Annotated in this window: 105 protein-coding genes, 1 tRNA gene and 1 pseudogene (2 of these 107 running past the window's edge); 67 read left to right on the top strand and 40 right to left on the bottom strand. The window is 62.4% G+C overall.

What is annotated here, in order from left to right; all coding sequences use genetic code 11:
- The 3 genes in view from AC56KZ_RS07425 to AC56KZ_RS07415 are tightly spaced (at most 57 nt apart) and all read left to right on the top strand, a layout consistent with a single transcriptional unit that may run on beyond the window.
- On the top strand, positions 1 to 811 hold the 3' portion of the coding sequence (locus tag AC56KZ_RS07425) for a HAMP domain-containing protein (protein WP_497161514.1). It extends 6182 nt beyond the left edge of the window; 811 of the gene's 6993 nt are visible here — the last part of the coding sequence; its start codon lies off the left edge, out of view; its stop codon occupies positions 809 to 811.
- Complete coding sequence (locus tag AC56KZ_RS07420) at positions 796 to 1659, top strand: protein-glutamate O-methyltransferase CheR (protein ID WP_497161513.1); 864 nt, start codon at positions 796 to 798, stop codon at positions 1657 to 1659. Before AC56KZ_RS07425 ends, AC56KZ_RS07420 begins: the two co-directional genes overlap by 16 nt.
- Positions 1660 to 1716: 57 nt before the next feature.
- Entirely contained in the window at positions 1717 to 2331 is a 615-nt protein-coding gene (locus AC56KZ_RS07415) for a flavin reductase family protein (RefSeq protein ID WP_497161512.1), read from the top strand.
- Positions 2332 to 2344: 13 nt separating this feature from the next.
- On the opposite strand, the gene AC56KZ_RS07410 is transcribed toward AC56KZ_RS07415, so the two are convergent.
- A complete protein-coding gene (locus AC56KZ_RS07410) occupies positions 2345 to 3094 on the bottom strand; it encodes a maleate cis-trans isomerase family protein (protein ID WP_497161511.1) in 750 nt (249 codons plus the stop codon).
- A 103-nt stretch (positions 3095 to 3197) separates the two neighbouring features.
- Positions 3198 to 4154 (bottom strand): Bug family tripartite tricarboxylate transporter substrate binding protein, encoded by a 957-nt coding sequence (locus AC56KZ_RS07405; RefSeq protein ID WP_497161510.1) that lies wholly within the window; start codon positions 4152 to 4154, stop codon positions 3198 to 3200.
- A gap of 250 nt (positions 4155 to 4404) precedes the next feature.
- Here AC56KZ_RS07405 and AC56KZ_RS07400 point away from each other — a divergent pair, with 250 nt between their 5' ends.
- The 5 genes and pseudogenes from AC56KZ_RS07400 (at position 4405) to AC56KZ_RS07380 (ending at position 9599) form a co-directional block, all read left to right on the top strand.
- Positions 4405 to 5601 (top strand): CaiB/BaiF CoA transferase family protein, encoded by a 1197-nt coding sequence (locus AC56KZ_RS07400; protein WP_497161509.1) that lies wholly within the window; start codon positions 4405 to 4407, stop codon positions 5599 to 5601.
- A complete protein-coding gene (locus AC56KZ_RS07395; protein ID WP_497161508.1) occupies positions 5598 to 6536 on the top strand; it encodes a hydroxymethylglutaryl-CoA lyase in 939 nt (312 codons plus the stop codon). The genes AC56KZ_RS07400 and AC56KZ_RS07395 overlap by 4 nt, the downstream gene beginning before the upstream one ends.
- A gap of 17 nt (positions 6537 to 6553) precedes the next feature.
- Positions 6554 to 7957, top strand: a complete 1404-nt coding sequence (gene leuC / locus AC56KZ_RS07390) for a 3-isopropylmalate dehydratase large subunit (protein ID WP_497161507.1) — start codon at positions 6554 to 6556, stop codon at positions 7955 to 7957.
- Positions 7957 to 8594: pseudogene (gene leuD, locus AC56KZ_RS07385) on the top strand (3-isopropylmalate dehydratase small subunit). The gene leuC and the pseudogene leuD overlap by 1 nt, the downstream one beginning before the upstream one ends.
- Before the next feature lie 75 nt (positions 8595 to 8669).
- Entirely contained in the window at positions 8670 to 9599 is a 930-nt protein-coding gene (locus AC56KZ_RS07380) for a LysR substrate-binding domain-containing protein (protein ID WP_497161506.1), read from the top strand.
- A 34-nt stretch (positions 9600 to 9633) separates the two neighbouring features.
- On the opposite strand, the gene AC56KZ_RS07375 is transcribed toward AC56KZ_RS07380, so the two are convergent.
- The 4 genes from AC56KZ_RS07375 to AC56KZ_RS07360 all read right to left on the bottom strand — a co-directional run bounded on the left by AC56KZ_RS07375 (position 9634) and on the right by AC56KZ_RS07360 (position 12973).
- Positions 9634 to 10671 (bottom strand): quinone-dependent dihydroorotate dehydrogenase, encoded by a 1038-nt coding sequence (locus AC56KZ_RS07375; protein ID WP_497161505.1) that lies wholly within the window; start codon positions 10669 to 10671, stop codon positions 9634 to 9636.
- A 149-nt stretch (positions 10672 to 10820) separates the two neighbouring features.
- On the bottom strand, positions 10821 to 11549 hold the full coding sequence (locus AC56KZ_RS07370; RefSeq protein WP_497161504.1) for an arginyltransferase: 729 nt from the start codon (positions 11547 to 11549) through the stop codon (positions 10821 to 10823).
- Between the two features lie 78 nt (positions 11550 to 11627).
- Entirely contained in the window at positions 11628 to 12365 is a 738-nt protein-coding gene (aat, locus tag AC56KZ_RS07365) for a leucyl/phenylalanyl-tRNA--protein transferase (protein ID WP_497161503.1), read from the bottom strand.
- Positions 12366 to 12373: 8 nt separating this feature from the next.
- Positions 12374 to 12973, bottom strand: a complete 600-nt coding sequence (locus AC56KZ_RS07360) for an NUDIX hydrolase (RefSeq protein WP_497161502.1) — start codon at positions 12971 to 12973, stop codon at positions 12374 to 12376.
- Between the two features lie 172 nt (positions 12974 to 13145).
- On the opposite strand from AC56KZ_RS07360, the gene AC56KZ_RS07355 reads away from it, so the two are divergent.
- Together AC56KZ_RS07355 and AC56KZ_RS07350 are read left to right on the top strand one after the other, a co-directional pair.
- Positions 13146 to 13222 (top strand) — tRNA-Met (locus tag AC56KZ_RS07355).
- A 169-nt stretch (positions 13223 to 13391) separates the two neighbouring features.
- On the top strand, positions 13392 to 13805 hold the full coding sequence (locus AC56KZ_RS07350; RefSeq protein ID WP_497161501.1) for a T6SS immunity protein Tdi1 domain-containing protein: 414 nt from the start codon (positions 13392 to 13394) through the stop codon (positions 13803 to 13805).
- Between the two features lie 7 nt (positions 13806 to 13812).
- On the opposite strand, the gene AC56KZ_RS07345 is transcribed toward AC56KZ_RS07350, so the two are convergent.
- The 17 genes from AC56KZ_RS07345 to AC56KZ_RS07265 all read right to left on the bottom strand — a co-directional run bounded on the left by AC56KZ_RS07345 (position 13813) and on the right by AC56KZ_RS07265 (position 33869).
- Positions 13813 to 14700, bottom strand: a complete 888-nt coding sequence (locus tag AC56KZ_RS07345) for a DNA-3-methyladenine glycosylase family protein (RefSeq protein WP_497161500.1) — start codon at positions 14698 to 14700, stop codon at positions 13813 to 13815.
- Positions 14697 to 15590, bottom strand: coding sequence for a DMT family transporter (locus AC56KZ_RS07340; RefSeq protein WP_497161499.1), 894 nt, complete (start codon positions 15588 to 15590; stop codon positions 14697 to 14699). Before AC56KZ_RS07340 ends, AC56KZ_RS07345 begins: the two co-directional genes overlap by 4 nt.
- 83 nt (positions 15591 to 15673) lie before the next feature.
- Positions 15674 to 16684 (bottom strand): XdhC family protein, encoded by a 1011-nt coding sequence (locus AC56KZ_RS07335; protein WP_497161498.1) that lies wholly within the window; start codon positions 16682 to 16684, stop codon positions 15674 to 15676.
- Between the two features lie 88 nt (positions 16685 to 16772).
- Positions 16773 to 17858 carry a M48 family metallopeptidase gene (locus AC56KZ_RS07330; protein WP_497161497.1) on the bottom strand — a complete coding sequence of 362 codons (1086 nt, stop codon included), beginning with the start codon at positions 17856 to 17858 and terminating at the stop codon, positions 16773 to 16775.
- Between the two features lie 12 nt (positions 17859 to 17870).
- Positions 17871 to 18320 carry a dUTP diphosphatase gene (dut, locus tag AC56KZ_RS07325; RefSeq protein WP_497161496.1) on the bottom strand — a complete coding sequence of 150 codons (450 nt, stop codon included), beginning with the start codon at positions 18318 to 18320 and terminating at the stop codon, positions 17871 to 17873.
- A 16-nt stretch (positions 18321 to 18336) separates the two neighbouring features.
- Positions 18337 to 19557, bottom strand: coding sequence for a bifunctional phosphopantothenoylcysteine decarboxylase/phosphopantothenate--cysteine ligase CoaBC (gene coaBC, locus AC56KZ_RS07320; RefSeq protein WP_497162121.1), 1221 nt, complete (start codon positions 19555 to 19557; stop codon positions 18337 to 18339).
- 34 nt (positions 19558 to 19591) lie between these two features.
- Positions 19592 to 20119 (bottom strand): signal peptidase II, encoded by a 528-nt coding sequence (gene lspA, locus AC56KZ_RS07315; protein WP_497161495.1) that lies wholly within the window; start codon positions 20117 to 20119, stop codon positions 19592 to 19594.
- Positions 20120 to 20188: 69 nt separating this feature from the next.
- On the bottom strand, positions 20189 to 23086 hold the full coding sequence (gene ileS, locus AC56KZ_RS07310) for an isoleucine--tRNA ligase (protein WP_497161494.1): 2898 nt from the start codon (positions 23084 to 23086) through the stop codon (positions 20189 to 20191).
- Between the two features lie 94 nt (positions 23087 to 23180).
- Complete coding sequence (locus AC56KZ_RS07305; protein WP_497161493.1) at positions 23181 to 24209, bottom strand: bifunctional riboflavin kinase/FAD synthetase; 1029 nt, start codon at positions 24207 to 24209, stop codon at positions 23181 to 23183.
- 226 nt (positions 24210 to 24435) lie between these two features.
- Positions 24436 to 25665 carry a tetratricopeptide repeat protein gene (locus AC56KZ_RS07300; protein WP_497161492.1) on the bottom strand — a complete coding sequence of 410 codons (1230 nt, stop codon included), beginning with the start codon at positions 25663 to 25665 and terminating at the stop codon, positions 24436 to 24438.
- A gap of 68 nt (positions 25666 to 25733) precedes the next feature.
- Entirely contained in the window at positions 25734 to 26165 is a 432-nt protein-coding gene (locus AC56KZ_RS07295; RefSeq protein ID WP_497161491.1) for an ExbD/TolR family protein, read from the bottom strand.
- 90 nt (positions 26166 to 26255) lie between these two features.
- The gene (locus AC56KZ_RS07290) at positions 26256 to 26684 is read right to left on the bottom strand and encodes an ExbD/TolR family protein (protein ID WP_497161490.1); all 429 of its coding nucleotides are present in this window, start codon (positions 26682 to 26684) and stop codon (positions 26256 to 26258) included.
- Positions 26685 to 26687: 3 nt separating this feature from the next.
- Positions 26688 to 27635, bottom strand: a complete 948-nt coding sequence (locus AC56KZ_RS07285; RefSeq protein WP_497161489.1) for a MotA/TolQ/ExbB proton channel family protein — start codon at positions 27633 to 27635, stop codon at positions 26688 to 26690.
- Positions 27636 to 27717: 82 nt separating this feature from the next.
- Complete coding sequence (locus tag AC56KZ_RS07280) at positions 27718 to 28389, bottom strand: energy transducer TonB (RefSeq protein WP_497162120.1); 672 nt, start codon at positions 28387 to 28389, stop codon at positions 27718 to 27720.
- Between the two features lie 605 nt (positions 28390 to 28994).
- Entirely contained in the window at positions 28995 to 30527 is a 1533-nt protein-coding gene (locus AC56KZ_RS07275; protein ID WP_497161488.1) for a SpoVR family protein, read from the bottom strand.
- A gap of 12 nt (positions 30528 to 30539) precedes the next feature.
- Positions 30540 to 31811, bottom strand: coding sequence for a YeaH/YhbH family protein (locus AC56KZ_RS07270; protein WP_497161487.1), 1272 nt, complete (start codon positions 31809 to 31811; stop codon positions 30540 to 30542).
- 135 nt (positions 31812 to 31946) lie between these two features.
- Positions 31947 to 33869, bottom strand: coding sequence for a PrkA family serine protein kinase (locus tag AC56KZ_RS07265; RefSeq protein ID WP_497161486.1), 1923 nt, complete (start codon positions 33867 to 33869; stop codon positions 31947 to 31949).
- A 552-nt stretch (positions 33870 to 34421) separates the two neighbouring features.
- Here AC56KZ_RS07265 and AC56KZ_RS07260 point away from each other — a divergent pair.
- The 4 genes from AC56KZ_RS07260 to AC56KZ_RS07245 are packed head-to-tail and all read left to right on the top strand — an operon-like array spanning position 34422 to position 39748.
- Positions 34422 to 35432: an adenosine deaminase gene (locus AC56KZ_RS07260; RefSeq protein WP_497161485.1), complete on the top strand. Its 1011-nt coding sequence runs from the start codon at positions 34422 to 34424 to the stop codon at positions 35430 to 35432.
- A 13-nt stretch (positions 35433 to 35445) separates the two neighbouring features.
- A complete protein-coding gene (locus AC56KZ_RS07255; RefSeq protein ID WP_497161484.1) occupies positions 35446 to 37977 on the top strand; it encodes an ABC transporter permease in 2532 nt (843 codons plus the stop codon).
- Positions 37978 to 38030: 53 nt separating this feature from the next.
- Positions 38031 to 38420, top strand: a complete 390-nt coding sequence (locus tag AC56KZ_RS07250; RefSeq protein ID WP_497161483.1) for a group II truncated hemoglobin — start codon at positions 38031 to 38033, stop codon at positions 38418 to 38420.
- Positions 38420 to 39748, top strand: coding sequence for a DNA recombination protein RmuC (locus AC56KZ_RS07245; RefSeq protein ID WP_497161482.1), 1329 nt, complete (start codon positions 38420 to 38422; stop codon positions 39746 to 39748). Before AC56KZ_RS07250 ends, AC56KZ_RS07245 begins: the two co-directional genes overlap by 1 nt.
- Positions 39749 to 39808: 60 nt before the next feature.
- Here the strand turns inward: AC56KZ_RS07245 and AC56KZ_RS07240 are convergent, their stop codons facing one another.
- From AC56KZ_RS07240 to AC56KZ_RS07220, 5 genes are all read right to left on the bottom strand, one after another.
- Positions 39809 to 40345 (bottom strand): REP-associated tyrosine transposase, encoded by a 537-nt coding sequence (locus AC56KZ_RS07240; protein WP_497161481.1) that lies wholly within the window; start codon positions 40343 to 40345, stop codon positions 39809 to 39811.
- A gap of 158 nt (positions 40346 to 40503) precedes the next feature.
- A complete protein-coding gene (gene moeA, locus AC56KZ_RS07235; protein ID WP_497161480.1) occupies positions 40504 to 42381 on the bottom strand; it encodes a molybdopterin molybdotransferase MoeA in 1878 nt (625 codons plus the stop codon).
- Between the two features lie 35 nt (positions 42382 to 42416).
- On the bottom strand, positions 42417 to 43535 hold the full coding sequence (moaA, locus tag AC56KZ_RS07230) for a GTP 3',8-cyclase MoaA (RefSeq protein ID WP_497161479.1): 1119 nt from the start codon (positions 43533 to 43535) through the stop codon (positions 42417 to 42419).
- Entirely contained in the window at positions 43528 to 44868 is a 1341-nt protein-coding gene (gene chrA / locus AC56KZ_RS07225) for a chromate efflux transporter (protein ID WP_497161478.1), read from the bottom strand. The genes moaA and chrA overlap by 8 nt, the downstream gene beginning before the upstream one ends.
- 74 nt (positions 44869 to 44942) lie before the next feature.
- Positions 44943 to 48059 carry an Rne/Rng family ribonuclease gene (locus AC56KZ_RS07220; RefSeq protein ID WP_497161477.1) on the bottom strand — a complete coding sequence of 1039 codons (3117 nt, stop codon included), beginning with the start codon at positions 48057 to 48059 and terminating at the stop codon, positions 44943 to 44945.
- Positions 48060 to 48718: 659 nt separating this feature from the next.
- Between AC56KZ_RS07220 and AC56KZ_RS07215 the strand changes: the two genes are divergently transcribed.
- The 4 genes from AC56KZ_RS07215 to AC56KZ_RS07200 all read left to right on the top strand — a co-directional run bounded on the left by AC56KZ_RS07215 (position 48719) and on the right by AC56KZ_RS07200 (position 51874).
- Positions 48719 to 49699, top strand: a complete 981-nt coding sequence (locus AC56KZ_RS07215; protein WP_497161476.1) for an RluA family pseudouridine synthase — start codon at positions 48719 to 48721, stop codon at positions 49697 to 49699.
- Between the two features lie 81 nt (positions 49700 to 49780).
- Positions 49781 to 50440 carry an HAD-IIIA family hydrolase gene (locus AC56KZ_RS07210; protein WP_497161475.1) on the top strand — a complete coding sequence of 220 codons (660 nt, stop codon included), beginning with the start codon at positions 49781 to 49783 and terminating at the stop codon, positions 50438 to 50440.
- Positions 50441 to 50464: 24 nt separating this feature from the next.
- The gene (locus tag AC56KZ_RS07205) at positions 50465 to 50869 is read left to right on the top strand and encodes a Rieske (2Fe-2S) protein (protein WP_497161474.1); all 405 of its coding nucleotides are present in this window, start codon (positions 50465 to 50467) and stop codon (positions 50867 to 50869) included.
- A gap of 12 nt (positions 50870 to 50881) precedes the next feature.
- Positions 50882 to 51874, top strand: a complete 993-nt coding sequence (locus AC56KZ_RS07200) for a S49 family peptidase (protein ID WP_497161473.1) — start codon at positions 50882 to 50884, stop codon at positions 51872 to 51874.
- Positions 51875 to 52088: 214 nt separating this feature from the next.
- On the opposite strand, the gene AC56KZ_RS07195 is transcribed toward AC56KZ_RS07200, so the two are convergent.
- A complete protein-coding gene (locus AC56KZ_RS07195) occupies positions 52089 to 52442 on the bottom strand; it encodes a hypothetical protein (RefSeq protein WP_497161472.1) in 354 nt (117 codons plus the stop codon).
- Positions 52443 to 52649: 207 nt separating this feature from the next.
- Here AC56KZ_RS07195 and AC56KZ_RS07190 point away from each other — a divergent pair, with 207 nt between their 5' ends.
- The 25 genes from AC56KZ_RS07190 to AC56KZ_RS07070 all read left to right on the top strand — a co-directional run bounded on the left by AC56KZ_RS07190 (position 52650) and on the right by AC56KZ_RS07070 (position 82168).
- Positions 52650 to 53363: a pseudouridine synthase gene (locus AC56KZ_RS07190; protein WP_497161471.1), complete on the top strand. Its 714-nt coding sequence runs from the start codon at positions 52650 to 52652 to the stop codon at positions 53361 to 53363.
- Positions 53360 to 54250, top strand: coding sequence for a fumarylacetoacetate hydrolase family protein (locus AC56KZ_RS07185; RefSeq protein WP_497161470.1), 891 nt, complete (start codon positions 53360 to 53362; stop codon positions 54248 to 54250). The genes AC56KZ_RS07190 and AC56KZ_RS07185 overlap by 4 nt, the downstream gene beginning before the upstream one ends.
- 181 nt (positions 54251 to 54431) lie before the next feature.
- Positions 54432 to 55493, top strand: a complete 1062-nt coding sequence (rfbB, locus tag AC56KZ_RS07180; RefSeq protein WP_497161469.1) for a dTDP-glucose 4,6-dehydratase — start codon at positions 54432 to 54434, stop codon at positions 55491 to 55493.
- Positions 55490 to 56395, top strand: coding sequence for a dTDP-4-dehydrorhamnose reductase (gene rfbD, locus AC56KZ_RS07175; RefSeq protein WP_497161468.1), 906 nt, complete (start codon positions 55490 to 55492; stop codon positions 56393 to 56395). Before rfbB ends, rfbD begins: the two co-directional genes overlap by 4 nt.
- The gene (rfbA, locus tag AC56KZ_RS07170) at positions 56392 to 57273 is read left to right on the top strand and encodes a glucose-1-phosphate thymidylyltransferase RfbA (RefSeq protein WP_497161467.1); all 882 of its coding nucleotides are present in this window, start codon (positions 56392 to 56394) and stop codon (positions 57271 to 57273) included. Before rfbD ends, rfbA begins: the two co-directional genes overlap by 4 nt.
- Complete coding sequence (gene rfbC / locus AC56KZ_RS07165; RefSeq protein ID WP_497161466.1) at positions 57273 to 57818, top strand: dTDP-4-dehydrorhamnose 3,5-epimerase; 546 nt, start codon at positions 57273 to 57275, stop codon at positions 57816 to 57818. The genes rfbA and rfbC overlap by 1 nt, the downstream gene beginning before the upstream one ends.
- Positions 57819 to 58077: 259 nt before the next feature.
- Positions 58078 to 59481 (top strand): lipopolysaccharide biosynthesis protein, encoded by a 1404-nt coding sequence (locus AC56KZ_RS07160; RefSeq protein ID WP_497161465.1) that lies wholly within the window; start codon positions 58078 to 58080, stop codon positions 59479 to 59481.
- 16 nt (positions 59482 to 59497) lie between these two features.
- A complete protein-coding gene (locus tag AC56KZ_RS07155) occupies positions 59498 to 60649 on the top strand; it encodes a glycosyltransferase (protein ID WP_497161464.1) in 1152 nt (383 codons plus the stop codon).
- 487 nt (positions 60650 to 61136) lie between these two features.
- Positions 61137 to 63596, top strand: coding sequence for a polysaccharide biosynthesis/export family protein (locus AC56KZ_RS07150; protein ID WP_497161463.1), 2460 nt, complete (start codon positions 61137 to 61139; stop codon positions 63594 to 63596).
- Positions 63597 to 63604: 8 nt separating this feature from the next.
- On the top strand, positions 63605 to 64843 hold the full coding sequence (locus tag AC56KZ_RS07145; RefSeq protein ID WP_497161462.1) for a GNVR domain-containing protein: 1239 nt from the start codon (positions 63605 to 63607) through the stop codon (positions 64841 to 64843).
- 103 nt (positions 64844 to 64946) lie between these two features.
- On the top strand, positions 64947 to 65996 hold the full coding sequence (locus AC56KZ_RS07140) for a Gfo/Idh/MocA family protein (protein WP_497161461.1): 1050 nt from the start codon (positions 64947 to 64949) through the stop codon (positions 65994 to 65996).
- A gap of 61 nt (positions 65997 to 66057) precedes the next feature.
- Entirely contained in the window at positions 66058 to 66645 is a 588-nt protein-coding gene (locus tag AC56KZ_RS07135; protein WP_497161460.1) for an acyltransferase, read from the top strand.
- Between the two features lie 5 nt (positions 66646 to 66650).
- Positions 66651 to 67739: a DegT/DnrJ/EryC1/StrS family aminotransferase gene (locus tag AC56KZ_RS07130; RefSeq protein WP_497162119.1), complete on the top strand. Its 1089-nt coding sequence runs from the start codon at positions 66651 to 66653 to the stop codon at positions 67737 to 67739.
- An 8-nt stretch (positions 67740 to 67747) separates the two neighbouring features.
- A complete protein-coding gene (locus AC56KZ_RS07125; RefSeq protein WP_497161459.1) occupies positions 67748 to 69049 on the top strand; it encodes a glycosyltransferase in 1302 nt (433 codons plus the stop codon).
- Positions 69039 to 70076 (top strand): glycosyltransferase family 2 protein, encoded by a 1038-nt coding sequence (locus AC56KZ_RS07120; RefSeq protein ID WP_497161458.1) that lies wholly within the window; start codon positions 69039 to 69041, stop codon positions 70074 to 70076. The genes AC56KZ_RS07125 and AC56KZ_RS07120 overlap by 11 nt, the downstream gene beginning before the upstream one ends.
- Positions 70073 to 70303: a hypothetical protein gene (locus AC56KZ_RS07115; protein ID WP_497161457.1), complete on the top strand. Its 231-nt coding sequence runs from the start codon at positions 70073 to 70075 to the stop codon at positions 70301 to 70303. The genes AC56KZ_RS07120 and AC56KZ_RS07115 overlap by 4 nt, the downstream gene beginning before the upstream one ends.
- 9 nt (positions 70304 to 70312) lie before the next feature.
- Positions 70313 to 70957 carry an imidazole glycerol phosphate synthase subunit HisH gene (gene hisH, locus AC56KZ_RS07110; protein ID WP_497161456.1) on the top strand — a complete coding sequence of 215 codons (645 nt, stop codon included), beginning with the start codon at positions 70313 to 70315 and terminating at the stop codon, positions 70955 to 70957.
- 2 nt (positions 70958 to 70959) lie between these two features.
- Complete coding sequence (locus AC56KZ_RS07105; RefSeq protein ID WP_497161455.1) at positions 70960 to 71757, top strand: AglZ/HisF2 family acetamidino modification protein; 798 nt, start codon at positions 70960 to 70962, stop codon at positions 71755 to 71757.
- Between the two features lie 2 nt (positions 71758 to 71759).
- Entirely contained in the window at positions 71760 to 72905 is a 1146-nt protein-coding gene (locus tag AC56KZ_RS07100) for an N-acetyl sugar amidotransferase (protein WP_497161454.1), read from the top strand.
- Complete coding sequence (wecB, locus tag AC56KZ_RS07095; RefSeq protein WP_497161453.1) at positions 72902 to 73996, top strand: non-hydrolyzing UDP-N-acetylglucosamine 2-epimerase; 1095 nt, start codon at positions 72902 to 72904, stop codon at positions 73994 to 73996. Before AC56KZ_RS07100 ends, wecB begins: the two co-directional genes overlap by 4 nt.
- Complete coding sequence (locus tag AC56KZ_RS07090; protein WP_497161452.1) at positions 73993 to 74598, top strand: serine O-acetyltransferase; 606 nt, start codon at positions 73993 to 73995, stop codon at positions 74596 to 74598. Before wecB ends, AC56KZ_RS07090 begins: the two co-directional genes overlap by 4 nt.
- 8 nt (positions 74599 to 74606) lie before the next feature.
- On the top strand, positions 74607 to 75863 hold the full coding sequence (locus AC56KZ_RS07085; protein WP_497161451.1) for an O-antigen ligase family protein: 1257 nt from the start codon (positions 74607 to 74609) through the stop codon (positions 75861 to 75863).
- Positions 75864 to 75897: 34 nt separating this feature from the next.
- Positions 75898 to 77862, top strand: a complete 1965-nt coding sequence (gene asnB / locus AC56KZ_RS07080) for an asparagine synthase (glutamine-hydrolyzing) (RefSeq protein ID WP_497161450.1) — start codon at positions 75898 to 75900, stop codon at positions 77860 to 77862.
- Positions 77863 to 78018: 156 nt separating this feature from the next.
- Entirely contained in the window at positions 78019 to 79191 is a 1173-nt protein-coding gene (locus AC56KZ_RS07075) for a glycosyltransferase family 4 protein (RefSeq protein WP_497161449.1), read from the top strand.
- A 127-nt stretch (positions 79192 to 79318) separates the two neighbouring features.
- Positions 79319 to 82168 carry a YjbH domain-containing protein gene (locus AC56KZ_RS07070; RefSeq protein ID WP_497161448.1) on the top strand — a complete coding sequence of 950 codons (2850 nt, stop codon included), beginning with the start codon at positions 79319 to 79321 and terminating at the stop codon, positions 82166 to 82168.
- A 92-nt stretch (positions 82169 to 82260) separates the two neighbouring features.
- Here AC56KZ_RS07070 and AC56KZ_RS07065 read toward each other — a convergent pair whose 3' ends face one another.
- Positions 82261 to 82542 carry a hypothetical protein gene (locus AC56KZ_RS07065; RefSeq protein WP_497161447.1) on the bottom strand — a complete coding sequence of 94 codons (282 nt, stop codon included), beginning with the start codon at positions 82540 to 82542 and terminating at the stop codon, positions 82261 to 82263.
- 477 nt (positions 82543 to 83019) lie between these two features.
- On the opposite strand from AC56KZ_RS07065, the gene AC56KZ_RS07060 reads away from it, so the two are divergent.
- On the top strand, positions 83020 to 84153 hold the full coding sequence (locus AC56KZ_RS07060) for an MraY family glycosyltransferase (protein ID WP_497161446.1): 1134 nt from the start codon (positions 83020 to 83022) through the stop codon (positions 84151 to 84153).
- Between the two features lie 78 nt (positions 84154 to 84231).
- On the opposite strand, the gene AC56KZ_RS07055 is transcribed toward AC56KZ_RS07060, so the two are convergent.
- Positions 84232 to 84462 carry a hypothetical protein gene (locus AC56KZ_RS07055; protein ID WP_497161445.1) on the bottom strand — a complete coding sequence of 77 codons (231 nt, stop codon included), beginning with the start codon at positions 84460 to 84462 and terminating at the stop codon, positions 84232 to 84234.
- Positions 84463 to 84819: 357 nt separating this feature from the next.
- Between AC56KZ_RS07055 and flhB the strand changes: the two genes are divergently transcribed.
- Positions 84820 to 85998 (top strand): flagellar biosynthesis protein FlhB, encoded by a 1179-nt coding sequence (flhB, locus tag AC56KZ_RS07050; RefSeq protein ID WP_497161444.1) that lies wholly within the window; start codon positions 84820 to 84822, stop codon positions 85996 to 85998.
- Positions 85995 to 88103: a flagellar biosynthesis protein FlhA gene (flhA, locus tag AC56KZ_RS07045; protein WP_497161443.1), complete on the top strand. Its 2109-nt coding sequence runs from the start codon at positions 85995 to 85997 to the stop codon at positions 88101 to 88103. The genes flhB and flhA overlap by 4 nt, the downstream gene beginning before the upstream one ends.
- A gap of 61 nt (positions 88104 to 88164) precedes the next feature.
- Here flhA and AC56KZ_RS07040 read toward each other — a convergent pair whose 3' ends face one another.
- Entirely contained in the window at positions 88165 to 89130 is a 966-nt protein-coding gene (locus tag AC56KZ_RS07040) for an acyltransferase family protein (RefSeq protein ID WP_497161442.1), read from the bottom strand.
- Positions 89131 to 89443: 313 nt separating this feature from the next.
- Between AC56KZ_RS07040 and flhF the strand changes: the two genes are divergently transcribed.
- From flhF to AC56KZ_RS07010, 6 genes are read left to right on the top strand one after another with little or no spacing between them, the layout of a single operon-like run.
- On the top strand, positions 89444 to 90826 hold the full coding sequence (gene flhF / locus AC56KZ_RS07035; RefSeq protein ID WP_497161441.1) for a flagellar biosynthesis GTPase FlhF: 1383 nt from the start codon (positions 89444 to 89446) through the stop codon (positions 90824 to 90826).
- The gene (locus AC56KZ_RS07030) at positions 90819 to 91676 is read left to right on the top strand and encodes a MinD/ParA family ATP-binding protein (protein WP_497161440.1); all 858 of its coding nucleotides are present in this window, start codon (positions 90819 to 90821) and stop codon (positions 91674 to 91676) included. Before flhF ends, AC56KZ_RS07030 begins: the two co-directional genes overlap by 8 nt.
- A gap of 16 nt (positions 91677 to 91692) precedes the next feature.
- On the top strand, positions 91693 to 92421 hold the full coding sequence (locus AC56KZ_RS07025) for an RNA polymerase sigma factor FliA (protein ID WP_497161439.1): 729 nt from the start codon (positions 91693 to 91695) through the stop codon (positions 92419 to 92421).
- Complete coding sequence (locus AC56KZ_RS07020) at positions 92403 to 93146, top strand: flagellar motor protein (RefSeq protein WP_497161438.1); 744 nt, start codon at positions 92403 to 92405, stop codon at positions 93144 to 93146. The genes AC56KZ_RS07025 and AC56KZ_RS07020 overlap by 19 nt, the downstream gene beginning before the upstream one ends.
- 13 nt (positions 93147 to 93159) lie before the next feature.
- The gene (motD, locus tag AC56KZ_RS07015; protein WP_497161437.1) at positions 93160 to 93882 is read left to right on the top strand and encodes a flagellar motor protein MotD; all 723 of its coding nucleotides are present in this window, start codon (positions 93160 to 93162) and stop codon (positions 93880 to 93882) included.
- 29 nt (positions 93883 to 93911) lie between these two features.
- Entirely contained in the window at positions 93912 to 94406 is a 495-nt protein-coding gene (locus tag AC56KZ_RS07010) for a hypothetical protein (RefSeq protein ID WP_497161436.1), read from the top strand.
- Positions 94407 to 94422: 16 nt separating this feature from the next.
- Here AC56KZ_RS07010 and AC56KZ_RS07005 read toward each other — a convergent pair whose 3' ends face one another.
- The 5 genes from AC56KZ_RS07005 to flgA form a co-directional block, all read right to left on the bottom strand.
- A complete protein-coding gene (locus AC56KZ_RS07005) occupies positions 94423 to 95520 on the bottom strand; it encodes a M35 family metalloendopeptidase (protein WP_497161435.1) in 1098 nt (365 codons plus the stop codon).
- Positions 95521 to 95762: 242 nt separating this feature from the next.
- Positions 95763 to 96800, bottom strand: coding sequence for a M35 family metallo-endopeptidase (locus tag AC56KZ_RS07000; RefSeq protein WP_497161434.1), 1038 nt, complete (start codon positions 96798 to 96800; stop codon positions 95763 to 95765).
- A 142-nt stretch (positions 96801 to 96942) separates the two neighbouring features.
- Positions 96943 to 97410, bottom strand: a complete 468-nt coding sequence (locus AC56KZ_RS06995; RefSeq protein ID WP_497161433.1) for a flagella synthesis protein FlgN — start codon at positions 97408 to 97410, stop codon at positions 96943 to 96945.
- A gap of 6 nt (positions 97411 to 97416) precedes the next feature.
- Complete coding sequence (gene flgM / locus AC56KZ_RS06990; protein ID WP_497161432.1) at positions 97417 to 97716, bottom strand: flagellar biosynthesis anti-sigma factor FlgM; 300 nt, start codon at positions 97714 to 97716, stop codon at positions 97417 to 97419.
- Positions 97717 to 97842: 126 nt separating this feature from the next.
- Positions 97843 to 98535, bottom strand: coding sequence for a flagellar basal body P-ring formation chaperone FlgA (gene flgA / locus AC56KZ_RS06985; protein ID WP_497161431.1), 693 nt, complete (start codon positions 98533 to 98535; stop codon positions 97843 to 97845).
- 158 nt (positions 98536 to 98693) lie between these two features.
- On the opposite strand from flgA, the gene flgB reads away from it, so the two are divergent.
- The 15 genes from flgB to AC56KZ_RS06910 all read left to right on the top strand — a co-directional run bounded on the left by flgB (position 98694) and on the right by AC56KZ_RS06910 (position 113417).
- Positions 98694 to 99125: a flagellar basal body rod protein FlgB gene (gene flgB / locus AC56KZ_RS06980; RefSeq protein ID WP_497161430.1), complete on the top strand. Its 432-nt coding sequence runs from the start codon at positions 98694 to 98696 to the stop codon at positions 99123 to 99125.
- 14 nt (positions 99126 to 99139) lie between these two features.
- On the top strand, positions 99140 to 99541 hold the full coding sequence (gene flgC, locus AC56KZ_RS06975) for a flagellar basal body rod protein FlgC (RefSeq protein ID WP_497161429.1): 402 nt from the start codon (positions 99140 to 99142) through the stop codon (positions 99539 to 99541).
- A 25-nt stretch (positions 99542 to 99566) separates the two neighbouring features.
- Positions 99567 to 100253 (top strand): flagellar hook assembly protein FlgD, encoded by a 687-nt coding sequence (locus AC56KZ_RS06970; protein ID WP_497161428.1) that lies wholly within the window; start codon positions 99567 to 99569, stop codon positions 100251 to 100253.
- 19 nt (positions 100254 to 100272) lie between these two features.
- A complete protein-coding gene (locus AC56KZ_RS06965) occupies positions 100273 to 101808 on the top strand; it encodes a flagellar hook protein FlgE (RefSeq protein WP_497161427.1) in 1536 nt (511 codons plus the stop codon).
- Positions 101809 to 101898: 90 nt separating this feature from the next.
- On the top strand, positions 101899 to 102639 hold the full coding sequence (gene flgF, locus AC56KZ_RS06960) for a flagellar basal-body rod protein FlgF (RefSeq protein WP_497161426.1): 741 nt from the start codon (positions 101899 to 101901) through the stop codon (positions 102637 to 102639).
- A gap of 64 nt (positions 102640 to 102703) precedes the next feature.
- Entirely contained in the window at positions 102704 to 103486 is a 783-nt protein-coding gene (gene flgG / locus AC56KZ_RS06955) for a flagellar basal-body rod protein FlgG (protein ID WP_497161425.1), read from the top strand.
- A gap of 9 nt (positions 103487 to 103495) precedes the next feature.
- Entirely contained in the window at positions 103496 to 104140 is a 645-nt protein-coding gene (locus tag AC56KZ_RS06950) for a flagellar basal body L-ring protein FlgH (protein WP_497161424.1), read from the top strand.
- A gap of 10 nt (positions 104141 to 104150) precedes the next feature.
- Positions 104151 to 105272 (top strand): flagellar basal body P-ring protein FlgI, encoded by a 1122-nt coding sequence (locus AC56KZ_RS06945; protein ID WP_497162118.1) that lies wholly within the window; start codon positions 104151 to 104153, stop codon positions 105270 to 105272.
- A 10-nt stretch (positions 105273 to 105282) separates the two neighbouring features.
- Entirely contained in the window at positions 105283 to 106251 is a 969-nt protein-coding gene (flgJ, locus tag AC56KZ_RS06940) for a flagellar assembly peptidoglycan hydrolase FlgJ (protein ID WP_497161423.1), read from the top strand.
- A 76-nt stretch (positions 106252 to 106327) separates the two neighbouring features.
- Complete coding sequence (gene flgK, locus AC56KZ_RS06935; RefSeq protein ID WP_497161422.1) at positions 106328 to 108283, top strand: flagellar hook-associated protein FlgK; 1956 nt, start codon at positions 106328 to 106330, stop codon at positions 108281 to 108283.
- An 18-nt stretch (positions 108284 to 108301) separates the two neighbouring features.
- Complete coding sequence (flgL, locus tag AC56KZ_RS06930; protein WP_497161421.1) at positions 108302 to 109519, top strand: flagellar hook-associated protein FlgL; 1218 nt, start codon at positions 108302 to 108304, stop codon at positions 109517 to 109519.
- 107 nt (positions 109520 to 109626) lie between these two features.
- Complete coding sequence (locus tag AC56KZ_RS06925; protein ID WP_497161420.1) at positions 109627 to 110679, top strand: type 1 glutamine amidotransferase domain-containing protein; 1053 nt, start codon at positions 109627 to 109629, stop codon at positions 110677 to 110679.
- Positions 110680 to 110686: 7 nt separating this feature from the next.
- On the top strand, positions 110687 to 111367 hold the full coding sequence (locus tag AC56KZ_RS06920) for a response regulator transcription factor (protein ID WP_497161419.1): 681 nt from the start codon (positions 110687 to 110689) through the stop codon (positions 111365 to 111367).
- Positions 111364 to 112632: a sensor histidine kinase gene (locus AC56KZ_RS06915; RefSeq protein ID WP_497161418.1), complete on the top strand. Its 1269-nt coding sequence runs from the start codon at positions 111364 to 111366 to the stop codon at positions 112630 to 112632. Before AC56KZ_RS06920 ends, AC56KZ_RS06915 begins: the two co-directional genes overlap by 4 nt.
- 65 nt (positions 112633 to 112697) lie before the next feature.
- The gene (locus AC56KZ_RS06910; protein WP_497161417.1) at positions 112698 to 113417 is read left to right on the top strand and encodes a hypothetical protein; all 720 of its coding nucleotides are present in this window, start codon (positions 112698 to 112700) and stop codon (positions 113415 to 113417) included.
- A 49-nt stretch (positions 113418 to 113466) separates the two neighbouring features.
- On the opposite strand, the gene AC56KZ_RS06905 is transcribed toward AC56KZ_RS06910, so the two are convergent.
- From AC56KZ_RS06905 to AC56KZ_RS06895, 3 genes are all read right to left on the bottom strand, one after another.
- Positions 113467 to 113736 carry a DUF504 domain-containing protein gene (locus AC56KZ_RS06905; protein WP_497161416.1) on the bottom strand — a complete coding sequence of 90 codons (270 nt, stop codon included), beginning with the start codon at positions 113734 to 113736 and terminating at the stop codon, positions 113467 to 113469.
- Positions 113737 to 113755: 19 nt separating this feature from the next.
- The gene (locus tag AC56KZ_RS06900) at positions 113756 to 114322 is read right to left on the bottom strand and encodes a DUF2726 domain-containing protein (RefSeq protein ID WP_497161415.1); all 567 of its coding nucleotides are present in this window, start codon (positions 114320 to 114322) and stop codon (positions 113756 to 113758) included.
- A 70-nt stretch (positions 114323 to 114392) separates the two neighbouring features.
- On the bottom strand, positions 114393 to 114412 hold the 3' portion of the coding sequence (locus tag AC56KZ_RS06895) for a hypothetical protein (protein WP_497161414.1). The gene runs 553 nt beyond the window's last position; only the last 20 of its 573 coding nucleotides appear in the window; its start codon lies off the right edge, out of view; it ends in the stop codon at positions 114393 to 114395.

Below are 114412 nucleotides of genomic sequence, written 5' to 3'. Positions count from 1 at the left end.
GACGCAACGCAGTTTGCTGATTGTCGAGGACGACGAAGTGCAGCTGCGTGACATCATGCAGCTGATCGGCGAGTCCGACCTCGAGCTGGTGTCGGCCAATAGCGGGGCCGCCGCGCTCGAGCTGCTAGGCACGCGCCGCTTCGACTGCATGGTGCTCGACCTGACCCTGCCGGACATGGATGGTTTCGCCGTGCTGGAGACCATCAGCGAAGATCCATCCTTGCGCGACCTGCCGGTGGTGGTCTACACCGCTGCAGAACTGAGCCGCAAAGAGGTCACCAAGCTCAAGCGCTTCGCCAAGACGATTGTCGTGAAAGACGCCCGTTCGCGCGAACGCCTGCTCGATGAAACGGCGCTGTTCCTGCACCGTTCCCCGGCGCGCCTGCCCGACGAGCAGCGCCGCATGCTGGAAAAGGCGCATGCCGCCGAGGGCGACCTGGCCGGCCGCAGCGTGCTGGTGGTGGACGACGACTTGCGCAACATCTTCGCGCTCAGCACCGTGCTGGAGCGCTACCAGATGAAGGTGCACTTCGCCGAAAACGGCAAGGACGGCATCAAGATGCTGGAAGAGACGCCGGGCATCGAGATCATCCTGATGGACATCATGATGCCGGAAATGGATGGCTATGACACGATGCGGGCGATCCGCAAGATCGCCAAATTCAAGTCGCTGCCGATCATCACCCTGACCGCCAAGGCGATGAAGGGCGACCGCGACAAGTGTATCGCCGCGGGCGCCAGCGATTACATCACCAAGCCGGTCGACGTGGGCCAGCTGCTGTCCCTGATGCGCGTATGGCTAGGTCATTGAACGCGACGACGCCAACTGAAGCGGGTTCCGTCTTGCTGCTCGAGACGGAGTTGTTCGCCGAGGCCGCATACCGCCGCCACGGGGTAGACTTGCGCGGCTTCGAGCGCGAATGGCTGCTGGCGCGCCTGGCGAGCTTGCGCGAGCAGCGCCAGGCGGCGAGTATTTCGAGCCTGCAGGGCGAGATCCTGCATGACGCGGCGGCGGCGCGGGCGGCGTTCAGTTTTGTCAGCGAAAACGAGGGCGGTTTTTTCACCAGGCCCACTTCCTTCATGGCGCTGCGCTGCGCGGCGCTGCCCTTGCTGCGTTCGGTGGCCTGGCCGGTGCTGTGGATCGCCGAATGCGCCGACGCCGCCTTCCTGACCCAGCTGATGGTGATGCTGGAAGAGGAGGGGCTGCTGCCGCGCACCCAGGTGTTCGTAACCAACGCGAATGAAGACGTGCTGGGCCAGATCGCGGACCTGCACCTGGCCGCTCCCAGCTTCCGGGAGCGCGATGCGCAGCATGCGCAAGGGGGCGGGCAGACGGCCTTGTCCGACCATGTCATCCAGACCGAGACGGGATTTACCCTGCACCACCGGCTGCGCCAGCACATCATCTACAGCCAGCACGATCTCAGCGTGGACGCGTCGTTCAACGAGTGCCACCTGGTCATCTGCCAGCGGCCGCTGTCGCACTACAGCATCGCGCTGCGCCAGCGTGCGCTCAGGCTGTTCGCGCAAAGCCTGTGCAATTTCGGCATCCTGCAGATCGACGCCTCGGCAGGCCCGGTCAGCCATGACCTGACGCGTGATTTTACGTGCCTGCTTGGCGAGCAAGGCATTTACAAGCGCATTCCTGTCCAGCCCTGAGCCCGCTGATGGGGGGGGCGAACGAATCATTCACCGAGGCGCAGGACGCATCCACCCATGACTATCCATTTCTACGAACCCCGCAACGGTCATGGGCTCCCCCACGACCCCTTCAATGCCATCGTCGGACCGCGTCCGATCGGCTGGATATCGTCCTTGAGCGGAGAAGGCGTGGCGAACCTCGCGCCCTACAGCTTTTTCAACGGCTTCAACTATGTGCCGCCCATCGTTGGCTTTGCCAGCGTTGGCGAAAAAGACACGCTGCGCAATGTGCGCGAGACCGGGGAATTCGTCTGGAACCTGGCGACCAGGCCGCTGGCGGAAGCGATGAACAGCACCTCCGCGGCGCTCGCACCGGAAGTGGATGAATTCGCGCTGGCCGGGCTCACGGCCGCGCCATCTCGCCTGGTCAAGGCGCCGCGCGTGGCCGAGAGCCCGGTGTCCTTCGAATGCCAGGTCACCCAGATCATCCAGTTGCAGCGCGCGAATGGCGACCTGGTGCCGACCTGGCTGACACTCGGCGAAGTCGTGGGCGTGCATATTGCCGAAGCCTCGCTCACGAACGGCGTCTACGATACCGCGGCCGCAGGCCATATCCTGCGTGGCGGCGGTCCCGCCGATTATTTTTCGATCGGGCCGGACCAGTTGTTCCACATATTCCGGCCCCGCTGAAGAACAGGATGGTTCAATATTTACCGGATAGCAAAGCCCCCGCATGCGGCGCCATGGTTTGCAAACCCAGCTTTTCCAGCATCTGATAGGCGGTGCAGGCGGCAGCCGACAGCACCGGCAAGCCGATGCGGTCCTGCACCGGCTGGATGGAGGAGAGCGAAGGCATTTGCACACAGGCAGACAAGACCACCGCATCGCAATTGGCGGTATTGAGGCGCTTCGAGATCTCGATCAAGGCATTCGGATCGCGGGCGCCGACAGCAAGATTGTCGGCAATCTCGAGTGAAATGCAGTCGAGCACCTCGAAGCCTTCGTGCTCGATGTAATCGACCACCATGTCCGTCAAGGGTTTCATGTACGGCGTAATGACGGCAATCTTTTTGGCGCCGATCTTGCCCAGCCCATGCACCAGCGCACCGGCGCTGGTCACCACGGGCGCAGGCGCGTCGTTTTCCCGGGTGCGGCCATGCAGGCGCTCTTCCGACACCCGGTGATAACCACGTCCCATGCTCATGATGGCAACGAGGCAGGCATAGCCGAGCACGTCCACCCGGGCGTCGGACAGTTCCAGTGCACAGCGGTCGGAATCGGCATCCATCGCAGCGAGCTCTTCTTTAGTCACGCGCTTCATGCGCATGCGGCTGGAGTGGAAGGTGAAGCGTTCCGGCAAGACCATTTCGCGCGCCCGCAAGATCGCCGGAATTTCGGTTTCCATGGTGGTGTTACTGCTGGGGACGATCTGTCCGATACGGTAGTTTTTCATGGCGTGATCCCAAAGTAGCCTGACAAATAAAATGCCTATGACAAAGGATGGCTGTCATAGGCAAGGCATGCGGTACAACGACGGAAACCCCGTCGTTTCGCCATCAATCCAGCGTGATGTTGGCCTTTTTGATGACCTTGTTCCAGTAGCCGAGTTCGGTCGTGACGAGGGTGTCCAGGGCGGCCGGATTCATGTAACGCACTTCGACGCCCTGGCCGGCGGCCAGCTTTTTGGCTTCCGGCGTCTCGAGCGCTTGCTTGACGCCGTTGCTCAGTTGCGTCACCAGGGCAGGAGGCGTGCCGGTCGGCGCAAACAGGCCGACCCAGGCTTCCAGCGTAAAGTCCGGCAAGCCCGCTTCGGCCGTCGTCGGCACCGTCGGCATCATCGGATGACGGGTCTTGCCGGCAATTGCCAGCGCCTTCAGCTTGCCGGACTGGACATGCTGCATCACCGATGGCGGCGTCGTGATGAAGACGTGCACGCGGCCGGCCAGTACGTCGGCAATGGCCTGGCCAGAACCTTTGTAAGGAACGTGCAGCATGTCGGTGGCGGTCTGCTGCTTGAACAACTCGGTTCCGATATGCGACAGCGAGCCATTGCCCTGGGATGCGTAGCTGATCTTGCCGGGATTCTTTTTCAGATAGGCGATCAGTTCGCTCAGCGTGTTGACGGGCAGCGAAGGATGCACGGCGACGACATTGGTGGCAGTCACCAGCAGCGCAACCGGCGTGAAATCCTTGGGCGCCCACGGCAGCTTTGTCATCAGCGCCGGGTTGGCGGTGTGGTATGCCGAATACGACACCAGCAGGGTGGAGCCGTCCGGTGCGGAGCGGGCCACCGCCTGATAGGCGATATTGCCGCTTCCGCCAGGGCGGTTGTCCACCACGACGGTATGCTTGAGGAATTGGCCGAGTGGCTGGCCGAGCACGCGGGCCGCGGTGTCGACCACGCCGCCAGGAGGATTCGGAACGATCAGCGTGATGGGCTTGGAGGGAAGCGATTGGGCGAGTGCAGTGGCTGAGGTGAGCAGCAGCATGCTGCAGGCAAGTTTTCGGAACATGGTAGGTCTCCTGTCGATGTGATTTTTTAAGTTGGCGCCGCGCTCGACCGCGGGTTGGGACAAAGCCAAGGCTGACCCTGAATCTACCGGCTTATTTACCGTCTTGCATTCGTATTAACAAGTGGCCTGCCTTCGCGTTCCACGAAGCCTTCGCATTCCACGAAGGGTGAATTGCGAATTTAAAGGTTCGCTCGCCGGCGTCTTGCGCTCACACTGAGTGACAAGTTCACATCGACGACTACATTCACTTATGACTAATCAGATTCTTTCCGGCATCCGGGTTCTGGAGTTAGGACAACTGATCGCCGGGCCGTTCGCCGGCAAGACGCTGGCCGATTTTGGCGCGGAAGTGATCAAGGTAGAAACGCCGGGCGATGGCGATCCCTTGCGCAAGTGGCGCATGCTGCATCAGGGCACCTCGGTCTGGTGGCAGGCGCAGTCGCGCAACAAGGACTCGATCTGCATCGACTTGCGCACGCCCGAAGGGCAGCAACTGGTGCGCACACTCGCGGAGTCAGCCGATGTGCTGATCGAGAACTTCCGGCCTGGCACCATGGAAAAATGGGGAATGGGATGGGAGGACTTGCACCGTCTCAATCCGCGCCTGATCATGCTGCGCGTTTCCGGCTATGGCCAGGATGGCCCGAAGCGCGATGAGCCTGGCTTCGCCGCCATTGCCGAAGCCATGGGAGGCATGCGCTACATTACGGGCGAGCCCGGTCGGGTACCGGTGCGCGCCGGGGTGTCGCTGGGCGATACGCTGGCAGGCCTGCATGGCGCGCTCGGCATCCTGCTGGCGCTGTACCAGCGCGACGCCAAGGGCGGCGCTGGCCAGATGATCGATGTCGCGCTGTATGAATCGGTCTTCAACATGACGGAAAGCCTGCTGCCCGAATACTCGGCGTTCGGGACGGTGCGCAAACCGGCAGGGGGCGCCTTGCCCGGCATCGCCCCGTCGAATGCCTACCGCTGCGCGGACGGCGAGTATGTTTTGATTGCCGGCAACGGCGACTCGATCTTCAAGCGCCTGATGCTGCTGGTCGGACGTGCCGACCTTGCTGCCGATCCTGGCCTGGCAAGAAACGACGGGCGCGCCGGCCGCGTGGACGAGCTCGATGCGGCGATCCAGGCCTGGGCCGCAACGCTCTCCATCGAAGCGGCAGTGTCCGACTTGAGGAAAGCAGGCGTGCCGTCCGGACGCATTTATTCAGCCAAGGATATCGCCGAGGACGAGCACTACCGCGCGCGTGGCGTGATCGAAAAAATACGGAGCGCGGACGGGCTGGAAGTCGAGGTACCCGGCGTCATGCCGAAATTGTCGGCCAATCCCGGTGCCGTCCGCAAGCGCGCACCTGCGCTTGGCGAACACACCGAGCAGATACTGGCTGGCGCCGGTCTGTCTGCGGCCGAGATTGCGGCATTGAAGGAAAAAGGAGTCGTCTCATGAGCCGCCGCCTGGAGATCAACGAAGTGGCGCCGCGTGACGGCTTGCAGATGGAGCGCAATTTCGTGGCCACTGAAAACAAGATCGCCTTCATCGATGCCCTGTCGGCCTGCGGTTTTGCCCGAATCGAAGTGACTTCGTACACATCGCCCAAGGCGATTCCGACGCTGGCCGACGCCGAAGCGGTGATGGCTGGCATCGAACGGGTGCCCGGCGTGAAGTACACCGCCCTGGTGCCCAACCTGAGGGGAATGGAGCGGGCCGCGGCGGGCCGGCCGGACGAAATCAACCTGGTCATGTCGGCCAGTGAAACCCATAACCGCGCCAACCTGCGCATGACGCGCGCCCAGTCGCTGGCGACCTTGCAGCAAGTGATACGTGCCGCCGAAGGCGCCGGGCTGCCATGCAATGTCTCGCTGTCGGCATCGTTCGGCTGCCCTTTCGATGGCGAAGTGGACGCTGAAGAAGTAGTCTTGCTTGCCAGGACCCTGGCCGATGCGGGCGCGGCCGGCATGACCGTCTGCGACACCACCGGCATGGGGTATCCGACCCAGGTCGCCAGCCTGTGCGAACGCTTGCAGCAGGCGCTGCCGGGCTTGCCCCTGACACTGCACTTGCATAACACGCGCGGCATGGGTCTGGCCAATGCCCTTGCCGGATTCAATGCCGGCATCGACCGCTTCGACGGCGCCCTGGGGGGCCTGGGCGGCTGCCCGTACGCGCCCGGCGCCAGCGGCAACGTCAGCACGGAAGAGCTGGTACACATGTTCGCAGCGATGGGACAGCATACGGGCGTGCAGTTCGACGCCTTGATCGAGGTCGTGCATGCAATGTCCGGCCTGATTGGCCGGCCCGTGTTCAGCCAGCTCGCCCAGGCCGGGCCACGGCTGCGCCGCTTCGCGCCGCCGGCCTGGCTCGCGCAAACGTTTTCACACTAGGCAGAGGACGGAAGAACATGGCACAGACGCTCTACGACAAGCTGTGGACGCGGCATGTGGTGCACGTCGACGACGACGGCACGACCTTGCTGTACGTTGACCGCCACCTGCTCAACGAGGTCATGAGTCCGCAGGCATTCGAAGGCTTGCGCGGTCACGGCCGCAAAGTGTGGCGGATTGCATCGAACCTGGCGGTGGCCGATCACAATATTCCGACCACGCAGCGCAGCGCCGGCATTAATGATCCGGTCTCGCGCCTGCAGGTGGAGACGCTGACACGAAATTGTGGCGAATTCGCGATTACGGAAATCGGCATGACGGACAAGCGGCAAGGCATCGTGCATGTCATCGGGCCGGAGCAGGGAATCACCCTGCCGGGCTTGAGCGTGGTGTGCGGCGACAGCCATACCAGCACCCATGGCGCATTTGCCTGCCTCGCATTCGGTATCGGTACCTCGGAAGTCGAGCACGTCCTGGCGACGCAATGCCTGCTCGGAAGGAAATCGAAGAACCTGCGGGTGGACTTCAAGGGCAAGCTGCCTGCGGGCGTCACGGCCAAGGACATGGCGCTGGCCATGATCGGCAAGATCGGCACCGCCGGAGCGACCGGCTACGCGATCGAGTATGCCGGCGATGCGGTAACTGCCTTGTCGATGGAAGGCCGCATGACCCTGTGCAACCTGACGGTGGAAGCCGGCGCGCGCTGCGGCATGATTGCCGTGGACGATAAAACCATCGACTACCTGCAAGGCCGGCCGCAGGCACCCGTGGGAGCGCAATGGGAAAGCGCTGTGGCGTTCTGGCGCACGCTCAAGAGCGATGCGGACGCGGCCTTCGACCAGGTCGTGGCGATCGACGTGGCCCTGATCAAGCCCCAGGTCACCTGGGGCACGTCTCCCGAGATGGTAACGACTGTCGACGGCATCGTGCCCGATCCCTCACTGGAACCGGATCCGGCCAGGCGCGCCGGCATCGAGCATGCCCTGGCCTACATGGGCCTGGCGCCTGGCACGCCGATGACCGATATCCATGTCGATGTCGTGTTCATCGGTTCCTGCACCAACTCGCGCATCGAAGACTTGCGTGCGGCCGCCGCCATCGTGCGCGGCAGGCAAGTCGCGCACAACGTTGAGCTGGCCATGGTGGTGCCGGGTTCCGGGCTGGTCAAGCAACAGGCCGAGGCCGAAGGGCTCGATACCATTTTCAAGGAAGCAGGTTTTGAATGGCGCGAGCCCGGCTGCTCGATGTGCCTGGGAATGAATGCCGATCAGCTGCGCCCCGGCCAGCGCTCGGCCTCGACGTCGAACCGCAACTTCGAGGGCCGGCAGGGCGCCGGCGGGCGTACCCATCTGGTGAGCCCGGAAATGGCCGCCGCGGCCGCCGTCATGGGACACTTTGTCGACATAAGGGATTGGCACTGATGGAAAAGTTCACCACGCATGCAGGGCTGGTGGCGCCGCTGGACCGCGCGAATGTCGATACCGATGCCATCGTTCCGAAGCAGTTTTTGAAATCCATACGGCGCTCCGGGTTTGGCGTGAACCTGTTCGATGCCTGGCGTTACCTGGACATCGGCGAACCGGACCAGGACTGCAGCACGCGCCCCTTGAACCCGGATTTTGTATTGAATCAGCCGCGCTACCAGGGTGCAAGCATTCTGCTTGCCCGAGAAAACTTTGGCTGTGGCAGTTCGCGCGACATGCCCCCTGGGCCCTGGCGGATTACGGCTTGCGCGTCATCGTCGCACCGTCGTTTGCTGAAATTTTCTACAACAATTGCTTCAAGAATGGCTTGCTGCCGGTCGTTCTTGCAGAACAAGAAGTCGACGACTTGTTCAAGGCCTGCGACCGCACGCCTGGTTTTTGCCTGGCGGTCGACCTGGAGGCACAAACGATCGCCTGGCCGGGTGAGCACCGGGTAAGCCGCTTCGAACTGGAGCCATCGCGCAAGCACCGCTTGCTTCATGGCCTGGACGACATCGCGCTGACACTCAGCCATTCCGACAAGATCAAGGCCTACGAGGCATGGCGAAAGGGAGAGGAAGCCTGGGTGTTTTAAGCATCGGGAATCCCATCGGTGCGCGTATGGCAAAATGCAAGCTTGCTGAAACATCAATGGTCAAGGAGAGAGCTTGTGAACTATGCGCGGTTTGATCTGGTGACGCTCAGCCTGTTCATTGAAATTGCGCGCACTGGCAGCATTACACGCGGCGCGCAGCAGTCCAATCTTGCCGTGGCCGCGGCGAGCAAGCGCATTTCAGACCTGGAAACCCATCTCGGCACCAGGCTGCTTTACCGGCATGCCAACGGCATCACCCTGACGGAAGCAGGCCGTGCCTGTTCCCAGCATGCGCTCGGTATTCTCCAGGATGTCGACAAGATGTCGGGCGCGCTCTCCGATTTCGCGGCGGGCAGCCGGGGGCAAGTGCGCATCTGGGCCAACACGTCGGCGGTCATCCAGTTTCTTCCCGACGACTTGACCCGTTTCCGGCGTGAACATCCAGGTATCCGGATCAGCCTCGAAGAGCGCAACAGTACCGACGTGGTCGCGGCGGTGCGTGAAAACCGTGCCGATATCGGCATCTTTGCCGACCGCACGACAGTCGGCGACATGGAAGTGTTCGATTACCGCAAGGACCAACTGGTTCTGATCGTTTCCCAGGATCATCCGCTGGCCATCCATGCCAGCATGGCGCTTGCCGATGCGTTGGACTACGAATTCGTCAGCCTCTCGGAAGCGACGTCGCTTGCCGAACGGCTGCGCGCCGAATGCAGCCGCCTGGAGAAGCCGCTGAAGCTGGGTATCCAGGTACGCAGCTTCGATGCGGTCTGCCGGATGGTGATGGTCGGCCTGGGCATCGGTGTATTGCCCTATCTGGCAGCCGAACCCCATGTGCGCTCGATGGGCTTGAAATTGATTACGCTGACCGACGCCTGGGCGGAACGGACCTTGCTGCTTGCCCTGCGCAGCACGCTGGCGCTGCCGGCCCCGGTCAGGCTGCTCGCCGCCAGCCTCAGTGCCCCGGCGGCGAAATCGATCAACGACAGCTTGAAAAACGGGTGAATGCCCTGTCCTGCCGGCCTTGCATGCGGCCTTCTTATGCCTTGAGCGCCGCCGCGCACTCGCGCACCAGCGACGGCCCCCGGTAAATCAGGCCGCTGTACAGCTGCACCAGCTGAGCGCCGGCGGCCATCTTTTCCTTCGCATTCGCCCCCGACAGGATGCCGCCGACGCCGATGATCGGCAGCGCGTCGCCGAGCTCCTTCCTGAGGGCGCGGATCACGATGTTGGAGAGGTCGAACACCGGCGCGCCCGAGATGCCGCCGGTCTCCTTGCCGTGGCGATGGCGCTCGACGCCCTTGCGGTTGAGCGTGGTGTTGGTGGCGATCACGCCATCGATCCGGTGGCGCATCAGGGCCGCGGCGATGTCGCGGATCTGGTCGGCGTCGATGTCGGGTGCGATCTTCAGCGTCAGCGGCACGTAGCGGCCATAGTCGTCGGCGAGGCGCGTCTGCTCGGCCTTGAGTAGCGAGAGCAGGGCGTCGAGTTCCGAAGCGCCCTGCAGCTGGCGCAGGTTTTTCGTGTTCGGCGACGAGATGTTGACCGTGACATAGCTGGCGTAGGGATAGACCTTGCGCAGGCAGTGCAGGTAATCCTCGGCAGCGCGCTCGATCGGCGTATCGGCGTTCTTGCCGATGTTCAGCCCCAGCACGCCCCCGCCCTCCTGGTAGAAGCGCGAAGCCTTGACGTTGGCTACAAAACGGTCGACGCCGCCGTTATTGAAGCCCATGCGGTTGATGATGCCCTGGGCGGCGGGGATGCGGAACATGCGCGGCTTCGGGTTGCCGGCCTGGGGGCGCGGGGTCACGGTGCCGATTTCGATCGAGCCAAAGCCGAGTGCGGCCAAACCGTCGATATACGCGCCGTCTTTGTCCAGTCCGGCGGCCAGGCCCACCGGGTTCGGAAAAGTGATGCCCATGACGACGCGCGGATCGGGCTCGGGCTTGGCGAACACGCCGGTCATGCCGCGCGATGCGGCGCTGCGCAGGGCGGGCAGGGTCAGGTTGTGGGCGGTTTCTGCTGGCAGCGTGAACAGCAGCGGGCGGGCCAGGGTGTAGAGGATTTTGTCGGGCATGGGGCGCTCGTAAATAGGGGCGCGCCAATTGTACCTTGAGCGCCTGACAAAACCGCCATGGCGGCGTTGCATCGTCTCGCCGTACTAGCGTACTGTCTTCGACGCTGCGCCTTGCCCTGACGGCGTTGTCAGGCGCTCCGCACTCCGCGCTAGCGGTCGAGGATGCCCCAATGGCCGCTGATCCGTGCCTCCAGCGGCCGGAAATTGATTTTATAAGCCATCTTCGGGCTCTGCTCGATCCAGTAGCCGAGGTAGACATAGGCGAGCCCCAGTTCGCGCGCCTGCTCGACCTGCCACATCACGTTATAGGTGCCGAAGGAGGCGCCCGGCAGGTCCGGGTCGAAGAAGGTGTACACCGAGGACAGGCCGTCGGAGAGCACGTCGATGATCGATACCATGCGCAGGGTGCCGTCTGGCTCGCGGAATTCGACGAGGCGGGTGTTGACCCGGCTTTGCAGCAGGAACTGGGCGTACTGGTCGCGGCTGTCCTGGTCCATGCCGCCGCCGACGTGGCGCGTGGTCTGGTAGCGCAGGTAGAGCGCGTAGTGCTCGTCCGAGAACGACAGGTTGGCGACCATGGCGGACAGGTTGCCGTGGCGCTTCCAGGCGCGGCGCTGGGCGCGGTTCGGCGCGAACTCCGCGCAGCGCACGCGCACCGGGATGCAGGCCTGGCAACCATCGCAATACGGGCGATAGGTGAAGATGCCGCTGCGCCGGAAACCGTTCTTGACGAGCTCTGAATACACGTCGGCGTTGATCAGGTGCGAAGGCGTGGCAACCTGCGAGCGTGCCTGGCGTGCGTCGAGATAACTGCACGGGTAGGGCGCGGTCGTGTAGAACTGCAGCGTGGAGAAAGGCAGGTCATTTAGGTGCGTCATGCAAGACTCTCTGGACGACGTGAAGGGTCTATATTAACGAAAGCGCGGGTGCGCACGGTTCGATCAGTTTGCAGATAATTAACTGGCAGTCAAGCCTGGTGGCAGCGGCGGCACCACCTCCCAGTGGCTGATTTTCGGCTCCCGGATCACGGATCGCAAGTGCTGCAGGAAGCGGCTGCGCGGGATCGGCGCCGCGCCCAGCGAGGCCAGGTGCCCGGTCTCCTGCTGGCAGTCGAGCATGCGCACGTCGTGCGAGCGCAAGAAGGCGACCAGGTAGGCCAGCGCGACTTTCGAGGCATCGGAGACGCGCGCGAACATCGACTCGCCATAAAACATGTGGCCGATGCAGACGCCATAGGCGCCGCCCACCAGTTCGCCGTCCAGCCAGACTTCGGCCGAGTGCGCGTGGCCCATCGCGTGCAGCCCGGTATAGCCGTCGATGATGTCCTCGGAAATCCAGGTGCCCGGCCCGTCCTTGCGCGGCCCGGCGCAGGCGCGCATCACGCCCTCGAAGTCGGTGTCGAAGCTTACCTGCCAGCGCCCGCCGTTGGTCCGGCTGCGCTCGACGCGGCGCAGGGTTTTCTTCAGGCTGTCGCTCACCTTGAAGTGCGCCGTGTACAGCACCATGCGCGGATCGGTGCTCCACCACAGGATCGGCTGGCCTTCGGAAAACCAGGGGAAGATGCCGTTCTGGTAGGCCTGCAACAGGCGTTGCGGCGACAGGTCGGCGCCGGCCGCGAGCAGGCCCGGCGCGTCGATCGTCAGCGCCTCGGATACGTCGGGGAACGGCGTATTTGCCTCGAGCCAGGGGATCATGGGGTGATTCAGTCGGGTTCGCGCGGGGCAATCATCGGCCGATGGATGTCGTGGCAATGGACGCCGTAACCGATCGTGCCACGGCTCTCGCGGATTTTGACGCGGTCGGCGAAGAACAGTTCCAGCGTCGTGCGGATGGTCGGGAAGGCGAGGTCGTCCCAGGGAATGTCCTGCTCGGTAAAGAGTTTTACTTCGAGACTTTCTTCGCCGGCTGCGAAGTCGAGGTCGCGCAGGCGCGCCAGGTAGAACATGTGCACCTGGTGTACGTGGGCGACATTGAGCAGCGTGAACAGATTGCCGAGCTCGATATTGGCGCCGGCTTCCTCTTCGGTTTCGCGCTGGGCCGCTTCGCCCGTCGTCTCGCCGTTTTCCATGAAGCCGGCCGGCAGCGTCCAGTAGCCGTGGCGCGGCTCGATCGCGCGCCGGCACAGCAGCACCTGCAAGCTGCCCTTGCGTTCGGGGTCTTCCCATACGGGAATCGAGCCGATCACCATTTTCGGGTTCTGGTAATGAATCGTTGCGCATTGCGTGCACACATGGCGCGGCCGGTTGTCGCCGTCGGGGATGGCCAGCGCGACCGCGTGGCCGCACTCGGAACAGAATTTCATAGGGAGCGGGAAAAATGAACGTATGCCTACTTTACACCTGATTCGCCCGGCTGTGACGCCGCCCCCGGCCGGGAGGGGAGGGGGCAAGGCGTCATTTGATGCTGCGGAAGGGGGTTGGCCGAGCATAAGGTTTGCCTAAACGGGCTCGAGCGCGTATAATTCGTTTCACAGACGCGGGGTGGAGCAGTCTGGCAGCTCGTCGGGCTCATAACCCGAAGGTCACAGGTTCAAATCCTGTCCCCGCAACCAGAATTCGTCTTTGCAAGAAAACGAAAGCCGTTCATTCCTTTAAAAGAATGAGCGGCTTTTTCGTTTCCGCCCGGTTTTTCATCGACCTGGATCAAGCGCGCGTCGGTTTCGCGGCACCTGCCGGGCTCGGCACTGTCGAACCGGTAACGCATAACTCTCGGGTGCAAGTATGATACCTGTTGACGACATCAACGAAGCCTGGGGCTGGGTAGGGTTGACGGCGGTGGAGGTACTGGGCGTGAACGCCTTCGGCAACCTGTTGATTCGCGACGCCGACGGCAGCTTCTGGCGCCTGCGTCCGCAAGACCTCAGCTGTGAGCCGGTCGCCGAAGACCGCGCCGCCCTCGATGCGCTCTCCTACAACCAGGATTTCCTGAACGACTGGTACATGCCGGAACTGGTCGACCTGGCCGAGTCCACGCTCGGGCCGCTCGCCGAAGGACGCAAGTATTGCCTCAAGATCCCCAGTGCGCTTGGCGGCCATTACGGCAGCGAAAACCTGGCGACGGTGCCGTTGTCCGAGCTGATCCGGTTTTCAGGGGAGGGCGCGCAGCAGTTCCAGGGCGTGCCCAGGTGGTGCTGAGGCCTTTTCAGAGAGACGCCCAGAGGTAGGCGGCCGCCATTGTTCTGTGCGGCCGATAGGCGGCCAGCCAGGTTTCGGCCCCGGCGATGCCGGGCTTGTCCGTCGTGCCGAGCAAGCGCCCGATCGCCGTGCGCACCGCCACGTCGCCGTGCAGCGAGCAGTCCGCATGGCCGTAGCCGCGCAGCAGGGTGTAGTTGACGGTCCAGGGGCCGACGCCCTTGATGACAAGGAGAGCGGCGCTGGCCTGTTCGAGGTCGTCGCCCAGCTCGAGCGTCAGCTTGCCCTCCGCCGCCAGGCGCGCAACGCGCAGCAAGGTCTCGGCCTTGGCGCGCGAAAACTTGCGGCTGGTCAGGCAGTCGAGCTCGAGCCGGGCCACGTTTGCTGCTTCCGGATAGCACAGCAGGCCGCTGCCGTGGCGTCGGCCGGCCTGCTCGATGAAGCTGCGGCGCAGGCTGATCGCGAACGGCAGGTTGATCTGCTGGCCGATGATGGCCCAGGTCAGGGCTTCGAAGACGGTAGCGGACTGGACGATGCGCAGGCCGGGCTGGCGCTCCACCAGCGGCCTCATCAACGGATCGTCGCGCACGAAGCCGGCAAACGGCGCCGGATCGATGCGCAAGGCCAGGATGCTGTCCAGGGCTTGCATCGCCAGCGCGAGCGTGGCCTCGTCGAGCTCGGCATCGGCGTCGATCGTGCACAAGGCTTCGCTTGACGTCAGTGTCACGTCCAGCAAGGTCGGCACGCCGCCGAGCAATACCGCCTTGCGGATGCGCGCCTCCTCACGCCCCGCGAGCACCTGCTCGGCCACACCTTCGGCATCGCGCGCATGAAAGGCGAGCACGTCGTCGCTGCGGTAGGCGGCCGGCAAGGCCAGCGAAACGGTGTGCGTGCTCATTTTCCCGGCACGGCTGCCGCGGCGCGGCCGAAGCGCGGCACGAAGCCGGTGACCAGCGCCGTGCCGACCAGCACGATGCCGGAACCGGCCAGCGTGTGCCAGCCGACCGTTTCACCCAGGAACAAGGCGCCCCACAGGATGCCGAACACGGGATTGAGGAAGGTCACGGTCAGGGCCGAGGTCGGGCCGACCTCGGCGATCAGGCGGAAGTAGATCAGGTAGGCGATGCCGCTGCAGAGCACGCCGAGCGCCAGCACGGCCGCCCAGACGCCCGGCGTCGGGCTGGCTGGCGCCGGGAAGAAGGGCAGAACCGGCAGCACCAGCAAGGTCGCGGCCCACATCGTGCCATGGGCGTTGGCGAAGGGTTCGACGCTTTTCGCGGATTTGGCATACTGGGTAGCAATGCCGTAGCACAGCGCTGCGGCAAGCGCGGCCGCCACCGCCAGGCCGGCGCCGGGAAGGGTCGAGACGTCGTCGAAGCCGACCAGCAGCGCTACGCCCGCAGTGCCCAGCAACAGGCCGAGCCCGGTACGCGCGGTAATGGCCTGGCGCGCCCACAGCGCCCCGATCAGCGCGCCCCACATCGGCGCCGTCGCGTTCAGCACCGACAGCACCGAAGCGGTCAGGGTGCGCGCGCCGTAGGCAAACAGCAGGAAGGGCAGGGCCGAATTGAAAAAGCCCAGCATCAGGTAATGCTTCCAGTTGGCGCGCAGCTCGAAGCGCTTGCGCAGCACCAGCCCGACAGCGGCCAGGAACAGAGCCGCAAACAGCACCCGGTATTCGATCAGGACCGCGGGCCCGAGCACCGGCGCGCTGATGCGCATGAAAAGGAAGGAGCCGCCCCAGATGGCGGCGAGCAGCAAGAGGCGCAGGAAATTGGCTGTGGTCATAGTCAAGGCGTGAGGGTAGCGCGCATGGTGCCATGCTCGGGCGCAACGCGCATCCCGTTTTTTGCTTTGCTGACGGTTTCCCGTCAGCGCGCGCAGGCGTCCAGCGTGGCCGGCTGCGGCGCCGCCGCATGCGGCACCAGCAGCGCCATCGGCACGCCGTTCTTGGCGGCCGTCATTTCGGCGAGGATGGCGATGCCGATTTCGGACGGGGTCTTGCTGCCGATATACAGGCCGATCGGGCCGTGCAGGCGGTCGAGCTGTTCTTCGCTCAGGTCGAACAATTTGAGGCGCTCGCGGCGCTTCGCGTTGTTCAGCCGCGAACCGATGGCGCCCACATAAAACGCGTCGGAGCGCAAGGCTTCCATCAGCGCCAGGTCGTCGAGCTTGGGATCGTGGGTAAGGGCGACGACGGCGCTGCGCGCATCGAGCCGGCTTTCCAGCACCAGGTCGTCTGGCATGGTGTGGACCAGCTCGACGCCGGCCAAATTCCAGTCGGCGCGGTATTCCTCGCGCGGATCGCAGACGACCACGCGGTAATCCATGGCGCTCGCCACCTGCGCCAGGAAGCGCGACAGGGGCCCGGCGCCGATGATGAACAGGCGCCAGCGCGGGCCGTGGATCGTGTGCAGGGTGTCGTTGTCGAGGCGCAGGACCGCGCCGGGTGTTGCGGGGACCAGGGTGACGGCGCCGCTGGCCAGCTGCAGGCGGCGTTCCAGCAGCTCGCCGGCGGCAAGGCGCACCAGCAGTTCGGAAATGCCGCTGGCGGCGTGCAGGGGCTCGATGGCGAGTTCGATGGTGCCGCCGCAGGGCAGGCCGAAGCGCTGCGCCTCGAGCGCGCTGATGCCGTAGCTGAGGATCCTGGGCCGGGCGTCGGCACGGATACCCTGGGCGCGCACGTTCTCGATCAAATCGTCCTCGATGCAGCCGCCCGAGACCGAACCGACCACCCGGCCATCGTCGCGCACGGCCAGCGTGGCGCCGATCGGGCGCGGGCTGGAACCCCAGGTCTTGATGACGGTGACGAGTTCGCAGCGGTGACCGGCATCGAGCCAGGCGGCGGCGGTCTTGAGTACTTCGAGGTCGAGGCTGTCCATGGGGGCAATGATAGCCTAGGGTGGGCGGCTCCGCCGCTCACGCGTTCAACCCGAGCAAGATCAGCCGCGCAGGTATTCCTGGCGACCGTTACGGCAGCAGCGGCTTCTTCGCGTCCTGCTTCGCCTCGACATCGGCCACGGCCAGTTCGATGGCCGTCAGGCGCGCGGCAATCGCCGGGTGGTTGGCGGTGTGGCCGTTCGCCACCGTCACCGGCGTGGCTGCCGTGAACCGTTTCCAGAACCCGGCGACGCCGTCGATGTCGTAGTCGGCGCGGGCCAGCAGGAAGACCGCCAGGCGGTCGGCGGCGGCGTCCATGTTCGACGGCATGGCCTTGATGCCGGCGCTGCCGCCCATCATCGACAGGTCGGGATTGGCGCGCAGCAGCAGGCTTTCGATGACGCTGTCGAGCGTGGCGGTATTGCGCTGCGCCTTCGGATGCTCGAGGATATTGTGCGCCATCGTGCGCGCGAGCACATAGGCCAGTTCGGTGTCGCTGCGGGTGGCGCCGATCATGCCGCGGGTGACCATGACGCGGCTGCCGTCGGCATAGGCGTTCAGGTTGTCCGCGTTGCCCAGTTCGATGGCGAAGGCGCAGGCGCGCGTGACGGGAATGGCGAGGTCGCGTGGGCGGCCGTCGCGTTCGATGCTCAAGGGCAGGATCGGCGCGGCGGCCAGCAGGGGGCCGAACACGGCGCCCAGCTTGGCGGTGGCGCCGGGCCCGGTCGGCAGCGGCTTGCCGCCGGCGGCCACCAGGTCGTCGCCCAGGCGCAGGCCGGCCCGGGCGGCGCCGCTTCCGGCCAGTACGCTGGTCACTTGCAGGCGTTCGTCCATGCGGAAGGCAAGCTGGGCTGCTTCGTTGTAGATGCCCGGGTAGGAATGGCGGTTCTTGGCGGTAAAGCCCAGCAGGTTGCGCGCCTGCTTCTTGCACAGCTCGGCATTTTCGATCAGCAGCGGCGAGGCGACGCGGTACAGGCGGTCTTGCAGCGCCGCCATCCTGCTCAGCGTCTCGGCCGCCGCTTCAACCTGTGGCGTCGGCTGGGCGGCCTGTGGCGCCTGGGGCAGCGCGCCCGGCAGGCCGGGTTGGCGGATCGGGGCCTGGGTGCCGCAGGCGGCCAGGAGTACGGAGATGGTTACTGCGAGCGCTGCAGGGTGCAAGCGACGAATGCGGGTCATGGTCTTCCTCTGTTATTGTTTTCCGGTGCTGCCGAAGCCTCCGGCGCCACGTTCGCTGGAAGCGAATTCCTCGACGATGTTGAAGCCAACCTGCAGCACCGGCACGATCACCAGCTGCGCCAGCCGGTCGAGCGGCTGCAGGGTGAAGGCGGTATCGCCGCGGTTCCAGGTCGAAACCATCAGCTGGCCCTGGTAATCGGAGTCGATCAAGCCTACCAGATTGCCGAGAACGATGCCGTTCTTATGGCCGAGTCCACTGCGCGGCAGGATCATCGCGGCATAGCCCGGATCGGCGATGTGGATGGCCAGCCCGGTCGCAATCAGCACGGTCTGGCCAGGCGCCAGCGTCAGAGGCGCGTCGATGCAGGCGCGCAAGTCCACGCCCGCGCTCCCGGGGGTCGCATGGGCCGGCAGCAGGTCCTTCATGCGCGGGTCGAGAATCTTGATATCTATGGTTTGCATGCGTATTTTTCGGTAGTCAGGTAGGGAAAGCGCGCTGCTCCAGGCGCTTGCCGATTTCGGAGACCAGCTGGCGGGCCAGGCTCAGCTTGTCGGCCCGGGGCAGCACGGTGTGGCCGTGTTCGTCGAACAGGACAATCGAGTTCGAGTCCTGGCCGAAGGTATGGTGGCCGATATTGCCGACCAGCAGAGGAATGCCCTTGCGCTCGCGCTTGGCCGCGCCGTAGGCGACCAGGTTTTCCGATTCCGCGGCAAAGCCCACGCAGTAGGGCCAGCCGGAGGGCGATACGGTGCCGGCGACGGTCGCGAGAATGTCCGGGTTCTGGGCAAACTCGAGCTGGGGCGCGCCGCCGCCGTCCTGCTTTTTGAGTTTCTGTTCGCTCGGGTTCGCCACGCGCCAGTCGGCCACCGCCGCCACCGCCACGAACACGTGCTGGCCGCTGACCTGGGCCATGACGGCATCCATCATCTGGCTGGCCGACAGCACGTCGATACGGCGCACGCCATGCGGCGTGGGCAGGGCGGTGGGACCGGACACCAGCGTCACCTCGGCGCCGGCTTCGCGCGCGGCGCGGGCGATCGCATAACCCATCTTCCCCGACGACAGGTTGGTGATGCCGCGCACCGGATCGATCGCCTCGAAGGTGGGGCCGGCCGTGATCAGGACGCGCTTGCCGGCCAGGGCCTTGTGCTGGAAGGCGGCGACCAGTTCTTCGAGCAGCTGTTCCGGTTCGAGCATGCGCCCGAGGCCCGTTTCGCCGCAGGCCTGCTCGCCGGCGGCCGGGCCGAAGATCCTGACGCCATCGCCGACGAGCGTGGCGATATTGCGCCGGGTAGCCGGGTTCTGCCACATCTCGACGTTCATCGCCGGGGCGACCAGCAGCGGTACGCCATGCGGGCGCGCCAGGCACAGGGTCGAAAGCAGGTCGTCGCAGGCGCCGTGCGCCAGTTTACGGATGAAGTCGGCCGAGCAGGGCGCCACCAGCACGGCGTCGGCGCCGCGCGTGAGGTCGATGTGGGCCATGTTGTTCGGCATGCGCGGATCCCACTGATCCAGCCAGACGGTGTTGCCCGACAGGGCCTGCATGGTCACCGGGCCGATGAAATGGGTGGCGGCCTCGGTCATCACGACGTCGACCCGCGCGCCCTGCTTGACCAGCGCGCGGCACAGTTCCGCGGCCTTGTAGCAAGCCACGCCGCCAGACAGGCCGAGGACGATCTTCTTACCCTGCAGGTCCATGCTCATCGCCGTTTCTCCGTTTCTGCGTTTTCCGTTAACCGGGGTTCTTGTTCACGCGCAGCAGTTCATCGAGGATGAACAGCATGGCGCCGATGCTGATGCCGATATCGGCGATATTGAAGGCCGGGAAATGGCCCCAGCCGCGCCAGTAAAAGTCGAGGAAGTCGATCACGTGGCCATAGGCGATGCGGTCGATGACGTTGCCGATGGCGCCACCCAGGATCAGCGCCAGCGCAAGGCAGAACAGGCGCTGGCCGGGATGGCGCTTGAGCATGGCCAGGATGAAGCCGACGGCAACGACGGACAGCGCGATGAAGAACCAGCGCTGCCAGCCGCCCTGGTCGCCCAGGAAGGAAAAGGCGGCGCCCGGGTTATACACCAGCACCAGATTGAAGAATTCCGTCACCGGACGCGTTTCGCCATACGTAAACAGTCTTTCGACCGTGATCTTGGTCAGCTGGTCGGCCAGCGCGATGATGAAGGCGATGCCCAGCCACTGGCCCATGCCGGCGCCGGATTTTTTATGGATGGTGGAGATGGTCGATTTTTTCTTGGTTGCCATGGAACGGTCTTGGTAGATAAAGGAAACCGCCATGCCGCGTGGGCGGCATGGCGGTTGGCGCCGGGGAGCTTACGCGAAGCGGCGTGCTTCGCCGGCGCCGAACAGGTTGCTCACGCAGCGGCCGCACAGCCCTGCATGCTCGTGGTGCTGGCCGACGTCGCGCCGGTAGTGCCAGCAGCGCTCGCATTTCGGCGCATCGGACGGCGTCACCTGCACGGTTTCCTCGCTCTCGTTGGCGGCCTGTTCGACGGTCGCCTGGGAGGTGATGAAGACGAACTTCAGGTCGTCGTCGAGGCTGGCGAGCAGCGCGTGCTTGTCGCCCGCGGCGCGCAGCGTCAGCTCGGCCTGCAGGGAAGAGCCGATCGCACCCGAGGCGCGCAGTTCCTCGAGCTGCTTGGTGACGTCGGCGCGCACGGCGCGCAAGGCGGCGTACTTGGCCAGCAGCTGCGCGGCGTCGGGCTGCTCCGGGAAGCTCCACAGGGTCTGCGTGAAGATGGTCTCGTCACTGTCCGCGTAGGCCTGCTGGCCCGCGAACACGGCCCAGGCTTCCTCGGCGGTGAACGACAGCACCGGCGCCATCACGCGCAGCAGCGAATGGGCGATGTGCCACAGCGCGGTCTGCGCCGAGCGGCGGGCAGGCGACTCCACGCCGCTGGTGTACAGGCGGTCCTTCAGGATGTCGAGGTAGAAGCCGCCCAGGTCTTCCGAACAGTAATTCTGCAGGCGCGACACCACCGGGTGAAATTCGTAGCGCTCGAAGTGGGCGCCGATGTCCGCTTGCAGCGCGGCCATCGAGGCGATCGCATAACGGTCGATCTCGAACATCTCGGCCACCGGCACGGCGTGCCTGGCCGGATCGAAGTCCGAGGTGTTCGCCAGCAGGAAGCGCAGCGTGTTGCGGATGCGGCGATAGGACTCGGTGACGCGCTTCAGGATCTCTTCGCTGATCGACAGCTCGCTGGTGTAGTCGGTCGAGGCCACCCACAGGCGCAGGATGTCGGCGCCGAGCGTGTCCGAGATCTTTTGCGGCGCCATCGTGTTGCCGAGCGACTTGCTCATCTTCTTGCCGTGCTCGTCGACCGTGAAGCCGTGGGTCAGCAGCGCCTTGTAGGGCGGCTCGCCGTTGAGCATCGAAGAGGTCAAGAGCGACGAGTGGAACCAGCCGCGGTGCTGGTCCGAGCCTTCGAGGTAGAGGTCGGCCGGGAACTGCGACTGCTGGGCATGCGAGCCGCGCAGCACGGTCTGGTGGGTGGCGCCGGAATCGAACCAGACGTCGAGCGTGTCCTTGTTCTTTTCGTAGGTGTCGGCATCGTCCCCCAGCAGCGTGCGCGGGTCCAGGGTTTGCCAGGCGTCGATGCCGTTCTGTTCGATCAGCTTGGCGACCTGCTCGAGCAGCTCGGGAGTGCGTGGATGGAGGGCGCCGGTTTCCTTGTGGATGAAGAAGGCCATCGGCACGCCCCACTGGCGCTGGCGCGACAGGGTCCAGTCCGGACGGTTTTCGATCATGCCGTGCAGGCGCGCCTGGCCCCAGTCCGGGAAGAATTTGGTTTTGTCGATGCCGGCCAGCGCCGCTTCGCGCAGGGTCGGGCCGCCATCTTTCGGCGTGATGTCCATGCCGGCGAACCACTGGCTCGTCGCGCGGTAGACGATCGGCGTCTTGTGGCGCCAGCAGTGCATGTAGCTGTGGTCGAACATCTTCAGTTCGAACAGGGCGCCCGCTTCGGTCAGCGCGGCGCAGATCGGCTTCGAGGCTTCCCAGATCGTCAGGCCGCCGAACAGCGGCAGCGAGGACGCGAAGCGGCCGTCGCCCATCACCGGTTTCAGGATCTCGTCGTCCTTCATGCCATGCGCCTTGCATGACTGGAAGTCTTCCTGGCCATAGGCCGGCGCCGAGTGGACCACGCCGGTGCCGCTCTCGGTCGTGACGTAATCGGCCAGGTAGACCGGCGAGCTGCGGTCATAAAATGGATCGGCCGCGTGCATCGGGTGCCTGAAGCGCATGCCTTCGAGCTTGTCGCCCATCGTTGTGGCGATGGTTTGCCCTTCGAGCTTGTAGCGCTGCAGGCAGGACTCGACCAGGTCCTGGGCCAGGATCAGGAGCAGGGGCTGGCCATCGCGCTCGGTCTGGACCAGGGCGTAGGTGACTTCGGGATTGACGTTGAGCGCCTGGTTCGACGGGATCGTCCATGGGGTCGTGGTCCAGATGACGATGAAGCCGTTCATCGTGGGCAGCTGCGGCAGGCCAAAAGCGGCTGCCAGCTTTTCGCCCTCCAGGAAGGGGAAGCCGACGTCGATCGCCGGGTCACGCTTGTCCTGGTATTCGACTTCCGCTTCGGCCAGGGCCGAACCGCAATCGAAGCACCAGTTCACAGGTTTCAGGCCGCGGTAGACATAGCCCTTGTCGAGCAGCTTGCCCAGCGCCCGCAGTTCGTCGGCCTCGTTATCGTAGGCCATCGTCATGTAGGGGTTGTCCCATTCGCCGAGCACGCCCAGGCGGATGAAGCCGGCGCGCTGGCGGTCGATCTGCTCGAGCGCATAGGCGCGTGCCTTTTGCAGCACTTCCGCCGTCGGCAGGTTTTTGCCGTGCAGTTTTTCGATCTGGATTTCGATCGGCATGCCATGGCAATCCCAGCCCGGCACATATGGCGCGTCGAAGCCGGCCATGGTGCGCGACTTGACGACCATGTCCTTCAGGATCTTGTTGACCGCGTGGCCCAGGTGGATGTCGCCATTCGCGTAGGGAGGACCGTCGTGCAGAATGAATTTCGGGCGGCCGGCGGCGGCCTTGCGCACGCGCTCGTACACCTTCTTGTCCTGCCAGGCCTTAACCCAGCCCGGCTCGCGCTTGGCGAGGTCGCCGCGCATCGGGAAGGGCGTGTCGGTCATATTGACCGGGTATTTGCTCTCAGGCTTCTTGCCGCCCTTCTGGGCGGGGGTGTTCTGGGCAGGTTTGCTGTTTTCGGACATATGTTTTTTCAGTAGGGGATATTCGGGATGCTGCAGGTGGTGCAGCGGCGCAGGAGACGTTGCTCGGTCCTGCGTCAAATTCGGTCAAGGGCGGTCAGTGCGGCGGCGCGGCTTGCCGTGGTGGCGGCGACCGGTATCGAACGGCCAGGGCGGCCCGGTCACGATCGCCATCGCGCTCACCATCGCGGCGGGCGAACCAGGCGCGGGTTTTCTGCACGTCGCCGTGGATTGCGGCGGTCAAGGTATCGAGGTCGACATATTTTTCTTCGTCGCGCAGCTTTTCCAGGAATTCGACGCGCACCAGTTTGCCGTAGCAGGGGCGGTCGTAGTCGAACACGTGCACTTCGAGCAGCATGCGGCCGGCGTCTTCCACGGTCGGGCGCACCCCGAGGCTGGCGACGGCCGGCAGTGGCGCGTCGGCCAGGCCGTGCACCTGCACCACGAAAATGCCCTGCAGGGCGGGGCGATGCATGACGCGCAGGTTCAGGGTCGGAAAGCCGAGCGTGCGGCCGAGTTTCTGGCCGTGGATTACGTGGCCGGAAATGACGTAGGGGTGGCCGAGCAGGGCGCCGGTGGCGTCCAGGTCGCCGGCGGCGAGCGTCGCGCGCACCGCCGAGGAGGAGATGCGCTGGTCGCCTTCGCGCACGGTCGGCAGGGTTTCGACTTGGAAGCCGTGGAGCCGGCCCGCTTCTTCGAGCATGGCGATATTGCCCGCGCGCTTGGCGCCGAAGCAGAAGTCGTCACCAACCATCAGCCATTTCACGTGCAGGCCGTCCACCAGCACGCGCTCGATGAAGTCCTGGGGCGTAATCGCCGCAAAATGTTCGTTGAAATGTTCGACGATGACGCGGTCGATGCCGGCATCGGACAGGTCGCCCAGCTTGTCGCGCAGGTTGGCGATGCGCGCCGGCGCGCGCGCGAGGTCGCCGCTACGCTGGGCAAAGTATTCGCGCGGATGCGGTTCGAACGTCATCACGGCGGCTTCCAGGCCGAGCTGGTCGGCTGCCGCCCGGACGCGCGCCAGCAAGGCCTGGTGTCCACGATGGACACCGTCGAAATTGCCGATCGTGAGCGCGCAGGGAGCGCGCGCCGCATCGTTGGGAAGTCCGCGAAATACCTTCATTGGTGGTTCCAGAATGCCCGGCGGGTCAGGCCACGCAGCGCGTGGACGACGATGCCTCGGGGCGAAACCTTGATTATACGGTAAAGACTTGTTGCAATGGCCTGCTGCCCATCTGCCGCCTGCGGGCTCAACGCACGTATCCATTGCGGATCGCTACTTGGGAACCGGCAAAAAAAAACGCCACCTGCGAACAGGTGGCGTTTCCATGCACTGCCAAGGCGCTTTATCAGGCCAGTGGCTTGTTGATCGCCATGATCCAGTAGCGCGCCAGGTCGGCAGTGCCTTCCTTGCCGCTGACGCCGCGCAGGGTGCTGATCGCTTGCGACTTCTTGCCGGCTGCGGCATAGGCTTCACCGAGGCGCAGCTTGGCTTCGTCCGGGTAGCGCAGGCCGCCGGCCTTGATCGAGGCCTCCATCAGCTTCAGGCCGCGGTCAGCCTGGCCCGACTGGACCATGCTGTAACCAAGGGCGACGAGCATATCGTTGTCCTTGGCGGCCCGGTATTCGGCTTCGAGGGCAGCCATGTTCTTGTTCTGCTCGGCCAGGTTCTTCTCGGCCAGGGCTTTCAGGCGGCCGTGACGCTCGGCGTCCGGACCGGTGCCCAGGGCGCCTGCCTTGTAGCCCTTGTCGATCACCTTCAGGGCTTCGGCCGGAGCCTTGCCCTGCATGACGAGCTGGGCCATTTCCATGTACTCGCTCGGCTTTTTCAGCAGGCCGTTGGCCAGCTTCAGGCGGTAGACATCGACCGACAGGCGGCCGCTCGAGAAGCCGGGCTTGCTCTGCACGCGGTTGAGCAGGTCGTTCCAGTACTGGGCTTTCGGGTAGTTGGCCGCCAGCTTTTCGATGGTGTTGACGTAGCCGGCCTTGTCGTTCTTCTTGAGCTGGATATTGGCCAGCATGCCGAGCATGTCTTCCGACATGCGACCCGACTTCTCGGCGTTGCGCAGCTCGGATTCCAGGGCAGTGATGTTGCCTTGTTTGTAATAGTTCTGCAGCAGGTAAGCGCGCAGGGTCGGATCGTCGCCGTTCTTGAGCTGGCGCTGGATGGCTTCATTCGCCTTGCCCAGCTCGCCGCCGCGCATGTAGATGCCGATCAGGCCTTTCGAAAAATCGTTGCGTTCGCTGGCCGACAGCTTGCCCGAAGCGATCAGTTTTTCGAAGGAGTTGGCGGCGGTGCCGTAATCACCGGCCGACGAAGCTGCCGCGGCGCGCACGCGCTCGATCAGGTAGCTTTCGTGTGCCGACTTGCCAGAGACGTTATCCGCTTCGCGCAGTTTTGCCAGGGCATCGCGGTGCTTACCCTGTTTCATCAATGCCTGGGCTGCCTGGAGCGGCTTGCCGACCTGGGCGCTCACGTTCTGCGCGTGCACAGGGGCCAGGCCAATGATCGGAGCTGCTGCGGTGAAGCCGAGGGCGGCCATTGCGAGGCCGAGGTGGGCGAGTCGGAATTTGATCATCGTAGAAAATCCTCTTTGAAAATGGACACGGCAGGGAAACCCTGCCGTGTTGTTCAAACCTGTTGCGATTACTGGAACTGCTCGTTACCGACCATGCCGATTTTCGTCACGCCGAGACGCTGTGCGGTTGCCATCACGCCGGCAACGACTTTGTACTCGACCAGCTTGTTCGGACGGAGGTGCACTTCCGGCTGGTTCGGCTGGGCAGCGACCTCGTTCATCTTCGCTTCCAGCGTTGCACGGTCAGGAACCGGCACACTATCCCACATAATGGTTCCGTCGAAGTCGACATCGACCGTGTGGACACGCGGCTCTTCAGTTTTCGGCGGTGGGGTACCGACCGGCATGTTCAGATTGACCGAGTGGTCTTGCTTTGGAATCGTGATAATCAACATGATAATCAAGACCAACAGAACGTCGATCAAGGGTGTCATGTTCATTTCCATCATCGGTTCCGGATCGGCTTCCTTGGCGGAGCCTGAACCTACATTCATACTCATGGTGTTTCCTTTCTGGTAACTGGGGTGCAGTGCAGTGCCAGGCGTGAGCCCGGCACTGCGGACAAGGACTACTGTTACCTTTTCAGGTAATCAGTTCTTGTCAGGTGGTTCGATCAAGAAACCGACCTTTTGCACACCAGCACGTTGTGCCGTGTAGATCACCCGACCGATTGACTCGTAACGGGTGGCCTGGTCGCCACGTACTTTCACTGCAGGCTGCGGCACTTTCACCGACTGCTCCGCGAAGAACTTGAACAGCTCGTCCGTATTCGCGATGCGTCGCTGGTTCCAGAACATTTCTCCGTCTTTATTGACGGTGATGTTGATGTCTTCCGGCGAAGGCTTGGTGACCTGGTTCGTTTCCGCCGGCAGATTCACTTTTTGCAGCTGCAGGACCACCGGGCTGGTGATCAGGAAGATGATCAGAAGAACCAACATGATGTCGACAAGCGGCGTCGTGTTGATCTCTGACATCACGGCATCATCATCTCCGCTATCGGAGCCGACACTCATTGACATGATTTATCCAATCTTTTTAGCCGTGCCGGCAGCGCGTGCAGCTTCCGACGTGTTCATCGCACCCGAAATCAGGACCGAGTGAACGTCGGCGCTGAACGAGCGGACATCTTCCATGGCCGACTTGTTACGACGCACCAGCCAGTTGTAACCCAGGACGGCAGGAACTGCAACGAACAGACCGAAGGCGGTCATGATCAGTGCTTCACCCACTGGGCCTGCGACTTTGTCGATCGATGCGTTACCCGACATGCCGATGGCGGTCAGTGCGTTGTAGATGCCCCAGACGGTACCGAACAGACCGATAAACGGCGAGGTCGAACCGACGGTTGCCAGGAACGACAGGCCGTCTTGCAGACGCGACTGGACACGGTCCACTGCGCGCTGGATCTGCATCGTCACCCAGGTCGACAGGTCGATCTGCTCGAGCAGGGCGCCGTCGTGGTGCTGGGTTGCCTTGGTGCCGGTTTCAGCGATGAAGCGGAATGGCGAACCTTCTTTCAGCGTTGCCGAACCGGCAGCGATCGAGTTGGCTTTCCAGAACTTCTGCTGGGTTTCTTTCGACTGGCGCATGATCTTCGACTGGTCGATCAGTTTCGTGATGATGATGTACCACGAACCCATGGACATCAGCGACAGGATGATGATGGTGCCCTTGTTGACGAAGTCGCCTTCGTGCCACATGGCTTCGAAGCCGTATGGGTTTGGAACTTCTTCTTGCGTACCGGCAGCGGCGGCTGGAGCGGCGCCTTCTGCGGCTGGCGCTGCTGCGTCAGCTGCTGGAGCGGCTGCGTCAACAGCCGGAGCGGCTGCTGCGTCTGCCGGTGCGCCGGCGGCCGGAGCGGTTGTTGCCGGTGCGTCAGCGAAGGCTGGTGCCGAGACCAGGGCCGATGCCGCCGTAACCGAGAACAGGACTGCCGCCAGGACAGCGGACAAACGGGTATTCTTAAACATGCTTCCTCCAAAATATAAAAATAGACAGTTCGCTGATCTAAAGACAACGAAAATCAAGTTGTGAGACGGTCTTATGTCTCGGTTATTGCGGCAGTGTCCAGACGTACTGTACTGCGGTCCATGCCTGTTCAGGCTGGCCGTTGTTCATTGCCGGTTTAAAGCGGCATTTGCCGATTGCAGCTTGCGCTGCGCGGTCCAGGTCGCGCGATCCACTCGATTTCTGGATCTTGGAATCGACCATCCGGCCATCGACGCCGATCAGGAACGAAATTGTCGTAGTGCCTTCTTCTTCGTTACGTTGCGAGGACTTCGGGTATTCCGGTGTCGCGCAGGTGCTGAAGTCTGCTACTGCCGCTACACGGGTCGGACCTGCTGGCGGTGCTGCCGGCGCCGGTGGGGCCGGTGGCGCCGGCGGTGCCGGAGGAGCCAGGCTGGTCGTCGGTGGCGGCGTGCTGGTCGCGGCCTGGATGACGTTTTGCGGCGGCGGCGGCTGCTGCACCTGCACCTCGACCGGCGGGATGAATGGAGGCGGCGGAGCCTTCATTTCCGGCGGTGGCGGCGGTGGAGGAGTGTCCGGCGGCGGCGGCGGCTTCACTTCTTCAATCAACTTCGTTTCCACTGCTTCCTGCACCTTCGTGATCACCTTTGTACCGAGACCATTGATGATCCCCCAGCCGACCAGGACGTGCAACAGGACCACAATGGTGATACCAGTGATATTCTTCCCCGGTTCCTTCTCATGTGAAAAATTCATGCCTGCTTTCTCCAATACCAACTCTTTTTGTAGCTACTAAACCCACAAAACACGACGAAAAGACAAGGCCGCATCCGGGACATCGGCGAATTATACCTACGAATTCTTTTTTGCACAGGTATTTTTGAGCCGTCAAAACGGGCGTAAATGCCTGTAAAAACAGGCGTTGTAGCTCATCCGGACGCACTCCCGCTGTGCAAAAAAGCGCAGGACAAAGCTAACTAAAATTACAACATTTCCGCTCGTTACTTGCACACTGTAGAACATGAGGTGACATTGTCGGTTTCGCCGAACATTGCATGCCTAATTTGCTATGAGGCAAATATCATATAGTGCAATGCACGGCTTTTCGCAAACTATAGCCAGTTTTGGTGAAGATGAGCGTTCGGCAGCGAACAGAAGCGGAGGGAAAGCGGGGCGCGAGGTATGCCGGGAGGTGATGTAACGACAAAGACTTGATATGGGTCAGCGGGGAGGGAGGCTGTAAGGCGTGGAACGGCGACTTGCAGACGCATTGGGCGCCAACAATGTTCATCGTTCCGCGCGGGCACGGGTGCCCACCCTACGGCTGCCCGCGTGGGCACCGGGCCCGAACGCGGCCTGCGTCAGCGGTGGTGCCGCTTCTCGCGGCGGCAGTCGAGGAAGCTGACTACGTGTCCGGCGGCGTCGATAGTTTCGAGGCGCACGTCGAAGCCCCACAGGCGGGCGACATGCTTGAGCACCTCGTGCGCCTGGGTATTCAGGGGACGGCGCTGGAACTGGGTATGGCGCAGTGTGAGGGCGCGGTCGTCGCGGGTGTTGACTTGCCAGACCTGGATATTCGGCTCGCGGTTGCCGATGTTGTACTGCTCGGCGAGCTGCTGGCGCACGTAGCGGTAACCGGCTTCGTCATGGATGGCCGAGATCGTCAGCTTGTCGCTGCGGTCGTCGTCGAGGACGGCGAAGAAGTGGAAATCGCGGATCAGCTTGGGCGACAGGTACTGGGCGATGAAGCTTTCGTCCTTGAAGTTGCGCATCGCGAAATCGAGAGTTTTTTTCCAGTCGCTGCCGGCGATGTCGGGAAACCAGGCGCGGTCTTCGTCGGTGGGCGCTTCGCAGATGCGGCGAATGTCGCTCATCATGGCAAAGCCGAGGGCATAGGGATTGATGCCGCTGTAATACGGGCTGGTCGCGGCCGGCTGGTAGACGACGTTCGTATGACTTTGCAGGAATTCGAGCATGAACCCGTCGCCAACGATTCCTTCCTTATGCAGTTGCTGCAAAATCGTGTAGTGCCAGAAGGTGGCCCAGCCTTCGTTCATGACTTGCGTCTGGCGCTGCGGATAAAAGTACTGTGAGATCTTGCGCGTAATGCGCACCAGTTCGCGCTGCCAGGGTTCGAGCAGCGGCGCGTATTTTTCGATGAAGTACAGCAGGTTTTCCTCGGGTTCGAGCGGGAAGCGCGGCGGCGGCGTATTGCGCTCTTCTTCCTCGCGCCGCGGCAGGGTGCGCCAGAGTGCGTTCACCTGGGACTGCGCATATTCCTCGCGTTCCTTCAGGCGCGCCGCTTCCTGCGCCACCGACAGCTTGGCCGGGCGCTTGTAGCGGTCGACACCGTAGTTCTGGATCGCATGGCAGGAGTCGAGCAGGTCTTCGACGGCATCGATGCCATAGCGCTGCTCGCACTCGGCGATGTAGTTCTTGGCAAACACCATGTAGTCGACGATCGCTTCGGCGTCGGTCCAGGTCCGGAACAGATAATTGCCCTTGAAGAAGGAGTTGTGGCCGTAGGCGGCATGGGCGATGACGAGCGCCTGCATGGTCAGGCTGTTTTCTTCCATCAGGTAGGCGATGCAGGGATCGGAATTGATCACGATCTCGTAGGCCAGGCCCATCTGGCCGCGCTTGTAGCTCTTTTCGGTCGACAGGAAGTGCTTGCCGAAAGACCAGTGGTTGTACGACACCGGCATGCCGACCGAGGTGTACGCGTCCATCATCTGCTCGGCGGTGATGATTTCGAGCTGGTTGGGGTAGGTGTCGAGGCCGAAATTCCTGGCCACGCGGCGGATTTCCTCGTGCGCGTGCTCGATCAGGTCGAAGGTCCACTCCGACTGTTCGGGCAATGCGCGCGGATTTGGGATGATGTGGTCGTCTGGCATCGCGTTCCTCGCTTACTTGGGCTGCTTCTTGAACAGCTCGCGGAAGACCGGATAGATATCGGCCGGCGTCACGATTTTCTGCATGGCGAAGTTGCTGTGGTGCGCCGCGACCTCGGTGTATTGCTCCCACAGGTTCTGCGGCGGGCCGTCGGTGATTTCGACATAGGTGTAGTACTGGACTTTCGGCATGATGCCGTTGTTGAGCAACTGCTTGCACAGCACCGAGTCGTTGTCCCAGTTGTCGCCGTCGGAGGCCTGGGCGACGTAGGCGTTCCAGTCGGCGTTCGAATAACGCTCGCCGATGACTTTTTGCAGCAGGTGCAAGGCCGAGGACACCACGGTGCCGCCCGATTCGCGCGAATGGAAAAATTCGTCCTCGTCGACTTCGGCTGCCGCCGTGTGGTGGCGGATGAAGACGACGTCGATGCGCTCGTAGACACGCTTGAGGAAGAGGTAGAGCAGGATGAAGAAGCGCTTGGCGGTGTCCTTGCGCGTTTCGTCCATCGAACCGGAGACGTCCATGATGCAGAACATCACGGCCTGGGTGCTCGGTTTCGGCACCTTGATCCGGTTGCTGTAGCGCAGGTCGAAAGGGTCGATGAAGGGAATGGCGTTGATGCGGGTGCGCAGATGATGGACCTGGCGCCGCAGTTCGACCACGCGCGGATCGTCTTCGGGCACCTCGGCGTCGAACAGGTCCTGCAGCTCTTGCTGGACGTCAAGCAGCTTGCGCCGGCTGGGACCGCCAACGGCGATGCGCCGTCCGAGGGCGCCGCGCAGCGAACGCAGCACGTGGATGTTCGAGGGCGTACCCGATACGTTATAGCCGGCGCGCTGGGTTTTGAAATCGACCGTCTGCGACAGTTGGGTCTTGATCATGTTCGGCAGCTCGAGGTCTTCGAAGAAATAGTTCATGAATTCTTCGCGCGACAGCTCGAAAATGAAGTCGTCTTCGACCGTCTGGTCGCTGTTGCCGGCGCGCCCCCGCCCGGACCCGCCGCCGCCGCTGCGCGGACGGTTGAACTGGTCGCCTTTCTGGTATTCGGTATTGCCGGGATTGATGGTCTCCCAGACGCCGCCATGGGCGTGGCCGAAATGCGGCTCGCTGACGTCCTTGACCGGGATCGAGACTTTTTCGCCGTTCTCGACGTCGGTAATCGAGCGGCCCTTGATCGCGCGGCCGACCGCATCCTTGATCTGCGCCTTGTAGCGGCGCAGGAAGCGTTCGCGGTTGATGGCGGACTTGTTCTTGCCCTGCAAGCGTCGGTCGATGAGGTAAGTCAAAACATGCCTCCTGGTAAAACCCGCGGCGGACCGGCAGCGACGCCGGTCCCCCTATCTTAATACGCAGTGTGCATGCGCGGGGTGCGCACGGCTGGCAGGGCGGTCAAAAATTCCGGGAACTAAATTTGACCCTTTCTACGAGGACTTTCGCACACGCAGGTACCACTCGCACAGCAGGCGCACCTGCTTGGCGGTATACCCCTTTTCCACCATGCGGTTGACGAAGTCGGCGTGCTTCGTCGCATCCTCGGCACTGGCCTTGGCATTGAACGAAATCACCGGCAACAATTCCTCTGTATTCGAGAACATTTTCTTCTCGATAACGGTGCGGAACTTCTCGTAGCTGGTCCAGGCCGGATTCTTGCCGCCATTCGTTGCACGTGCACGCAGGCCGAAGTTGACGATCTCGTTGCGGAAATCCTTCGGGTTCGAAATCCCGGCCGGTTTTTCGATCTTTTCCAGCTCGGCGTTGAGTGACTCGCGGTCGAAACTTTCGCCGGTATCCGGATCGCGGAATTCCTGGTCCTGGATCCAGAAATCGGCAAAGGTCACATAGCGATCGAAAATGTTCTGACCATATTCGGAATAACTTTCCAGGTAAGCGGTCTGGATTTCCTTGCCGATGAAATCAACATAGCGCTGCGCCAGGTGCTCCTTGATATACGAGTGGTAGCGCTGCTCGAGCTCGGGCGGGAACTGCTCGCGCTCGATCTGCTGCTCCAGCACATACAGCAGGTGCACCGGATTGGCCGCCACTTCGGTGTTATCGAAGTTGAAGACTTTCGACAGGATCTTGAAGGCGAAGCGCGTCGACAGCCCGTTCATGCCTTCGTCGACGCCGGCGTAGTCGACGTATTCGTGCAGCGACTTGGCCTTCGGATCGGTGTCCTTCAGATTTTCGCCATCGTAGACCAGCATCTTCGAGTAGATGCTGGAATTTTCCGGGTCTTTCAGGCGCGACAGGATCGCGAACTGCGCCATCATGCGCAGCGTGCCGGGCGCGCAGGGCGCTTTTTCGAGCGAGGAATTGCGAACCAGCTTGTCGTAAATCTTGATTTCATCGGAGATGCGCAGGCAATACGGCACTTTCACGATATAGATGCGGTCGAGGAAAGCTTCGTTGTTGCGGTTATTCCGGAAGGTCTTCCACTCCGATTCGTTCGAGTGCGCCAGGATGACACCCTCGAAAGGAATCGCCCCGAAGCCCTCGGTGCCCTTGTAATTGCCTTCCTGGGTGGCCGTCAGCAGCGGATGCAGCACCTTGATCGGCGCCTTGAACATCTCGACGAATTCCATCAGGCCCTGGTTCGCCAGGCACAGGCCGCCGGAATAGCTGTAGGCGTCCGGATCGTCCTGCGAGTAATCCTCGAGCTTGCGGATATCGACCTTGCCGACCAGGGAAGAAATGTCCTGGTTGTTCTCGTCGCCCGGCTCGGTTTTCGAGATGGCGACCTGTTTCAGGATCGACGGGTAGCGCTTGACGACGCGGAACTTGTTGATGTCGCCGCCGAATTCGTGCAGGCGCTTGACCGCCCACGGGCTCGGGATCGAGCGCAGGTAGCGCCGCGGAATGCCGTAGTCTTCCTCGAGGATGACGCCGTCTTCTTCTTCGTTGAACAGCCCCAGCGGCGACTCGTTCACGGGCGAACCCTTGATCGCATAGAAGGGCACCTGTTCCATCAGATGCTTGAGTTTCTCCGCGATCGACGATTTGCCGCCGCCGACCGGCCCCAGCAGGTAAAGGATCTGCTTGCGCTCTTCCAGGCCCTGGGCGGCGTGGCGGAAGTAGGAGACTACTTGCTCGATAACTTCTTCCATGCCGTAGAACTCGCGGAAGGCGGGGTAGATCTTGATGACCTTGTTGGCGAAAATGCGCGACAGGCGCGAATCGAGCCGGGTATCGACGAGCTTGGGTTCGCCGATCGCCGCCAGCATGCGTTCCGGCGCGCTGGCATAGGTCAGCGGGTCCTTCTTGCACAGGGCAAGGTATTCGGACAGGGAAAATTCTTCTTCACGGGTACGCTCGTAGCGGGCTGCGTAGTTGTCAAAAATGGTCATGTGCATGTCCTTTAGTTTGCTAACAACGTTCACTGTCACGACAGCCGGGCGCAGCCGACTCCCAAGCCCGGTTTAGCTTGGCGTAAGTCCCATGTTTGACGGGTCGCCCTGGTAGCGCCGCGAATGCGCGTCGGCTAAGGCGAATTGTTCTTGTTCTGTCCAGTGCAGAGCAGCGCTGGATTCCCATTGGATGGAGGGTCTTCTTGTATATCTGAAATTTATTATGTGCCTATTGGTTCTCGAAGTAAAGCGGTAACAGGTGTGTCGCTAAGCGAGCCTTAAGTCCATGATTCTTCTACGAAAAATCTTAAAACACAGCAAGGTTCTTACGGTAACCGAACTCAACATTACGGACCGTTTCAGGAAGCCTCCTGGCGAGAATTTTACTGCCGCGTTGGCGAAAACTCCACATGCAGTGTGCATGATCCGCCACGCCGGCGGCGCACACACATCGGCTGTTTTTTCCGGAATTTTCCAATGAAAACAGGGCGGCTTGGGCATGCGGTACACTTGCCAGCTTATCCCTGCCAAACCGCCCAGACGGAGTCCACCATGCTCAATGCGCAGCTGCGCCACACCATCGAACAGATGCCGAAAGCGGAATTGCACATCCATATCGAGGGCTCGCTCGAGCCGGAGCTGATCTTTGCGTTGGCGCAAAGGAACGGTGTCACGCTGGCCCATTCGTCGGTCGAAATGTTGCGTCAGGCCTACGCCTTCAGCGATTTGCAGTCTTTCCTCGACATCTATTACGCCGGCGCCAGCGTGCTGCTGACCGAGCAGGACTTCTACGACATGACGGCCGCCTACCTGGCACGGGCCGCTGCCGACAACGTGCGCCATGCCGAAATCTTCTTCGATCCGCAAACCCATACCGCGCGCGGCGTGCCCTTTGCAACCGTCGTCGGCGGCATCTGGCGCGCCTGCCAGGACGCGCCGATCAGCGCCGCGCTGATCATGTGTTTCTTGCGCCACCTGTCCGAGGACGAGGCATTGGCTACGCTGGAAGAATCGCTGCCCCATCGCGACAAGTTCATCGGCGTCGGCCTCGACTCGTCCGAAGTGGGCCACCCGCCGGAAAAATTCGCGCGTGTCTTCGAGCGCGCCCGCCAGCTCGGCCTGCGCCTGGTGGCGCATGCGGGCGAGGAGGGGCCGCCCGCCTATATCGAGAGCGCGCTCGACGTGCTCAAGGTCGAGCGCATCGACCACGGCGTGCGCTGCCTGGAGAGTCCGGCCCTGGTCGAACGCCTGGTGCGCGAGCGGATGGCGCTCACCGTCTGCCCGCTGTCGAACATCAAGCTGCGCGTTTTCGATGCGATGGGCTCGCACAATCTGCGCACCCTGCTCGACAAGGGCCTGGCCGCCACCATCAACTCGGACGACCCGGCTTATTTTGGCGGCTACATGAATGACAATTTCGTCGCCGCTTTCGAATCGCTGCCGCTCGACGCCACGCATGCGCGCCAGCTGGCGCGCAACAGCTTCGAGGCCGCCTTCATCGACCCGGAAAAAAAGCGCGCCTTCCTGGCGGAAGTCGACGCCTTCTTCGCCACACTCCATTGAATCCTTGACCCCTATGTTCAAACAGTCCCTCCGCATGACCGCGCGCGACTGGCGCGCCGGCGAATTGCGCTTCCTGCTCGTCGCGCTGATCGTGGCCGTGTCGGCCCTGTCGTCGGTCGGCTTCTTCATCGACCGCATGCGCGCCGGCCTGGCGCGCGACGCCAACCAGTTGCTGGGCGCCGATTTGCTGGTCAATGCCGACAATCCGGTCCCGCCGAGCTGGCGCCTGGAAGCGCAGCGGCGCGGCCTGCTGCTGGCCGATACCGTCACCTTCCCGAGCATGGCGCAAAGCGGCGAGGGCGACGATTCGCAGGCCCAGCTGGGCTCGATCAAGGCGGTCTCGCCCGGGTATCCGCTGCGCGGTGGATTGCGCATCACGCAGGACCCGGCGCAAGCGAGCGAAGCGCGCGGCAGCGCCACCCGCGCGGTGCCATCCCCCGGAACGGTCTGGGTCGATCCCAACGTGCTGACCGGGCTGGGAGTAAACATCGGCGACACGCTGCAACTGGGCGAGCGCCGCTTCACGATCGCGCAATTGATCGCCGCCGAGCCGGATCGCGGCGCCTCCTTCGCCAACTTTTCGCCGCGCGTGATGCTGGCCCTTGGCGACCTGCCGTCCACCGGCCTGGTCGACAATTTCGCACGCGTGACCTATCGCATGCAGGTGGCGGCGCCGAACGCCAACGACATGCAGGCCGTGTTCGACTATGGGCGCTGGGTGCGCGAGCGTATCGCGCAAGATAACGTCAAGGGCGTGCGCATCGAGTCGCTCGAAAACGGCCGTCCCGAAATGGAGGCCACGCTGCAGCGCGCCGACCAGTTCCTGTCCCTGGTCGGCCTGCTGTCGGCGATGCTGGCGGCGGTGGCGGTAGCCATGGCGGCGCGCCGCTTCATGCAGCGCCACCTCGACGCCTGCGCCATGCTGCGCTGCCTCGGCATGACGCAAAACGGCGTTGGCGCCATGTACCTGATCGAATTCGCACTGGTCGGCCTGGTGGGCAGCATCATCGGCGTGGCAGTGGGCTTTGCCGCCCACTTCGTGCTGCTCGAGCTGATCGGCAGCCTGTTGCCGGCCGACCTGCCGCCGGTGTCGCCGCTGCCGGCGCTGCAGGGCATCGCCACCGGCATGCTGCTGCTGGTCGGCTTTGCGCTGCCGCCCGTTCTTCAGTTGCGCAATGTGCCGCACAACCGCGTGATCCGGCGCGAACAGGCGGCCCCGCAGCCGATGGCGCTGGCCACGTATGGCCTCGGCGTCGGCGTCTTCGTGCTGCTCCTGCTGTGGCAGGCGGGCGATCCGAAGCTGGCACTGACCACTGCCGGCGGCTTCCTCGGTGGTTTTGCCGTGTTCGCGCTGGTGGCCTGGCTCGGGCTGAAACTACTGCGCCGCCTGCGCGGCCTGTCCACCCATCAGGGCTGGCGCTTCGCCGTCACCTCGCTGCAGCGCCGGCCCGGCGCCACCATCGTGCAGGTGGTCTCGCTGGCGCTGGGCCTGATGGCCCTGCTGCTGCTGACCGTGGTGCGCGGCGACCTGGTCGCGGCCTGGCAACAGGCCACGCCCGAAAATGCCCCGAACCGCTTCGTGATCAACGTGCTGCCCGACCAGAAGGACGACGTCGCGCGGCGCATGGCCGGCGCCGGCGTCGACAAGCCCGTACTGTTCCCGATGATCCGCGGCAGGCTCACTGCCGTCAATGGCAAGCCGGTCACGGCCACGACCTACACCGAGGACCGGGCGCGCGGCCTCGCCAACCGCGAATTCAACCTGTCGACGATGATCGATGCCCCGGAAGGCAACGAGATCGTGGGCGGCGCCTGGTTCAAGGATGCGCCGGGCGTCTCCGAGGCCTCGGTCGAGCAGGGCATCGCCAAGACGCTGGGCCTGAAGCTGGGCGACGTGATGCGCTTCGACATGGCCGGCGTGGTGGTCGACGCAAAAATCACCAGCCTGCGCAAGCTCGAATGGGGCTCGATGCGCGCCAACTTCTTCGTCATCATCAATCCCGCGGCGATGGCGACCGCGCCCGCGACCTACATGACGGCCTTCCACCTGCCGCAGCAGGGCGCGGGCCTCGGCAACGAGCTGGTGCGCGCTTACCCGAACCTGACCCTGATCGACGTCAGCGGCATCATCCGCCAGGTGCAGGAAGTGGTCGACCAGGTGGTGGTGGCGGTCGAATTCCTGTTCCTGTTCACGCTGGCCTCGGGCGTGCTGGTGCTGTATGCCGCCCTGATGGGCTCGCAGTCCGAGCGCACCCGCGAAGCCGGCCTGCTGCGCGCGCTCGGCGCCACCAAAAAGCAGCTGGCGCAGGCGCAGCGCATCGAGTTCGTGCTGGTCGGCGGGCTGGCCGGCTTGCTGGCCGCGAGCGGCGCCGCAGCTCTCGGCTGGGCGCTGGCGACTTACCAGTTCAAGTTCCCGTGGACCTTCGAGCCGGGGGTCTGGCTGGCCGGGATCGTGGTCGGCGCCGCGTGCGCGCTGATCGGCGGCTGGCTGGGGCTGCGCGGGGTGCTGCGCCAGCCGCCCTTGCAAACGCTGCGCGAAGCCTGAAGCGGGCAGGTGCGGGCTTCCACGGCCCGCACCCCTTACGTTATGATGCTGGGATGTCCGAGAACCAAACCCTGTACGAAATCATCGGCGGCGAAGCGCGCCTGCGCGAACTGGTCGACCGCTTCTACGACCTGATGCAGCTGGAGTCGGAATTCGCCGGCATCCACGCCCTCCACCCGACACCCAACGACGGCTCGCGCGACAAGCTGTTCATGTTCCTGTCGGGCTGGATGGGCGGACCCGACCTCTTTGTGGAACGCTACGGCCACCCGCGCCTGCGCGCGCGCCACCTGCCGTTCGCCATCGGCACCAAGGAACGCGACCAGTGGCTGCGCGCGATGGCGCTTGCGATGGAAGACATCGGCATGGACGACGCGCTGCGCCTGCGGCTGATGCAGTCGTTTTATGAAACGGCCGACTGGATGCGCAACAAGGCTGATTAATGACCACCATCGAATTCGTGGTACTCATCGCAGCCCTGGTGGTCGTGATTGCGCTCCAGATCCTGCTGCTCCTGCGTCCGCGCGGCGGCGAGGCATCCGGCCAGGCCCTCGCCTTCGAACGCGTCGAGCGCGAGCTGCGCCAGGAGCTTCAGCACAGCGCCCAGGCGACGCGCCAGGAACTGGCCGGCCACATGGGGCAGCACCAGGGCGCCATGCTGCAGCAGCTCGAGACCATGCGCCAGCAGATGCAGCTGCACGCCGCCGGCGGGCGCGAGGAGCAGGCGCGTTCGCTCAAGCGCTTCGCCGACACGCTGCAGCAGACGCTGGCCAACCTCACCGAATCGAACGCCCAGCGCATGCTGGAAGTGCGCGCCACGCTCGAGCACAAGATCCGCGACCTGCAGGTCGACAACGCGAAACGCCTGGAAGAGATGCGCCAGACGGTCGACGAAAAGCTGCACACGACGCTCGAAACCCGCCTCACCGAATCCTTCCGCCACGTCTCCGAGCGCCTGGAAAAGGTGCACCAGGGCCTGGGCGAGATGCAGCAGCTGGCGATCGGCGTGGGCGACCTGAAACGGGTGCTGACCAATGTGAAAACGCGCGGCACCTGGGGCGAAGTGCAGCTCGAAATGCTGCTCGAGCAAGTGCTGACCGTGGACCAGTACGCGAAGAACGTCGAGACCGTGGCGGGCACGAATGCGCGCGTCGAGTTTGCGATCAAGCTGCCCGGCACCACCGAAGGCGGCCCGCCGCTGTGGCTGCCGATCGATGCCAAGTTTCCGAAGGAGCAGTACGAACGCCTGGTCGAAGCCCAGGACCGCGCCGATGCCGAGGCAGTGGCCAGGCACGGCGGGGAACTGGAGCGTGCAGTGCGCATCGAGGCAAAAACCATCTGCGAAAAATACGTCTCGCCGCCGCAGACCACCGACTTTGCGATCCTGTTCCTGCCGACCGAAGGCCTGTACGCCGAAGTCATGCGCCGCCCCGGCCTGGCCGACGACCTGCAGCGTACGATGCGCGTCTCGATCGCCGGCCCGTCGACGCTGTCGGCGCTCCTGAACAGCCTGCAAATGGGCTTTCGGACGCTGGCGCTGGAAAAACGCTCGTCCGAAGTCTGGCAAGTGCTGGGCGCCGTAAAAACCGAGTTCGGCAAGTTCGGCGACGTCCTCGCCGCCACCAAGGCGACCCTGGAAAAGGCCGCCAAGAACATCGAAAACGCCGAAGTGCGCAGCCGCCAGATGGCGCGCAAGCTGAAATCCGTGGAGGCGCTGCCGAGCGAAGCCGCTCAGCTGATGCTGGGCACCGAGATCGACAAGGACGAGTAGGGTGGGCGGGTCCTCCCGCTCACGCGTTCAACCATCGGCCGATCATTGGCGCGCCCACCTTCACTCCCACGACAACTCCTCCATACCAACCTGCCCGCACCAATCTTTCGGATAAATCCCATCGCGCACATACCGGCCAAAGCTCGAATACGGCCAAAGCGAAGCATGCCCAACTAGCCGATGCCGCACCGGATTGATGTGAATGTAATCGGCATGCCTGCTGAAGTCGTGCTCATCCCGAATCTGGTGTTCCCAGAAGCGTGGCTGCCAGATCGTCGATAAACGCCGTCTTGTCATGCTAAGTGACAGTCCAGGTCCGTCGTACTTGCCACTGCATGCATACGACACGCTGTGCTTGATCTCGGACCAGCGCCGGGAAAAATCGGTATCGTCTTGCGGCAGGGTCCAGATGCAGTGGAGATGGTCGGGCAGCTGGACCCAGGCGTCGATGGTGAACGGGCGCCGTGCACGCACCGTTTGGATGGCATCGCGAAGCGCGCTGCGAATCATGTCATCGCAGAGAATGGGACGGCGACGCCAGGCGACGAGGGTGAAGAAAAAGGTTGAACCGGCGATTGGGCGGCGATAGCGGGACATCGGGCCATCGTAATTGGCCAGTCCCGGGTGTATGAATCGTGCGGATTCAAGTCTTGATGCGAGTCAAACCAGTAACCTTGTTGCGGATAAGCATAGGCCGATTGAACGCGTGAGCGGCGGAGCCGCGCACCCTACGTCCCTTCGATGGATTTTTTGGTTTACACCAAGCCCTCGAACATCAGCACATCCACCAGATCCCCCGCCCCGACGCTGCCCTGCTCATCATGCAGCACCACCATGCAGTTTGCCTCCGACATCGAGCGCAGGATGCCGGAGCCCTGGGAGCCGGTGATGCGCACTTGCGGCGCACCGTCGGGGCCATGGGTGAGGAGGCCGCGCTGGTATTCGGTGCGGCCGGGCTTCTTGCGGATCGGCGCTTCGGAGCGCGCGCGCAGCAGCGGCAGCGGGGCGTCGGCGCCCATCATGCGCAGCAGGGCTTCGCGGGCGAAGAAGTAGAAGGAGACCATCACCGCCACCGGATTGCCCGGCAGCCCGAACAGGAATGCGCTGTGCCCGTTGGAGGCGATGCGGCCAAAGGCGAGCGGCCGGCCGGGCCGCATGCCGATCTTCCAGAACGTCACGTCGCCCAGGCGCGCCATGATCTGCTTGGTGTAATCGGCGGCGCCGACAGATACGCCGCCCGAGGTGACGATCGCGTCCGCGTTCTCGCAGGCGCTGCGCAACGCCTCTTCGAGCGCTACCGGGTCGTCGCGCACGATGCCCATGTCGATGATGTCGCAGCCAAGGCGCTGCAGCATGCCGTAGATGGTGTAGCGGTTGCTGTCGTAGACGGCGCCCTCGGGCAGCGGCTCGCCGATCGAACGCAATTCGTCGCCGGTGGAAAAGAACGCGACCCGCAGCCGGCGCCGTACCGGCACTTCGGCGATGCCGAGCGAGGCGACCAGGCCGAGGTCGGCCGGGCGGATGATCTTCCCGGCACGCAGCGCGGCGCTACCGAGCTGCAGGTCTTCGCCGGCGAAGCGCCGGTTGTCGCCGGGCGCGATCGTCCCGGCGCGCAGCACGACCTCGTGTTCGCCCTCCTGCGCCAGGAATTCCTGCGGCACCACGCTGTCGCAGCCTTCCGGCATGACGCCGCCGGTCATGATGCGCACGCATTCGCCGGGTCCCGGCACCACGTTCGAGGGCCGTCCCGCATACACGGTAGCGACCACGGTCAAGCGCGCTTCGCCCTGGGCGGGCAGGTCGGCGCCGCGCAGCGCATAGCCGTCCATCGCCGAGTTGTCGTGGGCCGGCACGTTGATCGGGGAGACGATATCGCGCGCCAGCACCCGTCCGAGCGCGGCGCGCAGTGCGACCTGCTCGATGGCGCCGACCGGCTGCACGAATTCGCGGATGATGTGCTGGGCCTGTTTAACGGGCAGCGCGTCCGGATCGTAGCCGGACAGGCAGCTCGTCACCTCATCCAGGCGACGCACGCCGCCCTTCTCAAACCCGCGCAGCTCCTCCAGGGTATTGATGTTGCGGAAGGCGTCGGCGTCCTCGAAGGGCACCTCGACCACCTTCAGGTCCTTGTACCAGCCGTCCATGCGCCGGCCCCCTTCGGCCAGGTAGTTCGACAGCACCGGCAGCAGCGCCGCTTTCACCAGGCAAAACACCGGATGCGGCTGCGGGCGCTGGCCAGGCTCCTGCGTCGCCGCAAAAGCAAGGTCGGCATCCGATTCGACCAGCGCGGCCAGCAGGCGTTCGGCCAGGTCGGGCGGCAGGAAGGGCGAGTCGCAGGGTGCTGTCAGCAGGTAAGGGGTGTCGCAGCGGCGCATGCCCGCTTCCATGCCGGCCAGGGGGCCGGCAAAACCGGGCAGGTCGTCCGGCCATACCGGCACCCCCATGGCGCCATACACATCCAGGTTCTGGTTGGCGTTGATCGCCACGCTGGCTACTTGCGGCGCCAGGCGCTCGAGCACGTGCGCGGCCATGGTCTTGCCGCGGAAGGGCTGCAGGCCCTTGTCCACCTGGCCCATGCGCGTGCCGCGTCCGCCGGCGAGAATCAGCCCGCTGATCGATGCGTGTTTATTCATATTGTTTAGCCGCCACGAATTTAGCCACCGCGAATTTAGCCACCTATATAGGACATTTCGACCTTGCGTGCGCCGCGCTCGATGCCGCTGGTGTCGATGGTATTGACCGTGCGGGTTTCGGAATAGCGGTCGCTGCGCCCCTGCCACAGCCGTGCGATGGCCGCGCCGATCTCGAGGTCGTCACGCCCGCCGCGCAGCAGGGCGCGCAGGTCGTGGCCGCGGGTGGCGAACAGGCAGGTGTACAGCTTGCCTTCGGTCGACAGGCGCATCCGGCTGCAGTCCTTGCAAAAGGCCCCGGTCACGCTCGAGATGACGCCGACTTCGCCGCTGCCGTCGTGATAACGCCAGCGCGCCGCCGTTTCCCCGATGTAGTTGGCGGCCTGCGCGGCGAGCGGCAGCTCGGCGTCGATGCGGCGCACCACTTCGCTCGAGGGCACGACTTCATCCATGTTCCAGCCGTTCGAGGCGCCCACGTCCATGTATTCGATGAAGCGCAGGATCGTCGGCGAGCCCTTGAAGTGGCGCGCCATCGGCACGATCTGGTCGTCGTTGCTGCCGCGCTTGACGACCATGTTGACCTTGACCGGCCCCAGCCCGACTGCATGCGCGGCGTCGATCCCGGCCAGCACGTCGGCGACCCGGAAGTCGACGTCGTTCATGCGCTTGAAGACGGCGTCGTCGAGGGCGTCGAGCGAGACCGTGACGCGGTCCAGGCCGGCGTCTTTCAAAGCCCGCGCCTTGCGCGCCAGCAGCGAACCGTTGGTCGTGAGGGTGAGGTCGAGCGGGCGGCCGGACGGCGTCGGCAGGGAGCGCAGCATCGCCACCAGCTGTTCGAGGTTCTTGCGCAGCAGCGGCTCGCCGCCGGTCAGGCGGATTTTTTCGACGCCGTGGGCAACGAACAGCCGCGCCACGCGCGTGATTTCCTCGAACGAGAGCAGGTCGCTGTGGGGCAGGTAGGGGTAATCCTTGCCGAACACTTCCTTCGGCATGCAATACACGCAGCGGAAGTTGCAGCGGTCGGTGACGGAAATCCGCAGGTCGTGCAGGGGACGCGCGAGGGCATCGGCAAGATAGCCGACGGGCGCTTCGGGTGATGCCGGCACGGCGAGCGCTGGTGTGCGCAGGTCGTGCAGCATGATGATGTTTTCAGCCATGCCAGTACGATAGCACGAGGCCAGCGAGCGCACAGGCCATCAGCAAAGTGATGGTGCCGACGCGGTAGCGCAGCAGGGCGACGGCGGCGGCGGCGCCCAGCAGGATCGACGCGACCTGGATCGTGCCGCCGGCGAAAAACACTTCGCGCCCGAAGTACAAGGCCAGGCTGGCGATGACGCCGACCACGGCCGCCGAGATCGCCGTGAGCGGGCTGGTCAGGCGCAGGTTGCCGCGGGTCGATTCCACCAGCGGCCCGCCGGCGAGGATGAAGATGAAGGAGGGCACGAAGGTAAACAGCGCCGCGACCAGGGCGCCGGCGATGCCCGCCAGCGGCAGTGCATCCGGTCCGAACAGCGCCTGCGTCCAGCCGCCGACGAAACCGACGAAGGCGACGATCATGATCAAGGGGCCCGGCGTGGTTTCGCCGAGCGCCAGGCCGTCGATCATCTGGGCCGCGCTCAGCCAGCCGTAGTGCTCGACCGCGCCCTGCACGACGTAGGGCAGCACGGCATAGGCGCCGCCGAAGGTCAGCAGGGCCGCCTTGGTAAAGAACCAGCCCATCTGCGCATAGGTGCCGCCCGCGCCGCGCCACAGGGCAAGAGACAGCCAGACCAGCAGCATCAGCCCGGCGCCGAGCAGCACGACCGCGCCCAGGCGCCGCACGGAAAAGCGTGCGTGTTCCGGCGTCGGCGTGTCGTCGTCGATCAGCGCGCGCGGTCGCGCCGTCGCAGGCGCCCCGTGCTGGACGCCATGAGCGCCTGCCGGCTGGAAAGCCTGCGGACGCAGGTGCCCGCCGATGACGCCGGCGCAGGCCGCGCCCAGCACGATGAGCGGGAAGGCAATCTCGAACACGGCAATCGCGATAAAGGCCGCCAGCGCGATGCCGATCAGCACGCCATTTCTGAGGGTGCGGCTGCCGATGCGCCAGGCCGCGGCCAGTACGATGGCCACCACCGCGGGTTTAATGCCGTTCAGGATGCCCACCACCGGCGCCAGGTGGCCGAAGGCGAGGTAGATCCAGGCCAGGCCGATCAATATCGCCAGCGAGGGCAGGATGAACAGCAGGCCGGCAACAATGCCGCCCCAGGTGCGGTGCATCAGCCAGCCGATATAGACCGCCAGCTGCGTCGCTTCCGGTCCGGGCAGCAGCATGCAGTAGTTCAGCGCATGCAGGAAACGGCCTTCGGAAATCCAGCGCCGCCGCTCGACCAGTTCGGTGTGCATCAGCGCGATCTGCCCGGCCGGGCCGCCGAAGCTGATGAAACCGAGCTTGAGCCAATACAGGAAGGCTTCGCGGCGGCTGACTCGGGGTGGCGCTGGTTGATGGTTCATGGATGATTAAAAAATGAGCAGGCGAAAAAAAGGGAAGCACGCAGGCTTCCCTTTTCTATGGATCGATCACAGGCTTACTGGCGGGTGTCGACCTGGATCAGCGGCTCGTCGGCCGGCTTCGTTACCGGCTTGCGGGCACGGCCGACGCGGATCGGGGCTGCTGCCTGGGCGGCGGCCTCCTGGGCTGCGCGCAGCTTTTCCGGATCAGTCGCGGCCAGGGTCAGGCCGGCGGCGCCGAGCACTTCGCTCAGGTCCGCAGGAGCGGCCACGGCGGGCGCCGCAGGCTGGACCGCGACTGGCTCAGGCGCTGGGGCTGGAGCCGGTGCCACTGCTGGCGGGGCAACAAGCGCTGCCGGAGCTTCGACAGGCGCCGGAGCAGCCTGCACTGGCGCCATGTCGACCGGCGCCGGCGCTGCCTGTTCAGGCGCGGCGGCTGGCTGCGGCTGGCTTGCGGCAGCCGAGGCAGCCATCGAGGCGGCGGTCGGGAAGGCCCAGGCCTGTTCGCCTGGCGCCTGGACCGGCGCCGCCGGAGCAGCTGATGGGGCAACAGGGGCCGACGCAGCAACTGGCGCCTCGGTCACGGCCGCCACAACTGGCGCCGCAGCCTTGGCTTGCGCTGCTGCGATCGATGCGGCGGTCGGGAAGGGCCATGGCGCTTGTTTTACGGCCTGCTGCCTGCCTTCGCCACGCGGCTTGCGCGCTGGCCTCTCGGCAGCGGCGGCGGCCTGCACTTTTGCTGCTTCCTCGTCGGCCACCGGCATGAAGGCCGGCGTGCCTTCGTGTTCGCCATGCTCGGCGGACTCGGTGCCTTCGCTGCCGTCGCGGTCGCGGCGGTTGCGGTTACGGCCACCGCGGCGGCGGCGGCGGCGCGGCTCGTCGCCTTCGCCTTCCATTTCTTCGCCCGTCACGCCCTGGGTGATCACGGCCTTGACCGCGTTCTCCAGCTGGTCGCCATGCGGGGAGGTGGTCGACAGTTCCGCTTCGGTTGCCGGCGCTGGGACCGCGTGGATCGCGGCGAAATCTTCCGCCTTGCCTTCCGCGTTCGCGTCAAGCCTGGCTTCGGTTCGCGCCTCGACCGGCTGGGTGCGCTCGCTACGTTCGCGCGGAGGACGCGGAGTGCGCTCGGCGCGCTCCGGACGCTCGCCACGTGGCGCGGCGGTCGTTGCCTCGGCGGCGTCGCGCGGCGGACGCGGCTCGCGCGGCGGACGCGGCGGACGTGCCGGCTTGGCCTCGAGCTCGGCGCCTTTGACGGCCTCGTCGACGCCGGCCTTGGCCGCATCGCGCTCTTCGCGGCTACGTTCAGGCTTGCCGCCACGGCCCTCGTTGCGGCCCTCATTTCGTCCGCTACGGGCACGCGGGCCACGGGCATTGCGCTCGCCGCGCTCTGCGCCGGCAGCGGCCGGCTTGACCGGTTCGGCAACGGCCGGGGCCACGACGACCGGTTCCGGTGCGCCGAAGAAGAAGGCCTTGAGCCTGGCGATGAAACCAAGCGGGGCTGGCTCCGGGCTGAACGTCACCTGGGCCGGGGCTGGTTCGACGGCCTTGGCCGGCTTCGCCGCTTCGCTGCGGTCGACCATCGGCGCCGGCTGGGCCGGGGTGATCGTCTTGACCATGGCTTCCTGGCGCGGCTTGGCTTCTTCCTTCTGGCGCTTGCTGTAGGCCATGTCGGTTTCGGCGGACTCGGCCAGCGTGTAGCTCGACGCCGCTTCTTCGAGGCGCGGATCGTCGTGCTTGATACGCTCGAGCTTGTAGTGCGGGGTGTCGAGGTGCTTGTTCGGCACCAGGATCACGCTGATACGGTGGCGGTTCTCGATTTTCAGGACTTCGCCACGTTTTTCATTCAGCAGGAAGGCGGCGACGTCGACCGGCACCTGCACGTGGATCGTGGCCGAGTTTTCCTTCATCGCCTCTTCCTGGATGATGCGCAGGACTTGCAGGGCCGACGATTCGGTGTCGCGGATGTGGCCGGTGCCCGAGCAGCGCGGGCAGGTCACGTGCGAGCCTTCCGACAGCGACGGACGCAGGCGCTGGCGCGACAGTTCCATCAGGCCGAAGCGGGAAATCTTGCCCATTTGCACGCGGGCGCGGTCGTGGTGCAGGGCGTCCTTCAGGCGGGTTTCCACCTCGCGCTGGTTCTTCGCCACTTCCATGTCGATGAAGTCGATGACGATCAGGCCGCCGAGGTCGCGCAGGCGCAGCTGGCGGGCCACTTCGTCGGCCGCTTCGCAATTCGTGTTGAAGGCGGTGGTCTCGATGTCCGAGCCGCGCGTGGCGCGGGCCGAGTTGACGTCGATGGAAACGAGCGCTTCGGTGTGGTCGATGACGATCGCGCCGCCCGATGGCAGCGGCACGGTGCGCGCGTAGGCGGTCTCGATCTGGTGTTCGATCTGGAAACGCGAGAACAGCGGCACGTCGTCGCTGTAGCGCTTCACGCGGTGCGCCATGTCGGGCATCACGTGGCTCATGAACTGCTGGGCCTGGTCGAAGATCTCGTCGGTGTCGATCAGGACTTCACCGATGTCGGGCTGGAAGTAATCGCGGATCGCGCGGATCACGAGCGAGCTTTCCTGATAGATCAGGAAGGCGCCCGAAGCGGACTTGCCGGCGCCTTCGATCGCGCGCCAGAGTTGCATCAGGTAGTTCAGGTCCCACTGCAGTTCTTCGACATTGCGGCCGATGCCGGCGGTGCGGGCAATCACCGACATGCCTTGCGGCAGGTCCAGCTTGTCCATCGTCTCGCGCAGTTCCTGGCGTTCTTCGCCTTCGACCCGGCGCGACACGCCGCCGCCGCGCGGATTGTTCGGCATCAAGACCAGGTAGCGGCCGGCCAGCGAAATGAACGAGGTCAGGGCAGCGCCCTTGTTGCCGCGTTCTTCCTTTTCGACCTGCACCATGATTTCCTGGCCTTCGCGCAGCGCTTCCTTGATGGAAGCATTGCGTACGTCGACGCCTTCACGGAAATACGTGCGGGCAACTTCTTTGAAGGGGAGGAAACCGTGGCGGTCTTCGCCGTAGCTGACGAAGCAGGCTTCGAGGGAGGGTTCGATGCGGGTGATGACACCCTTGTAGATATTCGACTTGCGCTGTTCGCGTCCAGCCGTTTCGATATCGATGTCGATCAGTTTCTGACCATCGACGATTGCTACGCGCAACTCTTCTTGCTGCGTAGCGTTAAACAACATACGTTTCATTTTATAACTCCGCGACCCGGGGGCCGTGCCAGGCCGCCTTGTCAGGGCGGCCAAAGTACAGGGACATACGCGGGAGGGGAGAGCTGGAGGGGGGGTATGCCCGGGCGTACGGCACGGCGACGCATGGCATCGCTGCCGCAACAGGGCGCAAATGGGATCGATCGTCATGCCGAGGGCACGCCGCACCTGGGCCGCTCATCCCGAGCGGCACTACACGGTCAAGGCGATGCGCGCAACTACCAGCCAAACCGTTACAGCGAACAAACCAGGGCTTTGGTTACAGGCGATGGAATCAGCCATGTTCCTGAAGCTTGCGGAATGCAGCCTGGAGCGGGTCGGGCGAAACGACAAGCGTTATCGACACCATCAACCGGCGAGCTTGCCAGGGCAAGCTTTCCGGTACTTATCCTTACAGTTCCAAACAATCCAATCCGGCACTCCTGCACGCGATCCGATTACAACTGCGGTGCAACCCTGATCAGCGCAGGAATGTGCGTACACGTTTTTTCCATCGAATTTGCATGCCTGCGGGGCCGATGGAGCGCGCCCCTGTGTAAAATATCGTTTTAATTCTTACACCTGCAGAGGTTTCACCACCGCCTGTCGATTATATATTCAAAATGAAGGACTTAGAGAGAATTTCTGGGAAGACAGTCCATATGAAGATGCAAAACGATGTTGTTCCCCCTTCATCACAGGCGTTAGCAGCACAGTTCGTCACGATCACCGAAGAAGAGGCCGGCCAGCGCATCGATAACTACCTGCTGCGGGTCTGCAAAGGCGTTCCGAAAAGCCACATTTACCGCATCCTGCGCTCCGGCGAAGTGCGCGTCAACAAGGGCCGCATCGACCAGTTGTACCGGCTCGAGAGCGGCGACATGGTCCGCATCCCGCCGATCCGCATCGCCGAAAAAACGCATACCGCGCCGGTACCGGGCGCCGAATTCCGGATCGTCCATGAAGACACGCACCTGCTCGTCATCGACAAGCCGTCCGGCGTCGCCGTGCACGGTGGTTCGGGCGTGTCCTACGGTGTCATCGAGCAACTCCGCGCGTCGCGTCCGGACGCCAAGTTCCTGGAGCTGGTGCACCGCCTCGACCGCGAAACCTCGGGCTTGCTGCTGCTGGCGAAAAAACGCTCGGCGCTCACCAATTTGCATGAGCAAATGCGCGACGGCCATACGGATAAACGCTACCTGGCCGCGGTGGCCGGCGACTGGATCAACAAGCGCCAGCACGTGAAACTGCCGCTGCACAAGTTTTCAACGCCGGACGGCGAACGCCGGGTCGTGGTCCAGGCTGGCGGCATGGAGTCGCACACGGTCTTCAACCTGCTGCGCAAGTGGGAACGCTATGCCCTGCTCGAAGCGGAACTGAAAACCGGGCGCACGCACCAGATCCGGGTGCACCTGGCATCCTCGGGCTTTCCCATCCTGGGCGACGAGAAGTATGGCGATTTCGGTTTGAACAAGGCCCTCCAAAAGGGCGATGGCACGCGTGGCGCCCTGCGCCGCATGTTCCTGCACGCCTACAAGATCACGTTTACCCACCCGGAATCCGGGCAGCCGATGACGCTGCAGGCACCCTTGCCAGCAGAGTGCGACCGTTTCTTGTTAAGCTTGGGGCAACCAATGAATTGAATTCCACGCCTTTCGACGGCGTGTGAATATTTCAATGCCACACACTATGTAATAACAGGAGCCGGCCTCGAGCCGGAATTCATGCCAAGAAAGCAATTTGATCTGATCGTCTTCGACTGGGACGGCACGCTGATGGACAGCACCTTCGCCATCGTGCGCTGCATCCAGGCCGCGGCGCGCGACGTCGGCCTGCCGGTTCCGAGCGATGAGGCCGCCTCGCACGTGATCGGGCTGGCCCTGCCGGAAGCGATGCAGGCGGCGATCCCCGACATGGCGCCGAGCATGTACCCGCGCCTGGTCGAGCGTTATCGCTACCATTTCCTGACGAAAGACCACGAACTCGTGTTGTTCAAGGGCGTTCGCGAGATGTTGAGCGAACTTCACCAGCAAGGTTATTTCCTGGCCGTGGCAACCGGCAAGAGCCGCGTCGGACTGAATCGGGCATTGAACGCGACCGGCCTGTTGTCCACCTTCGACGCCACGCGCTGCGCCGACGAAACTTTCTCCAAGCCCCATCCGGCCATGCTGCAGGAATTGACGCGCGAACTCGGCCAGGACATGCGGCGCACGGCCATGATCGGCGACACCACGCACGACCTCTTGATGGCGAAGAATGCCGGCGCCGCAGCCATTGCCGTGGAGTATGGCGCTCATCCTGTCGATCAGCTACAGGCTTGCCGCCCGATGTACTCGGCAAAAACCGCCGTCGAGCTGCACGCCTGGCTGGCTGAATACGCGTAATATGGCTCAGGTATGCCGCAGTGTATGACGCAGTGTCTGAATGAAGTGCTGATCTGCGACTCCGACGCCTTGCACAATGGTGGCGACGGCGTGCGCTTTCCCGTGTCGGTATTCGGCGAGGCGGCCACCGGTTTTGTCGTACGCTTCCACGGCAGGCCTTATGCCTACCTGAACCGCTGCGCCCATGTCCCGATCGAACTCGATTGGGTGCAGGGGAAGTTCTTCGAATCCGGCGGCGAATACATCATGTGCGCGACGCACGGCGCGGTGTACCGGCCGGAAAGCGGCGTGTGCGCGGGCGGTCCTTGCCGCGGCGCGCGCCTGCGTTCGATCGCCGTGCGCGAGGCCGACGGCAAGGTGTACTGGCAACCCGATGAGCGGATCAGCGCCCCCGCGAATGAGCAACGCAATGAGCAACATAATGAATAACTTCAGAGACCTATGAGCGACAACTTAAGGAATGACGGAGAGGGCCATTTCGTCACCGATCCGACCGCCGGCAACTGGGAACGCGACACGCTCGAAAAGCTGGTCTTCGCCACCATCAAGGAGCGCCGCGCCGCGCGCCGCTGGAGCATCTTTTTCCGGCTGGCCTTCCTCGCCATTCTCGTGGCCGGGCTCTGGACCTATTTCGACCTGAGCCTGGGCGGCGAGGACGAAAACCTCGGCCGCCATACCGCGCTCATCGAAATCAACGGCGAGATCGAAGCCGAAGGCAGCGGCGCGGCCGACAATGTCATTCCTTCGCTGAACAAGGCCTTTTCCGACGCCGGCTCGGCCGCGGTCGTGCTGCGCATCGACAGCCCCGGCGGCAGCCCGGTCCAAGCCGGCATCATCGTCGACGAAATCCTGCGCCTCAAGCGCGGGTATCCGGACAAGCCGCTGTATGTGGTGGTCGACGAGATTTGCGCCTCCGGCGGCTATTACATCGCCGCCGCCGCCGACAAAATCTATGTGAACAAGGCCAGCATCGTCGGCTCGGTCGGCGTGCTGATGGACAGTTTCGGCTTCACCGGCACCATGGACAAGCTGGGCGTCGAACGGCGCCTGCTGACGGCCGGCGCCAACAAGGGTTTCCTCGACCCCTTCAGCCCGCAGTCGGACAAGCACCGCGCCCATGCGCAGGAGATGCTCAACGACATTCACCAGCAATTCATTTCGGTGGTGCGTACGGGCCGCGGAACGCGCCTGAAGGAAACTCCGGAAACCTTCTCCGGCCTGTACTGGACCGGCGCCAAAGCGGTCGAGATGGGACTGGCGGATGGCTTCGGCACGGTCGACACGGTGGCGCGCGACATCGTCAAGGCCGAGGACATCGTCGACTACACGGCGCACGAAGGCTTGCCGGAGCGGGTACTCAAGAAGTTCGGCGCTTCGGTCGGGGCAGGGGCGGTAAAGGCCGTGACCGGCCCGGTGCTGCCGAAGGTGAACTGAGTTGAACTGACAAAGATCAATAAGTTCCTTGAAAGTTCCAGAAAATATCCTATAGTGAAGCTTGTAGTTCTTCCAGGAAGAGTGATCGACCTGGCAATACTACTTCCCCGCCTGCGCGCGGGTTTCGAGAGAATTCAATTCCTCACGGTAGCAGCTCTTCCTGGGAGCGAAAACGACGGCGCAAGCCGTCGTTTTCAATTGCGAGTTCGAAAAATCACACGGCATTGCCCTTGCACCTGACAATACGCAGCCGGGCAGTCGCTGGCTGGCCACCCGCATCGGCGATCGCGTCCGCTTCGGGCGTATCCTGGTCATGCTGGACAAAACCGCCGCCGTCGAGCCAGGCCTGGAAATTGCGCTGTGCCTGGTTCAGCCAGGCGGCGCGCAGCGGAGCGTTGCTGTTGCCATACAGATGGGGCAGGTCGCCGCCCGCAGTCCAGCGGGCCAGTGCCAGGCGCGTCGGGAACAGCGTCGACTCGGAACGCGCCAGCGACAGGCGCGTGGCTTTGAGCGCTGCCGCCGTGGGCGACGGCTGGCTGGCAGGGGGCACAAGCTTCATTGCGTGCATGGTGAGTCCTCTTCTTGTTTAGTAATTAATCCTAGTCCGCGGGTAATGAATTCCGGACGTGTCGTAGGCCGATTCCTAATGGAGTTGAAGTCTATCAATGGATCACCCATCACGATTGATTTACGTCAAACGTACATCTGTTTAATATCCTGACGGTAATATTGTGTCAACTATGCCGCATGGGTGCCTTCTGGTAAAGTCTCGCCCATGAGTAAACTATCCCTGGACCGGATCTTGCAGTCGCAAGGCTTCGGTACCCGCAAGTATTGCCGCGCCCTGATCGAAGACGGCGACGTCGCCGTCAACGGCGCCATTGTTGACAATTACAAGCTCGCCGTGGACACGGCCGGCCTGGTGCTGACCGTGTTCGACGAGGAGTGGGTGTACCGCGAACGCGTGTATATCGCCTTGTACAAACCGGCCAATTTCGAATGCTCGCGCAAACCCAGCCACCATCCGGGCGTGCTGACGCTGTTGCCCGAACAGTTCGCCTGGCGCGACGTGCAGCCGGTCGGCCGCCTCGACCACGACACCACGGGCCTGCTCCTGATGTCGGACGACGGCCCCTTCATCCACGCCCAGTCCTCGCCGAAGCGCCATGTGCCGAAGGTCTACCAGGCCACGACCGCGGAACCGGTGACGCCGGAACTCGTCGAACAATTGCTGGCCGGTGTGCAGTTGCATGACGAACCGGCGCCGCTGCGCGCCGTCTCCTGCGTGCAGCGCGGCGAGCACCTGCTCGAGATCGTGCTGGAGCAGGGAAAATATCACCAGGTCAAGCGCATGCTGGCCGCGGCCGGCAACCATTGCGGCGCCCTGCATCGCTCCGCCATCGGTAACTTGACGCTCGATGCGCTCGGATTGAAGGAAGGGGAGTGGTGCTTCCTTGAGCAGGCCCAGCTGGAGCTGCTGACGGCGTGAAACTTGCCACGATCAAGGACGGCAGCCGCGACGGCCAGCTGGCCGTCGTCTCGCGCGACCTGAAAAGCGCGCACATGGCCGACGCCATCTGCCCGACGCTGCAGGCCGCGCTCGACGACTGGGCCTTCATCGCGCCCCAGCTCGAAGCCTTGTCAAGCCAGCTCAACGCGGGGCAAACACGCCGCGCCTTCGACTTCGACCCGGCCAACTGCATGGCGCCGCTGCCGCGCCCCTGCCAGCTGGCCGTTGGCGCGGCCCGGCCTGAGCAGGCCGGCCAGGATGAGCCCCTGCTGGTCCAGTTGGCCGGCTGCGACATGCTCGGCCCGATGGACGACATCGTGCTGGCGCACGAAGCCTGGGGCATCGATTGCGAAGCCGGCCTCGCCGCGATCGTCGACGACCTGCCGCCGGGCGCCACGCCGGACGAGGCCCATGGCCGCATCCGGCTCCTGATGCTGGCCAACCACGTGTCGCTGCGTCATCTGGAGCCCGCCGAACTGGCCAGGGGATATGGCTTCCTGCAATCAAAGCCGGCCACCAGCTTTTCTCCGCTGGCGGTCACCCCTGACGAGTTCGGCGACGCCTGGCGCGGCGGCAAGCTGCACCTGCCGCTGCGCGCGACCTGGAACGACCATGCTGTCGGCACGCCGGATGCCGGCGCGGACATGGCCTTCAATTTCCCGCAACTGATCGCGCACCTGTGCAAGAGCCGCAGCGTGCGGGCCGGCAGCATCGTCGGGTCGGGCCCGGTGACGGACAAGGGCGTCGCCACCGGCGAGCCGGCCACGCCTTTCATGCGCTTTGGCGACGCGATCCGGATCGAGATGCTCGATGCGAAAGGGAAATCGGTGTTTGGGGCGATTGAGCAGGTAGTGCGCAAGGGGTGAAGGGCTTCATCGCCGGTGTCGATTGTTGTGTGGCCCTTCTTTTCTGCATGATTGAAATGCAGTAACATGCTTGACTGTACGCAGTACGCATCTCCGCTCCTCAATCAATAAACGGTCGACATCGCATCTGTCTCCGCCAGCCGGGCTGGTGAGCCTTGCCTGTGCCTCAAAGGGAAAAAGCATGACTATTCTCGTCACCGGCGGCGCCGGTTTTATCGGATCGAATTTCGTCAACGACTGGCTTTCCGCATGCGATGAGCCTGTTGTGAACCTCGATCTGCTGACTTATGCCGGCAATCTGGAAAACCTCGCGCAGCTGCAGGGCGACACACGCCATATCTTCGTGCGCGGCGATATTGGCGACGGGCAGCTAGTTTCCAGGCTGTTGGCCGAACACAAAGTACGTGCGGTCCTGAATTTTGCCGCAGAAAGTCATGTCGATCGTTCGATCGAGGGGCCCGAGGCATTCATCCAGACCAACATCGTCGGTACTTTCCACCTGCTCGAGGCGGTCCGTGCCTATTGGGGCGGCTTGGTTGAGCCAGAGCGTGCTGCCTTCCGCTTCCTGCATGTGTCGACCGATGAAGTCTACGGTTCCCTGGACAAGACTGCGCCTGCCTTCAGCGAAACGCACCGTTACGAACCGAGCAGTCCTTACTCGGCCAGCAAGGCCGCGTCCGATCACCTGGTTCGTTCTTATCATCACACCTATGGTTTGCCGGTACTGACGACCAACTGTTCGAATAACTATGGGCCTTACCATTTCCCTGAAAAGCTGATCCCGCTGGTGATTCACAACGCACTTGCCGGAAAGCCGCTGCCGATCTACGGCGACGGCCAGCAGATCCGCGACTGGCTGTTCGTTACCGATCACTGCAGCGCCATTCGTCGCGTGCTGGCAGAAGGCCGGCTTGGGGAAACGTATAACGTCGGCGGGTGGAACGAAAAGGCCAATATCGACGTTGTCCGCACGCTGTGCGCGATTCTCGACGAAGCCCACCCACGTGCGGACGGAGAGGGGTATTCCACACAGATTACGTATGTTAAGGACCGCCCGGGCCATGACCGCCGGTACGCCATCGACGCTACCAAGATCGAACGCGAACTGGGTTGGAAACCAGCCGAGACCTTCGAGTCGGGTATCCGCAAAACCGTGCTCTGGTATCTGGACAATCAGGCATGGGTGCAGAACGTCACAAGTGGCGCTTACCGGGAATGGCTGGAAAGGCAGTACGCGGCATGAAGATTTTGCTGCTAGGTAAAGACGGCCAGGTCGGCTGGGAGCTCCAGCGTTCGCTGGCCGTGCTCGGCGAGTTGCGTGCGCTTGGCCGACAGGATGTCGATCTCGAAGACCTCGACGCTCTGCGCCAGCGCGTGCGTGAATTTCGCCCGGATGTCATCGTCAATGCGGCGGCCTACACCGCCGTCGATAAAGCCGAAACCGATACCGACCGCGCTCATTGCATTAACGCTGCGGCAGCCGGCGTGCTCGCTGAAGAAGCGCATGCGCATGCGGCCTGGCTGGTGCACTATTCCACTGACTACGTTTTCGATGGCAGCAAGACAGCGCCCTATGTCGAGGACGACGTCACCAATCCCTTGTCGGTGTACGGGCGCACTAAGTGCGCCGGCGAAGAACTGGTGCGTGCTTCCGGCGCGCGGCACCTGATCCTGCGTACCAGCTGGGTATTCGCGGCGCGCGGCGGTAATTTTGCGAAAACGATGCTGCGGCTGGCCAAGGAGCGCGAACAGCTCAATGTGATCGCCGACCAGTTCGGTGCGCCTACGAGTGCTGAATTGATTGCCGATGCCACGGCCTTGGCCTTGTACCGAGTTCACCAGGGCGGCGAGGACGCAGCAAGCCTGTCCGGTACCTACCACCTGGCAGCTGGCGGCGAAACGACCTGGCATGGTTACGCGCAGTACGTCATCGAGCTGGCGCTCCAAGCGGGCGCGACGCTGAAAGCCGGTCCGGCCGCGCTCAATCCGATTCCGACCGAAGCCTATCCGCTTCCAGCGGCCAGGCCACGCAACTCCCGTCTCGACACCAGCGCTTTCCGCAGCGCCTTCGACCTGAACTTACCCGACTGGCGGTACCACGTGCAGCGCCTCATCGCCGAATTGTCGGCACAAGGACACCTATGAAACGCAAAGGCATCATCCTGGCTGGCGGTACCGGCAGCCGGCTCCATCCCGCCACACTGGCGATCTCGAAGCAGCTCCTGCCTGTCTTTGACAAGCCCATGATCTACTATCCGCTCAGCACACTGATGCTGGCCGGGATCAGCGATATCCTGATCATCTCGACGCCGCAGGACACGCCGCGCTTCGAGCAGCTGATGGGAGACGGCGCGCGCTGGGGCCTGAACCTGTCCTACGCAGTGCAGCCTTCGCCTGACGGACTGGCACAGGCTTTCCTGATCGGCGAGCGTTTCCTCGATGGCGCGCCTTCGGCACTCGTCCTGGGCGACAACATCTTCTATGGCCACGACTTCAACGACCTGCTGACCAATGCCGCGGCGCGCACCGATGGCGCCAGCGTATTTGCTTATCACGTCCACGATCCAGAGCGCTATGGTGTCGTCGAGTTCGACTCGACAGGGAAGGCCATCAGCCTCGAGGAAAAGCCGCTCGTACCGCGCTCGAACTACGCCGTCACCGGCTTGTATTTTTACGATGCGATGGTGAGCGACATAGCGCGCGAGCTGAAGCCGTCGCCACGCGGTGAGCTGGAAATCACGGATCTAAACCGCGTTTACCTGGAAATGGGCAAGCTCAGCGTCGAAATCATGGGCCGCGGCTACGCATGGCTCGACACCGGCACCCATGAGTCGCTGCTCGACGCCAGCCATTTCATTGCAACGCTCGAAAAGCGCCAGGGACTGAAAGTCGCCTGCCCCGAAGAAATCGCATTCCGCAAGGGGTGGATCAGCGCGGCCAAGCTGGAAGAGCTGGCTCAGCCATTGAAGAAAAACGGGTATGGCCAATACCTGCTGCGCATTCTGAATGAAACGGTGTTTTGATGAAAGCCACTTCTCTCGCCATTCCCGATGTCCTGCTGTTCGAGCCGCGCGTGTTCGGTGACGACCGCGGTTTCTTTTTCGAAAGTTTTAACCAGCGCGTGTTCGACGAAGCAGTCGGCCGCCAAGTGAATTTCGTCCAGGACAACCACTCGCGTTCGGCGCGCAACGTGCTGCGCGGCTTGCATTACCAGATCGAGCAAGCGCAGGGAAAGCTGGTGCGGGTCGTTGCCGGGAGCGTGTTCGACGTCGCCGTCGACCTGCGCAGGACGTCTCCGACCTACGGCAAGTGGGTGGGCGAAATCCTGAGCGCGGAAAACAAGCGCCAGTTGTGGGTGCCAGAGGGTTTCGCGCACGGTTTCCTGGTGTTGTCCGAAACCGCTGAATTCCTCTACAAAACCACCGATTTTTACTCGCCGGCGCACGAGCGTTGCATCGCGTGGAATGATCCGGCCCTGGCGATTGACTGGCCGGTCGGCGTAGCGCCGCTGGTCTCGGCCAAGGATGCAAAGGGTCAGTCCTTCGAGTCGGCGCAAGCTTTTGGCTAAGCTTCCGGCTGATATGGCTACTCGGCCATTATAAAAGGCCATAAAAGCGACTTTGTTGCCCGCACTTTGAGTAACACGCGCCGATTTTCTTGCCAAACTGCCCGTTATTTCCCAGCAAGCAAGCAAAAGCGTTTGTGGGCCGATGCTTTTCTGCATCGCCCCGATAAAACTGAACACAGACCCACGCCAGTTCATACTCTGCCGCGTTACCGTTTATCCTCAATCGCGCCTGCACACCAATGGTCTGGCAACTTAAATAATGCAGCTTAATAATATTCTTGGATTTGCTTTTGGACCAGTTGGCTCGGCTATTTTGGGCCTTGTTACTGTGCCGCTGACCGCGTGGGTTTTTTCTCCATCGGACCTGGGAAGACTGAATATCTTGCAGGTCGCCCAGTCTTTCGCCTTACTGTTTTCCGTGCTTGGTTTTGACCAGGCGTACGTGCGCGAACACCATGAAGCTGCAGACAAAGAACGGCTATTACTCAGCTGTTTTGTACCGGGGTTCGTGCTCCTCGTAGGAGCGGGTGTCGTGGCTGCTTTCTTCGCGAACGAGTTATCCGCATTCATGTACGCCGAAAGCAGCATCACGCTCTTTGTCTATACGATCTCCTTGTTCTACATTGGGCATGTATGCCGGTTTTTATCCCTGACACTAAGAATGGAAGGGCAAGGCTGGGCCTATTCGGCAAGCCAGCTGATTCCCAAGCTGGCTTACACCGCGGCTATCATCGTTCTTGCGTCGCTCGACTTTCATAAAAACTTTCTGCATCTTTTACTTTGCACCGTCTTGGCATCGCTGTCCATGCTGCTTGTGTTGGCATGGACAACCCGGGAGCAGTTACTGGGCGCTGCAAGAAAAAAAATCGACTATGCGAAGTTAAAGGCATTGCTGCCATTCAGCCTGCCGCTGGTATTTTCGGGCCTCGCCTATTGGGGACTTACTGCCACCAGCACAGTTGCATTGGGCAAGTGGTCGACACTGGCGGAGTTAGCGATTTTTTCGGTCGGAAACAGTTTTGCCAGCGTGGCCGTTGTCTTTCAATCGATTTTTTCCGTGATTTGGGCGCCCATGGTGTACAAATGGATAGCGGAAGATAAAGACATGAGTATCATTGACAAAACCTCCCAACAGGTGCTGGCGTTCATTTGCGCCCTAATCGCCTTGTGCGGAAGTTTTTCGTGGATGACTAACTTTATTTTGCCTGCGCACTATAAAGACATTGCATTGCTGTTGCCGGCCTTGTTGTTGCCGCCGTTGCTTTATATCCTAACGGAAACTACGTCGGTGGGAATAAATATTCAGCGCAAGACGATGTATTCCCTCATTAACACCTGTGTCTCCTTGATCATTAATGTTGTGTTCGCCTTCATGCTGGTTCCTTCGCATGGCGCGGCCGGCGCGGCTGCTTCAAACGCTATTGCATTCACCGCCTACTTCGTGTTGCAGACGGAAGTGTCAAGTCGAATATGGCACAGTCTCCCCAGAGTCGAGCTGTATGCTTATGTAATTGGCATTCTGGTGCTTTCCCTGTCAACAGCATTTTTCCCCTCTGGTTACCGCGAAATTCTTCATGGAGCATGGGCACTCATCTTTGTGGCGATTGTAATCAAGTTCAAGGCGCAGCTGCTTGGCATGTTCCAGTTATTCGCAAAAAAATAGAGGGGTTCTCATCATTATGCACATTCTCGTCATCCCCTCAGAGCACTTCGTCACCGAGAAGGCTCCACTTGCCGGAATTTTTCAGTACGACCAAGCGACCGCGCTAGCGAAAGCAGGCCATCAGGTTGGCGTGATCTCCGTCGGCTTCCACAATTTTCGCAATGTGCTGGAGGCGTATCCTTATCAGTCAGAGCAAATCGAGAAAAACCTTTGCATTTATAGGCGTTATAAGAAAAGTTATCTGCCACAGCGCTTCTTCGGACAAGAACGCGTCGAGCAGCGAAACATCGGGCTTTTCCTCAAAATCTTTCCACAATATTTGAAGAGACATGGCAAGCCTGATGTCATTCATGCGCACAACGCCTTCTACGCCGGCTTTATTGCGGAATATTTGTGGAACCATTACGCCATACCGTATGTGCTCACTGAGCACAGCAGCGCGTATGCACGGGGATCAATTACTGCCGAGTTGGTCGTCCGGTCCAAATCGGTTTGCGAGAACGCGAAAAGTCTCAGTTGCGTCAGCAGTTCCTTCCGTACGATCTTGAAAGAGCAACTTGGCTTCTCGTTTGAAGTACTGCACAACATTGTCGACACGGCGTTCTTCAATGCGGAACTGAAGCCTACCCGGGGCGATGAATTCATATTTTTGAATGTGGCATCGCTCGACGAAAATAAAAATCAAGCGCTCGCCATACGTGCGTTTTCCAGGGAGTTCAAAGGGCGTAAGGTGATCTTGCGAATCGCCGGCGATGGGCCACTTCGAGCCTCACTGGCAGCACTTGCCGTGGAGCTGGGGGTAGGACATCAAGTCGAGTTCTTGGGGCTAATTTCTAGAGAGGCGGTACAGGAAGCCATGCAGCAAGCTGACTGTTTTGTGCTGCCAAGCAACTTTGAAACCTTTGGCGTCGTTCTCATCGAAGCAATGGCCTGCGGCTTGCCCTTGGTAGCGACCCGATCAGGTGGGCCGGCGGACATTGTCACCGCTGAAAACGGAATCTTGGTGGATGTCGGGAGCGAAGCGCAGTTGGCCGCCGCAATGGTGCAGATGTTTGTCTCTTCCGGGGCCTACCCGCGCGCTAAGGTTCGGAGTTACGCAAAGTCCCATTTCGGCGAAGAAGCATTCGTCCGCAACGCCGTTGACCTGTACGCCAGGGCTTTAAGATGATATGTCGGCCCGTGCTGTAGGTAAGCGTTCGTTACAGGCATGGCATTATCGCCAACGTAATGCGTGAAGTGCCCACGAACGATCGGTGAAGACATGCCGTTATATCGTCCTTATTCACATCAATTCCAGTGCGCGTGAAAATGGCAGTCTGAATTCTCACGCAAAATCACCGTCACTTTAATCACGACGAGTTAATCACCTCGTCCGTGATTACTTCGCCGCGTCGGACTTGCTTCTGTGAACGCCTAGTTGCACAAGCGATACCTGGCCTGGCGCGACGCCGATGTCCAGGGTGCTGGCGCAACCTCCATCCTCATTGCTATTGAGCTAACTCAAACTGTTGATGTGGTAAATGTGCTGAACGTCGGGCGTAAAAAAGCAGCTTTATGCGCCGTTTAGTTTAGCGACCCATTTCCCTCGGCCAACGAATCGGTTAAAATCGCGAGTTGTTCATATACGTCCCGCGTCCTTCCGCGCCCCATCACCAATGTTCAAAATTAGCACCGGTTTTTTGGCGGTCATCCTGGCCGTTTCCAGTATTGGCGCTTCTGCTCAAAGCATGGGCAGCCGGGACGACCTGTTCGGCCAGGAGCCGCCGACGGCGCAAAGTGCCGCTAACGCGCCTGCCGCAACTTCGTCAAGGGTTCGTATTACCAACGGCGACCGGTCGGGGCGGCTGGAACGGGCGGATCGGCCACAGGGCGGCAGCGCCACCTTCCAGCAAGGTCTCGGCGCCCAGCGCATCGACGCCCGGCGTGGTGACGAGCGTGCCGATGATGCTGAACCCCCTACGCCCGAGGTGATCAGCGAGTTTCAGAAGTTCCTGTCAGATAGTACGGGGCAAATCCTGCCGGTCTTCGGCGCGGGGTTTTTCGAGTCCACACAATCTGCTTTCGCACCAATTGGCGGCGGGCCACTGCCGTCCGACCAGCCGCTTGGCCCTGGCGACGAACTGCTCATTCGTGGGACCGGCACCATCGATATCGATTACCGCGCAACCATTGACCGTAGTGGCACGATCTCGATCCCGACCGTTGGCACGGTCGTGCTGGCAGGGGTAAGGGCTGGCTCGGCCGAGAACGTGATCCGCGCGGCGATTGCGCGCTTGTACAAAGGGGTCAACGTCAGTGTGACCTTCGGCCAACTGCGCTCGACGACGGTGTACGTAGTGGGACAGGCAAAACGGCCTGGCACCTATACGGTGTCGAGCCTGTCGACACTGGTGACAGCGCTCTTTGTCAGCGGTGGTCCAACCGCCAACGGCAGCATGCGCCGCGTGCAAGTCAAGCGTAGCGGCAAGACGGTTGCAGAACTCGACCTGTATGCGTTCATCGCCAAGGGCGACAAATCCGGCGACATCCGTCTGCAGGACGGCGACACGATCGTTATCCCGCCTGCCGGCGGCTTCGTCGCACTGGTGGGCAAGGTCAATGCGCCTGCGATCTACGAGATCAAGGGTAACGGCGATACGGTCGAGTCCCTGCTCGACCTCGCCGGCGGCCTGCCGGTCGTGGCCGATCCGCGCCGCGCGTTTCTCGAGCGTATCGACCCGAGCCGCAGTCAGCCACGCAGCGTCGAGCAGTTTGCCCTGAATAGTGAAGGCCTCAAGCGCAGCCTGAAGAACGGCGACGTGCTGAACATTACCTCGATCACCCCGGACTTCTCGAACGCCGTGGTATTGCGCGGCAATGTCGACCAGGCTGTGCGCGTTCCGTTCAAAGCGAACATGCGCGTAAGCGACCTGATCCCAAGCCGGGAGTACCTTATCACCCGCAGCTCGATCAAGCGCCAGAACAATGCTGTGACGACCAGCGAAGAAGTGCGCGAACTGCGCAGCGACGAGCGCTTGAGCGAACGGGACCGCGAGCAGATGGGCTTGGGGCGCGCCGCCTCGCTGGGCGAGGGCGAGCGCGCCGCGAATGGCGAAGAGCGCTCGATCGCTTCGCGCATCGGTGGATTGATCGACGAAATCAACTGGGATTATGCGGTGGTGGAGCGAATCAACCGCGCCGACCTGAGCGTCAGCCTGATTCCTTTCAATCTCGGCAAGGTGTTCACTAATCCACAGGGACCTGACAACGTCCAGCTGCAGCCGGGCGACACCGTCACTGTGTTCTCGCACGAAGACGTGGCGGTACCAATGGACAAGCGCCGTGTGTTCGTGCGTGTCGAAGGCGAAGTGCAGGTGCCTGGTGTCTATCAGATGAGCGCAGGCGAAACACTGCAGACCCTGCTGGCCAAGGCCGGCGGTCCAACCGGCAATGCCTACCTGTTCGGTACGGCGTTCTACCGCGAGCAGGTGCGCAAGGAGCAGCAGACTAATCTCGAAAAAGCGGCCGTTCGCCTGGAAGCCCAGCTGCGCTCGCAGCAGGCCAAAGGGATCGCCAACATAGGTGCCATGAGTGCCGCCGATGCCGCGGCAGCCGCGTCGCAGCGTCAGGTGGAAATGCAGATTGCCGAAGAGACGATTCGCCGCTTCCGCCAGCTCAAGCCGACAGGCCGTATCGCCTTCAGCCTCGAGCCGAGCGAAAAATCATTTGCGCGGCTACCGCAGATCAAACTTGCAAACGGCGATCGCCTGGTCGTGCCGGCGCGTCCCGAGTTCGTGCACGTCTTTGGCGCCGTCAATGCGGAAGCTTCGCCCTTGTGGCGTGCGAACAGCCGCGTCAAGGATTACCTGCGCATCGCCGGCGTCACGACGGACGCCGATATCGACAACGTATTCGTGATCCGCGTCGATGGCACGGTGGTTACCGCCGGCTCGAATGGCTGGCTCTCCATGGGCGTCGGTGCGATGGAAGTCATGCCTGGCGACAGCATCGTGATTCCAGAAAAATTTGACAAGGAAACGTCATGGACCAAGTTCACCAAGGGTACCCGTGAGTGGGCGCAGATTTTTGCGAACTTCGGCCTGGGTGCGGCGGCGATCAAAACGCTGCGTGACTGACGACAACCATGGCGGCGGCGTCGCCTCCCTTTAAAAGCGTGAAAGTGGCCGTAGAAATGAATGAGGCAAATACGACAGGAAGTAGTTCGTCTGCCGGTAGCGAGCAAGAGCTGGGTCTTGTCGACCTGTTGATTGTGCTGGCTCGTCACAAGAAAAAACTGGTGGGATGGACCTTGTCTGCAGCCTTGCTGGCAGCCGGAGGCAGTTATCTCCTGCCAGAGGTGTATTCAGCGAATACCAAACTGTTGCCCCCTCAGCAGGCCCAGAGCGGAGCTGCCGCGCTCCTGTCGCAACTGGGCGGCGCAGCCGGCATGGCGGCCGGCGTTACTGGTTTGAAGAGCCCTAACGACTTGTATATCGGCATGCTGGCCAGTCGAACCGTAGCAGACCGGCTGATCACGGCTTTCGACCTGAAAAAGGTCTATGGGACGCAATCGCAGGATGAAGCGCGCGAGTTCTTGGCGCGCAACACCATGATCGCGGTCGGCAAAGAAGGCCTGATTTCGATCGAAGTGGAGGATCACGACCGGGCACGCGTCGCACCGCTGGCCAACGCTTACGCGAATGAATTGAAGCGGCTCACGACCACCCTTGCGCTGAGCGAAGCTTCGCAGCGACGCCTCTTTTACGAGCAGCAGCTCGAGCTGGCAAAAAACCGCCTGACAAAAGCAGAGGTATCGCTCAAGCAGGGGCTTGGCACACGCGGTGTCGTCAGCGTTGATGCGGAAAGCGCTGCAATTGTCGAGACTGGGGCACGCCTGCGCGCGCAAGTCTCTGCAAAAGAGGTGCAGCTCGAATCGATGAAGGCCTTCGTTACTACGACTAACCCGGAGTATCGCCGCGTCGTGGAAGATCTGAGCAGCCTGCGTAACGAGATCGCGAAACTTCAAAACGGACGGCCGTCCGAATCGAACGGGTCTGGCGCTACTGGTGGAATCGAGAACATCGCGCTGCTGCGGGACGTTAAATATTATCAAATGCTGTTCGAGGTACTCGCCAAGCAATATGAAATCGCCCGCCTGGAGGAAGCAAAAGACCACGCGGTGGTTCAGGTGCTCGATCCGGCGGTTACGCCGGAGCGGCGAGCCCGGCCGAAGCGCGCCTTGCTCGTGCTGCTTGCTTCGCTCTTCGCCATCTTTACCTGCCTTGCATTCATTTTCGTCCTCGAAATGAAACGTCGGGCGCGCAGTTCCCCAGAGCGTGCCGGGAAATGGGACGAATTGCGGTCCCATCTGCGCATGCGGTGACAGAGCGATGGCGAAAGCCATTCCAGTTATCAGGACATTCCAAAGGCCATCGAATCGACGATCGCCTGGTCATCAAGCTTAATAGTAAATATTGGAAATAACAGTGAAAAAGACAATTACCGGCAGGAAGATTCGTATTGCGGTGGTGGGTTGCGGACGTATTTCAAAGAACCATTTTGCAGCAATTCAGCAGCATGGCGATGATTTCGAACTCGTAGCGGTCTGCGACGTCGACCAGGTTGTGCTCGATGCGCATGCCGCCGAATACAAAGTGCCGGCGTACCGCCACCTTGAAGAGATGCTCAAGTCCGAAACGCTTGACCTGATCGCCTTGTGCACCCCGAGCGGTACCCATCCCGACCAAGCCGTCCTGGCTGCAAAGCACGGCGTCAACGTCATGACGGAAAAGCCGATGGCTACCCGCTGGAGCGATGGCGTACGTATGGTAAAAGCCTGTGACGAAGCCGGAGTCCATCTGTTCGTGGTGAAGCAGAACCGGCGTAATACTACCCTCCAGCTCCTCAAGCGTGCAGTGGAAGAAAAACGCTTCGGCAAGATCCACATGGTGCACCTGAATGTCTTCTGGTCGCGTCCGCAGTCGTACTATGACCAGGCGAAATGGCGCGGTACCTGGGAATTCGACGGCGGTGCATTCATGAACCAGGCCAGCCATTATGTCGACCTGCTTGATTGGCTGATCGGCCCAGTCGACAAGATCCAGGCAATGATGAGTACCACGCGTGATATCGAAGTCGAAGACACCGGCGTGCTCAATGTCAGCTGGCGCAACGGTGCGCTGGGCTCGATGAGCGTCACGATGCTGACCTACCCGAAGAACCTGGAAGGCAGCATCACGATCCTCGGCGAAAAGGGCACCGTCCGCATTGGCGGCGTGGCCGTGAACGAGATCGAAATGTGGAACTTCGCCGAGCCGAAGGATTACGATGAGCAAATCTCGTCCGCTAATTACGAGACCACGTCGGTATATGGCTATGGCCATCCCCTGTATTACAAGAATGTCGTGGACGCGATGCGTGGACTGGCGGAACCGGAAACGGACGGCAGGGAGGGCTTGAAGTCGCTTGAGGTGCTGGTTGCGGCCTACCTGGCGGCACGCGACGGCAAAACCATCTCGCTGCCCCTGGAATATTAAGTTTTCTTCAGGCGTTCATGCGCCGGCAATCACGTACAACCGCGACCTCAATCAGACCAAAATGACCAACACACTTATTCACCCTACCGCCATCGTCGATGACGGCGCAACCATCGGCGCAGATTCCCGTGTATGGCACTGGGCCCACATTTGCGGCCAAGCGCGCATTGGCTCTGGCTGTTCGTTCGGGCAAAATGTTTTCGTTGGCAATGATGTGGTTATCGGGAATAACTGCAAGGTACAAAATAACGTCAGCATCTATGACGCGGTGACATTGGAAGACGATGTATTCTGCGGGCCGAGCATGGTATTTACCAACGTCCATAACCCACGCGCGGCAGTACAACGCAAGAGCGAATATCGCAGGACGACCGTCCGGCAAGGGGCGACGCTGGGCGCCAACTGCACGATCGTCTGCGGTGTCACGGTCGGCGAGTTCGCTTTTGTGGGCGCCGGCGCTGTCGTCACGCACGACGTCGCGCCCTATGCCCTGATGGTTGGCGTCCCTGCACGGCAGATTGGGTGGATGAGCCAGTACGGTGAACGGCTAGCGCTCCCGATCGAAGGCGATGGAGAAACGATTTGCCCGCATATGGGAGTTCGTTACGTATTAAGGGACGGAAAATGCAACGTGGAGAAGAACAAGTGAAAGCAATGGAATTCTGCGATTTGAAAAGCCAGTACGCGCGCCTGAAAGACGACGTCGACGCACGCGTATTGAAAGTATTCGAGCATGGCCAATACATTCTCGGCCCTGAAGTGGCGGAACTCGAGACGAAGCTTGCCGCCTTCACCGAAGCGAAATACTGCATCAGTGTCGCCAACGGAACGGACGCGTTGCAAATCGCGCTGATGGCGCTTGGCGTCGGCCCCGGCGATGAAGTCATCACACCGGGCTTCACTTACATCGCCACGGCCGAAACCGTTGCCCTGCTGGGCGCGCGGCCAGTTTATGTCGATATCGACCCGCGCACCTACAACATGGACCCGGCCACGCTGTCGCAAGCGATCACTGCACGCACCAAAGCGATTATTCCGGTCAGCCTGTATGGCCAATGCGCTGATATGGACGCCATCAATGCTGTCGCCGCCGAGCACGGCATCCCGGTAATCGAGGATGCTGCGCAAAGCTTTGGCGCCACTTACAAGGGGCGCCAGAGTTGCAATCTGTCGACCATCGCATGCACCAGTTTCTTCCCGAGCAAGCCGCTTGGCTGCTACGGCGATGGCGGCGCGATCTTTACGAACGACGATTCACTGGCGACAATCATGCGTCAGATCGCGCGCCATGGCCAGGATCGCCGCTACCACCATATCCGGGTAGGCGTGAACAGCCGCCTCGATACGGTCCAGGCCGCTGTCTTGCTGTCGAAGCTCAGCGTGTTTGACGACGAGACGACACTGCGTAACCAGGTTGCGGCACGCTACTCGATGTTGTTGGAGCAGGCCGGTTTCGATACGGTGCCTTACGTCGAATCGTTCAATACCAGCGCGTGGGCGCAGTTTACGGTCCGTGTGGAACAGCGCGATGCGGTACAGGCGCATCTCAAGGAAGCCGGTGTGCCAACCGCGGTGCATTACCCGATTCCGCTGAACCTGCAGCCAGCTGTGGCAGATGCTGGCGCAATCTTGCCGGTGGGGAACGAGACCGCAAAGAGGGTGCTCAGCCTTCCTTTCAGTGCCTACCTCACCGAGGCCGACCAGGATCGTGTCGTTGCCGCCTTGGTCAGCGCGCGGGGCTGACGCGGTCTATGTCTCAGAAGTCAATACTTATCGTGACATATGGTTTCCCTCCCCATATCAAGAGTCTGGGTGGGGCAATTCGTATGCTGAAGCTGGCAGAGTACCTGCAGAGTAAAGGCTGCAAGGTCAGGGTGTTATGCGCACGAACGCCTCACGTCGATACCTTTGGTTACGACGCACTGCTGGCCTCGCTGTCGATCACGTATGTCGACGACCCGGTTGCAATGGCAGGCGCCCGCGTGTTTGCCGGCCAGCCAGGACAGGGCCAGGGGACTGCGTCCCTGCTTGGCCGGATCAAGAACCGCCTTAAGCGTACCGTCATCGAAGGGTTGACTCCGGATACCGCAGTGCTTACGGTCGGGCGGATGAAGCGTGCCGCGCTGGAAATCGCACAGTCCGAGCCGGGCCTCACGGTGATCACGTCAGGCCCGCCACACAGCATCCACCTGGTCGGGGCCTGGCTCAAGCGCCGTATGCCGTCCGTCCACTGGCTCGCGGATTACCGCGACAGCTGGAACGGCTCGTCGCTGTTTCGCAAAGACACCGCGTTCCTGCAAAAGCTCAACGAGCGATTCGAGCGTCAGGTGCTCGGGCAGTGCGACAACTTCACCTACATCAGCCAGCCAATGCTGGGCAAGGCGATCGGCTATTCGGATGCTTCCCTGGCAGCCAAGGCGCACCTGATCGCCAACGGCTTCGACGCGTCGATTTTGGAACACTTCCCTTGGACGGAAAAGCCGGAAGGTACGCTGCGTCTCGGGTATTTCGGCGCGATCGACGACGGGAAAGATAGTTACCGCAACCCCGAATGCCTGTTCGAGATTGTCGAGCAGATGCCGGAGTCGTCCATTTGTCTCGAGTTCTACGGCACGATCGCTCTTTCTCCCGTCTGGCAGCAACGCCTGGGCCGGCGCTTGTTAATCGGCTCGCGACTCACCCACCGCGACGTGTTCAAAAAAATGGCGGACATGGATGCCCTGTTGCTGCTGCATACCCGCGAGGATGGCGCCGACGAGGTCGTAACCGGAAAGGTGTTCGAATATGTTGCTTCGCGCTTACCGATCGTCTCCGTCGGTCCGCCCCAGATGGCCGTCAATGCGCTTCTCAAGGAAGACAAGTCGCTGTTCTGCGCGAACCATTCGGATCCACAAGCCCTGCGCGCGATGCTGACAAAGCTGGTTGCGCTGAAAGCGGCACGCTTGTTGCCGGCCCGCGAGACGGGGCAGATGGAATCGTTCAGTCGCGAGCGACAGTTTTCCATGCTGCTCGACCTCATCACGGCGCGTTCGGGAGCGGCACATGTTTCCTGAACAGGCTGGCCGGACAATACAGCTGAGCATTTGCGTCATCGGTCGCAATGAGGGCCGCCATCTGGCTGCCTGCGCCGCATCCTTGCGGCAGCTCGATGCGCTCGGCATCGAGTACGAAACACTTTTCGTCGATTCCGCGTCGACGGACGATTCCGTCGCGATTGCCGAGGCAAATTTCGAGAAAGTAATCTGCTTAACTGCAAGCAAATACCTGAATGCGGGCGCGGCGCGCCACGTCGGGACCAACAATTGTACGGGAACCTGGATCCTCTACATGGACGGGGACATGGAGCTGTGCCCTGACAGCATGCCGGTCATTCAGGAGCTGATCAATTCCGGTCGCGAGCGGGCGGGCTTGTGCGCTTACACCGAGAATGTGTTCCCCGATGGTACGCGCGACCTGATCGAGTTCAAGGGTAACCGTCCAGGAAAGCCATGCCGGATGATCGGTGGCACATCGATATTGCCTCGCAACGATGTGATTGCCGCTGGTAATTGGGCATGCACCTTGTTCGCTTACGAAGAGTCCGAATTGTATTCGCGCTTGCTGGCACATGGTGTCGAGGTCATCTGGCATTCATGCCGCCTGGTCGAGCACAAGACGCCAAAGGTAGCGACCCTGCGCAAGCTGGCTGGCGTCGTGGTTCCCTACCGCTCGTACCTGGGGAAGAAATTTTACGGGGCAGGGCAGGTGACCCAGCTGACTCTTCGTAACGGCAACTTCCTCGATTTCGCACGCTTGAAACCGGATACTTACCTGATGTCGGCAGGCCTGATGTCGGCCGCACTCGTTTCGCCGGTGCTGGGCTGGTATGGCCTGGTGTTCCCATCGGTTGCCTTTTTGGCGAACTGTGCGCGTTCAGGCATCAGGGGAGCCATCAACAATACTTGCTGGCAGTCGCAGCTGATTTGCGGGCTTGGCCGGCTCAAGGCAGACTTCACTCCGGTGATCGAGCAGGTTCTGGCGAACTCCCATGTAAAAGAGCAGCCCGCCAGATCGATCAGGGCCGCCAGGTCCATGCGATGACCCAGTCGATCGGTCGCCTGCTGGCGCTTGTGTCGGGCCTGATCCGCGTCCGCCGATTTCTCGTGTCCTCCCTCAGCTATAATTACGATCCGGCCAAACGGCGCAGTGATGAGCTCATGCTGGTACTGCAAAACCTCGCTTGCGCCGGGTGCCTGTTGCCCCTGCCAGGAAATGACACGGCAATCTCCCTGCGACCGCTGTCGAATATTTCCAGCAGTCCTATTTAGAACTCATTCATGAATAAACCGACCATTGTCGTAGTCGATTACGGCGTGGGCAACCTGAATTCAGTTGCCAACATGATTCGCCGCTCCGGCGCCGAACCGGTTTTTGCGCGAACAGTTGACGAGGTGCTGGGCGCCGAGCGCGTCGTCTTGCCCGGTGTCGGCGCGTTCGATGCCTGCCGTCGCGCCCTCGACCGGGCGGAAGGTCTGGAAACCGCGCTGCGCGAGGTGGTAGCGCGCGGCACCCCGCTCCTCGGTATCTGCGTCGGCATGCAAATGCTCGGAACGTCGAGCGAAGAGGGTGTCCTGCCCGGACTGAACCTGATCCCGGGACGCGTCCGCCGTTTCGATCCGGCGCGCATGGCCGACGCGCAATCGCTGCGCATTCCCCATATGGGATGGCGTTCGGTGAGCCCGCGCGGAACCGCGACTTTATTGCAGGGCGAGCTGAACGAACTGAACAGGTTTTATTTCGTTCACTCATTTTATTTCGACTGCGATGAATCCGGCGACGTGGCGGGCATAGCCCATTACGGTCACGACTTCGCCGCCGCCATCGAGCGTGGCAGGGTGTACGGCGCCCAGTTCCATCCCGAGAAAAGCCATAAGTTCGGGCTGGCCTTATTCCGTAATTTCGCTGCCCTTGCGTTGGAGTAAGCATGACTGAGAATCAAGCATTCAATCCATTCCGTGTTATCCCCTGCTTGCAGGTCGACCGCGGACGCGTCGTCAAGACAACCGGCTTTCGCGATCCCAGCTACGTTGGTGACCTCATCAATAGTCTGCGTATTTTCAACGAGAAGGAAGTCGACGAGATTGCGGTCGTGGACATCTCGGCAACCCGCAATGGCAGCGGACCGGATTTCGACCTGATCAACGAGATGGCGAGCGAGTGTTTCATGCCGCTCGCCTACGGTGGCGGAATTACCAGCGTGGACGAGATCGAGCGCATCATCCAGCTCGGCGTCGAAAAAGTCATCCTGAACTCGGCGGCGCTCGAGAATGTGGATTTGATCCGCGCGGCCGCGAATGCCGTAGGCAGTCAGAGTATCGTCGTCAGCGTCGATGTAAAACGCGGCTGGCTCGGTGGCTACCACGTCTACACCCGCTCCGGCACCAAGCGTGTCTCCAAGGACCTGTTTGCAATGGTTCAGGCCGTCACTGACGCCGGCGCAGGTGAACTCCTGCTCAATTGTATCGCCAAGGACGGCACGTTTTCCGGTTATGACCACGCCCTGATCCAGGCGGTCTCCTCGCGCACCCCCCTGCCGGTCATTGCCAGCGGCGGCGCCGCCGATTCGGCCGACCTGGTGCGCGCTGTGAAGGAATCCGGCGCCTCCGCAGTGGCGGCCGGCGCACTGTTCATCTACCGCGGGCCGCACCGTGCCGTACTGTTGAGTTACCCAAGCGCTCAGCAAATGCACGCGCATATCAATAACAACGTAAAGAACGACTAAAAATGACTGTTCGAAGTTATCAAATCTGTACCCGTTGCGTAATGGATACGACTGATGTCGAGATCACGTTTAATGCCGAGGGTGTCTGTAACCACTGCATCGACTTCGATACCCTGCAAAAGCCGGTAATTCTGACAGGCGAAAAGGGAAGGAAGGCGTTTGGCGCCTACGTCGATGTCATGAAAGCGGAAGGGAAAGGCAAACCTTACGACTGTATCATCGGCATCTCCGGGGGCGTCGACAGCAGTTATGTGGCGCACCGCGTTATCGAGCTGGGTTTGCGTCCACTTGCGGTACACGTCGACACGGGATGGAACTCGGAGCTTGCGGTCAGCAACATCGAACGCCTGGTTGAAAAACTCAATATCGACCTGTTTACGACGGTGATCGACTGGGACGAAATGCGCGATTTGCAGCTGGCGTTTTTAAAATCCGCCGTGTCGAACTGCGACGTTCCCCAGGATCATGCATTCGTTGCAGTGCTGTTCAAGCTTGCCGAAAAAAAGGGCATTCGCTGGGTTATCAGCGGTCATAACCTGCAGACCGAATCGATCCTGCCCGAAAGCTGGGGCTACACCAGTATCGATTCGAAGCACCTGCGCGCCATCCACGCGAGGTTCGGCACGCGGCCATTGCGCTCCTTCCCGACCTACTCGCTGTTCCAGTACACATTCTGGTGGCCGTATATCCGCAAGATCAAAGTGCTGAAGATGCTCAATTTCGAGGACTACCGCAAGGAAGAGGTAAAGCAGTTCCTGATGGACGAATATGGCTGGCGCGACTATGGCGGCAAGCACCATGAATCGCATTTCACCAAGTTTTTCCAGTCCTATTATTTGCCGACGAAATTTGGCTTCGATAAGCGGCGTGCGCATTGCGCAAGCATGGTGGTCTCGGGCGAGATGACGCGGGAAGCGGCCCTCGAAGAGCTGAAGACACCGCCCTTCAAGCCGGAAGATGCGTTACAGGACAAGAAGTTTGTTGCAAAAAAACTGGGCGTTCCAGAGGCTGAGTTCGACGAAATTCTTGCCCGTCCACCCAAGACTTATCTTGACTATCCTTCGAATGCCAAGCGCATCGAAGGGTTGCTCAAAACTAAGTCACGTTTGATGGACTTGCTGAAGCCAAAGAAGGAAGTGTCGAAATGAAGAAAATTCTGACGATCGTCGGTGCGCGACCGCAATTCGTCAAGGCAGCGATGCTGAGCAAGGCGTTCGCCGCCTCGGGCCAGTTCGCTGAAGTGATTGTGCATACCGGTCAGCACTACGACCCATCGATGTCCGATGTGTTTTTCACGGAGCTCGGTATTCCGGCGCCGGCACACGCGCTCGGCATTTCGGGCGGTAACCATGGCGACATGACCGGTCGCATGCTGTGCGCGCTCGAACCGGTGATGATCGCTGAACAGCCCGACATGGTCCTCGTTTACGGCGATACCAATTCCACGGTCGCCGGCGCACTGGCCGCGTCGAAACTGCATATCCCGATTGCCCACGTTGAGGCGGGGCTGCGTTCGTACAACCGACGCATGCCTGAAGAAATCAACCGCGTGCTGACCGATCATCTGGCGCATCTCTTGCTGTGCCCGACCGCCAGTTCGGTTGACAACCTGGCGGCGGAGGGCATGCGCAAAGGCGTTCACCTCGTCGGCGACATCATGTATGACGCCGCGCTGCACTTCAGCGAAATGGCCGGCGCCACATCGGAAGCGCTTGTCAGGCACGGTCTCACCGCCGGATCGTTTGTGCTCGCGACGGTGCATCGCCAGGAAAACACGGACGACCCGCGCAAGTTGCGCCGTATTGTCGAGGCCCTGGCTGCGCTGGCATCGGAAATTCCGGTGGTCCTGCCCTTGCACCCGCGTACCCGTTCGCGCCTGGCCGCGCTCGGCCTCGGTGCAGTGGAATCGTCGCCGCATCTGCATATCGTCGAGCCCCTCGGTTACCTCGACATGCTGGCACTCGAGCGCGCTGCGGCATTGATCGTCACCGACTCTGGCGGCGTGCAGAAAGAAGCGTATTTCTTCGGTGTCCCCTGCGTCACCCTGCGTGACCAGACCGAGTGGACCGAACTGGTCGATTTGGGCTGGAATGTGCTCGTCGATGTGCTCGAAGACGACATCCTCCTGTGCGCACGCAATGCCATTGGCCGCCATGGCGATACCGAGGCATTGCCGTACGGGCGCGGCGACACCGCCCAGCAGATCGTGCAAACGATCGTGGCATCGACCGCTGCATGATGTCTCCGGCAGAGCTCAGGTATTTTCTGGAGGCAGATCGTATTTCCCTGAATGTCAAAGGAAAGCGTCCCCGCCTGATCGGGGACGATATCTGGAAATACCAGCGGGCGCTCCGGTTCCACGAATACTGGACAGCGAAGCCACGGCGGATCTTGGCAATGCTGCCGAAGTTCTTCTGGCGGTATCGTTATTACAGGCTCGGTTTGCTGCTCAACTTCGAGATTCCGCCATTCGTCGTCGGGCCAGGTCTGAGCCTGGCGCATCGCGGGCCGGTCATCATCAATCCCCACGCCCGAATCGGCAAGAACTGCCGCATCCATTCGTGCGTGAATATCGGCACGGCGGCAGGGACGCAGGACCAGGCGCCACAGATCGGCGATAACTGCTACCTCGGACCTGGCGCCAAGCTGTTCGGTGCGATAAGTATTGCGCACGGGACGGCGGTCGCCGCCCAAGCGGTCGTCAACAGCTCTTGCGACGAAGAAAATGTCACGCTTGGCGGAATTCCTGCACGCGTCCTTTCCAGAAAAAGCGCGCACGAGTACCTGATCGACGGCGCGGGCATGGCGAAATCAAAAGCAGCCGATAAAAAAGACAAATAGGTTTTTGAATGTCCGAGCAAAGAGGGATGCAGTTTTTCGGGGTTCCCGCTTCGATCTTTTTTGTCATGTTCGTGCCAGGCCATATGTTCGGTTGGGCCGTGGAGTGGATATGGCTGGCTTTCCAGGTGCTGAGCGCGATCATTTTGCTGTTCGTTGTCAGGCGGACAGCCTGCGCCACGGCGGGAATCAAGCCTCAGGTCTGGACCGGATTCTTTCTCATCGTGACCGCCTGCGGGGCAGCAAGCGCGTTGCACGCGGCCGTTGTACTGAACATCAAGACCAGCTCGGGCGACGTTCCTGACCTGTTGCGGTTCCTGATCTTTATCCCCCTGGCGCTGTTTATCGGGACAGCGTCGACATCGTCTTTTGCGGTGCAGCTTGAGCGCGTATTGAAATTCGTTATTCTCTTCAATCTGATAACGGCCGCCTTGCTTCTGTTGAACGTCCCGGTGTTTGCCAAACTGTTGATGGTCATCTACGGTGAAGCAAAGATCCAGTTTGACTTCGGCCATATTCGGATCGGAATTCCCTTTACCAACCCGAATTTTGCTGCATTGGTCTTTATCCTGGCCTTGGGTTATTTTTCCTTTTTCAGGAAGTCTCTCCTCTTTGCGGCCCTCACCATCGTCTCGCTGTTTCTCACCGGCTCGCGTTCAGGACTCCTCGCGGCGGCTCCTATCCTGATGGCGCTGTACGTGTTGAATGTGGTGCGGGCGGCGCGCAGGCCACGACTACTGGTTCTCATGCTGGTCCTGCATGGAGTGGCCATCGTATGGATAGCGCAGGCACTCGAGGCGATGGGCGGTTTCGGCCGTATCGTCGAGCTGATCAAGGCGGTACAGGCCGGCAACCTGGCGCAGGTGGACACCGCATCGATCCGTTTTGACCTGGTGAGGGACGCACTGAGGTTCATTGAGCGGTCGCCTTTGCTTGGAATTGGTCCGGGACGCAGTTATGGCCTCGATGTGACCGACGCCCAGCTGATTGCCTGGCCAGTGATGTATGGAATTCCTCTCGCCTTGCTTATCGGAAGCTTTTTCTTGTGGATATTTACTAACTCGCTGAAACTGGCGCCGTCGGGCGAGCTGGTACTGGGCATCCTGGCAACGGCGGCAGCCTTCTTCCTGATGCTGGCGACGGGCGACTTCATGAAGAATTACCGTCTTTTCTACATTTCAGTGCTGATTGCTCACGGTATTTACCTGGTAGTAGCGTCGCGCCAACACGAACACGCGCCGGCGGTCCGCGCAAATTCGGGGATGTGATGCACAACCCGACCAATAAAGAAAGAAAACGTCAATGTGCGGTTTTGTAGGATTCCTGACAAACAACGGAACGGGGACTGGCGACCTGGAATCGTATGCGGAAAGAATGGCCCTGGCAATCGCGCACCGTGGTCCGGACGGTGCTGGCACCTGGTCCGATGCCACGGCCGGCATTGTGCTCGGACATCGCCGCCTAGCAATTGTCGATCTGTCGCCGGCAGGCCACCAGCCGATGACATCCGAAGACGGTCACTACGTCCTGGTTTTCAATGGCGAAATTTACAATCACATGCAGTTGCGCAGTGAGCTGGAAACCGCGGACGCGGCGCCGGCCTGGCGCGGGCACTCGGACACCGAAACCTTGCTGGCCGGCTTTGCAGCCTGGGGCGTGGACGAGACGCTCGCACGCTGTGTGGGGATGTTCGCATTTGCACTCTGGAATAAATCCAGCCACAGCTTGACCCTGGGGCGCGACCGCCTTGGCGAAAAGCCGCTGTATTACGGTTGGCAGGGGCAGGGCAAGGACGCGGTCTTCCTGTTTGGCTCGGAGCTGAAGGCCTTGCGTGCCCATCCGGCATTCGAAAACAGGATCGACCGCGGCGCGCTCGCGCTGCAGCTGCGTCACAACCACATCCCGGCGCCATATTCCATCTATGAAGACATCGCCAAATTGCCCCCGGCCAGCCTGCTGACTATATCGCTGGCCCAGCCCACGCCGCAGGTGTCGAGCTACTGGTCGGCAGCCGAAGTAGCCCAGGTCGGTGCGCGCACCCCCTTCGAGGGAAGCGCCGAGCAGGCGGTCGACGCGCTCGAAGTCCTGCTGAAGGACGCAATCGGCCAGCAGATGATGGCCGACGTACCGCTCGGCGCCTTCCTGTCGGGCGGGGTCGATTCGTCGACGGTCGTGGCCCTGATGCAGGCACAGTCAGCGCGCCCAGTGAAGACCTTCTCGATCGGCTTTCACGAAGACGGTTACGACGAGGCCGAGCACGCCAAAAGGGTAGCCGCCCACCTCGGCACTGACCATACCGAGCTGTATGTCACGGCCGAGCAGGCAATGGCGGTCATCCCACGCCTGCCGCAACTGTATGACGAGCCGTTTGCCGATTCCTCGCAGATCCCGACTTTCCTGGTATCGCAGCTGGCGCGCCAAAAGGTGACGGTATCGCTGTCCGGCGATGCCGGCGATGAGCTCTTCTGCGGCTATAATCGCTACAAGGTAGCTGCCGGCACATGGAACAAATTGGCTGCAGTTCCGGTTCCTGTACGCAAGCTTGCGGCGCGCGCCTTCGTCGGTTTGTCGCCCGCCACCTGGAATCGCCTAGCCGGTGGCGCTCGCCGCTTGACGGGCGGTTCGCCGCGCTACGTCAACTTTGGCGACAAGGTGCACAAAGGGGCCGCTGTGTTGGCGAGCCGATCGCTCGACGCGCTGTACCTGAACCTGGTTTCGCACTGGCTCGACCCCGCTGCGGTGGTCATCGGCGCGCAGGTGCCGCCGACCCTATTGGACGGCAATGCTCCATCCTTGGACGGTCTGGGCGGCGCGCAGCGCATGATGGCGATGGACACGCTGACCTATCTGCCCGACGATATCCTCTGCAAGGTCGACCGTGCGGCCATGGGCGTGTCCCTGGAAACGCGGGTTCCTTTCCTCGATCATCGGGTTGTTGAATTCGCGTGGCACCTGCCCCAGTCGCTGAAACTACGCGATGGCAAGAGCAAATGGGTACTGCGCGAGGTACTTTACCGCCATGTCCCCAAAGCCTTGATCGAACGACCGAAAATGGGGTTTGGTGTGCCGATCGGCGAGTGGCTGCGTGGCCCGCTGCTGTCCTGGGCCGAAGCCCTGCTGGACGAATCGCGCCTGCGGGAGGAAGGATTCTTCCATCCGGCGCCGATCCGGCAGAAATGGACAGAGCATGTGTCCGGCCAGCGTAACTGGGAACACCATTTGTGGAACGTGCTGATGTTCCAGTCGTGGTACGAGCAAAACCGCTGATTTGCAACGGTATTCGCCTCAAGAATTAGCGTCGAGCACGCTGTTGCGTTATCCTGTTGTCCGAAGAAAACAAACCGCGTCCACGTGACGCGGGTTTTTATGCCATGCGTGCGTCTTGATGTCCACGTGGGGTGCAACTCGGACAGCAAACAAATAATGAAGCGCAAGATTGTCATCTCGATCAACACTACCTGGAATATCTATAATTTCCGCGCAGGTTTGATTCACGCCCTGATCGAAGCGGGATACGAAGTCATCGCGCTTGCACCTTCCGACGATTATTCACAGCGGCTGCAAGGGCTCGGCTGCCGCGTGATCCATCTGCCAATGGATAACAATGGCACCCACCCGGGCCGCGATCTTGCTTTGCTGGCACGTTATTACTCGGTGCTGCGCGGGCTGCGCCCGCATGCCTTCCTCGGCTACACCGTTAAACCCAATGTGTACGGTTCGCTGGCGGCGCATGCGCTCGGTATTCCGGTAATTAACAATATTGCAGGACTAGGTGCGACGTTCATTCGCGATAGCCTGCTGACGAAAATCGTCAAGGGTCTGTATAAAACTGCCCTGAAACGCTCGCACAAGGTGTTTTTCCAGAACGCCGACGACCTGGCCTTATTCATTGGTGCAGGCCTCGTGTCTGGACGAAAGACCGACCTTGTGCCGGGGTCGGGATTGAACCTAGATCACTTCGATCCGCGAACGGCTGCCCCTTCGCCTCTGGCGCCGTTCCGCTTCCTCCTGGTCGCGCGTATGCTGCGGGACAAGGGAGTGGAAGAGTTCGCAGAGGCCGCGCGCCTCGTTCGCAGGGATAATGCTGCAGTGGAGTTCCACCTGCTTGGAGCGACAGGCGCGGGTAACCCGAATGGAATTCCCGCCGATAAGCTGGCGGCGTGGGAAAGCGAAGGCCTAGTAACTTATCTCGGCAGGACTGACGATGTCCGTCCCTATTTGTCGGGCGCCGATTGCGTCGTGTTGCCGTCCTACCGCGAGGGTGTGCCTCGCTCGCTGCTCGAGGCCGCCGCGATGGCGCGGCCGATCATTGCGACTGATGTGGTTGGTTGCCGGGATGCCGTCGACGACGGGACGACCGGCTTGCTCTGCAAGGTGAAATGCGCGCAATCGCTTGCTGAGAAGATGCGCGCGATGATCGCGCTGCCCGCGGAAGGTCGTACAGCGATGGGGTGGGCCGGGCGGCGCAAGGTCGAGCAACAGTACGACGAACAGTTTGTTATCCAAAAATATCTGCAAGCCATTGACGCTATCTCCAAACCTGCGTCGGCCCAGCCTGAATTGGCGGATTATGTGGCCAAGCGAATTAATTCCTGAACCTGCAGTCTTGTCAACTCGTCAGAAATATTCTTCAACCGGCGCCAGTTACCTGCCGGCGCCCGCATTTCATCAACCGGTGGTAAGCCCACCGGATTTCCATAGTCATCACAACAGGTTCTCCTAATTGCTACTCGAATTCTGCCGTCCTCTTAAATACCCTCTCTACGGAATCCTTGCATTCAGCGCCGCGAATGCTGTCGGTTCAACCGCGAACAATCAGGGCCAGCTAGGGTATGTCAACATGCCGAGCGCTTTCCTTGCGGCGGACGGTACATTTTCCCTCGGCTACAGCTACGACCGTCCCTACGGCAACCTGTGGGTTACTGCTACGCCTTTGCCTTTTTTGCAGGTTACAGGCCGCTATGTTTCGGTCTCCGGCATCCCGGGCTTCACGCGGGTGCAGGGCGAATACGGCAGCGAGTATGGGCGGTACAAGGACAAGGTTGTCGATGGAAAGTTGCGTTTGGTGCAGGAGTCGGCATGGTTTCCAGCCATTGCGGTGGGTGCCACGGACGTCATGGGCACGGCGCTTTTCAAAGGCCAGTATGTCGTTGCATCCAAAACCTTTGGCAGCGCCCGCAATATCGAGGCGAGCCTCGGATATGGCAATAACAGGCCGGACGGCGCTTTTGGCGGTGTTCGCTGGGCTCCGCTGGCAACGCCAGGCTGGGCCGTCGTCGCTGAATATGACGCCAACGATTACCCAAAAGACTTCCGGTCGGCAGAATCGGTGGCTGGGAGTCGCCGCAAGGGACCTGTGGTGGGCATCGAATACCACTGGGGCTGGCTGTCCGCACAGGTTGCCCGCCATCGGGACCACTTCAGCGCCAATGCCTATGTCAGCATTCCATTTTCTGAACGAGAGTTCCTGCCCAAATTGCTCGAGCCGGCGCCATTCCAGCCAAAAAATCCGCCACAGCGCGTCAGCGCAGCCATCTGGGAGCAGGACAAGCGGCAAGAAGCGGCCCTGGTTCAGGCCCTGGCCAAGCAAAACTTCCGCCACATTCGCGTTCAATTGGACGGGGATACGCTCAAGCTGAGCCTGACAAACACCCGCATCACGAACATGGGCCGCGCCGTAGGACGCGCGACCCGGACAGCGCTGGCGTTCGCACCTCAGGGCACGCGCGCGATCCATGTGACGTACACGAGGATCGAACAGCCGGTTGCAACCTATGAGTTTTTCGACTTGCCAAGGATGAGCGATTATTTCACCGGGCTCGTCAACCGTGAGGCATTCCTGCAGACTGTGCTGGTGCGCTATTCGACTCCGGCGGACAGCATATCGGCGGATCAGCAGGGCTTGCTTGCAGCCACGCGTGAAGAGGATTCCGCTCTCGGCATTCGCGTGAGTGAAGGCGGCGAAATGGTCCAGCTCAAGTCGGAAGACCGCGAGGCGAACCGTTTCCGGGTCGCGCCACGCGCCTCCTTCTTCGTCAACGATCCAAGCGGTGCGCTGCGTTACGAACTGGCGGCAGTATCGAATTACGATAAGCGGCTCGGCGAAGGACTGTATTTCAACAGTAGCTTGAAATTCAACCTTCTTGAAAATGTATCGGGTGTGACCCAGCCGTCCAACAGCCTGCTGCCGCACGTTCGTACCGACGTGGCGGAATACAAGCGCGGCAGTCGTTTCAAGATCAACCGCGCACTGCTGAATAAATACATGACGCTCGACGAGCGCCTGTACGCGCGCGTTTCGGGAGGTTTGTACGAAGAGATGTACCGCGGCGTCGGTGGCCAGGTGTTGTATTTGCCGAAGGATCAGCGTTGGGCAGCGGACCTGAGTGTCGATGCACTCGAACAGCGCGGTTTCAAAGGCTTGTTCGACAAGCGTGATTACAGTACCGTTACTGCCTTGGGAGCCCTGCATTATCGGCTGCCCTACGACATTACAGTCACGGCACGGGCAGGTCGTTTCCTCGCCAAGGATGATGGCGTGCGCCTCGAGTTCAAGCGCCGCTTCCGTTCAGGTGTCGAGATTGGCGCCTGGTATACCAAAACCAACGGCAACGACATCACCAGCCCTGGTTCGCCGAGCGATCCCTATAACGATAAAGGAATCTTCCTTTCAGTTCCGCTGAACATCATGCTGCTGTCGGATACCCAGGCTAGTGCAGGTCTTGGTATTTCGCCATGGACACGCGACGTCGGCCAGATGGTGGCGAGCCCTGGCGACCTCTACGAAATCATGGAAGACGCGCGGCGGGACCTCACAACCCTCGACGGTTTGGGGAATTTTGCCGAGCGTCCGGACGAGGCAAATCATCCGGCTGTCAATCCGCCTGCGCGCGCCATGCCAAGCCCGTGGCCGGCTTTTCGCTGGCGCGTCGAACAATCGGTGTCCACTGCTCCAAGCTTGCCGCAGTGGGCGAAAGGCTCCTTGCTGGCCGGTGGCGCGATCCTTGCCGGTGCTGCGCTCGACAAGCCGGTCGACCGCTTTGTCACCAGGCACCAGGGGGAGCGCGTCCTGGATAGCTGGGGCAATGTCGGCCAGGCAATGCCAGTTGCGCTGGCCGGCGCCGCCGGTGCCGCGGTAGCCTTCGGCGATTCACGTATGCAAAATATAGGAATCATTTCCGTGCAGTCGATTGGCGCTTCGGCCGGATTGTCGATGTTGACGAAGCGGGTCGTGCGTCGAGAGCGACCAGGTCAGGAGGAGGGAGTCTGCGGCTGTAAGCCGAAGCGCTCGGATTACTCGTTCCCATCGAACCATGCAGCGGTTGCGTTCGCTGCTGTCACGCCATTTGCCCAAGAATACGACGCGCCATGGCTGTATGGACTGGCAGCGGTCAGTTCGATGGGGCGGGTTGCCGATCGAAAGCATTGGGTGTCGGACGTGGTAGCCGGTAGCGTGCTGGGGTATGCAATCGGCAGCTGGCTGTGGCAAGCGCAGCGCGACGACTCACGATCGCAGTTTGCGGTGGCGCCGACTGCGAAGTCCGTCAGCGTCAGTTGGAGTACGACCTACTGATCAGGATTGGTAGGGTATGGGCACAAAAAAACTGGCCGCGTAAGCGGCCAGTTTTTTTTCACCAAAATCTCCGGGCATGACGCCCGTAGAGATTATTTACCGTGGTGAGTGGTTGCGTGCGTGGTGGTCGACTCGTCGTCGTTGCCAGCAACGATGGCGACGGTTGCGGCAACCGCGACACCGACAGCAACCAGCGCGCCGGTCGACAGACCGGTGCGGGCCGACAGGCCAGCCAGTGGGCCAGTTGCGACAGGAGCAGCAGCAGCAGGAGCGGTTTGAGCGTTGTTCTGTGCAGCTGGGGTCTCTGCGGTTTGGGCGAATGCTTGGGCCGAAACCAGGCTCAGGGCGGCGCTCAGGGCGAGAATCTTTTTCATGAAGTTTCCTTATGTACGATTAACAGATATCTGTTGGGTGCAGTGATTGCCACATGATTATATCAATGAACGTTGCTTTGACTCAAAAAAAGCATGAAGTGTTGTTTTGATCCTTCATATGCAGGGAGCCTGGAAATCAAAGTTTGTTTAAAAAATGCATGCAGGTGTCTCTATTCAAAGGCTCCGGAAGCAGCCAAAAACAGACAGATTGGGGACGAAAAATCGTGAAAGCAGTCGGAAGAGCCCGCTACTCTAGTATAATCTTGCAGTACCTCAACTTAGCGCATCGCGCTTGTTGAGCGGACGCAAAGAAACAGTTGACGTCTGCATGGCTGCAGGAGGGTGATACAGCTTTAGGCGCGCTGCGCCGCTTCGCCAGGACTTGCTTGCACCGGCATGATCAGATTGTGAATCGTTCAGTGCATAAAAATAAGGATGTACCCAAGAATGCTTCTTGAAAAAGTGTTGGAAATTGGCTTGCTCACCGCTGGTACTAGCTTCGCATTTAATGCTGCAATCGTTGGTTCGCAACGCTGGCACGGAAAGCTGACCCACGACCACGACCTGGGCGGCGTACAGAAAGTACACACTACCGCGGTGCCGCGCATCGGCGGCATTGGCGTCATGGCCGGCCTGTTGAGCGTTATCGGCACTTTTGCGATGGCTTTTCCAGGCTATATGGATGCGGCGGAGCTTAACCTGATTCTGCTGCTTCTCTGCGCCAGTATTCCGGCGTTTATTGCCGGCGTCATCGAGGACTTTACCAAGAAGGTGTCGGTACGTGTGCGCCTTGCCGCGACAGTGGCGAGTTCGCTGCTGGCCAGCCTGTTGCTGGGCGCCACGGTCGACGAAATGAATATCTGGGGCCTCGACAGCCTGCTGGTGTATGCGCCGATCGCCATTGTGGTGACCGCCATCGTCGTTGCCGGCGCCGCCAATGCAGTGAATATCATCGACGGCTTCAATGGCCTGTCGAGCAGCACCATCATCCTGATGTCCGCGGGCCTGGGCCTGATCGCCTGGCAGCACAACGATACCTTCGTCATGACCCTGGCCGCCTTGAGTGCGGGCGCGGCGCTTGGGTTTTTCCTGTTGAACTATCCGGCAGGTAAGCTGTTCCTGGGTGATGGCGGCGCTTATTTCCTCGGCTTCTGGGTCGCCGAAATGGCCGTGCTGCTGCTGACCCGCCATGCCGAAATCAATGCGTGGCAAGTGCTGGGCGTGTGCGCTTATCCGATCATCGAAGTCATGTTCAGCATTTATCGCCGCCGCTTCATCCAGAACACCAGCCCTGGCGCGCCGGATGCCCTGCACCTGCATACGCTGGTGTTCCGCCGCGTGGTGTACAAGCATGTGCGCCGTGATCCATCGCGTTCGTGGAAGCGCAACGCCGGCGTGGTCTGGTTCATCAGCCCTGTGGTTGCGTTGTGCATCGCCGGCAGTGTATTCCTGGGCGACACGGTATCGAGCGCGATCGTACTGGTGGCGATTCAACTGGCCTTGTATGTGGCGGCGTATGGCCGCGTGGTGCGCGGGCGCTGGAGCGTCCGCATCCGCCGTCCGGCGGTCGTGACGATCGACGACGTCGACGAGGTTCGTACCGTCAGCTGATCAAAGCAACCGGCAAAAAACAAAAGAAGCCGCGTCGACGAAGTCGACGCGGCTTTTTTGTATTTATCCGGTATTGCGTTAGCTGTGGCGGTTGCCGGTCCACCAGCGCTGGAACCAGATCGCCCAGTGCAGCAGCAAGCCGCTACCGAACAGGTAATCGGCGACCATTCCCGCCTGAAACGCAGCGGCTAGCAGGCCAGCAATGAGCATCAGGGTCCGCAGCAGGGGAATCGTGCGGTCTATCCGTTCAGCGCAGTGCGCAACCGCGGCAATGGCCGGAGTCGGGTTCTGGAGCGGACGTTTTGGCATTCTCAGTTTCATACTCACCTTTCAGTTTGCCAAATAACGACTTCTGATGGGATAAGTCTAGCACGCTTGTCGGCATACTCGTTACATTTGCTGACAATTTGCGATTTAATAACTTCCGACCATTCATTCTGTCCGACTAAGCCTACATCAATCTGCAATGAAAATTGTGATTCGCACTTGAGTTAGCACAATACTGGTCCTTTTTCCCATCCTGACCCGCACTGTCGACCTGCCGCTGCGCGCCGAACAGGCAGGCTTTTGCCCGGCTAATCGCGGTATAGCCGTGCGGCAACTAGGTGGATAATCACCCCTCAGCGCCAGGCCCTTGTCTGGTGGCAGCGACAAGGGAGCAGGGCAATGGCAGAAGACAGCGGCGCGGAAAAGACAGAAGACGCGTCTCCCAGAAAACTCGAGAAAGCGCGCGAAGACGGCGATGTTCCACGCTCGCGCGAACTGGCCACGTTTGCCGTCCTGATCACGGCCGGCGGCGGCCTGTGGATCACCGGCGGCAGCCTGGTCGGCCGCTTGTCCGTCGCGCTCGAGTCGGGTCTTTCGCTCGACCGCGAGCAAATCTACAATCCGAACGTCCTGCTCGAGCGCATCGCCAACGATGTCGGCGGCGTAATGCTGGCTTGCCTGCCGCTGGCCTTCGCCATCATGCTCGTTGCCCTGGCCGCGCCCCTGATGATCGGCGGCTTCAATTTCAGTTCCAAAGCCTTCATGCCGAACTTCATGAAGCTCAATCCCATCAGCGGCATCGGCAATATGTTCTCCGCCAACGCCATGGTCGAATTCCTGAAGGCCATCGCCAAGACGGTGCTGGTGGGCAGCGTCGCCTGGATCGTCCTGATGAGCCAGAAGGAAGCCGTGCTGGGCCTGGCGGTCGAGCCGCTCGGCGCCGGCACCGGCCACGTTGCCGACCTGATGGCGCGCGCTTTTCTGTTCATCGTCGGCGCGCTCGGGCTGATCGCCCTGATCGACGCTCCTTACCAGGTCTGGCATTACAACAACAAGATGAAGATGACGCGCCAGGAAATGATTCAGGAATCAAAAGAATCCGACGGCAACCCGCAGATGAAAGGGCGCATTCGCCAGATGCAGCGCGAAATGGCGCGCAACCGCATGATGCAGAATGTCCCGACGGCCGACGTGGTCGTGACCAACCCGACCCACTATGCCGTCGCTCTAAAATACAGCGATGGCCAGGGCGGCGCGCCGAGGGTGGTGGCCAAGGGCGCCGACGAGATCGCGGCAAAGATCCGCGAACTGGCAAGAGCCAATAATGTCGCGCTGCTGGAGGCGCCGGCGCTGGCCCGTGCGCTCTACAAGCACACCGAAATCGACGACGAAATCCCGGAAAAGCTGTATTCGGCGGTGGCCGAGGTGCTGGCGTATGTCTTCCAGCTGCGCAATTACAGCAAGGCCGGCGGCCAGTATCCGGATCGCCCGACCAAATTGCCGGTGCCGCCGGAGATGGATCCCTTGAATCCCGCGTCGCAAACGAATCCCGATACGAATAACGGAGCACCTCGATGAACAGTTTCAGAATGCCGGCCTGGACGAATGGCATGGGCGCCAAGGGCAGCGCCCTGGCCGCACCGGCACTGATCATCCTGCTGCTGGCGATGATGATCCTGCCGCTGCCGGCGTTCGTCCTCGACCTGTTCTTCAGCTTTAACATCGCGCTGTCGGTGATCATCCTGCTGACCGCCTTGTATACTGTGCGTCCGCTCGACTTCATGGCCTTCCCGGCGATCCTGCTGATGTCGACGATGCTGCGCCTGGCGCTGAACGTCGCTTCCACGCGTATTGTGCTGACCGAAGGCCACACCGGCGGCGCGGCGGCCGGCAAGGTCATCGAGGCCTTCGGCCACTTCCTGATCGGCGGTAACTTCACGGTCGGTATCGTGGTTTTCGTGATCCTTACCATCATCAACTTCACCGTCGTCACCAAGGGTGCGGGCCGTATCGCCGAAGTCGGCGCGCGCTTCGCCCTGGACGCGATGCCGGGCAAGCAGATGGCGATCGACGCCGACCTGAACGCCGGCATGATTACCGAGCCGGAGGCGCGCAAGCGCCGCACCGAGGTGTCGCAGGAAGCCGAATTCTACGGCGCCATGGACGGCGCCTCGAAGTACGTCAAGGGCGATGCCGTGGCCGGCATCCTGGTCACCCTGATCAACGTCATCGGCGGCCTGATCGTCGGTGTGGTGCAGCACGACATGGCCGTCGGCGACGCCGCCAAGACCTATACCTTGCTTGCCATCGGCGATGGCCTGGTGGCGCAGATTCCGTCGCTGATCATCTCGATCGCCGCCGGTATGGTCGTGTCGCGCGTGGCCAACGACCAGGACATTGGCGGCCAGATGATGGGCCAGCTGTTCGCCAAGCCGGAAGTGCTGTACATCACGGCCGCCATCATCGCCGGCATGGGCCTGATCCCGGGCATGCCGAACCTGGTGTTCCTGCTGCTGGCCGCGGTGCTCGGCGGCAGCGGCTATGCGCTGGCCAAGCGCGCCAAAGCGGCGCCCGAGCGCGAAGCCGAAGCCGCCGCCGAAGAAGCGGCAGGCAACGCCAGCCGCACCGGCGCCGCCGAGACCGAAGAAGCGACCTGGCAGGACATCATGCCGGTCGATACGCTGGGCCTGGAAGTGGGCTACCGCCTGATCCCGCTGGTCGACAAGACCCAGGGCGGCGAGCTGCTCAAGCGCATTAAGGGCATCCGCAAGAAATTCGCGCAGGAAGTGGGCTTCCTGGCGCCGGCCGTGCACATCCGCGACAACCTCGAACTGAAACCATCGAGCTACCGCATCACGCTCAAGGGCGTGGAAGTGGGCAGCGGCGAAGCCATCAACGGCCAGTTCCTGGCGATTAACCCGGGCATGGCCAGCGGCACGCTGCCGGGCGCGCCGACGACCGACCCGGCCTTTGGCCTGCCGGCCGTGTGGATCGAGGCCGGCATGCGCGACGAGGCGCAGAACCTGGGCTACACCGTGGTCGACGCCGGCACCGTGGTGGCGACCCACCTGAACCACCTGATCACGACGCATGCCTCGGAGCTGTTGGGCCGCCTGGAAGTGCAGGCGCTGCTCGACCATCTGGGCAAGGACACGCCGAAGCTGGTGGAAGACCTGGTGCCGAAGGTGGTCTCGCTGGCGACGCTGCAGAAGGTGCTGCAGAACCTGCTGCTCGAAGGCGTTCACATCCGCGACATGCGCACCATCATCGAGACCCTGTCCGAGCACTCGAACGGCGCGCAGGACCCGGCCGACCTGACGGCGCTGGTGCGCATCGCACTCGGCCGCGCCATCGTCCAGCAATTGTTCCCGGGTACTAACGAACTGTCCGTGATGACACTCGACAACCGTCTGGAACGCCTCTTGATGCAGGCGCTCGGCGCCGGCGGCGACGGTACCGGCATCGAGCCGGGCCTGGCCGACACCATCGCCCAGCAGGCGCACAACGCGGCGCAGCAGCAGGAGGCGATGGGACACACGCCGGTGCTGCTGGTGCCGGCGCCATTGCGCGTGCTGTTGTCGCGCTTCCTGCGACGCGCGCTGCCGCAGTTGAAGGTGCTGTCGCACTCGGAAATTCCGGAGTCGAAGACGATCCGGGTGACGAGTCTGGTGGGAGCGGGCTAACAGTGTCGTGCCGACCACTCAGCTGAAGCGCCGCACAGGGACCGGACCGGCATCCCGCGATTCAAAGTAACAGGTGGATTTTTCGATCGATCCGGATAAGCAGGAAGGACACCATCGTTGCCAGCACAATGGTCAGCACGGTTATGGCGGTCGGCGATATTGCTGAGCTTTGCTGGATGGCCGATATGATCAGGACATGCGTTAAATAGATGCCTGTGGAGTAGAGCGCCAAGTCCTTGCTGTTCGTCGGCACGTCGGTTTTCAAGATGAGCAGGAAGACGGCAGGGCAAAGCAGGGCGATCGACACGAGATTATCCAGGGCGGCGGCGCCTTCGGTCGCGACGAAGTTGAGCCAGGACTCCAGGAACAGCAATGCAGCACCCAGCACGACCACGATGGCCGTCGACGTGAAGGTAAAACGGGTGTGCAGCTTGTGTCTGTTGATCAAATATCCCGCACAAAAAAACGGGAAGGAGAAGAACAGGAAGTTCCTGTGTGACCAGGTCAGGTTGAGAATCTTTGCCGGGTAACCGCTGCCCACTAGCTGGTAAGAGCTTGCATACTGAATCGCGACGCCTCCTAGGAAGGTCGCGATCATTGCGCTTGCCAATATTGCTGTGCTCATCCTTGCTATACCAAACAGGATCATAGCGGCGCCCAACATGCCTGCCAGATACCATAGATGGTAGTAGCCAAACAAGAGGGCGTGAACTGTCTTCGCTGCGAAGGACAGGACGCCTGGATGGACATCGGGAAGCCAATAAGGAAGATAGATCGCCATCCATAAGCAATACATGATCAACACGCGCTTGAACCATTTCACTACCGCTCCCGTGGACTGGGCCTGGACTTGGTAGAAAAAATATCCATTAATCAGTAAGAAAATCGGGACGGCAATCCTGAACAGACCATTCGTGGTGATGTAGGCCGCCAGGTCATTGACATCGGTGAGGAAACTCGCGTGCATTCCCACCACCATGAGTGCCAAGACGATTTTAAGAATGTCCAGCGCGCCATTTCTTGCCAAAATTCTCTCCAGAGTCGATCCAAACGCGTCGCCGACATGCTGCGACAGGGGCTTATGTTGCAAGTATTTTATCACCCAGCAACTTTTCTGTGGCGGGCGCCCCGGAGGTTTGGTCTTCGCGCAAGTGGCTCGGGACCGCGACGACAAACCCTCGCCCTGCCGGACTTGCCACACCTAAATCGAATTAGCCCACTTTCCCCATCCTTTTCCCCCGATGGTTGCTCCACGGCATCGTCAATAATCTCAACTGTAGATTGGCAAGAGCGGGGCAATATCGTCCCGCCATGAATTGACCAGCAGTGCGGAGAATAAGATGAACGTGAAGAAATTTACAGCGGCAACCTCCCGTGAAGCCTTGCGCAAGGTGCGCGACGCGCTTGGGCCCGACGCCGTCATCCTCTCGAACCGTCCAGTCGACGGCGTGGTCGAGATCCTCGCGCTCGACAACGACGATGTCGCTTCCCTGTCCGCACCCGCACCCGGCTCCGAGATGGACCAGCCGCAGCCGCGCCTGGATCATTTGAGCGACATGAGCGAGCTGAACGAGCCGGAAGCGCCAGTGTTCGTCAACCGCCGCGGCACCGCGCCGTCGCTGGCCAAGCCGGTCGCGCCGGAACACAGCTACGCCAACCGCCGCGCGCCGCAAGCCGAACCGGGCCTGGACATGGCCGCGATGACCTCGATGATGTCGGCCGCAATCGCCCAGGCAAAAGAATCGGCTGCGCAAGAGATGAGCGGCATGATGCACGAGCTGCGCGCCATGCGCGGCATGATGGAAACCCAGATGGCCGAGCTGTCCTGGGGCAACACCACCCAGCGCGAGCCGCAAAAGGCGGTCGTGCTGCGCGAAATGCTTGCCGCCGGTTTCTCGGCTTCGCTGGCACGCTACCTGGTCGACAAGATGCCTGCCAACAAGGATGCCGCCGAAGCGATGCGCTGGATCAAGACCGTGCTGGCGCGTAACCTCACCACGATGGCCGACGAAGACAACCTGCTGGACAAGGGCGGCGTGTTCGCCCTGGTCGGCCCGACCGGCGTCGGCAAGACCACCACCACCGCCAAACTGGCCGCGCGCTGCGTGATGCGCCACGGCCCGGAAAAGCTGGCCCTGATCACCACCGATGCCTACCGTATCGGCGGCCACGAGCAGCTGCGCATCTACGGCAAGATCCTCGGCGTAATGGTGCACTCGGTGAAGGATGAAGCCGACCTGCGCATTGCACTGAAAGAGCTCCGCAACAAGCACACCGTTCTCATTGACACCATCGGCGTGTCGCAGCGCGACCAGATGGTGACCGAGCAAGTGGCGATGCTGCAGGGTTCCGGCGCCGACGTAAAACGCCTGCTGTGCCTGAACGCGACCTCGACCAACGAAACCCTGGCCGAAGTCGTGCGCGCCTACCAGGGCAGCGGCCTGCACGGCTGCATCATGACCAAGCTCGACGAAGCCGCGTCGATCGGGAATGTGCTCGACGTCGTGATCCGCCAGAAGCTCAATCTGCACTACATCTCGAACGGCCAGCGCGTGCCGGAAGACCTGCACCTGGCCGACCGCGGCATGCTGATCGACCGCGCCTTCCGCAGCCGCCGCGACGCCGCCGCCGCCTTCGACGACGCCGACCTGCCGCTGATGATGGCCGCTGCCAGCAACAGCAGCCAGCGCGACGAGAGCCTGAGCGGGGTGCGCCTTGGCTAGTTTTGACTTTGACCAGGCCGAGGGCCTGCGCCGGATGCTGGCCGGCCCCAAGCCGCGCGTCGTGACATTTCTTTCCGCCACCCCGAGCGACGACAAGGGCGCCATGCTGGTGAACCTGGGCGCCTCGCTGGCGCAAGCCGGCAACGAAGTGCTGATCGTCGACGCCACCACCCGCGACTACGGCGTCGCCCGCCGCCTCGAGATGGAACGCCACGCCGGGCTGTTGCAGGTGGCGCGCCAAGAATGCGGCCTGAACCAGGTGGTGCAGGCCGCTCCCCAGGGCTTTTCGGTGGCGCTGCTGTCACGCGACGGCGATACGCCGCGACTCGGCAGCGACGAAGCACGGCGCCTGGCGAAAACCTTCGACGTGCTGGTCAAGGGGCAGGGCGGCATCGTCATCGTCGATGGCGAATTCAAGGCCGACGGCAGCTTCGCCGTGCCGGTGCTGGCCGAATCCGAAATCGTGGTGCAAGTGTCGACCGGCGCCACCTCGATCACCAACGCCTACGCGCTGATCAAGCGCCTGGCGCAGGAATTCGGGCGCCGTCCATTCGGTATCCTGGTCACCGGCGCCACCGAGGCAGAGGCGCAGGTGGTTTACGCTAATATGTCGGCAGCCGCAAGTCGTTACCTTGCGGTAACGTTGAGTTCGATGGGGTCGGTGCCGGCCGACGAATGCCTGCACCGCGCCGCGCGCCTCGGGCGTGCGGTGGTCGATGCCTTTCCGCTGGCCGGGGCGTCGGTGGCCTTCCGCGAGCTGGCAGGGCGCTTTGCGCTGCCCCTGCTGCCCGCGGTCCCGCACTTCCCACGATTCGAGCGTCAGAGCGGCGGCGCGCATTTTGGTTCCTGAGAAAAATAGAACAAGTATGTATACCGTCAAAGGGAAAGCGGACAAGAACCACCTGCTCACCGAGCACGCCGGGCTCGTGAAGCGCCTGGCGCACCAGATGAAGGCCAAGCTGCCGCCATCGGTCGAGGTGGATGACCTGATCCAGGCCGGAATGATGGGCCTGCTCGATGCGATCAACCGCTACGAGGACAACCACGGCGCCCAGTTCGAGACCTATGCCGTGCTGCGCATCCGCGGCGCCATGGTCGACGAGCTGCGCAGCAACGACTGGATGCCGCGCAGCACGCGCTCGACCATGAAGAAGGTCGAGTCGGCGATGCTGTCGCTGCAGCAGAAGCTGGGTCGCCCACCGACCGAAACCGAGGTCGCCAAATCACTCGATGTCCCGCTCGCGGACTACCAGGAAATGCTGTTCGAAGGCGGCGGCCACCAGCTCGTGTACTACGAAGATTTCCACGACGATGACGGCAACGACTCCTTCCTGGACCGTTACGCGGTCGACGACGACGACCCGCTGCGCGCACTGCTCGACACCGACTTCCGCTCCGCCGTGATCGGCGCGATCGACGCCTTGCCGCCGCGCGAGAAGATCCTGATGGGCTTGTATTACGAAGAAGAACTGAACTTGAAGGAAATCGGCGCCGTGCTCGGCGTGTCCGAATCGCGCGTCTCGCAGCTGCACACGCAAGCCGTCGCCCGCCTGCGTGCTTCGCTCAAGGAAAAGTTGTGGACTTCGCCAGCCTGATCGGCCTGGCGCTGGCGGTCGCCGGCCTGCTCGTCGGGCATACGCTCGACGGCGGCCGTTTTGCCTCGCTGTTCCAGCCGGCCGCGTTCGCGATCGTGGTGGTCGGCACCTTTGGCGCGGTGCTGCTGCAATCCGAGGCGCGCACCTTCAAGCGCGGCGTGCGCATGCTGCGCTGGGTGTTTTTCCCGCCAAAAGATACGCGCCAGCCGCGCTCGCGCGAGATTGCCCTGTGGAGCCATACGGTACGGCGCGATGGTCTGCTCTCGCTCGAACAATACATGGGCACGAAGGATCCGTTCGTGCAGAAGGGCCTGCGCCTCGTGGTCGACGGTATTGCTCCGGACAAGATCCGCGGTCTGCTCGAGACCGAAGTGACGGCTTATGAGTTTGCCGAGCGCCAGGCGGCGCGCATCTGGGAAGCCGCGGCCGGCTACGCGCCGACCATCGGCATCCTGGGCGCGGTGCTGGGCCTGATCCACGTGATGGAAAACCTGTCCGACCCGTCGCGCCTCGGTTCCGGCATTGCGGTGGCCTTCGTGTCGACCGTGTACGGCGTCGGGCTGGCGAACCTGTTCTTCCTGCCGGTCGGGAATAAACTTAAAGCCATTGTGTCGGACCAGGTAGTGCAGTACGAAATCCTGCTCGAAGTCTTCCACGACCTGGCCAGCGGCAACCATACGCGCGTGGTCGAGGAGCGCGTGGCCAGCCTGCTGGCGCGGCGCTGAGCGGTCACCACGCATGGCGCGCAAAAAATACGACGAAGGCGGCGAGCAGCAGGACCGCTGGCTCATTTCCTACGCCGACTTCATCACGCTGCTGTTTGCCTTCTTCGTCGTGATGTACGCGATTTCCGTGGTCAATACCGGCAAATACCGGGCCTTGTCGGACGCCCTCGGCGACGCCTTTGGCGGCCGCCCGGAAACCCCGCAGGCCAGCTCCACCATCGAAACACTCCCGCTCACCAACCTGATCGCACGCAAGCGCGCGGAAGCCACACGCCGCGAGCGCGAGCGCCTCACCACGCTGGCACGCCAGTTGAATGCCTCGCTCGCGCCCCTGGTCAAGGATGGCAAGGTAACCGTGACGCAAACGGCGCAGGGCATCAAGGTCGACATCAATGCCAGCGTGCTGTTCCAGGAAGGGCGGGCCGCCCTGGGACCGGAGGCACGGGCGACGCTCGGCAAGGTCGCAGGGCTCCTGAAGAACGATGCGCACCCGATCGAAGTCGAGGGCCATACCGACAACCTGCCGATCGCCAACCCGGCCTACCCGTCGAACTGGGAACTGTCGAGCGTGCGCGCCAGCAGCGTGGTGCGCCTGTTCATCGAAGGCGGGATCGCGGCGAGCCGCCTGACGGCGGTGGGTCACGGCGCCAACCTGCCGGTCGCGCCGAATACGGACGAGGCGGGCAGGGCGCGCAACCGGCGGGTGGCGGTGACGATTTTGGCGTCGGCGTCGTAAAATGGTCGGCACAACCATACGGAGTCGACATGCATCGCAGACCCTTCCTTCTGGCCGCCCTGATCGGTGCGGCGAGCTTCTGGCCCGCGCTGGCGGGCGCCGCCGGAGAACCGACCGTGGACGTCAAGCACAGCATCGACATCGAAACACCGAACGGCAAGGTACTGGTGCAGCTCACGGTGATTAACCAGGGCAAGAGCACTGTCTGGATCCCGCGCGAGATCCTGGCCGAAAAAGAGCTGACGGGACGCCGCTTCGACGTACGCGATTTCGGCAACAGGCCGATTCCTTATACGGGGAAGATGGTCAAGCGCGCCGCGCTGACGGCGGCGGACTACCAGGCCCTGGAGCCGGGCAAGATGCTGATGAACACGATCGACATCACGCAGACCTACGCGTTCAAAAAAGGCCGGCATAGCTACAACATGGGCTATGCCGGCCCGGTGCTGGCCGATATCAGGAAGCTCGAGGCGCTGACGGAGTTTCCCGCCAGGCCAGTGTCCTTCGTGTACAGCGGCCGCTGATTCCGCCGGAGCGCCTTTAGTTCAGGGCCGGGGTGTTTTCGGCGAAGTACTCGTGGTTGTCGGCATTCGCGACGGCCGCGTCCGGATTGCTGATGGCCAGGCTGGCCGCGCCGCTCTGGCCGTAGACATTGTCGTCGGTGCCGGCGACCACATCGAAGTGGCTCATCTCATGCACCAGGGTGCCGCCCTTCGAGTCAGTGCCGGTCATCGGCGCGGTCCAGAACGCGCGGCAGACGTAGATCTTGTACGGCTGGGTCGGGTAGACGTAAGCGTAATAGCTCTGCTTGCAACCGCAGTCGACGACGACGTTCTTGTTGTCGAAACCATCCTTGATCGCCGTGAAGTTGGCTCTTACACGGGCCTGGCGGGTCGAGGTGACAGTGCCGAACCACTTCGTGTAGCGCGGACCCATGCTGGTCTTGGCCATGTAGGTCACCGAGCTGTTGCTCATCGTCTTGGCGGCATCGATCGCCGAGGCGACCGTGGTCTGCTGCGAAGCCGTGCAGTTGGTGTAGCTCAGCCCCGCCGGCCCCGGCACCGGCGTTCCGCCGCCTCCACCCGCGCCAGCCTTGAGCGCCTTCATGATCTCCGATTCCGAACCGCGCGGCAGGCGTCCCTGGATATACAGCGATGCGGCATCCGACTCGAGCTGGCCGATGCTGGCGGCATTCGGATTTTTACTCTCCAGGAACAGGTCCGGCGAGGCGGTGCGGTAGCGGATCGCATAGTCGCCGGTCACGCTCAGGTCATACAGGGCCGACAGCTCGACCTTGACCGTATGCGAGGCGCCAGGCTTGAGCAGGTAGTAATCGGCCTGGGTCGGCTTTGGACGCTTGATCAGGGCGCCGGTATAGGCCACTTTGGCGCCGTCGCGGGTGATGTCGAACAGCGGCGCCGACAGGCCCTCGAAGGGCGTGCGTGATTTCAACACGTACTGCGGAGAAGACGAGGTATTGGTCAGGGTAACGTTCACGTGCACGTCGTCGCTTGCGCCAAGCGCCGCCTTTTCAGGCGCGACCGTCACGCGCACACCGTTCGAACCTGCCTGCGCGCCAACTGCCACGCTCAGGGCTGCGATACCGACCGCCGACTTCAGGATGCTGTTCCAGCTCATGTGTCTTCTCCGTAGGGTGATTGTGGCCATGTCGGCCATTCTTTTGACACGTTTTCGTCGGCAACTCGACGTCGATCCAACGAAAACGCAACACCATACTGATCAATTCATGCGCTGGTAGCAATGCATTTCGGTCAAGCTCCGCGCTGGTTTGCGAAAACGTAACAATCGTACATTTTCTTTAATCGTGCGCTGGATTTCAGCGACCAAGCGTGCTAATGCATGCCGTCACTGACCTGTCATTAATTCAGCGGCGGCGAATTCTCTCCGAAATACTCGTGTGAATCGGCATTGTTGATGGCGCGCTCGGGCGCCGTGCGCGCCATGTCGGCCGCTTCCGACTGGCCATACACGTGGTCGTCGGTGCCGGCGACGATGTCGAAGTGGGACAGCTCGTGCAGCAGGGTGCCGCCCATCGAATCGGTGCCCGTCAGAGCGGCCGCCCAGAAGGCCTTGCAGACCCAGATCGTGTAGGGACGGGCCGGGTAGACATAAGCAAAATAATCCTCGTCGCAGCCGCAATCGACCTTCACCGGTTTCGTTTCGAAGGCATCCTTGATGGCGGTGAAATTTTTCGTGACGCTCGCCTGGCGCGCGGCGTCGAGGGCGCCGAACCAGTTGATGTAGCGCCGGCTTTGCTCCTTGCCACTGGTGAGGTAGGCCAGGCCGCCTGCCGCCATGCTGCTGCCGGCCGCCATCGCGCTGGCAATCGTTTCCTGCTGGGCGTTCGAGCATTGCGCGTAGCTCAGGCCGCTGCCCGCCGGCGCGGCCAGGGCTGGGGCGGCGGCGCCACGCGGCATGCGGCCCTCGATCCAGATCGCGGCGCTGTTCGAGCGCAGCGTAGTGCCTTGCTCCTTGGCCACGGCCGGCAGGGCGGGGACGCGGTAGCGCACCGAATAGGCGCCGGTCACGGCCATGTCGTAGGTGCTGGATAGTTCGACGCGGGCGCTGCGGCTTTCGCCCGGGGCCAGCCGGATGTAGTCGGCGTCGACCGGGGCCGCGCGCTTGACCTTGCGGCCGAGGTAGCGCACCGGCTGGCCGTCGCGCGTGATGTCGAACAGGGCCGCTTCCGGCGCCATGAAAGGCGTGCGCCATCTTGGCAGGCGTTCGGGCGTGGCGCCGGTGTTGGTCAGGGTCACCGTGACCAGCACCTCGTCGCGCTTGCCGAGGGCGGCGCGCTCGGGCGTGATGGTGACCTCGATGGCGGCGTGGCTGGACAGGGTGGTGGCCAGCAGCAGGGTGCAGGCGGCGATATGGGTGCAGGCAGGGATGCGATACATGGATTCCTCCGTCGGGTGATGACTGAGGAATACTTTGGGCGTGTTTGTGCAGGTGGAACTTGCGTTATGGCAATAATTGGGATGAGCTCACCAAACAACAACGGCCGCATCGGCGGCCGTGTTCATACCAGCTGGATCAGGTTCAGCCTACGACAAAGCGCTGCGAGGGTCCGTTGCCGAAGGTTTGGCCTTTCGCGCCGTACAAGGCAGGGTCGGCGCTGCCGGCCGGGGTGCGCAAGGCATTCAACACAGTCTGGTTATGCGCCAGCTGGCGGTTGATCAGCATGCCGTTCACCCGATTGAGTTCCTTGGCTTGGGCGGTCAGGGTCAGCAAGCCGGCCCAGGCGAAACGCACCGCTTCCCCATTCTGCGCCGCCAGCCACGGTTCCATGCCCGCTTCCGAAGGAGCGAAACCGGCGCCACCGAGCGCCGCATGGCGTTCACGCGACAATTGGGCCAGCTCCTGCACCAGCGCCACCTTGCGCGGAGTCAGTTGCGCAAGCTCGTCCGCAGCAGCCGACACCAGGAACTGCTGTTCCTGTTTCATCAGTTCCACCAGCGCTTTGACGCGCTCGTGTTCGAGGGTGAGTGTCGTGCCGGGACTGGTCATGTGTATTTATCGGTTGCGTGAGTGGAGCAGGTCGCGCACGGTGTCGAGCAAGCCGTCCGCGATCTTTTCTGAATTTACCTGGAATTGCCCATCGGCAATCGCCAGTTTGATACGTTCAACTTTCTTTGCATCGAACACCTGGCTGGTGCTCGATGCCGCGCCCGCCGACGACAAGCGCACGCTGTCGGTCTGGGTCTGGCTCGGGGCCGCGGTCGCTGCGGCTTTTTCGGCCTGGCGTGCATTTGCCGCGGTGGTGGTGGCAGGCTGTTGGGCCTGGGCGCCTTTGAGGGTATCGTTAATTTTCACAGCACTATCCTTCTCTGTTCGGAGCAGGAACTCCGGGATCTGCAGTCTGTAACGGCGCTTCGCCGACAAACTTTAGCGCGGATCGCTAAATAGAGAAATTTAATTAGCTGCCAACTAACTCAGCTTTCAAAGTGCCACTTCGACAATGCCGCCAACCCTTGCCGTGCCGCTGATAATTGCCCCGCGCGGCGTGCGTACCTGCACCACCTGGCCCTCGCCGGCATTGCCGATCGCCTTGCCTTCGCCCGAGACCGAAAAGTTCTCGCCACGGGAAATAATCCGTACCGCCTGGTTCTGCTGCACCACCGGGCGGCTGCGCAGCGAGTCGAGCCGCAGCGGCACGCCCGCCGGCAGCGACACGGTCGGCGTGCGGCCGATGGCCTGCGCCATGTCGGTGACGATTCCGTTAGGCATCGCGGCAATGTCGCCCTGCACCGTGGTCAGCTGGCTGGCGTCGATCGCCTGGCCTTGCGCCAGCGGCACGGCGGCCGTGACGTAATCGGCCAGCACGCTCACCTGCGCCTGGAGGAACACCGTCCAGGCGGGCGCCGTGCAGCGCACCCCGACCGTGGTCTTGCCCCAGGGACGCGCACCCGGCTGCTGGAAGGCTTCCGGCGCCGGGCAGGAGGCAAGCGACAGGCGCGGGTCGACCGCGCCGATCTTGACCGTCACCTTGCCCGGCTGTCCGGCGCTCTGCGTTTCCAGGAATTGCTCGGCCAGCTTGCGCAGCGCGGCGCCGTCCTGGCGCACTGGCTGGGCGGCGAAGGCGAGCGGTGCGGCCAGCAGCAGCAATGTAAACAGCTTGATTCTCTTGAACATGGCAAACGAGCCCTTTCGTAATGCAGCCATCTTAGCCGCTTGATGCTTCAGTGAAACTTTGAATAGCCGGGTTTTGGCACGCCTGATCAATCGATGGGCTAGTGTTGCTCAAACGTATGATTCACCCTGTCCCAACAAGAAATCAGCCCGGAGGCGGCATGATCGGCAAACTCGACAATTACTTACGCTTCAATGAAACGGCGCTCTCGCTCAGGGCGCAGCGCCAGGAACTCATTGCGTCCAATATCGCCAACGCCGACACCCCGCAGTTCAAGGCGCGCGACATCGATTTCAGCAGCGCCCTGCAGGGCGCGCTGGCGAAAGCGGCCAATCCGGGCGCGGCCGGGGCAGGGCAGCTCGCCGCCACCAACAAATCGCATATTGGCGCTGCCGCCGACGGCCGTGCGCTGCCGGACGGCACGCCGGTGCTGTATCGCGGCGTGGTGCAGGGCGCGGTCGACGGCAACACGGTCGACATGGATGTCGAGCGCAACCAGTTTGCCGATAACGCCCTTCGGTATGAAGCAGGTATCACGCTGATCAACCACCAGATCCGCGGCCTGATGGCGGCGATCCAGGGCGGCCAATAAAAAGGTAGATGAGCATGTCCCTATTTAATATCTTTAACGTCTCCGGCTCGGCCATGAGTGCCCAGGCCCAGCGCCTGAACACCGTCGCCAGCAATCTTGCCAACGTCGACAGCGCCACCTCGAGCACCGGCGAAGCCTACCGCGCCAAGCAGGTCGTCTTCGAAGCCGTGCCGATGGCGAGCGGCGGCACCGGCGTCAAGGTGCGCGAAGTGGTCGAGGACGCGGCGCCCATGAAGCAGGTCTACGACCCGAAACACCCGATGGCCGACGAGAAGGGTTATGTGACGATGCCCAACGTGAACCCGGTGGACGAGATGGTGAACATGCTGTCGGCTTCGCGCTCCTACCAGAACAACGTCGAAACGATGAATGCGGCAAAAAGCATGCTGCTCAAGACTTTGACCCTTGGTCAATAAGCGCGACATTAATTAAAGGCATCCCATGTCCACCGTAACTTCCGGCACCTCGATCAACGACCTGATGTCGACCATGAACAAGAAGCCGGCCAAGGCGACCGACAGCGTGCAGGCCGACACCGACAAGTTCATGACCCTGCTCGTCACGCAACTGAAGAACCAGGACCCGCTGAACCCGCTCGACAACGCCCAGGTCACGAGCCAGCTGGCCCAGCTGCAAACGGTCACCGGCGTCAACAAGCTGAACGAAACACTGGAAACCCTGAAGTCGAGCTACCAGTCGACCGAGGCGCTGTCGGCGACCAACCTGATCGGGCACGGCGTGCTGATCGAAGGTAACAATTTGAACCTGGTCGGCGGGAAATCCGTGTTCGGCATCGAACTGGCAACCGCGGCCGACAACGTGCAGGTGATCGTCACCGATCCGCGCACCGGCAAGGACGTCGCCACGATCGACCTCGGCGCCAACGAGGCGGGCGCGGTGCCGCTGGCCTGGGACGGCAGCAGCGACAGCATCGATGCCGCCATGCTGGCAGACGGCAAGTACAGCTTCCGCGTCGCCGCCACCCGCGCCGGCCAGCCGCTGACGGACGTGAAGGCCTTGACGCTCGACACGGTCGCCAGCGTCAGCACGAATTCGAAAGACGGCGTCAAGCTGAACCTCGCGGGCAAGGGTGCTATCACCCTCGCCGACATCAAACAAGTCCTGTAACGCTTTTTAGGAGAATCACATGTCCTTCCAACAAGGCCTCAGCGGCTTGAACGGCGCAGCGAAATCGCTGGACGTCATCGGTAACAACATCGCCAACGCCAGCACGGTCGGCTTCAAGGCCTCGCAGACGCAATTTGCCGACGTCTACGCCAACTCGCTCAACGGCGCCGGCGGCAACACGGCCGGTATCGGCGTCAAGGTAGCGAACATCGCCCAGCAGTTCACCCAGGGCAATATCGAATCGTCGAACAATTCGCTCGATATCGCCATCAATGGCCAGGGCTTCTTCCGTACCGAGGCCTCGGGCATGGTGCAGTATTCGAGGAACGGCCAGTTCAATCTCGACAAGAACGGTTTCATGGTCAACGCGCAGGGCGCGAAGCTGACCGGCTATGGCGTCGATGGCGCCGGCCAGGTGCTGGCCGGTGCGCCGAGCCCTGTCGTGATCAGTGCATCCGACCTGAAACCGGTCTCGACCACCAAGGTCGGCGTCGAAATGAACCTCGACTCGCGCGTTGCGGCGCCGATCGTCAATCCCTTCGATGCCAGCGATCCGAACAGCTATAACAAGCAGACCCCGGTCGACGTGTATGACACGCTCGGCAACCCGCACGTGCTGTCGACCTTCTACGTGAAGAACGGCTCCGGCACCTGGGACGTCTACGCAGCCAACGACGGCACCGAAGTCACGAACCTGAAAGTGGCCCAGGCCGCGCAGGGCCAGACCGCCGCCTTCGCCGACGTGAACGCGGCGCGCGCCGAATGGGATGCCGCGATCAAGGCCATACCGCCAGTGGCGGCCACGGTCGCGGCCGCGCTGCTGAAGTATGCCGATGCGGCTTCGAGCATGGTTGCCGCCGCGGCGGGCACGGCAGGCGCGAATGCGGCCGAGCAGGCCGTCATCGTCGAGGCCGGCCGTGACGCGGCGCGCGTGGCCGGTTACTCGGTCGACCAGGTCGACAAGGCCATCGCCGGTAGCGTCAGCGTCACCGCGGTGCCGATCGGCACGCTGCGCTTCGACGAAAACGGCGCCCTCAATGCGACGACCTCGACCAATGGCGGCAAGATGCCGGTCGTCCTGCCGATCTTCCCGTCCACCGGTTCCGATCCGACCCAGAGCATGGTGATCTCGTTCACCGGCACGACCCAGTACGGCACCACGACCAGCGACAAGAAGTTATCCCAGGACGGCTATACGGCCGGCAACCTGCAGCGCTTCTCGATTGGCGAAGAAGGCATCATCCTCGGCCAGTACAGCAACGGCCAGGCAAAGCCGCTGGGCCAGATCGTGCTGGCGAATTTCTCGAACCCGAATGGCCTCGAGCCGCTCGGCAACAACGCCTGGGCCGAGTCGGCCGATTCGGGTACGCCGCTGGTCGGTGTGCCGGATTCCGGCAGCTTCGGCGTGCTGCAGTCGTCGGCGGTGGAAACCTCGAACGTCGACCTGACCGCCGAACTGGTGAACATGATCACCGCGCAGCGCGTCTACCAGGCGAATGCGCAGACGATCAAGACCCAGGACTCGGTGTTGCAGACGCTGGTAAACCTGCGTTAATCAACGGCGGCGCATCGTAGGGTGGGCAGGTTTCCTGCCCACGCGTTCAACGGACGATTGAATACCCCGGCACTAACACGAAGGAAAATCATGGACCGCCTGATCTACACCGCCGCCTCCGGCGCCAAGCACATCCTCGAGCAGCAGGCCACGACCTCGAACAACCTGGCGAACCTGAACACGACGGGTTTTCGCGCCCAGCTCGACACCTTCCGCGCCGTGCCGGTGCAAGGCGAAGGCCTGCCGACGCGCGCTTTTGTGGTCAACAACACCGCCGGCGCCGACTTTTCGTCCGGTCCCCTGCAAGTGACCGGCCGCGACCTCGACGTCGCCATCAAGGGCCCGGGCTGGATCGCGGTGCAGAACGCCGACGGCAGCGAAGCGTATACCCGCAACGGCGCCTTGCAAATGAGCCCGAACGGCGTGCTGACCACCACTTCCGGCGCCACCATCGCCGGTGAGGGCGGCCCGATCACGATCCCGCCGGATGTGACGGTGACGGTCGGCGGCGACGGCACCATTTCGACCGTGTCGAATGCCGAGCGCCCGGCTGCACCGGTCATTCTCGGCCGCATCAAGCTGGTGAACCCGGCGGAAAAAGACCTGGTGCGCGGCGACGACGGCCTGTTCCGCTTAAAGGATGGCGCGCCTGCCGAGGCCGACCCGGCGGTACGCGTGGCGGGTGGCGCACTCGAGGGCAGCAACGTGAATGCGGTCGATGCGATGGTGGCGATGATCGGCCTGGCGCGCTCTTTCGAAACCCAAATGAGCCTCATGAAGAACGCCGAGAATAACGCCGCGAAAGCCGGTCAGATCCTTGCTTTGAATTAAGTGTTTCTCCAGCATAATTCTATTGTGCCTGGCAGCCCACCGCTGCCGACAATAGGAGAAAGCCATGATTCGCTCGCTGTATATCGCCAAGACCGGCCTCGAGGCGCAGCAGACCAACCTCGACGTCATCACCAACAACCTCGCCAACGTCAGCACCAACGGCTTCAAGCGTTCGCGTGCCGTCTTCGAGGATTTGTTGTACCAGACCGTACGCCAGCCGGGCGCCCAATCGTCGCAGCAAACCAATCTGCCATCGGGCCTGCAGCTCGGCACCGGTGTACGCGCCGTCTCGACCGAACGCATCTTCACCCAGGGTAATCCCCAGCAGACGGGCAATTCGAAGGACGTGATGGTCAACGGTTCGGGCTTCTTCCCGGTCCTCCTGCCTGACGGCACCCAGGCCTATACCCGCGACGGTTCCTTCCAGACCGACGCCAACGGCCAGCTCGTCACCTCCAGCGGTTATGCCGTGCAGCCGCCGATCACGATTCCGGCCAATGCCGAATCGGTCACGGTCGGACGCGACGGCACCGTCTCGATCAAGGTCGCCGGCACCACCGCCACCACCCAGGTCGGCAACCTGCAGTTGATGACCTTCGTGAATCCCGCCGGCCTCGAATCGCGCGGCGAAAACCTGTACCTGGAAACGACCGCCTCGGGCAATCCGAACGCGAACACGCCGGGCACGAATGGCGCCGGCATCCTGATGCAGGGTTTCGTGGAAACCTCGAACGTCAACGTGGTCGAGGAAATGGTCAACATGATCCAGACCCAGCGCGCCTACGAGATCAACAGCAAGGCGATCACCACTTCCGACCAGATGCTGGCGAAGCTGGCCCAGCTGTAAGGCGAATTCATGAACAAGTTCTTCTTGACTGCCCTGGTGATCCTGGCCGGCTGCGGCACCACTCCGAGCACGATCGTGCAGGAAACGCGCAGCGCCCGCCCGGCCCTGGCCGAAGTCGCGCCGCCGACCGACGGGGCCATCTATAACGCCCGCAGCTACCGCCCGATGTTCGAAGACCGCCGCGCGCGCCAGATCGGCGACCTGCTGACGATCAACATCGTCGAGAAGACCTCGGCCAACAAGGCGGGAACAAGTTCGGGCAACAAGTCGGGCAGCGCCAGTTTTGCCTTGCCGGGGCCGATCCAGTCGCGCCTGGGCGCCAACGTCGCGCTCGAGTCGGGCATCGACTACAAGGACGGCGACAACCAGACTGCCAGCAATGCCTTCACCGGCACCATCGGCGTCACCGTCACCGAGGTGCTTTCGAACGGCAATCTGATCGTCGCCGGCGAAAAGCAGGTGGCGATGAACAAGGGCGTCGAATTCATCCGCTTCTCGGGACTCGTCAGCCCGGACACGATCCAGAACGGCAATGTCGTGTCCTCGACCGTCGTCGCCGACGCCCGTGTCGAATACCGTACCAACAGCAAACTCGACCGCGCCGAAGTCAATTCGATGATGTCGCGCTTGTTCCAGTCGCTGCTGCCGTTCTAAGGAATTGATGATGCGTATGATTACCCTGATGCTGGTCCGCGGCGCCATCCTTGGCGCGCTGGTATCCATCGCCCCGACCTCGAGCGCCGAGCGCCTGAAAGACATGGCCAGCATCGCCGGCGTGCGCCAGAACCAGTTGTCGGGTTATGGCCTCGTCGTCGGCCTCGACGGCACGGGCGACCAGACCAGCCAGACCCCGTTCACGGTGCAGTCGATCATCGCCATGCTCCAGCAAAAGGGCGTCAATCTCCCGCCGACCGGCCAGCTGCAGCTCAAGAACGTCGCCGCCGTGATGGTCACGACCTCGCTGCCGGCCTTTGCCCAGCCGGGCCAGAACATCGACATCACGGTGTCCTCGATCGGCAACGCCAAAAGCCTGCGTGGCGGTACCCTGTTGATGACGCCGCTGCACGGCGCCGATGGCCAGGTGTACGCCATGGCCCAGGGCAATGTGCTGGTGGGCGGCGTCGGCGCCTCCGCCCCAGGCGGCGGCGCGCAAGTGCAGGTCAACCACCTGTCGGTCGGCAAGATTTCGAGCGGCGCCACCGTCGAACGCGCCGTGCCCTCGACCCTGGGCGAAAACAACCAGATCCGCCTCGAACTGAACCAGACCGATTTCGCCACCGCCAGCCGCGTCGTCACCGCCCTGAACGACCAGTTCGGCGCCGGCACCGCCACGGCGCTGGACGGCCGCGTGATCCGGGTGCGTACCCCGGCCTCGTCGGATGCGCGCGTCAGCTTCATCGGCATGATGGAAAACGTCGACGTCAAGCCGGCCGCCGCTGCCGCCAAGGTCATCCTCAACGCCCGTACCGGTTCGGTCGTGATGAACCAGTCGGTCACGCTCGACACTTGCGCCATCTCGCACGGCAACCTGTCGGTGACGGTCGGCGCCGACACCGAGGTCAGCCAGCCGGCGCCGGGTTCGCGCGGCCGCACCGCCGTGACGACGACCCCGACCGTGGAAATCAAGAAAGACCCGGGCAAGGTGCTGCTGGTCAAGGGCGGCGCCTCGCTGGCTGAAGTGGTCAAGGCGATGAACTCGATCGGCGCCAGTCCGCAAGACCTGCTGGCGATCCTGCAGGCCCTGAAAGCGGCCGGTTCGTTGCGCGCCGAGCTCGAAATCATCTAAGGCAGCGGCCATGATTCCTTACAAGAACGATGCGACCCGGGGCCTGGCGCTCGACGCCCAGGGCCTGGGCGACCTGAAGCGGTCGGCCAAGGCGGGTACGCTGGATGCCACCCGCGGCGCGGCGGTGCAGTTCGAGGCGCTCTTCATCAACCAGATGATGAAGAGCATGCGCGACGCGACGCCAGCGGACGGCCTGATGGACAACCAGGAAACCAAGATGTTCACGTCCATGCTCGACCAGCAGCTGAGCCAGAACCTGGCCAAGCGCGGCATGGGCCTGGCCGACGTGCTGGTGCGCCAGCTGTCGGCGCAAACGGACGCCAAGGCGCTGGCCATCGGCAGCGATGGCGCCAGCGGCGCCGGCGCGCCGGCCGGCATGCTCGACATCCCGGCGCTGCCGGGCAAGTTCGGCGCCCTGCAAGGCATCAAGGGTTTCGAAGGCATGCAAGGTCTCGAGAGCATGAAAGGTCTCGAGGGCGCGGCGCAGACCGCCGGCGTCAGCGCCAGCGGCCGCACCCAGGCGCCGCACGTGCGCGCCTTCCAGGAAAAGCTCGGCGCCCACGCGGCCGCGGCCGAAAGCGTAACCGGCGTGCCGGCCAAGTTCATGCTCGGCCAGGCCGCGCTGGAAACCGGCTGGGGCAAGCGCATGATCCGCAATGCCGACGGCAGCAATGCCAACAACCTGTTCGGCATCAAGGCCGGCCCGGGCTGGAAGGGCAAGGTCGCCACCGCCGTGACGACCGAATACGTGAACGGCCAGGCGCAGCAGAAGATCGAGCGCTTCCGTGCCTACGCCACCCCGGCCGACTCGTTCAAGGACTATGCGCGCATGCTGGCCAACAATCCGCGCTACGAAAAAGTGCTGAACCACGCCGGCGACGCCTCGGCATTCGCCCACGGCCTGCAGCGCGCCGGCTATGCGACCGACCCGCAATATGGCGCCAAGCTGTCGAAGATTATCAAGAACTCACTGGCTTGACGAAGTTGCAAGGCTGGCTCGGATTCAAGTTTCTGTGCAGGCTGCCGTAGAAGAACATAGCGAATAAAAGGAAAACATGTCCGGAAACCTCCTCAGCATCGGCAAAAGCGGCTTGTACGCGGCACAGGCCGCGCTGACCACGACCGGCCATAACATCACCAACGCCAACGTGGAAGGCTATAGCCGCCAGGGCGTGGTGCAGGCGACGTCGACGACGATGGAGCGCGGCTATGGGTTCATCGGCACCGGCACGAAGATCGCCGAGATCAAGCGCTACAGCGACGAATTCCTGAACAGCCAGGTGCGCAGCGCCACCGCGTCGACCTCGTCGATGGATGCGTATTACGCCCAGGTCAGCCAGATCGACAACCTGCTGGCCGACAGCACGTCCGGCCTGTCGCCGGCGCTGCAGGGCTTTTTCTCGGCGATGCAGGACGTGGCCGGCAACGGCGCGTCGACGCCATCGCGCCAGGCCTTGTTGTCGGCTTCGGAAACGCTTGCAGGCAGCTTCCAGCAGATCGACGCGCGCCTGGAGGAAATCGGCGCCGGCATCAACACCGAGATCGAAACCAGCGTCACCCTGATCAATACCTACGCTACCCAGATCGCCGAGATCAACGAAAAGATCGGCTCCTACGGCTCGATCGAAGGCAGGAAGCCGAACGACCTGCTCGACCAGCGCGACCAGCTCGTGATGGAACTGAACAAGCACGTCAAGGCGAACGTCACGCCGGGCGGCAACAACGCATTGAACGTCTCGATCGGCAATGGCCAGCCGCTGGTCGTTGGCGGCAAGGCCTTCGGCCTGGCGGTCATGAAGTCGCCGACCGACCTGACCCGCCTGACGGTGGGCTACCAGACCGGCGACAAGGTCACCCAGCTGCCGGAAAGCGCGCTCGTGGGCGGCCAGCTCGGTGGCGTGCTCGAGTTCCGCTCCGGTACGCTCGACCGTGTGCAAAACGCGATCGGCCGCCTCGCCGTGGGCATGGCCTTCACCGTCAATGCCCAGCACAAGCTCGGCATCGACGCCGCCGCCCAGCAGGGCAGGGATTTCTTCGTGCAGTCCCCGGTCTCGGTCAAGGCCGCCGCCGACAACTCCCGTGCCGGCACAGGAAAAGTAGAAGCGGTCGTGACCGACCCGACCCTGCTTACGGACAGCGACTACAAGGTCGAGTCCGACGGCAGCAGCTTCTTTGTCACGCGCATGTCCGACAAGATGCGTACCAAGATCGAGCCCTACGACCCGGCCGGCACCACCCGCTCGATCGACGGCGTGGCCTTTACCATTTCCGGCACGGCCGCCTCGGGCGACAATTACCTGGTGCGCCCGACCGTCGACGGCGCCGCCAACTTCCGGCTTGCCTTGTCGGATGTGCGCGACATCGCCGCCGGCGCTCCGATCGCCACCGCGGCGCCAATCTCGAACAAGGGCACCGGCCAGATCAGCGCCGGCAGCGTCAGCGCAGACTACTTCACGGCAAAGCCAGCCATGCCGGTCACGCTCGCGTATGCGGCGGGCGGCGGCGGCCAGCTGACGGGTTTTCCGGCCGGCGCCACGGTGTCGATGAATTTTAATGGCACGACCACGACCCACACCGGTTCGGCGCCTTTCCAGTCCGGCGCCAGCTACAGTTTTTCCGGCGTCAGCGTCACCATGTCGGGCCTCCCGCAAGCGGGCGACAGCTTCAGCATCAACGCCAACGTCTCGGGCACCGCCGACACGCGCAACATACAGGCGCTCGGCGCCCTGCAGACGAAGAACATCCTGAACGGCGCCAGCGCCACCTTCCAGTCGGCGTTTGCCCAGACCGTCAGCGCGGTCGGCAACAAGACGCGCGAAGTGCAGGTCAATGCCAGCGCCGGCGAGGCCCTGCTGAAGCAGGTGCAGGGCGCGGCCAGCAACGTGTCGGGCGTGAACCTCGACGAAGAAGCGACCAACCTGCTGAAATACCAGCAGGCCTATCAGGCGGCCGGCAAGGTCATGCAGATCGCCAATACCATCTTCGACACGCTGCTGTCGATCGCCCGTTAAGCGAAATCCGGAGCCATCATGCGCATCAGCACCAAGAACATCTACGAAAACGCCACGAGCCAGCTCAACAAGCTGCAGTCGAACATGGCGCGCACCCAGAACCAGCTGTCGACCAACAAGCGCATGCTGACCGCCGCCGACGATCCGATCGCCTCGGCGCGCGCCCTGGAAGTGACCCAGTCGAAGTCGATCAACACCCAGTACGCCGTGAACCGCTCGAACGCGAACAGTTCGCTGTCGCTGGTCGAAGGCGCCCTGGGCGACAGCGGCGACCTGCTGATGGACGTGCAAACCCTGGTGGTCCAGGCCGGCAACGGCGCGCTCTCGAACGCCGACCGCAACCTGATCGCCACCGAAATCGAGGGACGCATGAACGACCTGCTGGGCGTGGCGAATACCTCCGACGGCGCCGGCGGCTACCTTTTCTCGGGCTACCGCGGCACCACCATCCCATTCATCCAGACCGACAGCGGCGCCGCCTACCAGGGCGACCAGGGCCAGCGCAAGCTGCAGGTCGGCGGCGCGCGCTCGATCGCGATCAGCGATTCGGGCAGCGCGGTCTTTGAAAACAACCGCACCGGCAACGGCAGCTTCCAGACCGCGATGGCGACCGGTAACCAGGGCGCGGCGACCATCAACACCGGCGCCGTATCGGACGCCACCAAGCTGACCGGCCACAACTACACGCTCGCATTCAAGGTCAGCGGCACCCCGGCCGTGACCACCTACAGCGTCACCGACACCAACTCCAACACGGCGGTGCTGGCGGATCAGCCCTATGAGCCGGGCAAGCAGATCGCCTTCGACGGCACCTCGTTCGCGATCAAGGGCCAGCCTGCCGACGGCGACAAGTTCGAGGTCAAGCCGAGCCAGAAGGAATCGGTCTTCACCACCATGACCAACCTGGTGGCGGCCCTGCGCGCTCCGGGCGACGACGCCAAGGCCAGGGCCACCCTGACGAACCACCTCAAGATCGCCGACGAGGGCCTGAAGTCTTCGCTCGACAACATCCTGACCGTACGCGCCTCGGTCGGCTCGCGCATGAAGGAACTCGACTACCTCGACAGCACCGGCTCCGACCTCGATGTCCAGTACGCCGGCACGCTCTCGAAGCTGCAAGACCTCGACATCGTGAAAGCGATTTCGGACTACGCCAGCCAGCAGGGCACGCTGGAAGCGGCGCAGAAATCGTTCAAGACGATGTCGTCGTTGTCGCTGTTTAATTACATCGGCTAAGTAGCCCGGCAAAAAAGGGCGCCCTGACGCGCCTTTCACGTTTTTTTTCACGCCTGTTTCACATTGCCTTAGCCATCCTTGCGCCATCGACAACAATGGAGATGGCAATGAAGAACACCCTGTTACGCGCGGCAGCCTGGCTGGCCGCGATCCTGTTCCTGCTGGCCGCCGGCAGCTATGCCTGGTACCTCAGCCTCGACCTCGACCAGCTGCCCAAGGCAAATCCGCAGGCCGTCGTGGCCGACCTGGCATGGCTGAACAAGCCGGTGACGGAGCAACGCGGGCGCATCCTGGCCATCGTCAGCAGCACCGAACGCGGCGGACCCGCCATGAAAAAGGCGGGCTACGAACTGACCGAACTGGCCCGTGCCTATTACGTGTTCCAGGCCAACGGCTACGAGGTCGACATCGCCTCGCCGAAGGGCGGCAAACCCCCTGAACGGATCGACCTGGACGACATGGGCGACGCCGACTATGCCTTCCTGAACGACGCCGCCGCGCAGGCCAAAGTCGCTAATTCGATTCCCTTGGCCCGTGCCGACGCAAGCCGCTACGCCGCCGTGTATTTCGTCGGCGGCAAGGGCGCGATGCACGACCTGCCCGGCAATCCCGACGTGGCCCGCATCGTCGCCGATATCGCGGCACGCGGCGTGGTCGGCGCAGTCTGCCACGGCCCGGCTGCTTTGCTGGGCCTGAAGCTGGCCGATGGCAAGCCGCTGGTGGCGGGGCGGCGCATGACCGGTTTTACCAATGACGAAGAACTGTTCCTGATGAAGGACGCACGCCAGCGCTTCGGCTTCCTGTTGCAGGAACGCGCAGTGGAAGAGGGCGCGCGCTTTGTCGCGGGACCGAAGTACATCGACAATACGGTGGTCGACGGCCGCCTGGTCACGGGGCAGAACGCCTGGTCAACCTGGTCGGTGGCCGAGGCGATGGTGACGGCGCTGGGACACCAGCCAGTAGCGCGCGATCGCACCATGGAAGAAGCCAGCGTGCGGCTGCTGGCCACCTATTATCGCGACGGCCTGGCGGCGGCCAGGGCGCAGCAGTCGGTGTCGCCGCGGTTTGATAAGATGCTGGTGCTGATGCATTCGGTGGTGGCCGCCATGGAATGGCGCGCGTTCGACGCCCTCAATTTGCAGCGCCTGGCAAACCCTTAAGGACCGCATGCCCCTGCATATTCTGGTGGTCGAAGACCATGCGCCGCTGGCGAAAAACCTCGCCGATGGCCTGGAGCTGCATGGCCACACGGCCGATTTCGCCGGCGATGGCGAACTGGGGCTCCAACTGGCTTTGGCTCACCATTACGACCTGATGATCCTCGACCTCGGCCTGCCCGGCATCGACGGCCTGGAAGTGTGCCGGCGCCTGCGCGCGCGGCTGCCGCGGCGCATGCCGGTGCTGATGCTGACCGCGCGCGACGCCCTGCAGGACAAGCTCAGCGGTTTCGAGAGCGGCGCCGACGATTACCTGTTGAAACCCTTCGCCTTTGAGGAACTGCTGGCGCGCTGCCAGGTGCTGGCGCGCCGGCATACGCTGCACCAGGAGCACCTGCTGGCCATCGGCAGCCTGCGCATCGACCGCCAGACGCAGGCGGTCACGCGGGACGGGCAGGTGGTGCGGGTGAACCCGCTCGGTTACCAGATTTTGCTGGCGCTGGCCGAGGCACACCCGCGCGTGATCACCCGTTCCGAGCTGACCCACAAGCTGTGGCACGACGCGCCGCCCGATTCGGACGCCTTGCGCACCCACTTGTACCAGCTGCGCCAGAGTCTCGACAAGCCGTTTGCGACGCCGATGCTGCTCACGGTGCACGGGGTCGGCTTCAAGCTCGACGCAAGCGCATGAAGGCGGCGCGTTCCCTGCGCGGCAGGATGGTGGCGGCCTTTGCCTTGTTCGCCCTCGTCACCGCCGCCTGTTTCAGCGCGTTCAGCCTGCTGTTCGTGTACTCGGTGGAAGACGATTTTTTCGGGCAGATGTTGCGCCAGGAGGCAGCGCACCAGGAGCGCAGCTGGCGCACTTCCGGCCGCCTGGCCACGCCGCTGCGCGACACGGTCAGCGTGCATCGGGAGCTCGGCACGTTTCCGGCCGACCTGGCGCGCCAGCTGGAGGGCAGGGCGCGCAAGGGCGAGTTCTTTGGAGACGGCGGACGCCACTATCACGTGCGCGAGCTAAGCATGGGCAAGGAGACGGCCTACCTGGTGGCGGAAGTCAGCCGCGACCTGGTGGTGCGGCCGCGCCTGCCTTTCCTCCTCGGCTTTCTGGCCGTGGCCACGCTGGCGATCCTGGCCATTACCCTGGGTCTCGGCTACTGGCTGGCCTGGCGCGCGACCCAGCCCCTGATGCGCCTCGCGCTGCTGGTATCGCAGGCCCAGCCGGGCCAGCTGCCGCAGCGCTTCGCCCACGACTTCCCCGATAACGAAATCGGCGCGCTGGCGCAGAAACTCGAGGAAGCGATGGCGCGGATTGCCGCCTTCATCGAACGAGAGCAGCATTTCACGCGCGACGCCAGCCACGAGCTGCGCACGCCGCTGGCGGTAATCGAAGGCGCGGCGCAACTGCTGGCGCAGCAGCCCATGCCGGCGCAGGCGGCGGGCCAGCTGCAGCGCCTGCGCAGCGCCGCCGTCCAGATGGAGCAGACGGTGGCGGCCCTGCTGTCATTGGCGCGCGAGGAGCTCGATGCTTCTGTCGCCGAGCCGGTGTCCCTGCTGCCGCTGGTCGAAGACGCGGTGGTGCAGTTCGCGCACCTGCTGGACGGGAAAGCGGTCGAGGTCAGCGTCGAGGTGGCGCCCGGCACGGTGGCGCTGAGCCACCGGGCAGCGTTGGCGATCCTGATCGGGAACCTGGTCAGCAACGCCTTCGCACACACCCGGGAAGGCGCGATCCGGATCCATGCCGAAGGCGCCAGCCTGGTCGTGGCCGACAGCGGCCCGGGCATCGCGCCGGCCTTGCGCGAGCGCCTGTTCGAGCCGGGCGCCAAAGGCGAGGCGAGCGCCGGTTTCGGCCTCGGGCTGTCGCTGGCGCGCCGGCTCGGTGAGTGCGTTGGTGTGGATATTACGATCGACAGCGCACCCGGTGGCGGCACCCGCGCCCGCCTGTCCTGGGCCGAATAACTCGACGCATGGGAGGCGCAACGTTTACAATGCTGCCCTGCACCATTTCGCGAAAGTCGCCCATCATGAAACACATCCACACCCTGGCCGCTGTTGCTGCCACCGCCGCCTGCGCCTTCACCCTACCGGCTGCCGCTTCCGATTTTGACCGCCTGCAAACCCTGACCCAGGCCGAAGTGGCCAGCCTGGCCAAAGACTTCACGGCCGTCGCCAGCTACAAGAGCATCGCTCCGGCCGAGCCGCTCGGCATCATCGGCTTCGACATCGGCGCCGCCGTCAGCGCCACCCGCCTGGACAATGCCGCCATCTGGGAAAAGGCCGGCTTCGAGCACGCCACCGTCTACATGCCGACCGTGCGCGCCCAGAAGGGCCTGCCCTTCGGTATCGATATCGGCGCCAGCCTCACCGCCGTGCCCGATTCGGACATCAAACTGATCGGCGCCGAAATCAAGTACGCGCTGGTCCCGGGCGGCATCACGCTGCCCGCGGTCGCGATCCGCGCCGCGGCGACCCGGCTCTCCGGCGTCGACGAGCTCGACCTCGATACGCGCAGCGTCGAGCTGACGGTCTCGAAAGGCTTCCTGATGGTCACGCCCTATGCCGGCATCGGCAAGGTCTGGGGTTCGCTGACCCCGAACGTCGGCAACCTGCGCAAGGAAACCCCGAACGGCAATAAGGTGTTCGCCGGTGTCAACCTGAACCTGGGCGTGGCCAACGTGGCGGCCGAAGTCGACCGCACCGCCGGCAACCAGACCGTCAGCGTGAAACTGGGTTTCCGCCTGTAAGCGCGTCGAAGCCGGATGCAAAAAGGGCCGCTTCGATAGCGGCCCTTTTTCATGGAAGCGGCGCTTCGCGGCGCCAGATGAGCTGACCGTTGCGGGCAACTTCGCGCACACGGTGGAAGGGCACCATGCGCGCCACGCCGTCGTTGCCGACGACCTCGAACGAGAAATGCTGGCCGCGCTCGAGATTGATGCGCTCGAAAGTGACGCGCACGATGCGGTCGAACACCCGGTCGTAGTAGCCGATGACGAAATGGGCGTTACCGAATTCGAGGTCCCAGACGATCCGGTTGAGCAGCTCGTGGATGGGCGTCATTGGCATTTCGCTTCCGAATGCCGCCTTATTCAGCCTTTGCACTCGGCTTGAGCGTTTTGACCGGTGCCAGGAAAGGCCCGCTCGAGAGCGAGGAAGTGGTGACTGGCTCTTGCGCGTGGACGTCCGATCCAATGATTGCAGTAAAGATCGCCGCGGGCGTCGGTTTGTTACGGGACTGGAACCGGACCGTCCGGATGCCGGCCTGTTCGAGTCGTGAATCGCGCAACTCGTCTTTTGCTTGCACGTGCGTTCTGTCGTCGAGTTCGACAACGGCAACAATCTCACCGCTCCTGGTACACACGACATAGTCGGCCCGCTGCTGAGCGATTCTCAGTCGATCACCATGCGCCTGCTTCCCGATAGCACTCGCCGCTTCAATCAGCGCCGACATTGCAACCTGGGGGAAAATGTAATGCTCTGGAAGCGCCGCAACGAGTCTTCCGAAAAACTCCAGCTCGTTGTCGGTCATCAGCTTGCGCCGCCGGTAAGACCCTGCACGATTTTTGTCTTTCCCGCCCTTTGAATTAAAGGCGGCGAAGACGACAGCCAGAATCAAGAGAATAACAATGACCGTGACGAGAAGTGTTTTCATGGGAGCGCGATGCAGGTGCCGCCTTATGGCGTGTTGAAGGGGGTGCCAGAATTATCCCCGGGTCGAGACCTCACTTGGCCCGGCGCTCGG

Source organism: Telluria sp. LT2P34 (genome assembly GCF_059685915.1).
Note: the sequence above shows the minus strand (reverse complement) of the source record. Positions and strands in the feature narration are given on the sequence as shown.

Excerpts from the sequence above, each read along its gene's own strand:
- AC56KZ_RS07420 (WP_497161513.1), top strand. The coding sequence starts at position 796 with ATGGCTAGGTCATTGAACGCGACGACGCCAACTGAAGCGGGTTCCGTC.
- AC56KZ_RS07415 (WP_497161512.1), top strand. The coding sequence starts at position 1,717 with ATGACTATCCATTTCTACGAACCCCGCAACGGTCATGGGCTCCCCCAC.
- AC56KZ_RS07410 (WP_497161511.1), bottom strand. The coding sequence starts at position 3,094 with ATGAAAAACTACCGTATCGGACAGATCGTCCCCAGCAGTAACACCACC.
- AC56KZ_RS07405 (WP_497161510.1), bottom strand. The coding sequence starts at position 4,154 with ATGTTCCGAAAACTTGCCTGCAGCATGCTGCTGCTCACCTCAGCCACT.
- AC56KZ_RS07400 (WP_497161509.1), top strand. The coding sequence starts at position 4,405 with ATGACTAATCAGATTCTTTCCGGCATCCGGGTTCTGGAGTTAGGACAA.
- AC56KZ_RS07395 (WP_497161508.1), top strand. The coding sequence starts at position 5,598 with ATGAGCCGCCGCCTGGAGATCAACGAAGTGGCGCCGCGTGACGGCTTG.
- leuC (WP_497161507.1), top strand. The coding sequence starts at position 6,554 with ATGGCACAGACGCTCTACGACAAGCTGTGGACGCGGCATGTGGTGCAC.
- AC56KZ_RS07375 (WP_497161505.1), bottom strand. The coding sequence starts at position 10,671 with ATGCCCGACAAAATCCTCTACACCCTGGCCCGCCCGCTGCTGTTCACG.
- AC56KZ_RS07370 (WP_497161504.1), bottom strand. The coding sequence starts at position 11,549 with ATGACGCACCTAAATGACCTGCCTTTCTCCACGCTGCAGTTCTACACG.
- aat (WP_497161503.1), bottom strand. The coding sequence starts at position 12,365 with ATGATCCCCTGGCTCGAGGCAAATACGCCGTTCCCCGACGTATCCGAG.
- AC56KZ_RS07360 (WP_497161502.1), bottom strand. The coding sequence starts at position 12,973 with ATGAAATTCTGTTCCGAGTGCGGCCACGCGGTCGCGCTGGCCATCCCC.
- AC56KZ_RS07350 (WP_497161501.1), top strand. The coding sequence starts at position 13,392 with ATGATACCTGTTGACGACATCAACGAAGCCTGGGGCTGGGTAGGGTTG.
- AC56KZ_RS07345 (WP_497161500.1), bottom strand. The coding sequence starts at position 14,700 with ATGAGCACGCACACCGTTTCGCTGGCCTTGCCGGCCGCCTACCGCAGC.
- AC56KZ_RS07340 (WP_497161499.1), bottom strand. The coding sequence starts at position 15,590 with ATGACCACAGCCAATTTCCTGCGCCTCTTGCTGCTCGCCGCCATCTGG.
- AC56KZ_RS07335 (WP_497161498.1), bottom strand. The coding sequence starts at position 16,684 with ATGGACAGCCTCGACCTCGAAGTACTCAAGACCGCCGCCGCCTGGCTC.
- AC56KZ_RS07330 (WP_497161497.1), bottom strand. The coding sequence starts at position 17,858 with ATGACCCGCATTCGTCGCTTGCACCCTGCAGCGCTCGCAGTAACCATC.
- dut (WP_497161496.1), bottom strand. The coding sequence starts at position 18,320 with ATGCAAACCATAGATATCAAGATTCTCGACCCGCGCATGAAGGACCTG.
- coaBC (WP_497162121.1), bottom strand. The coding sequence starts at position 19,557 with ATGGACCTGCAGGGTAAGAAGATCGTCCTCGGCCTGTCTGGCGGCGTG.
- lspA (WP_497161495.1), bottom strand. The coding sequence starts at position 20,119 with ATGGCAACCAAGAAAAAATCGACCATCTCCACCATCCATAAAAAATCC.
- ileS (WP_497161494.1), bottom strand. The coding sequence starts at position 23,086 with ATGTCCGAAAACAGCAAACCTGCCCAGAACACCCCCGCCCAGAAGGGC.
- AC56KZ_RS07305 (WP_497161493.1), bottom strand. The coding sequence starts at position 24,209 with ATGAAGGTATTTCGCGGACTTCCCAACGATGCGGCGCGCGCTCCCTGC.
- AC56KZ_RS07300 (WP_497161492.1), bottom strand. The coding sequence starts at position 25,665 with ATGATCAAATTCCGACTCGCCCACCTCGGCCTCGCAATGGCCGCCCTC.
- AC56KZ_RS07295 (WP_497161491.1), bottom strand. The coding sequence starts at position 26,165 with ATGAGTATGAATGTAGGTTCAGGCTCCGCCAAGGAAGCCGATCCGGAA.
- AC56KZ_RS07290 (WP_497161490.1), bottom strand. The coding sequence starts at position 26,684 with ATGTCAATGAGTGTCGGCTCCGATAGCGGAGATGATGATGCCGTGATG.
- AC56KZ_RS07285 (WP_497161489.1), bottom strand. The coding sequence starts at position 27,635 with ATGTTTAAGAATACCCGTTTGTCCGCTGTCCTGGCGGCAGTCCTGTTC.
- AC56KZ_RS07280 (WP_497162120.1), bottom strand. The coding sequence starts at position 28,389 with ATGAATTTTTCACATGAGAAGGAACCGGGGAAGAATATCACTGGTATC.
- AC56KZ_RS07275 (WP_497161488.1), bottom strand. The coding sequence starts at position 30,527 with ATGCCAGACGACCACATCATCCCAAATCCGCGCGCATTGCCCGAACAG.
- AC56KZ_RS07265 (WP_497161486.1), bottom strand. The coding sequence starts at position 33,869 with ATGACCATTTTTGACAACTACGCAGCCCGCTACGAGCGTACCCGTGAA.
- AC56KZ_RS07260 (WP_497161485.1), top strand. The coding sequence starts at position 34,422 with ATGCTCAATGCGCAGCTGCGCCACACCATCGAACAGATGCCGAAAGCG.
- AC56KZ_RS07255 (WP_497161484.1), top strand. The coding sequence starts at position 35,446 with ATGTTCAAACAGTCCCTCCGCATGACCGCGCGCGACTGGCGCGCCGGC.
- AC56KZ_RS07250 (WP_497161483.1), top strand. The coding sequence starts at position 38,031 with ATGTCCGAGAACCAAACCCTGTACGAAATCATCGGCGGCGAAGCGCGC.
- AC56KZ_RS07245 (WP_497161482.1), top strand. The coding sequence starts at position 38,420 with ATGACCACCATCGAATTCGTGGTACTCATCGCAGCCCTGGTGGTCGTG.
- AC56KZ_RS07240 (WP_497161481.1), bottom strand. The coding sequence starts at position 40,345 with ATGTCCCGCTATCGCCGCCCAATCGCCGGTTCAACCTTTTTCTTCACC.
- moeA (WP_497161480.1), bottom strand. The coding sequence starts at position 42,381 with ATGAATAAACACGCATCGATCAGCGGGCTGATTCTCGCCGGCGGACGC.
- moaA (WP_497161479.1), bottom strand. The coding sequence starts at position 43,535 with ATGGCTGAAAACATCATCATGCTGCACGACCTGCGCACACCAGCGCTC.
- chrA (WP_497161478.1), bottom strand. The coding sequence starts at position 44,868 with ATGAACCATCAACCAGCGCCACCCCGAGTCAGCCGCCGCGAAGCCTTC.
- AC56KZ_RS07220 (WP_497161477.1), bottom strand. The coding sequence starts at position 48,059 with ATGAAACGTATGTTGTTTAACGCTACGCAGCAAGAAGAGTTGCGCGTA.
- AC56KZ_RS07215 (WP_497161476.1), top strand. The coding sequence starts at position 48,719 with ATGAAGATGCAAAACGATGTTGTTCCCCCTTCATCACAGGCGTTAGCA.
- AC56KZ_RS07210 (WP_497161475.1), top strand. The coding sequence starts at position 49,781 with ATGCCAAGAAAGCAATTTGATCTGATCGTCTTCGACTGGGACGGCACG.
- AC56KZ_RS07205 (WP_497161474.1), top strand. The coding sequence starts at position 50,465 with ATGACGCAGTGTCTGAATGAAGTGCTGATCTGCGACTCCGACGCCTTG.
- AC56KZ_RS07200 (WP_497161473.1), top strand. The coding sequence starts at position 50,882 with ATGAGCGACAACTTAAGGAATGACGGAGAGGGCCATTTCGTCACCGAT.
- AC56KZ_RS07195 (WP_497161472.1), bottom strand. The coding sequence starts at position 52,442 with ATGCACGCAATGAAGCTTGTGCCCCCTGCCAGCCAGCCGTCGCCCACG.
- AC56KZ_RS07190 (WP_497161471.1), top strand. The coding sequence starts at position 52,650 with ATGAGTAAACTATCCCTGGACCGGATCTTGCAGTCGCAAGGCTTCGGT.
- rfbB (WP_497161469.1), top strand. The coding sequence starts at position 54,432 with ATGACTATTCTCGTCACCGGCGGCGCCGGTTTTATCGGATCGAATTTC.
- rfbD (WP_497161468.1), top strand. The coding sequence starts at position 55,490 with ATGAAGATTTTGCTGCTAGGTAAAGACGGCCAGGTCGGCTGGGAGCTC.
- rfbA (WP_497161467.1), top strand. The coding sequence starts at position 56,392 with ATGAAACGCAAAGGCATCATCCTGGCTGGCGGTACCGGCAGCCGGCTC.
- rfbC (WP_497161466.1), top strand. The coding sequence starts at position 57,273 with ATGAAAGCCACTTCTCTCGCCATTCCCGATGTCCTGCTGTTCGAGCCG.
- AC56KZ_RS07160 (WP_497161465.1), top strand. The coding sequence starts at position 58,078 with ATGCAGCTTAATAATATTCTTGGATTTGCTTTTGGACCAGTTGGCTCG.
- AC56KZ_RS07155 (WP_497161464.1), top strand. The coding sequence starts at position 59,498 with ATGCACATTCTCGTCATCCCCTCAGAGCACTTCGTCACCGAGAAGGCT.
- AC56KZ_RS07150 (WP_497161463.1), top strand. The coding sequence starts at position 61,137 with ATGTTCAAAATTAGCACCGGTTTTTTGGCGGTCATCCTGGCCGTTTCC.
- AC56KZ_RS07145 (WP_497161462.1), top strand. The coding sequence starts at position 63,605 with ATGGCGGCGGCGTCGCCTCCCTTTAAAAGCGTGAAAGTGGCCGTAGAA.
- AC56KZ_RS07135 (WP_497161460.1), top strand. The coding sequence starts at position 66,058 with ATGACCAACACACTTATTCACCCTACCGCCATCGTCGATGACGGCGCA.
- AC56KZ_RS07130 (WP_497162119.1), top strand. The coding sequence starts at position 66,651 with ATGGAATTCTGCGATTTGAAAAGCCAGTACGCGCGCCTGAAAGACGAC.
- AC56KZ_RS07125 (WP_497161459.1), top strand. The coding sequence starts at position 67,748 with ATGTCTCAGAAGTCAATACTTATCGTGACATATGGTTTCCCTCCCCAT.
- AC56KZ_RS07120 (WP_497161458.1), top strand. The coding sequence starts at position 69,039 with ATGTTTCCTGAACAGGCTGGCCGGACAATACAGCTGAGCATTTGCGTC.
- AC56KZ_RS07115 (WP_497161457.1), top strand. The coding sequence starts at position 70,073 with ATGACCCAGTCGATCGGTCGCCTGCTGGCGCTTGTGTCGGGCCTGATC.
- hisH (WP_497161456.1), top strand. The coding sequence starts at position 70,313 with ATGAATAAACCGACCATTGTCGTAGTCGATTACGGCGTGGGCAACCTG.
- AC56KZ_RS07105 (WP_497161455.1), top strand. The coding sequence starts at position 70,960 with ATGACTGAGAATCAAGCATTCAATCCATTCCGTGTTATCCCCTGCTTG.
- AC56KZ_RS07100 (WP_497161454.1), top strand. The coding sequence starts at position 71,760 with ATGACTGTTCGAAGTTATCAAATCTGTACCCGTTGCGTAATGGATACG.
- wecB (WP_497161453.1), top strand. The coding sequence starts at position 72,902 with ATGAAGAAAATTCTGACGATCGTCGGTGCGCGACCGCAATTCGTCAAG.
- AC56KZ_RS07090 (WP_497161452.1), top strand. The coding sequence starts at position 73,993 with ATGATGTCTCCGGCAGAGCTCAGGTATTTTCTGGAGGCAGATCGTATT.
- AC56KZ_RS07085 (WP_497161451.1), top strand. The coding sequence starts at position 74,607 with ATGTCCGAGCAAAGAGGGATGCAGTTTTTCGGGGTTCCCGCTTCGATC.
- asnB (WP_497161450.1), top strand. The coding sequence starts at position 75,898 with ATGTGCGGTTTTGTAGGATTCCTGACAAACAACGGAACGGGGACTGGC.
- AC56KZ_RS07075 (WP_497161449.1), top strand. The coding sequence starts at position 78,019 with ATGAAGCGCAAGATTGTCATCTCGATCAACACTACCTGGAATATCTAT.
- AC56KZ_RS07065 (WP_497161447.1), bottom strand. The coding sequence starts at position 82,542 with ATGAAAAAGATTCTCGCCCTGAGCGCCGCCCTGAGCCTGGTTTCGGCC.
- AC56KZ_RS07055 (WP_497161445.1), bottom strand. The coding sequence starts at position 84,462 with ATGCCAAAACGTCCGCTCCAGAACCCGACTCCGGCCATTGCCGCGGTT.
- flhB (WP_497161444.1), top strand. The coding sequence starts at position 84,820 with ATGGCAGAAGACAGCGGCGCGGAAAAGACAGAAGACGCGTCTCCCAGA.
- flhA (WP_497161443.1), top strand. The coding sequence starts at position 85,995 with ATGAACAGTTTCAGAATGCCGGCCTGGACGAATGGCATGGGCGCCAAG.
- flhF (WP_497161441.1), top strand. The coding sequence starts at position 89,444 with ATGAACGTGAAGAAATTTACAGCGGCAACCTCCCGTGAAGCCTTGCGC.
- AC56KZ_RS07025 (WP_497161439.1), top strand. The coding sequence starts at position 91,693 with ATGTATACCGTCAAAGGGAAAGCGGACAAGAACCACCTGCTCACCGAG.
- motD (WP_497161437.1), top strand. The coding sequence starts at position 93,160 with ATGGCGCGCAAAAAATACGACGAAGGCGGCGAGCAGCAGGACCGCTGG.
- AC56KZ_RS07010 (WP_497161436.1), top strand. The coding sequence starts at position 93,912 with ATGCATCGCAGACCCTTCCTTCTGGCCGCCCTGATCGGTGCGGCGAGC.
- AC56KZ_RS07005 (WP_497161435.1), bottom strand. The coding sequence starts at position 95,520 with ATGAGCTGGAACAGCATCCTGAAGTCGGCGGTCGGTATCGCAGCCCTG.
- AC56KZ_RS07000 (WP_497161434.1), bottom strand. The coding sequence starts at position 96,800 with ATGTATCGCATCCCTGCCTGCACCCATATCGCCGCCTGCACCCTGCTG.
- AC56KZ_RS06995 (WP_497161433.1), bottom strand. The coding sequence starts at position 97,410 with ATGACCAGTCCCGGCACGACACTCACCCTCGAACACGAGCGCGTCAAA.
- flgA (WP_497161431.1), bottom strand. The coding sequence starts at position 98,535 with ATGTTCAAGAGAATCAAGCTGTTTACATTGCTGCTGCTGGCCGCACCG.
- flgB (WP_497161430.1), top strand. The coding sequence starts at position 98,694 with ATGATCGGCAAACTCGACAATTACTTACGCTTCAATGAAACGGCGCTC.
- flgC (WP_497161429.1), top strand. The coding sequence starts at position 99,140 with ATGTCCCTATTTAATATCTTTAACGTCTCCGGCTCGGCCATGAGTGCC.
- AC56KZ_RS06970 (WP_497161428.1), top strand. The coding sequence starts at position 99,567 with ATGTCCACCGTAACTTCCGGCACCTCGATCAACGACCTGATGTCGACC.
- AC56KZ_RS06965 (WP_497161427.1), top strand. The coding sequence starts at position 100,273 with ATGTCCTTCCAACAAGGCCTCAGCGGCTTGAACGGCGCAGCGAAATCG.
- flgF (WP_497161426.1), top strand. The coding sequence starts at position 101,899 with ATGGACCGCCTGATCTACACCGCCGCCTCCGGCGCCAAGCACATCCTC.
- flgG (WP_497161425.1), top strand. The coding sequence starts at position 102,704 with ATGATTCGCTCGCTGTATATCGCCAAGACCGGCCTCGAGGCGCAGCAG.
- AC56KZ_RS06950 (WP_497161424.1), top strand. The coding sequence starts at position 103,496 with ATGAACAAGTTCTTCTTGACTGCCCTGGTGATCCTGGCCGGCTGCGGC.
- AC56KZ_RS06945 (WP_497162118.1), top strand. The coding sequence starts at position 104,151 with ATGCGTATGATTACCCTGATGCTGGTCCGCGGCGCCATCCTTGGCGCG.
- flgJ (WP_497161423.1), top strand. The coding sequence starts at position 105,283 with ATGATTCCTTACAAGAACGATGCGACCCGGGGCCTGGCGCTCGACGCC.
- flgK (WP_497161422.1), top strand. The coding sequence starts at position 106,328 with ATGTCCGGAAACCTCCTCAGCATCGGCAAAAGCGGCTTGTACGCGGCA.
- flgL (WP_497161421.1), top strand. The coding sequence starts at position 108,302 with ATGCGCATCAGCACCAAGAACATCTACGAAAACGCCACGAGCCAGCTC.
- AC56KZ_RS06925 (WP_497161420.1), top strand. The coding sequence starts at position 109,627 with ATGAAGAACACCCTGTTACGCGCGGCAGCCTGGCTGGCCGCGATCCTG.
- AC56KZ_RS06920 (WP_497161419.1), top strand. The coding sequence starts at position 110,687 with ATGCCCCTGCATATTCTGGTGGTCGAAGACCATGCGCCGCTGGCGAAA.
- AC56KZ_RS06915 (WP_497161418.1), top strand. The coding sequence starts at position 111,364 with ATGAAGGCGGCGCGTTCCCTGCGCGGCAGGATGGTGGCGGCCTTTGCC.
- AC56KZ_RS06910 (WP_497161417.1), top strand. The coding sequence starts at position 112,698 with ATGAAACACATCCACACCCTGGCCGCTGTTGCTGCCACCGCCGCCTGC.
- AC56KZ_RS06905 (WP_497161416.1), bottom strand. The coding sequence starts at position 113,736 with ATGCCAATGACGCCCATCCACGAGCTGCTCAACCGGATCGTCTGGGAC.
- AC56KZ_RS06900 (WP_497161415.1), bottom strand. The coding sequence starts at position 114,322 with ATGAAAACACTTCTCGTCACGGTCATTGTTATTCTCTTGATTCTGGCT.